At 48.6% G+C, this 115,343-nt stretch carries 107 protein-coding genes and 5 pseudogenes (2 of these 112 cut by a window edge); 15 read left to right on the forward strand and 97 right to left on the reverse strand.

Going from position 1 to position 115,343, the window contains the following annotated elements:
- The 9 genes from BN2762_RS23930 to BN2762_RS23970 all read right to left on the reverse strand — a co-directional run.
- On the reverse strand, positions 1 to 871 hold the 5' portion of the coding sequence (locus BN2762_RS23930; RefSeq protein WP_055109317.1) for a sensor histidine kinase. Its footprint begins 266 nt before the window's first position; the window shows 871 of its 1,137 coding nt (coding positions 1-871); it begins with the start codon at positions 869 to 871; the stop codon falls past the left edge of the window.
- A 111-nt stretch (positions 872 to 982) separates the two neighbouring features.
- Positions 983 to 2,035, reverse strand: a complete 1,053-nt coding sequence (locus BN2762_RS23935) for a Delta(5) desaturase DesA (protein ID WP_055109318.1) — start codon at positions 2,033 to 2,035, stop codon at positions 983 to 985.
- A 281-nt stretch (positions 2,036 to 2,316) separates the two neighbouring features.
- Entirely contained in the window at positions 2,317 to 3,522 is a 1,206-nt protein-coding gene (locus BN2762_RS23940) for an aminotransferase class I/II-fold pyridoxal phosphate-dependent enzyme (protein ID WP_055109319.1), read from the reverse strand.
- A 76-nt stretch (positions 3,523 to 3,598) separates the two neighbouring features.
- Entirely contained in the window at positions 3,599 to 5,047 is a 1,449-nt protein-coding gene (locus tag BN2762_RS23945) for an aminotransferase-like domain-containing protein (protein WP_055109320.1), read from the reverse strand.
- A 733-nt stretch (positions 5,048 to 5,780) separates the two neighbouring features.
- The gene (locus BN2762_RS23950) at positions 5,781 to 7,007 is read right to left on the reverse strand and encodes a putative RNA methyltransferase (RefSeq protein WP_055109321.1); all 1,227 of its coding nucleotides are present in this window, start codon (positions 7,005 to 7,007) and stop codon (positions 5,781 to 5,783) included.
- A gap of 277 nt (positions 7,008 to 7,284) precedes the next feature.
- Positions 7,285 to 9,159, reverse strand: coding sequence for a molecular chaperone HtpG (gene htpG, locus BN2762_RS23955; RefSeq protein ID WP_055109322.1), 1,875 nt, complete (start codon positions 9,157 to 9,159; stop codon positions 7,285 to 7,287).
- Between the two features lie 123 nt (positions 9,160 to 9,282).
- Positions 9,283 to 10,140: an RNA polymerase sigma-70 factor gene (locus tag BN2762_RS23960; protein ID WP_055109323.1), complete on the reverse strand. Its 858-nt coding sequence runs from the start codon at positions 10,138 to 10,140 to the stop codon at positions 9,283 to 9,285.
- Positions 10,133 to 11,353 (reverse strand): NAD(P)/FAD-dependent oxidoreductase, encoded by a 1,221-nt coding sequence (locus tag BN2762_RS23965; RefSeq protein WP_055109324.1) that lies wholly within the window; start codon positions 11,351 to 11,353, stop codon positions 10,133 to 10,135. Before BN2762_RS23965 ends, BN2762_RS23960 begins: the two co-directional genes overlap by 8 nt.
- A gap of 204 nt (positions 11,354 to 11,557) precedes the next feature.
- A complete protein-coding gene (locus BN2762_RS23970) occupies positions 11,558 to 11,827 on the reverse strand; it encodes a NifU N-terminal domain-containing protein (protein WP_055109325.1) in 270 nt (89 codons plus the stop codon).
- A gap of 194 nt (positions 11,828 to 12,021) precedes the next feature.
- Between BN2762_RS23970 and BN2762_RS23975 the strand changes: the two genes are divergently transcribed.
- Positions 12,022 to 12,414 carry a hypothetical protein gene (locus BN2762_RS23975; protein WP_055109326.1) on the forward strand — a complete coding sequence of 131 codons (393 nt, stop codon included), beginning with the start codon at positions 12,022 to 12,024 and terminating at the stop codon, positions 12,412 to 12,414.
- 130 nt (positions 12,415 to 12,544) lie between these two features.
- Here the strand turns inward: BN2762_RS23975 and BN2762_RS23980 are convergent, their stop codons facing one another.
- From BN2762_RS23980 to BN2762_RS23995, 4 genes are all read right to left on the reverse strand, one after another.
- Positions 12,545 to 13,576, reverse strand: a complete 1,032-nt coding sequence (locus BN2762_RS23980; RefSeq protein ID WP_055109327.1) for a LacI family DNA-binding transcriptional regulator — start codon at positions 13,574 to 13,576, stop codon at positions 12,545 to 12,547.
- Between the two features lie 117 nt (positions 13,577 to 13,693).
- Positions 13,694 to 14,530, reverse strand: coding sequence for a carbohydrate ABC transporter permease (locus tag BN2762_RS23985; RefSeq protein WP_055109328.1), 837 nt, complete (start codon positions 14,528 to 14,530; stop codon positions 13,694 to 13,696).
- Positions 14,530 to 15,372: a carbohydrate ABC transporter permease gene (locus BN2762_RS23990; protein WP_055109329.1), complete on the reverse strand. Its 843-nt coding sequence runs from the start codon at positions 15,370 to 15,372 to the stop codon at positions 14,530 to 14,532. The genes BN2762_RS23985 and BN2762_RS23990 overlap by 1 nt, the downstream gene beginning before the upstream one ends.
- 144 nt (positions 15,373 to 15,516) lie before the next feature.
- The gene (locus BN2762_RS23995; protein WP_055109330.1) at positions 15,517 to 16,908 is read right to left on the reverse strand and encodes an ABC transporter substrate-binding protein; all 1,392 of its coding nucleotides are present in this window, start codon (positions 16,906 to 16,908) and stop codon (positions 15,517 to 15,519) included.
- Positions 16,909 to 17,776: 868 nt separating this feature from the next.
- Between BN2762_RS23995 and BN2762_RS28115 the strand changes: the two are divergent.
- A pseudogene (locus BN2762_RS28115) lies at positions 17,777 to 17,998 on the forward strand (transposase); the annotation flags it as partial.
- A gap of 240 nt (positions 17,999 to 18,238) precedes the next feature.
- Here BN2762_RS28115 and BN2762_RS24005 read toward each other — a convergent pair.
- From BN2762_RS24005 to BN2762_RS24025, 5 genes are all read right to left on the reverse strand, one after another.
- Positions 18,239 to 20,869: a calcium-translocating P-type ATPase, PMCA-type gene (locus BN2762_RS24005; RefSeq protein ID WP_055109332.1), complete on the reverse strand. Its 2,631-nt coding sequence runs from the start codon at positions 20,867 to 20,869 to the stop codon at positions 18,239 to 18,241.
- A 160-nt stretch (positions 20,870 to 21,029) separates the two neighbouring features.
- Positions 21,030 to 21,569 (reverse strand): hypothetical protein, encoded by a 540-nt coding sequence (locus tag BN2762_RS24010; RefSeq protein WP_055109333.1) that lies wholly within the window; start codon positions 21,567 to 21,569, stop codon positions 21,030 to 21,032.
- 80 nt (positions 21,570 to 21,649) lie between these two features.
- Positions 21,650 to 23,224, reverse strand: coding sequence for a tetratricopeptide repeat protein (locus BN2762_RS24015; RefSeq protein WP_055109334.1), 1,575 nt, complete (start codon positions 23,222 to 23,224; stop codon positions 21,650 to 21,652).
- A 478-nt stretch (positions 23,225 to 23,702) separates the two neighbouring features.
- A complete protein-coding gene (locus BN2762_RS24020) occupies positions 23,703 to 24,401 on the reverse strand; it encodes a DUF1266 domain-containing protein (RefSeq protein WP_055109335.1) in 699 nt (232 codons plus the stop codon).
- A gap of 19 nt (positions 24,402 to 24,420) precedes the next feature.
- Positions 24,421 to 25,785 (reverse strand): J domain-containing protein, encoded by a 1,365-nt coding sequence (locus BN2762_RS24025; RefSeq protein ID WP_083485110.1) that lies wholly within the window; start codon positions 25,783 to 25,785, stop codon positions 24,421 to 24,423.
- Positions 25,786 to 25,950: 165 nt separating this feature from the next.
- Here BN2762_RS24025 and nfi point away from each other — a divergent pair, with 165 nt between their 5' ends.
- On the forward strand, positions 25,951 to 26,625 hold the full coding sequence (nfi, locus tag BN2762_RS24030) for a deoxyribonuclease V (protein ID WP_055109337.1): 675 nt from the start codon (positions 25,951 to 25,953) through the stop codon (positions 26,623 to 26,625).
- Positions 26,626 to 27,078: 453 nt separating this feature from the next.
- Here the strand turns inward: nfi and BN2762_RS26620 are convergent, their stop codons facing one another.
- The 14 genes from BN2762_RS26620 to BN2762_RS24100 all read right to left on the reverse strand — a co-directional run bounded on the left by BN2762_RS26620 (position 27,079) and on the right by BN2762_RS24100 (position 37,470).
- Complete coding sequence (locus BN2762_RS26620; protein WP_055109338.1) at positions 27,079 to 28,200, reverse strand: phage tail protein; 1,122 nt, start codon at positions 28,198 to 28,200, stop codon at positions 27,079 to 27,081.
- 2 nt (positions 28,201 to 28,202) lie between these two features.
- Positions 28,203 to 28,481, reverse strand: coding sequence for a hypothetical protein (locus BN2762_RS24040; RefSeq protein WP_055109339.1), 279 nt, complete (start codon positions 28,479 to 28,481; stop codon positions 28,203 to 28,205).
- Positions 28,481 to 29,062, reverse strand: coding sequence for a putative phage tail protein (locus BN2762_RS24045; protein WP_230202587.1), 582 nt, complete (start codon positions 29,060 to 29,062; stop codon positions 28,481 to 28,483). The genes BN2762_RS24040 and BN2762_RS24045 overlap by 1 nt, the downstream gene beginning before the upstream one ends.
- Positions 29,055 to 30,134: a baseplate J/gp47 family protein gene (locus tag BN2762_RS24050; RefSeq protein ID WP_055109340.1), complete on the reverse strand. Its 1,080-nt coding sequence runs from the start codon at positions 30,132 to 30,134 to the stop codon at positions 29,055 to 29,057. The genes BN2762_RS24045 and BN2762_RS24050 overlap by 8 nt, the downstream gene beginning before the upstream one ends.
- On the reverse strand, positions 30,127 to 30,522 hold the full coding sequence (locus BN2762_RS24055; RefSeq protein WP_055109341.1) for a DUF2634 domain-containing protein: 396 nt from the start codon (positions 30,520 to 30,522) through the stop codon (positions 30,127 to 30,129). Before BN2762_RS24055 ends, BN2762_RS24050 begins: the two co-directional genes overlap by 8 nt.
- Complete coding sequence (locus tag BN2762_RS24060) at positions 30,519 to 30,860, reverse strand: DUF2577 domain-containing protein (RefSeq protein ID WP_055109342.1); 342 nt, start codon at positions 30,858 to 30,860, stop codon at positions 30,519 to 30,521. The genes BN2762_RS24055 and BN2762_RS24060 overlap by 4 nt, the downstream gene beginning before the upstream one ends.
- Positions 30,860 to 31,813 (reverse strand): XkdQ/YqbQ family protein, encoded by a 954-nt coding sequence (locus BN2762_RS24065; protein WP_055109343.1) that lies wholly within the window; start codon positions 31,811 to 31,813, stop codon positions 30,860 to 30,862. Before BN2762_RS24065 ends, BN2762_RS24060 begins: the two co-directional genes overlap by 1 nt.
- Positions 31,814 to 31,823: 10 nt before the next feature.
- Complete coding sequence (locus tag BN2762_RS24070) at positions 31,824 to 32,501, reverse strand: LysM peptidoglycan-binding domain-containing protein (RefSeq protein ID WP_055109344.1); 678 nt, start codon at positions 32,499 to 32,501, stop codon at positions 31,824 to 31,826.
- Between the two features lie 25 nt (positions 32,502 to 32,526).
- Positions 32,527 to 34,413 carry a tape measure protein gene (locus BN2762_RS24075; RefSeq protein ID WP_148500002.1) on the reverse strand — a complete coding sequence of 629 codons (1,887 nt, stop codon included), beginning with the start codon at positions 34,411 to 34,413 and terminating at the stop codon, positions 32,527 to 32,529.
- Between the two features lie 201 nt (positions 34,414 to 34,614).
- Complete coding sequence (locus BN2762_RS24080; protein ID WP_055109346.1) at positions 34,615 to 35,022, reverse strand: phage tail assembly chaperone; 408 nt, start codon at positions 35,020 to 35,022, stop codon at positions 34,615 to 34,617.
- Positions 35,023 to 35,042: 20 nt separating this feature from the next.
- Positions 35,043 to 35,504: a phage tail tube protein gene (locus BN2762_RS24085; protein ID WP_055109347.1), complete on the reverse strand. Its 462-nt coding sequence runs from the start codon at positions 35,502 to 35,504 to the stop codon at positions 35,043 to 35,045.
- A 15-nt stretch (positions 35,505 to 35,519) separates the two neighbouring features.
- Positions 35,520 to 36,845 (reverse strand): phage tail sheath family protein, encoded by a 1,326-nt coding sequence (locus BN2762_RS24090; protein WP_055109348.1) that lies wholly within the window; start codon positions 36,843 to 36,845, stop codon positions 35,520 to 35,522.
- A complete protein-coding gene (locus BN2762_RS24095; protein WP_055109349.1) occupies positions 36,846 to 37,040 on the reverse strand; it encodes a YqzN/YkzM domain-containing protein in 195 nt (64 codons plus the stop codon).
- Positions 37,033 to 37,470 (reverse strand): phage tail terminator family protein, encoded by a 438-nt coding sequence (locus BN2762_RS24100; protein WP_074048760.1) that lies wholly within the window; start codon positions 37,468 to 37,470, stop codon positions 37,033 to 37,035. Before BN2762_RS24100 ends, BN2762_RS24095 begins: the two co-directional genes overlap by 8 nt.
- Before the next feature lie 383 nt (positions 37,471 to 37,853).
- Here BN2762_RS24100 and BN2762_RS24105 point away from each other — a divergent pair, with 383 nt between their 5' ends.
- From BN2762_RS24105 to BN2762_RS24130, 6 genes and pseudogenes are all read left to right on the forward strand, one after another.
- On the forward strand, positions 37,854 to 38,321 hold the full coding sequence (locus BN2762_RS24105) for a hypothetical protein (RefSeq protein ID WP_055109351.1): 468 nt from the start codon (positions 37,854 to 37,856) through the stop codon (positions 38,319 to 38,321).
- A gap of 83 nt (positions 38,322 to 38,404) precedes the next feature.
- Complete coding sequence (locus BN2762_RS24110) at positions 38,405 to 39,319, forward strand: helix-turn-helix transcriptional regulator (protein ID WP_055109352.1); 915 nt, start codon at positions 38,405 to 38,407, stop codon at positions 39,317 to 39,319.
- Positions 39,316 to 40,145, forward strand: a pseudogene (locus tag BN2762_RS24115) (NAD(P)H-binding protein). The gene BN2762_RS24110 and the pseudogene BN2762_RS24115 overlap by 4 nt, the downstream one beginning before the upstream one ends.
- A gap of 24 nt (positions 40,146 to 40,169) precedes the next feature.
- Positions 40,170 to 40,463: an ATP-binding cassette domain-containing protein gene (locus tag BN2762_RS27945; protein ID WP_055109353.1), complete on the forward strand. Its 294-nt coding sequence runs from the start codon at positions 40,170 to 40,172 to the stop codon at positions 40,461 to 40,463.
- Positions 40,391 to 40,729, forward strand: coding sequence for a P-loop NTPase family protein (locus BN2762_RS27950; RefSeq protein WP_230202588.1), 339 nt, complete (start codon positions 40,391 to 40,393; stop codon positions 40,727 to 40,729). The genes BN2762_RS27945 and BN2762_RS27950 overlap by 73 nt, the downstream gene beginning before the upstream one ends.
- A 286-nt stretch (positions 40,730 to 41,015) precedes the next feature.
- On the forward strand, positions 41,016 to 41,507 hold the full coding sequence (locus BN2762_RS24130) for a pyridoxamine 5'-phosphate oxidase family protein (protein WP_055109355.1): 492 nt from the start codon (positions 41,016 to 41,018) through the stop codon (positions 41,505 to 41,507).
- An 84-nt stretch (positions 41,508 to 41,591) separates the two neighbouring features.
- Here BN2762_RS24130 and BN2762_RS24135 read toward each other — a convergent pair whose 3' ends face one another.
- The 39 genes from BN2762_RS24135 to BN2762_RS24305 form a co-directional block, all read right to left on the reverse strand.
- Positions 41,592 to 42,053 carry a DinB family protein gene (locus BN2762_RS24135; protein WP_055109356.1) on the reverse strand — a complete coding sequence of 154 codons (462 nt, stop codon included), beginning with the start codon at positions 42,051 to 42,053 and terminating at the stop codon, positions 41,592 to 41,594.
- Positions 42,038 to 42,184, reverse strand: a complete 147-nt coding sequence (locus BN2762_RS28235; protein ID WP_316246830.1) for a hypothetical protein — start codon at positions 42,182 to 42,184, stop codon at positions 42,038 to 42,040. Before BN2762_RS28235 ends, BN2762_RS24135 begins: the two co-directional genes overlap by 16 nt.
- Positions 42,118 to 42,276 (reverse strand): hypothetical protein, encoded by a 159-nt coding sequence (locus BN2762_RS28240; protein WP_316246828.1) that lies wholly within the window; start codon positions 42,274 to 42,276, stop codon positions 42,118 to 42,120. The genes BN2762_RS28235 and BN2762_RS28240 overlap by 67 nt, the downstream gene beginning before the upstream one ends.
- 230 nt (positions 42,277 to 42,506) lie before the next feature.
- Positions 42,507 to 43,250 (reverse strand): spermidine synthase, encoded by a 744-nt coding sequence (locus BN2762_RS24140; RefSeq protein ID WP_055109357.1) that lies wholly within the window; start codon positions 43,248 to 43,250, stop codon positions 42,507 to 42,509.
- A gap of 16 nt (positions 43,251 to 43,266) precedes the next feature.
- Complete coding sequence (locus BN2762_RS24145; RefSeq protein ID WP_055109358.1) at positions 43,267 to 43,833, reverse strand: RNA 2'-phosphotransferase; 567 nt, start codon at positions 43,831 to 43,833, stop codon at positions 43,267 to 43,269.
- Between the two features lie 262 nt (positions 43,834 to 44,095).
- Positions 44,096 to 44,191 carry a glycohydrolase toxin TNT-related protein gene (locus tag BN2762_RS28370; protein WP_074048683.1) on the reverse strand — a complete coding sequence of 32 codons (96 nt, stop codon included), beginning with the start codon at positions 44,189 to 44,191 and terminating at the stop codon, positions 44,096 to 44,098.
- Between the two features lie 9 nt (positions 44,192 to 44,200).
- Entirely contained in the window at positions 44,201 to 44,443 is a 243-nt protein-coding gene (locus BN2762_RS24150) for a hypothetical protein (protein ID WP_055109359.1), read from the reverse strand.
- A gap of 76 nt (positions 44,444 to 44,519) precedes the next feature.
- Positions 44,520 to 44,774 carry a hypothetical protein gene (locus BN2762_RS24155; RefSeq protein WP_055109360.1) on the reverse strand — a complete coding sequence of 85 codons (255 nt, stop codon included), beginning with the start codon at positions 44,772 to 44,774 and terminating at the stop codon, positions 44,520 to 44,522.
- A 312-nt stretch (positions 44,775 to 45,086) separates the two neighbouring features.
- Positions 45,087 to 45,317 carry a hypothetical protein gene (locus BN2762_RS24160; RefSeq protein WP_055109361.1) on the reverse strand — a complete coding sequence of 77 codons (231 nt, stop codon included), beginning with the start codon at positions 45,315 to 45,317 and terminating at the stop codon, positions 45,087 to 45,089.
- Positions 45,314 to 47,575, reverse strand: coding sequence for a glycohydrolase toxin TNT-related protein (locus tag BN2762_RS24165; protein ID WP_055109362.1), 2,262 nt, complete (start codon positions 47,573 to 47,575; stop codon positions 45,314 to 45,316). The genes BN2762_RS24160 and BN2762_RS24165 overlap by 4 nt, the downstream gene beginning before the upstream one ends.
- 476 nt (positions 47,576 to 48,051) lie before the next feature.
- Positions 48,052 to 48,984 (reverse strand): nucleotidyl transferase AbiEii/AbiGii toxin family protein, encoded by a 933-nt coding sequence (locus BN2762_RS24170; protein ID WP_074048684.1) that lies wholly within the window; start codon positions 48,982 to 48,984, stop codon positions 48,052 to 48,054.
- A 17-nt stretch (positions 48,985 to 49,001) separates the two neighbouring features.
- Positions 49,002 to 49,523 carry a hypothetical protein gene (locus BN2762_RS24175; RefSeq protein WP_230202589.1) on the reverse strand — a complete coding sequence of 174 codons (522 nt, stop codon included), beginning with the start codon at positions 49,521 to 49,523 and terminating at the stop codon, positions 49,002 to 49,004.
- 375 nt (positions 49,524 to 49,898) lie between these two features.
- On the reverse strand, positions 49,899 to 50,384 hold the full coding sequence (locus BN2762_RS24180) for an RDD family protein (RefSeq protein WP_055109364.1): 486 nt from the start codon (positions 50,382 to 50,384) through the stop codon (positions 49,899 to 49,901).
- 396 nt (positions 50,385 to 50,780) lie between these two features.
- The gene (locus BN2762_RS24185) at positions 50,781 to 52,967 is read right to left on the reverse strand and encodes a hypothetical protein (protein WP_055109365.1); all 2,187 of its coding nucleotides are present in this window, start codon (positions 52,965 to 52,967) and stop codon (positions 50,781 to 50,783) included.
- A gap of 632 nt (positions 52,968 to 53,599) precedes the next feature.
- A complete protein-coding gene (locus BN2762_RS24190; protein ID WP_055109366.1) occupies positions 53,600 to 54,406 on the reverse strand; it encodes a copper amine oxidase N-terminal domain-containing protein in 807 nt (268 codons plus the stop codon).
- A 340-nt stretch (positions 54,407 to 54,746) separates the two neighbouring features.
- Positions 54,747 to 54,971, reverse strand: coding sequence for a hypothetical protein (locus BN2762_RS24195; protein ID WP_055109367.1), 225 nt, complete (start codon positions 54,969 to 54,971; stop codon positions 54,747 to 54,749).
- A 95-nt stretch (positions 54,972 to 55,066) separates the two neighbouring features.
- Entirely contained in the window at positions 55,067 to 55,372 is a 306-nt protein-coding gene (locus tag BN2762_RS24200) for a copper amine oxidase N-terminal domain-containing protein (RefSeq protein ID WP_187386577.1), read from the reverse strand.
- Positions 55,373 to 55,637: 265 nt separating this feature from the next.
- Positions 55,638 to 56,462 carry a copper amine oxidase N-terminal domain-containing protein gene (locus BN2762_RS24205; RefSeq protein WP_055109369.1) on the reverse strand — a complete coding sequence of 275 codons (825 nt, stop codon included), beginning with the start codon at positions 56,460 to 56,462 and terminating at the stop codon, positions 55,638 to 55,640.
- Positions 56,463 to 56,523: 61 nt separating this feature from the next.
- On the reverse strand, positions 56,524 to 56,721 hold the full coding sequence (locus BN2762_RS24210) for a hypothetical protein (RefSeq protein ID WP_055109370.1): 198 nt from the start codon (positions 56,719 to 56,721) through the stop codon (positions 56,524 to 56,526).
- Positions 56,712 to 56,969, reverse strand: a complete 258-nt coding sequence (locus BN2762_RS28375; protein ID WP_083485224.1) for a hypothetical protein — start codon at positions 56,967 to 56,969, stop codon at positions 56,712 to 56,714. Before BN2762_RS28375 ends, BN2762_RS24210 begins: the two co-directional genes overlap by 10 nt.
- Entirely contained in the window at positions 56,966 to 57,175 is a 210-nt protein-coding gene (locus BN2762_RS27955) for a hypothetical protein (protein ID WP_055109371.1), read from the reverse strand. The genes BN2762_RS28375 and BN2762_RS27955 overlap by 4 nt, the downstream gene beginning before the upstream one ends.
- A 15-nt stretch (positions 57,176 to 57,190) precedes the next feature.
- Positions 57,191 to 59,185, reverse strand: a complete 1,995-nt coding sequence (locus BN2762_RS24220) for an Mbeg1-like protein (protein ID WP_055109372.1) — start codon at positions 59,183 to 59,185, stop codon at positions 57,191 to 57,193.
- Positions 59,178 to 59,846 carry a hypothetical protein gene (locus BN2762_RS24225; RefSeq protein ID WP_148500004.1) on the reverse strand — a complete coding sequence of 223 codons (669 nt, stop codon included), beginning with the start codon at positions 59,844 to 59,846 and terminating at the stop codon, positions 59,178 to 59,180. The genes BN2762_RS24220 and BN2762_RS24225 overlap by 8 nt, the downstream gene beginning before the upstream one ends.
- Before the next feature lie 97 nt (positions 59,847 to 59,943).
- Positions 59,944 to 61,107, reverse strand: a complete 1,164-nt coding sequence (locus tag BN2762_RS24230) for a hypothetical protein (protein WP_055109374.1) — start codon at positions 61,105 to 61,107, stop codon at positions 59,944 to 59,946.
- A 15-nt stretch (positions 61,108 to 61,122) separates the two neighbouring features.
- Positions 61,123 to 61,443, reverse strand: coding sequence for a WXG100 family type VII secretion target (locus tag BN2762_RS24235; RefSeq protein ID WP_055109376.1), 321 nt, complete (start codon positions 61,441 to 61,443; stop codon positions 61,123 to 61,125).
- Positions 61,444 to 61,526: 83 nt separating this feature from the next.
- Positions 61,527 to 61,817: a WXG100 family type VII secretion target gene (locus BN2762_RS24240; RefSeq protein ID WP_055109378.1), complete on the reverse strand. Its 291-nt coding sequence runs from the start codon at positions 61,815 to 61,817 to the stop codon at positions 61,527 to 61,529.
- Between the two features lie 37 nt (positions 61,818 to 61,854).
- Positions 61,855 to 62,157, reverse strand: coding sequence for a WXG100 family type VII secretion target (locus BN2762_RS24245; RefSeq protein ID WP_055109380.1), 303 nt, complete (start codon positions 62,155 to 62,157; stop codon positions 61,855 to 61,857).
- A gap of 38 nt (positions 62,158 to 62,195) precedes the next feature.
- Positions 62,196 to 66,110 carry a type VII secretion protein EssC gene (essC, locus tag BN2762_RS24250; RefSeq protein WP_055109382.1) on the reverse strand — a complete coding sequence of 1,305 codons (3,915 nt, stop codon included), beginning with the start codon at positions 66,108 to 66,110 and terminating at the stop codon, positions 62,196 to 62,198.
- Between the two features lie 7 nt (positions 66,111 to 66,117).
- Positions 66,118 to 66,936 (reverse strand): DUF5050 domain-containing protein, encoded by an 819-nt coding sequence (locus BN2762_RS24255; RefSeq protein WP_055109384.1) that lies wholly within the window; start codon positions 66,934 to 66,936, stop codon positions 66,118 to 66,120.
- An 18-nt stretch (positions 66,937 to 66,954) separates the two neighbouring features.
- A complete protein-coding gene (locus tag BN2762_RS24260) occupies positions 66,955 to 67,185 on the reverse strand; it encodes an EsaB/YukD family protein (RefSeq protein ID WP_055109386.1) in 231 nt (76 codons plus the stop codon).
- Positions 67,186 to 67,203: 18 nt separating this feature from the next.
- Positions 67,204 to 67,707 carry a hypothetical protein gene (locus BN2762_RS24265; protein ID WP_055109388.1) on the reverse strand — a complete coding sequence of 168 codons (504 nt, stop codon included), beginning with the start codon at positions 67,705 to 67,707 and terminating at the stop codon, positions 67,204 to 67,206.
- An 8-nt stretch (positions 67,708 to 67,715) separates the two neighbouring features.
- Positions 67,716 to 68,219, reverse strand: coding sequence for a hypothetical protein (locus BN2762_RS24270; RefSeq protein ID WP_055109390.1), 504 nt, complete (start codon positions 68,217 to 68,219; stop codon positions 67,716 to 67,718).
- Positions 68,220 to 68,253: 34 nt separating this feature from the next.
- A complete protein-coding gene (locus BN2762_RS24275) occupies positions 68,254 to 68,481 on the reverse strand; it encodes a hypothetical protein (protein ID WP_055109392.1) in 228 nt (75 codons plus the stop codon).
- 47 nt (positions 68,482 to 68,528) lie between these two features.
- Positions 68,529 to 69,410, reverse strand: a complete 882-nt coding sequence (locus BN2762_RS24280) for a hypothetical protein (RefSeq protein WP_055109393.1) — start codon at positions 69,408 to 69,410, stop codon at positions 68,529 to 68,531.
- Entirely contained in the window at positions 69,407 to 70,390 is a 984-nt protein-coding gene (locus BN2762_RS24285) for a hypothetical protein (RefSeq protein ID WP_055109396.1), read from the reverse strand. Before BN2762_RS24285 ends, BN2762_RS24280 begins: the two co-directional genes overlap by 4 nt.
- A complete protein-coding gene (locus tag BN2762_RS24290; protein WP_055109399.1) occupies positions 70,368 to 71,837 on the reverse strand; it encodes a TadA family conjugal transfer-associated ATPase in 1,470 nt (489 codons plus the stop codon). Before BN2762_RS24290 ends, BN2762_RS24285 begins: the two co-directional genes overlap by 23 nt.
- Positions 71,838 to 71,853: 16 nt before the next feature.
- A complete protein-coding gene (locus tag BN2762_RS24295; protein ID WP_055109401.1) occupies positions 71,854 to 72,681 on the reverse strand; it encodes a CpaE/TadZ family protein in 828 nt (275 codons plus the stop codon).
- A complete protein-coding gene (locus BN2762_RS24300; RefSeq protein WP_055109404.1) occupies positions 72,660 to 73,532 on the reverse strand; it encodes a CpaB family protein in 873 nt (290 codons plus the stop codon). The genes BN2762_RS24295 and BN2762_RS24300 overlap by 22 nt, the downstream gene beginning before the upstream one ends.
- Positions 73,533 to 73,536: 4 nt before the next feature.
- Positions 73,537 to 74,949, reverse strand: a complete 1,413-nt coding sequence (locus BN2762_RS24305; protein WP_148500005.1) for a CpaE/TadZ family protein — start codon at positions 74,947 to 74,949, stop codon at positions 73,537 to 73,539.
- Positions 74,950 to 75,186: 237 nt separating this feature from the next.
- Here BN2762_RS24305 and BN2762_RS24310 point away from each other — a divergent pair, with 237 nt between their 5' ends.
- Positions 75,187 to 75,633 (forward strand): prepilin peptidase, encoded by a 447-nt coding sequence (locus BN2762_RS24310; protein WP_055109408.1) that lies wholly within the window; start codon positions 75,187 to 75,189, stop codon positions 75,631 to 75,633.
- Positions 75,634 to 75,931: 298 nt separating this feature from the next.
- Here the strand turns inward: BN2762_RS24310 and BN2762_RS28245 are convergent.
- Both BN2762_RS28245 and BN2762_RS28250 read right to left on the reverse strand, forming a co-directional pair.
- Positions 75,932 to 77,095, reverse strand: a pseudogene (locus BN2762_RS28245) (right-handed parallel beta-helix repeat-containing protein); the annotation flags it as partial.
- Positions 77,096 to 77,182: 87 nt separating this feature from the next.
- Positions 77,183 to 77,896 (reverse strand): annotated as a pseudogene (locus BN2762_RS28250) (LamG-like jellyroll fold domain-containing protein); the annotation flags it as partial.
- Positions 77,897 to 78,176: 280 nt separating this feature from the next.
- Here BN2762_RS28250 and BN2762_RS24320 point away from each other — a divergent pair.
- Positions 78,177 to 79,985 carry a LamG-like jellyroll fold domain-containing protein gene (locus BN2762_RS24320; RefSeq protein ID WP_222861114.1) on the forward strand — a complete coding sequence of 603 codons (1,809 nt, stop codon included), beginning with the start codon at positions 78,177 to 78,179 and terminating at the stop codon, positions 79,983 to 79,985.
- Between the two features lie 583 nt (positions 79,986 to 80,568).
- Here the strand turns inward: BN2762_RS24320 and BN2762_RS24325 are convergent.
- The 7 genes from BN2762_RS24325 to BN2762_RS27110 all read right to left on the reverse strand — a co-directional run bounded on the left by BN2762_RS24325 (position 80,569) and on the right by BN2762_RS27110 (position 88,357).
- Positions 80,569 to 81,480, reverse strand: coding sequence for an IS3 family transposase (locus BN2762_RS24325; RefSeq protein WP_222861019.1), 912 nt, complete (start codon positions 81,478 to 81,480; stop codon positions 80,569 to 80,571).
- Positions 81,438 to 81,752, reverse strand: coding sequence for a transposase (locus BN2762_RS27960; protein ID WP_055105575.1), 315 nt, complete (start codon positions 81,750 to 81,752; stop codon positions 81,438 to 81,440). The genes BN2762_RS24325 and BN2762_RS27960 overlap by 43 nt, the downstream gene beginning before the upstream one ends.
- Positions 81,753 to 82,429: 677 nt before the next feature.
- Positions 82,430 to 83,782 (reverse strand): copper amine oxidase N-terminal domain-containing protein, encoded by a 1,353-nt coding sequence (locus BN2762_RS24340; RefSeq protein WP_055109415.1) that lies wholly within the window; start codon positions 83,780 to 83,782, stop codon positions 82,430 to 82,432.
- Between the two features lie 325 nt (positions 83,783 to 84,107).
- A complete protein-coding gene (locus BN2762_RS24345) occupies positions 84,108 to 85,493 on the reverse strand; it encodes an MATE family efflux transporter (RefSeq protein ID WP_148500007.1) in 1,386 nt (461 codons plus the stop codon).
- Positions 85,494 to 85,912: 419 nt separating this feature from the next.
- Positions 85,913 to 87,868 carry a GTP-binding protein gene (locus tag BN2762_RS24350; RefSeq protein WP_055109419.1) on the reverse strand — a complete coding sequence of 652 codons (1,956 nt, stop codon included), beginning with the start codon at positions 87,866 to 87,868 and terminating at the stop codon, positions 85,913 to 85,915.
- A 61-nt stretch (positions 87,869 to 87,929) separates the two neighbouring features.
- Positions 87,930 to 88,145: a cohesin domain-containing protein gene (locus BN2762_RS24355; protein ID WP_055109421.1), complete on the reverse strand. Its 216-nt coding sequence runs from the start codon at positions 88,143 to 88,145 to the stop codon at positions 87,930 to 87,932.
- Positions 88,142 to 88,357 (reverse strand): hypothetical protein, encoded by a 216-nt coding sequence (locus tag BN2762_RS27110; protein WP_187386579.1) that lies wholly within the window; start codon positions 88,355 to 88,357, stop codon positions 88,142 to 88,144. Before BN2762_RS27110 ends, BN2762_RS24355 begins: the two co-directional genes overlap by 4 nt.
- A gap of 108 nt (positions 88,358 to 88,465) precedes the next feature.
- Between BN2762_RS27110 and BN2762_RS24365 the strand changes: the two are divergent.
- Positions 88,466 to 89,051 (forward strand): annotated as a pseudogene (locus tag BN2762_RS24365) (GNAT family N-acetyltransferase).
- A 188-nt stretch (positions 89,052 to 89,239) separates the two neighbouring features.
- On the opposite strand, the gene BN2762_RS24370 reads toward BN2762_RS24365, so the two are convergent.
- Together BN2762_RS24370 and BN2762_RS24375 are read right to left on the reverse strand one after the other, a co-directional pair.
- Positions 89,240 to 90,466 carry an RtcB family protein gene (locus tag BN2762_RS24370; protein ID WP_055109425.1) on the reverse strand — a complete coding sequence of 409 codons (1,227 nt, stop codon included), beginning with the start codon at positions 90,464 to 90,466 and terminating at the stop codon, positions 89,240 to 89,242.
- 101 nt (positions 90,467 to 90,567) lie between these two features.
- Positions 90,568 to 91,350 (reverse strand): nucleotidyltransferase domain-containing protein, encoded by a 783-nt coding sequence (locus tag BN2762_RS24375; RefSeq protein WP_055109427.1) that lies wholly within the window; start codon positions 91,348 to 91,350, stop codon positions 90,568 to 90,570.
- A gap of 176 nt (positions 91,351 to 91,526) precedes the next feature.
- Here BN2762_RS24375 and BN2762_RS24380 point away from each other — a divergent pair, with 176 nt between their 5' ends.
- Both BN2762_RS24380 and BN2762_RS24385 read left to right on the forward strand, forming a co-directional pair.
- Complete coding sequence (locus tag BN2762_RS24380) at positions 91,527 to 92,837, forward strand: helix-turn-helix transcriptional regulator (protein WP_055109429.1); 1,311 nt, start codon at positions 91,527 to 91,529, stop codon at positions 92,835 to 92,837.
- Positions 92,824 to 93,687 (forward strand): WYL domain-containing protein, encoded by an 864-nt coding sequence (locus tag BN2762_RS24385; protein WP_055109430.1) that lies wholly within the window; start codon positions 92,824 to 92,826, stop codon positions 93,685 to 93,687. Before BN2762_RS24380 ends, BN2762_RS24385 begins: the two co-directional genes overlap by 14 nt.
- Before the next feature lie 1,252 nt (positions 93,688 to 94,939).
- Here the strand turns inward: BN2762_RS24385 and BN2762_RS24390 are convergent.
- The 15 genes from BN2762_RS24390 to BN2762_RS24460 all read right to left on the reverse strand — a co-directional run bounded on the left by BN2762_RS24390 (position 94,940) and on the right by BN2762_RS24460 (position 114,491).
- The gene (locus tag BN2762_RS24390; RefSeq protein ID WP_055109432.1) at positions 94,940 to 96,493 is read right to left on the reverse strand and encodes an AAA family ATPase; all 1,554 of its coding nucleotides are present in this window, start codon (positions 96,491 to 96,493) and stop codon (positions 94,940 to 94,942) included.
- Positions 96,490 to 97,035 (reverse strand): hypothetical protein, encoded by a 546-nt coding sequence (locus BN2762_RS24395; RefSeq protein WP_055109435.1) that lies wholly within the window; start codon positions 97,033 to 97,035, stop codon positions 96,490 to 96,492. Before BN2762_RS24395 ends, BN2762_RS24390 begins: the two co-directional genes overlap by 4 nt.
- On the reverse strand, positions 97,032 to 97,223 hold the full coding sequence (locus BN2762_RS24400; RefSeq protein ID WP_055109437.1) for a hypothetical protein: 192 nt from the start codon (positions 97,221 to 97,223) through the stop codon (positions 97,032 to 97,034). Before BN2762_RS24400 ends, BN2762_RS24395 begins: the two co-directional genes overlap by 4 nt.
- Before the next feature lie 16 nt (positions 97,224 to 97,239).
- The gene (locus tag BN2762_RS24405; protein WP_230202590.1) at positions 97,240 to 98,970 is read right to left on the reverse strand and encodes a hypothetical protein; all 1,731 of its coding nucleotides are present in this window, start codon (positions 98,968 to 98,970) and stop codon (positions 97,240 to 97,242) included.
- Positions 98,967 to 99,449, reverse strand: coding sequence for a hypothetical protein (locus BN2762_RS24410; protein ID WP_055109442.1), 483 nt, complete (start codon positions 99,447 to 99,449; stop codon positions 98,967 to 98,969). The genes BN2762_RS24405 and BN2762_RS24410 overlap by 4 nt, the downstream gene beginning before the upstream one ends.
- Positions 99,450 to 99,704: 255 nt before the next feature.
- Complete coding sequence (locus tag BN2762_RS24415; RefSeq protein ID WP_187386580.1) at positions 99,705 to 100,415, reverse strand: alpha/beta hydrolase; 711 nt, start codon at positions 100,413 to 100,415, stop codon at positions 99,705 to 99,707.
- 326 nt (positions 100,416 to 100,741) lie between these two features.
- Positions 100,742 to 101,653: an IS3 family transposase gene (locus tag BN2762_RS24420; protein ID WP_222861019.1), complete on the reverse strand. Its 912-nt coding sequence runs from the start codon at positions 101,651 to 101,653 to the stop codon at positions 100,742 to 100,744.
- A complete protein-coding gene (locus BN2762_RS27965; protein ID WP_055105575.1) occupies positions 101,611 to 101,925 on the reverse strand; it encodes a transposase in 315 nt (104 codons plus the stop codon). The genes BN2762_RS24420 and BN2762_RS27965 overlap by 43 nt, the downstream gene beginning before the upstream one ends.
- A 391-nt stretch (positions 101,926 to 102,316) precedes the next feature.
- The gene (locus BN2762_RS24430; protein ID WP_055109446.1) at positions 102,317 to 103,573 is read right to left on the reverse strand and encodes a GGDEF domain-containing protein; all 1,257 of its coding nucleotides are present in this window, start codon (positions 103,571 to 103,573) and stop codon (positions 102,317 to 102,319) included.
- A 200-nt stretch (positions 103,574 to 103,773) separates the two neighbouring features.
- Entirely contained in the window at positions 103,774 to 106,209 is a 2,436-nt protein-coding gene (locus BN2762_RS24435) for a beta-glucosidase family protein (protein ID WP_055109448.1), read from the reverse strand.
- Between the two features lie 187 nt (positions 106,210 to 106,396).
- Positions 106,397 to 107,413, reverse strand: a complete 1,017-nt coding sequence (locus BN2762_RS24440) for a glycosyltransferase family 2 protein (protein ID WP_055109450.1) — start codon at positions 107,411 to 107,413, stop codon at positions 106,397 to 106,399.
- Between the two features lie 12 nt (positions 107,414 to 107,425).
- The gene (locus tag BN2762_RS24445) at positions 107,426 to 108,031 is read right to left on the reverse strand and encodes a hypothetical protein (RefSeq protein ID WP_083485112.1); all 606 of its coding nucleotides are present in this window, start codon (positions 108,029 to 108,031) and stop codon (positions 107,426 to 107,428) included.
- A gap of 30 nt (positions 108,032 to 108,061) precedes the next feature.
- Complete coding sequence (locus tag BN2762_RS24450) at positions 108,062 to 110,485, reverse strand: beta-glucosidase family protein (protein ID WP_055109452.1); 2,424 nt, start codon at positions 110,483 to 110,485, stop codon at positions 108,062 to 108,064.
- Between the two features lie 62 nt (positions 110,486 to 110,547).
- Positions 110,548 to 113,412 carry a beta-glucosidase gene (locus BN2762_RS24455; RefSeq protein ID WP_055109454.1) on the reverse strand — a complete coding sequence of 955 codons (2,865 nt, stop codon included), beginning with the start codon at positions 113,410 to 113,412 and terminating at the stop codon, positions 110,548 to 110,550.
- A 197-nt stretch (positions 113,413 to 113,609) separates the two neighbouring features.
- Positions 113,610 to 114,491 (reverse strand): LysR family transcriptional regulator, encoded by an 882-nt coding sequence (locus BN2762_RS24460; protein ID WP_055109456.1) that lies wholly within the window; start codon positions 114,489 to 114,491, stop codon positions 113,610 to 113,612.
- Between the two features lie 201 nt (positions 114,492 to 114,692).
- On the opposite strand from BN2762_RS24460, the gene glf reads away from it, so the two are divergent.
- Positions 114,693 to 115,343, forward strand: the 5' portion of a protein-coding gene (gene glf, locus BN2762_RS24465; protein WP_055109458.1) for a UDP-galactopyranose mutase. 453 nt of this gene lie beyond the right edge of the window; the window shows 651 of its 1,104 coding nt (coding positions 1-651); it begins with the start codon at positions 114,693 to 114,695; its stop codon lies off the right edge, out of view.

Genomic DNA, 115,343 nt, shown 5'->3' on the forward strand with positions numbered 1-115,343 from the left:
CAGCTTCCTTAAGACACATGCTGAGCACATTCTCATTCATCAACGAAATGTCCAGCTGCTCAGGATCCCCTTCCAGCGAGAATTCAATTTGAGCTGCCTTCAATATTTGCCTGATCCGGAATAGCTCATCCTGTAATCTCGTCCCTCTCATCTGGGTTACCAACTCGCGAACTTCCTTCAAGGCCACTCTAGCTGTCTGGCGCACATCAGCAATCTCAGCCTGCGCCCGGGAAGGATGCTCGACAATCAACCGGCCAGCAAGATCACTCTTTAAACCAATTAAAGACAGCTTCTGGCCCAGCGTATCATGTAAATCCCGAGCAATTCGCTGCCGCTCCTCCAGCTTCACCAGCTCCGATATCCGTTTATTCGCATCCTTCAGCTGCACCTGCAGATGATCGCTCTTATTGCGGTTATACGTCGTAACAGGCAGCAGAATAACACCGATCAAACTGACAAGAACGAAGGGAAGCTGTGTAATGAACCACGAAGTTTTCGTAAGAAATCCCCAATTGATCGTTACCACCGTCGTGACCAGATGAACTGTATACAACGTAATAAAGCCCACCTTGTTCTTGATATTTCCTATGAAGAAGGCCAGAAACAAAGAGAAATAAACATAGCCGAACAGCATCGTCATCGTAATTGAAATAGCGATCTGCAAGCTGGTCCAGAAATATACCTTCCAGCCCGTGGATACAAATGACAGAACATAGCAGGCGAAGAAAGCGATGATCAACAAGCTTCCCAACACAATCTGGTAGGGCGCAGACGATCGGAAGATGAAGTAAAAAGGCAAAATGTAGAAAACCACCCAGATGTACGGACTCAACCCGGTGTTTCTTTGAAAAATCTGATACCATTTCTGCATTTTCCCCACCACCTTTTGTTAGGATGATTCATTCTTTTCAATACCCCATTATTCAGTTAGTATAAACAAAGAACAAGCCCATTACTATCCAAATAAGGGGCTTGTTCTACTTTATTTTGCTTGAACGCTTGATAACGGACTAGGACTGTGGCCAACAGTAGGTTTGCGCTGAACCTCCTTTAGCTCCTTAAAAGAAATAAACGTCTTGCTCCGTTCGTCCCACAGACGGAAGCGCAGCGATTTAAGACTCGTTCTGATTGTGATCGTCGTCGCTTTCTGCAGGGGCGGCGTAGCCTCATGAGCCTTTTCCAGATTGTAATTTGGCACCTTCGGACTCAAATGATGAACATGATGGAACCCGATGTTGCCAGTAATCCATTGCAGAATTTTTGGCAGCTTATAATAAGAGCTGCCTTCCACCGCAGCGTTCACATATTCCCATTCTTCATCATGCTCAAAATAAGAATGCTCGAACTGGTGCTGAACATAGAATAACCAAATGCCCAACATACCAGATACGAAGAAGATCGGCAGCTGCACCAGCACGAAGGCCTGCCAGCCGATCGCCCATATTAATAATCCATATACGCCGACTAGCGCCACATTGGTCACGTAAGTGCTAATTCTCTCTTTTCTCCGAGCATCCTTGCGATTAAACCGATAAGCCACAAGGAAAATATAGATCGGTCCGACAACAAGCATCATGAACGGATTGCGATACATCCGATAGACGAATTTCGTCCAGGCCGAGGCAGCCATATACTCATCGATCGTAAGGAGCCACATATCTCCAACTCCGCGCTTATCGAGGTTGCTGCTCGTTGCGTGGTGGATCGAGTGGGTATTTTTCCATTGCTGATAAGGACACAGCGTGAGAACACCCGTGATCGTTCCTAGTATTTCATTAGCCAACCGGCTCTTGAAAAAAGACTGGTGACAGCAGTCATGGAATATAATGAAGGTTCTGACTAGAAAACCGCCAGCAACGATGGTGATCGGCAAGGTCAACCAATAGGATACCGAAAGGCTTAAATAAGCGCCATACCATAGAAGCACGAGGGGCAGCAAGGTATTGAACAGTTGGCGGATACTTGATTTCATGTCAATCTCCTCGTAGGGAGCTACGTTTTTCTTCAAATCTGACAGACGGCTGGATTTATTCATCTTTTTTCCTCCCCGGGCCTGACGCACCAATATGAAACAAACGACTGGAACGCCGAAATCCTTGATGTATTCTAATTATAAAAAATACGGCCTAGGTCAGACAGATACATCCGTCAGGACTTGAACATGATAAATGTCATACCCGCTCTCCTGTTTATTCGTTGTTTCACCTTTCAAACTGGCTATACATACAGAACATAACTAACTGGCCGCAAAATAGTAACCAGCACAACAACGCCCGCCAGAAGGCGAGCGTTAGATTTAAGCTATATCATCGCTTCTTACGAGGACTGCAGCAGCGGCAGCCTCACGAAGCGCTCGATCCGCTCTACGGCCTCCTGCAGCTGGGACATGCCAGCAGCATAGGAGCAGCGGATATAGCCTTCCCCGCCAGCCCCGAACACATGGCCAGGGACGGCCGCCACTCCCGCTTCCTTCAGCAGGCGCTGTGCGAATTCCTGCGAGCTGAGTCCCATGCTGGCGATTGACGGGAATACATAGAAGGCTCCCGCCGGCTCATGGCATGAAAGGCCGATATCCCGCAATGCAGTGACCAGCCATTTCCTGCGCTGATCGTAAGAGCGGATCATTTCCTCCATCTCCCCTAGACCGCCGCGCAAGGCTGCAATCGCCGCCACCTGGCCCATCATCGGCGCGCACATCGCCGTGTATTGATGGATTTTCAGCATCGCCGCAATCAGTTCAGCATTGCCGCATACATAGCCGACCCGCCAGCCTGTCATGGCGAAGGCCTTCGAGAAACCGCTGATCACGAGCGTGCGCTCCTTCATGCCAGGCAGCGAGGCGATGCTGTCGTGGCGCTGTCCATAGCTCAGCTCCGCATAGACTTCATCGGAAATGACGATAAGATTATGAGCAATGGCAAGCTCGGCGATCGGTGCCAGATCCTCCCTCGTCATGACAGCCCCAGTCGGATTGTTCGGATAATTCAATATCAGCACTTTAGAACGGGGCGTGAGATGACGCCGGAGATCTTGGGCGCGCAGCTTGAACTCTTCGTCTGCCGAGGTCTGCACCTCTATAACCTTGCCTCCGTGCAGCTGGGCGATAGGCGAATAGGCGATATAGCTCGGCGTCGGTACAATTACCTCATCCCCGGGTCTAAGCATCGTGCGAAGAGCCAGATCCACCGCTTCGCTGCTGCCTACGGTTACGAATATTTCATTCGCCGGGTCATAGTCTAGACCGAATCTTGCCTGCAGATATCTAGCGATTTCCTCCCGAAGCTCCAGCAGCCCGGCGTTCGGGGTGTACCCCGTCGCCCCGCGGTTCAGCGCCGCGATACAGGCCTCGATCACAGGCCGTGGCGTGACGAAATCCGGCTCGCCCACAGCGAGGGATATGACTTGCTCATCTGCCGCCCCCAGGAAAGCCCTGATCCCAGATGGAGGTATCTCCCGTACGATCGGGTTAATCCAGTCATTGCTCCAGTCACTGCTCCGGTCATAACTCATCTCATTACTCATTCAGCCCACTCCCGTCCCATTCAATTGCTTCCTGCTGCGAGAATCGATCATAACCAGGATTGAAGTATAATTACTTCTAAGCGAACAGCTCATTGGCCGTTTCGCCAATGATTCTAATCCCAGCTTCAATATTCTCATCGCTCACGCGGGAGAAGCCCAGCCGCATTGTATGCTGGCCGCTTCCATCCGTATGGAAAATATCACCCGGCGTAAAAATAACGCCCCGCTGCTTGCAAAGCTCCAGCAGTTGTCTCGTATCCGCACCTTCGGCAAAGGATACGAACAGATGCAAGCCCCCATCTCCCGTCAACTGGCTATAGGGCAAATACGCTTCGCAGCACTGCTTCGTCCACTCGTACTTCCGTTTGTATTCCGTTCTGGCTTTCCGCAAATATTTATCCAGATTGCCATTTAACAAGTACTGATACAGGATCGATTGATCCAGTGTTGATGTATGGATGCTCCGGGCCCGCTTAAGGCTTTCCAGATAGTAAATCAGTTCCTGATCCGCCAGAATCCAGCCTACCCGCAGGCCGGGAAACAGCACCTTGGAGAAGCTGCCCAGATAAATTACCCCATTGCCCTGGCCTGCCGCCGCAATCAGCGGAGACACGTGAGAGCCGGAATAGCGAAGCTCCTCGTTGAACCCGTCTTCGATGACGGGGACCTGATGGCGGGTCAGCAGCTTCATCAGCTCCAGCCTTTTCTCCGGGGACATCACGATCCCGGTCGGATTATGGTAGGAAGGAACCAAATAGGCGCAATCAAAGGATTGGCGCGACAGAGCCTGCTCCAGCTGCTCCAAATCGATACCGTCTCTTTCCATGCTGATTCCGGTAATGTCGTACCCGTGCAGACGCAAATTTTTGATCGCGGTGTGATGGGTCGGATTTTCGCATATGACAGCTCCGCTTCGCTTCCCCAAGGCCGACAGCACCAGATCCAGCCCCTCCGTGAAGCCGTTCGTGATAAGCAAATCCTTGCCGGTCAAGTCGACGCCCTTTTGCTCCATATATTGCTTCAATAGATCAATCAGCGGCTTGTAGCCCTTGGCATAGCCGTAATTGAGCAGTACCTCGCCTTCCACCGCCATTCGATCCAGGAACGCCCGCTTCACATTGCCGAGATCGAACAGCTTCTCATTGGGGGCAATGCTCGTGAATGATATCGTGCCTCTTTCCGCGCGTATCCCGTGCTTCATCAAATCCATTTCCTCGGCCAGCCGGGCTCGTTCGTTCATACGCTCCTGCCAGTTAAGCCGCCAAGAAGGCGCAGCAGCGCCCGTCGTGATTTGGGCTATGTAACTCCCTTTCCCCTTCACGGTATAGACCAAGCCCTCTTCCTCCAGGTCTAGGTATGCCGAAATCACCGTATTGCGGCTAACGCTCATCAGCCCGCTGAGCTCCCGGGTCGAAGGAAGCTTCTGATGCGGCTGAAGGACACCCTTCATCATCATGCGCTTCAAGTAATCCTTCACCTGAACGTAAGCCGGCCGGCCTTGGGTCAATTCAAAATCCTGATACATCTTTATCGCTCCTATCCCTATAGTGGCATAGAATTCATATTGGCAAAAGAACCACAGCCCCGCATTATTGCCAAGGTTGTGGTTCTCCTTCATCTTTCAGCGATTCGTTTAATATTTTCCCTATTATAAGTTGGACAATTAAATTGGATGTGGGGCAAGATGCCTTACACCAAGCTGTGTTGTGCACTAAGTAGAATTCACTAAGTGGAATTCACTAACTGCGTCGTACACACTAAATGGAATTCATGTATCTAATTATGCCCTAAACGAATATCTCAGCGGATTAGATGGATTTTATGCATCTCAAATCAAGAATCCAGCCCAAGATGGCCATCTTCCTTCTTCTAATGACATGAAATACATTTAACTCTGCTTTCCCTTCCTTGGCGCAAAAACTAATTGCTATAAATCCACTTATAAAATATAAACAACTATTGAAATGGAGGTGTGGCAAGTGCTACTGCTATTGAAATAGATATTAGACAAGTGCTACTGCAATGAATGCGGGGCAAGCTCCGCAAAAATCCTACCTACAACCGCTATTGCTCCCAGATTTCTTTGATCATATGGTTCATAATAGGAAAAAATCGGGTTACAAAGGAGACCTCAATCCCATGATCCCCAAGCGGCTTTAAGGCTCATAAGCTATGCAATCAAAACAGCTTTCTTTCAGAATGCCTTCAGTTTCTTTCGGAATCATTTTTCTCCCTTGCCTGCATCCCACTTTTTTAGTTCATCTTATATATATCTTCTTGCCTATCAAAATTACAAAATCGAAAGTAATGACTGGCGCTTTTTCGCCCATCGCCTGCAGCGAGCGCAACTGTTCCTCCGTAGCCCGCCAGGCCAGCGGGGTCATCTGCAGCAAATCCGCTAATTCCTTCTGCTCTATTAGAAGCTGGTATTTTACCTGCTGCATGTCCACAAGCTCAAAATGACGGCGAAACAGCTCAATCGTCCTCTCATTGGAATACGTCCCCCGCTCCGTCTTGCTGTGCATCGCCCGCCGGACCTCCTGCAAATACTCCGTGCCCGGGATGACCTTCATCACCAGGCCATCATCTGCAAGCATACGGTTAAACTCCAAGTAATTTGCCGGGGATAAGAGGTTCAGGATAATATCGAAGGAACCGTTGGCAAAAGGACATTTAGCAAGATCGGCAACTCCCCACAGCATTCCGGGATTTGCCCTGGCTGCCAATTGAATGCCCGCTTTGGAAATATCTATCCCTGCGGCGATAAGCCTGCCCCCTGTCGTTCCAGCCAGCTGGCGCACTAGCGCCGATAGATGGGAGCCTTCTCCGCAGCCTGCATCCAATATCGCAACTGTATTATGGAAGCTTTCCCCCGAACTTAGCCCCAGGCTGGGCTGTGCCATTTTTTGCTGCTCCAGCTCTTGCAGTTCTTCTCGCTGCAGCGCCTGTCGCCTAGTCGCTTTATTCTGCAGCTCCTGCTGCTCGGGAGCTTGTTGCTGAAGTCCCTGCTGTTGAAGTTCTTGTCGCTGAAGTTCTCGTTGTTGAAGTCCCTGCTGCCAAAGTTCTCCCTGATGGAGTCCCTGCTGCCGAAGTTCTCGCTGTTGAAGTTCTCCCTCAGGAAGTCTCTGCTGTTGAAGTCCTTGTCGCCACATTTCTCGCTGCCGAAGTCCTTGCTTCTTCAGCTCTTGCGATCGCCTCTCTCGCTGCTCCAAGTCTTGCCGCTCCAGCTCGTTCCGGGCGATCTCGCCCAGGCGGTCGGTCAGCCCGCGAAACACCCCAGCCTGGCTAACTCGGGCACGCGATTGAAACAATCGCTTGCCGTATTTCTCCTTTGGAGCCTGCAGCAGGAAGTTGACGTACCCCTGCTTCGCAATGTCAAAGCAATGACGGCTGCTGCAAAACAGACTATTGCCCTGCAGCCGAAGCGCACCTGCGCAAACAGGGCAAATGACCATGCCCTCGGGTATGGTATGATATTTTAACATGCTATCGCACCCCATTCATTCGTATTTGATTAATGAAAAAAGGTACAGCTAAATAAACCCGGGCATCTTCATTCTTAAAAACCGGGGTTATCCTTCTGTACCTCTCATTAACGCAACCGAATGTAATGGATCATCAATAGCAACCTCTTTCCTACTATAGCTCATGCATTCTTGAACATGGCAACAAAAAATGACGAAAGGCGCTTAGAATAAAAGCTCCTTCCGTCATTTTAACTTAAAGCCGACCCAATTGTAAAATCGGGAATTATATCCGGGATTACACCATAATTTTGCAGATGTCATTCGTGAATTCTACCGGATCCTGCACCGGCAAGCCTTCGATCAGCAGTGCCTGATTATACAGCAGGTTCGTATACAGGCTCAGCTTCTCCTTATCCTTCTCATGCGCCGTCTTAAGCGATTGGAACACCTCGTGGTTCACGTTGATTTCCAGCACTTTGTCGGCCTGAACATCCTGGCCGCTCGGCATGGCCTTCAATATTTTCTCCATCTCGATCGACAGGTCTCCCTCGGCCGACAAGCAGACCGGATGAGATTTCAGCCGCTTCGAGGCTTTAACGCTCTTCACTTTGCCGCCAAGAATGCCCTGCATCGCCTCAAACAGCTCTTTGTTGCTGCTCTCGTCCGTTTCCTGATCCTTCTCGTCCGGCTCGATGCCGAGGTCGCCGCTCGATACCGATTTGAATTCCTTCTCCTTATACTTAAGGATCATCTTGAGCGCAAACTCGTCGATATCGTCGGTGAGGTATAGAATTTCATAGCCTTTATCGGCAACAAGCTCCGTCTGCGGCAGCTTCTCAATCCGCTCGATCGATTCGCCGGAAGCATAGTAGATATACTTCTGATCCTCAGGCATTCTAGAGACGTACTCGTCCAGCGTAACCAGCTTCTTCTCCTTGGAGGAGTAGAATAGAAGCAGATCCTGCAGGTCTTCCTTGTGCATGCCGTAATCGTTATACACGCCAAATTTCAACTGGCGGCCAAAAGAGCTGTAGAACTTCTCGTACTGCTCTCTTTCATCCTTCAGCATGCTTTGCAGCTGCCCCTTGATCTTGTTCTTGATGTTGCGGGCGATCAGCGTAAGCTGACGGTCATGCTGCAGCAGCTCCCTGGAAATGTTCAGCGACAGATCCTCGGAATCGACCATCCCTTTGACGAAGCCGAAGTAATCCGGCAAGAGGTCGCCGCATTTGTCCATGATCAGCACGCCGTTGGAGTACAGCTCCAGCCCCTTCTCGTACTCCTTCGTGTAGTAATCAAACGGAATGTTCTCCGGAATGAATAGGATCGCATTGTAGACAACCGCGCCGTCCGCGCTGATATGGATATGCTTCAGCGGCTTGTCGAAGCCGTAGCGCTTCTCGTGGTAGAAGTTCTCATAATCCTCTGCGGTCAGCTCGTTTTTATTTTTCCGCCAAATCGGCACCATGCTGTTGATCGTCTGCTCTTCCTTGTATTCCTCGAACTCGTTCTCCGTGCCTTCCTTAGGACGTTGTCCGCTTACATCCATCTTGATCGGATAACGGATGAAATCGGAGTACTTCTTGATAATCGCTCTTAGACGGTACTCTTCCAGGAACTCATCGTATTGATCCTCTTCCGTGTTCTCTTTGATTTTAAGAATGATATCCGTGCCCGGCGTCGTTTTATCGAATGGAACGATCGTGTAGCCGTCCGCCCCTTCGGATTCCCACTTGAAGGCCTGTTCACTGCCGAACGGCTTGCTGATCACGGTCACCACGTCAGCTACCATAAATGCCGAATAGAAGCCTACCCCGAATTGGCCGATGATGTTGTGGCCGTCCTTCGCTTCATTCTCTTTCTTGAACGCCAAAGAGCCGCTCTTCGCAATAATCCCGAGGTTGTTCTCGAGCTCTTCCTCGGTCATGCCGATCCCGGTATCGGAAATCGTCAGCGTGCGGTTCTCTTTGTCCGGCGTAATCTTAATGTAGTAATCCTCGCTGTTGAACACGAGCTTGTCGTCGGTCAGCGCCTTGTAATATATTTTATCGATCGCATCGCTGGCATTGGAGATAAGCTCTCTTAGAAAAATCTCTCTTTGCGTATAAATGGAGTTGATCATCATTTCCAGCAATCTTTTGGATTCTGCCTGAAACTGCTTCTTTGCCATGAAAAATAATCTCCTTTCGTTCCTTTGCTTCTAGACACCAGCCCTTGTTAGCACTCAAGTTTACAGAGTGCTAATTCTTCCTTTTTTATACCATATAGTAAAATTTAAAGTCAACCCGTTATGCTATATCTGCGCTAACTTATCCGGATTTCTAATAAAATAGATACGGCGGGCTGCGCCATCCTGAACGTGCAGCAGTACAACCGTATTTACGCTGTCTGACGAGCGAACAATTACGCCGGCTTCTCCATTTATCGAAGCCAGCTCGAAATAAACATCCCCTTGCTGGACTAGCTGCCGCATTAAACCAAGCAGGAAACGGCTGACATGATCCCGCGATGTGACCGGACGGACTGCTGCCGCTACTTTGCCTCCTCCATCGGAGAGAACGGCGACATCTTCGGTAAGCATCGCTAACAATACATCCATATTCCCCTGCTCCAGCGCCAGCAAGAAGGCCTGAATCCAGCGCTGGCCTGCTGCTTCCCTGTTGTTTAGGATGCTGGCAGCGTCATTCCCCATTTTCCCCCGGGCCCTGCTCATGAGCTTCCGGCAATTCGCCTCGCTCTTGTCCAGCAGCCCGGCGATTTCAAAATAATCGAAGCCAAGCGCCTCGCGAAGCACGAAGACAGCCCGTTCGGCTGGAGACAACCGCTCCAGGAGAACGAGCATCGCATACGACAGGAGCTCATTGCGCATCAGCGTTTGCAGGGCATCCTCTTCCGGCGTTGGCACGGGCTCGGGGAGCCAGGGGCCAACATACTGCTCGCGCCGTTTCCGGGACGACCGCAGTAAATCCAGGCAGCGATTCGTCACCATTTTGCATAAATAAGCTTTGGGCTCCTCGATATGGTCCGTATTCATGGCATAGACCTTCAAGAATACTTCCTGTACCGCATCCTCCGCATCCGCTGCCGAACCGGTCAACTGGTAGGCGAGAGTAAACAGCAATCTTCTGTATTTTTCATAAAGCTCATGCATTGGCATCGTCCTTTCGCAGTTTCCGATGGGGCTGCTTCAACAGGCTTGCGATATCCCAAGTATATTGGCGAACCTTCCAACCCAGCCTGCCTGTAATTATCATATCCAGCCCCCATTGCCGCGTCCAGACCATCCCCCGCTCCCCTCCCAAGCCGAAGCAGTACGCGTCCATATAACCCTTATGCTGTGGAGCCGGGCGGCCATTCAAGTCCGCCAGCACAATCGTTCCCAGCCTAGACGCCTGTGCGCCTCCTTCCTTGCATGTCATGGTGTCAGCACGGCCGGTTGCCGGATCGACGATTCTCGCGCAATCCCCAATGCTGTATATCCCCGGCATGCCTTGCACCCGGTAGCTGGCATCTACTATAACCTGCCCGTCAGCCGTAAGCGGCAGACCCATCTCCCTTAGTGCAGGATTCGGCAGCAATCCCAGCGTCCACACGCATAATCCCGCCGGAATAGCCTCGCCGCTAGATAAAGACACCTTCCCTTCCTTTTCCTGAAGCGTCTTGACTCCATGCATTACGGTTACACCATAATCATGAAGCTTATGCTCCAGCCTGCGCCCCACTTTGGCAGGGCCCTCCGGGAACAGCCTCGCTTGCGCATTGATCAAATAAACCTTGATCATTTCCGGATCGATGTGCAGAGCCTCGGCTTCTTGGCGCATGATCCAGGCTAGTTCGGCCGAGGTTTCGATTCCGCTAATACCAGCCCCGGCCACTACCGTCGTCAGCAGCCGCTGCTTCTCCGCGGGGTCGGTCTCCCCTGCTGCTTGGCGCAAATTCTCCTGCCATTGCTGACGTATTGCCGCAGCCGTCTCCAGTCCCGTTAGAGCAATCCCCCCCTGATCGGATTCTGGGGCTCTTGCGATGCTGCCAACCGTTACTATAGCAATGTCATACGCAAGCGCATGCTCCTGGCCCTCAGCATCCCGATAGAGAGCCTGTTTCTTCTCAGGATCGATCCACCCGACAGTTCCTCTGACCACTTGGATATCCGGAAACATGCGTGCAAAAGGAATAGTGATCTCCTCCTTATAAGCAGCAGGCTTAAAGAGCAGCACCTTCCGCAAATGATAGGGCTCCTTATCGATCAGAACAATTTGTACCCTCCTTGTCCCCCCGGCCTTATTAAAAGCTTGCTGAATAGAATGGATCGCATGGATTCCTGCATAGCCCCCGCCTACGACAAGGCATGTTAGCTCGTTCATCTTCCCATCTCCTTTGTACCGTTTCCCATGGGACGGCAACGGAGCCGGATTTGTGACACACAGCAAGAAAAAAGGGCGATCCCCGAAGGAACCGCCTTTTTATCCAGCATCCATTTTTACCTAAGGATAAGTCCGAATGATCACTTGCCTGATGACTACCCGCCTGAGTTCCGCAGACTTATCGTAAGCTTGCTGTAATTCGGCTCATCCATAAATCTTCTTGAACGCTTCTTCCGCCTCCGCCAAAATCGAATCCCACTCTGCTTCCGGCTTCTTCGTAATCGTCACAAAATCTCTCAATCCAAAAATGTTATCCACGCCTTCAATGCCAAGCAGAGCGCTTGCCAGCGGGTGGTCGGTCGCCTCGCCGCTCTTCAAGGATAGACTGCGCGAACCCTCGAACAGCGCTGCGCTCGCACTGATCTTCACGGCGTTCGGATTCGGGGTGGCCTGTACATCAACTTCCAATGCCATTGCTATATCACTCCTTTCCATTCCCGCTATTGTAGCATGCTTCGTCTCGCTTGACGAATAGCCCACCCATACTGCATCCCGGCCGAGCATGAACTAGGGGATTTCGATCGTCATTGTCATACTTTGTTCATCTTGCGTTCATAATCCGGATATATATTGGAGAAGTCATTATAAATAAGTTCAGGGAGAGTGTCATGGTAAAATACAGCAAATGGTTAATCCGCATTGCGGCAATCTATTCTCTTATCGGCGCATTGATCGGTGCGGATATGGCTGGGCGTTATGATTACACGCTGACTCCCGCCCATGCCCATATTCTCGTCGTCGGCTGGCTGACCCTGTTCGCCTACGGCATGTTCTACTACATCTTCAAAGAGATCAGCATGATCAGGACGGCCAAGCTGCACGTATGGTGCAGTCTCATCGGCGGCGGACTAATGCCCTTCGGCATGCTCGTCTATTATAAAATGCAGAATACGGCGACCCTGCTTGCCTTCATCCTGCCAGCCTGTGTACTGCTGCTCGCAATTGCCTTGTTCATCGTTATCTTATTCTTCGATAAGAAGCTGTTCCGTGCCAATAGCTGACCGCCCTCCGAAAGGTGTGCCAGCCTCATACATAGAGCCCTGTTCTCCACTAGCAATACCGAGGGAGACAGGGCTCTTAAATCCTCCTGTTCAGGCCAGCCGTCAGCCGCCAGCCCAGATAACTGCTGGACTAATGAAGACGCTTGGTAGAGTTCCTAATGACGAGCTCGCCAGGGAAGGTTTTATGGGCATGAGTTATTTTCTTGTCTATTAAATCGAATAAGATCTTAATCGTCTCTTGCGCTATTTCCTCGGTCGGCTGCTTGATGGTCGTAATCGACGGATTATAATAGAAGGAAATGTCCAGCCCGTCAAAGCCAACGACGGAATAATCCTCAGGCACGCTTAACCCGGCTTCGAATATCGCTTTGCACGCCCCGATCGCGAGGCTGTCAGACACCGCGTAAATCGCCGTGAATTCCTCGCCGGATTGCAGCAGCTCCTTGGTCACCTCATATCCGTTCTCCATGGAGTAGCTTTCGATGTCCTCCCGCATGCAGCGCACCAGCCGCTCATTATATTCTATGCCGTGGTGCTTCAAAGCCTTCTTATATCCTTCATATCTCAATTTCCCGATACTGACATCATCCATCGGCGCGGTTATGATCGCAATTTTGCGATGCCCTTCGTGGCATAAATAATCGACGATTTTATAGCTCTCCTTCACGTCATCGACCGATACGGAGGAGTAATCGTTAGGATCGAATTCCTCCGTCATCCCGATCGTACTGAGCACGAAGGGCACGGACAGCTGATCCAGCTTCTCTTTGGAGTGCGAGAAGTACCCTCCGAGGAACACGATGCCTTTCAGCCGCTTTTCTTTTTCCAGCTCGATGGCTACCTCGATTTCATCCTGCTTCTCATCGACCCGCTGCAGGATGAATGAATACTTCCTCCGCTGGATTTCCCGCTCGAACACCTGGATCATCGGGTTGAAGAAAGGGTTGGTAATCCCTTTGATCAGCACCGCGATCGTCTTGGACACCGAGCGTTTCAGATTCCTCGCGCTGTTGTTCGGCACGTAATGATTGTCCTTGATGACCTTCATGATCATGGTTTTGGTCTCTTCGCTAATATCAGGGTGATTGTTGATGGCTCTAGAAACCGTAGTTACCCCGACGCCGCACATTTTAGCAATATCTTTTATTGTAATAGAAGCCATATAAGTTCTTCCCTTACATCGTAATCTACACCGCTATACCCCATATACATTTCCTAAGAATAGCAGTTAAAGTTCCAGAAAACAAGGCAAAAACTGCTCCGATAAGCACTGATGCCGTCAGCCTTTGACCGCTCCTGCGACAACGCCTTCAATAATATACTTCTGGCAGAGCAGATAGAATATGACGATCGGCACGATTGCCAGCACCAGCATCGCCATCATGGCGCCCATGTCGATCGAGCCATATCCGCCTTTCAGATACTGGATCGCAATTGGAATCGTCTTGTATTCACTGCCAATCACCAGATCAGGAAGCAGGTAGTCATTCCACACCCACATCACGTTGAGAATAGCGACGGTAATCGCAATCGGTTTAAGAATGGGCAGAACGACCTTGAAGAAGGACTGAGCGGGATTGCAGCCGTCAATCATTACCGCCTCTTCAATTTCAATAGGAATGGATTTCACGAATCCGCTGAACAGGAAGACGGACAAGCCCGATCCAAAGCCTAAATATATAAGGATGATGCCAACCGGGTTGTCGAGATTCAGAACGTTGGCCGTCTTGGTCATCGTGAACATGACCATTTGGAACGGAACGATCATGGAGAATACGAAGATATAATACAGCGATTGGTTAAACTTCGTCTTAACTCTCGTAATATACCAGGCGGTCATAGACGTGAACAGAACAATGACGGCCACGGAGCAGACGGTGATGAACAGTGACATGCCGAACGCCGAAATGAAGTCCGTCTTGGCAATCCCGCTCGTATAGTTGCTGAGCCCGGCGAATGTCTCGTTATTCGGAAGCAGGAACGGAGTGTCGCTGATATAGAATTTTCCTTTGAAAGAGTTCATCAGTACGATCAGGATCGGAGAAATAAATGCGACCGCCAGAATGAACAAAATGAGAAACAGAAGAGCGTCCGCTCCTTTATTTGCCTTTTGCATCAGCTCTCGACCTCCTTCCTTCTAGTCATTAGAAGCTGAACCAGCGCGATTAAGGCTACCAGCACGAAGAACACAACAGCTTTGGCCTGGCCCACGCCTTCCCACCCTGTCTTGCCGTAGAAGGTATTGTAAATATCCAGCGCCAGCATGGCCGTCTGCTTCGCAGGCGCGCCAGCCGTCAGAGCCAGGTTCTGGTCAAACAGCTTGAAGGAGTTCGATAGCGTCAGGAACAAGCAAATCGTAATCGAAGGCATCACCAGAGGGAGAGTAACATTGCGCAGCACCTGAAACCGGGAGGCGCCGTCGATCTTCGCTACCTCAATAACGTCTTTAGGAACGTTCTGGATGCCGGCGACGTAAATAATCATCATGTAACCGATCAACTGCCAGTTCATCAGCACGACGAGTCCCCAGAAGCCATATTTCGGATCAAACGTTAGGGTAAGATCAAATTTATACAGCACGCCGTTAATGATCAGCTGCCAGATATAACCGAGCACGATTCCGCCGATCAGGTTCGGCATGAAGAACACCGTGCGGAACAGGTTGGTCCCCTTCTTCCCCCGGGTCAGCAGCATGGCGAGAATGAAGGCGAATATATTGATCGTAAGCACGGAGACCACGGTGAACTTCACCGTAAACCACAGCGCATTCAGAAAGTCCTGATTCGAGAACGCTTTGACGTAATTGCTAAATCCTACCCACTTTGCATCGTTCACGGTCGTAAATTCCGTGAAGGAAAGATATACACCTAACAGGAACGGTATGATAAAAGCTACCGAAAAGGCGATGATCGTAGGCAATGCAAAAAGGGCAAAATATTTTTTCATCGACTTTTGCATGTTTTCTTCTCCTATCTCAGTATTCAACATGATGATTCGAATGCCTGTTCACTCGCCGACCATCGTATGGACCATCGTATGAATAGGACGCGATGCCACCGGCCCTTCTATCTTTAAGTCCAGTGGCATCGCATTCATTCGGCGTTATTTCGCCTTTTCTGCTTTCCAGCTCTCCGTGAACACCTTCACGACGTCATCCCAGGACTGGTTGCCTTGAACGTATTGGAGCAGAGCATCACCGAATTGATTCTTGAACTCTTCGCTCGGGAAGGCCGCGAACGTCCATGGAACAGAGGTCACATCCTTCTCCATCCAGGTCATCACTTCTTTAGCCAGCGGATCGGCCGGCTTCTCCTCTTCATTGAACGTGTTGAACGGTGCAATAAAGCCTAGTTCTTGGGATACGTAAGCCTTGCCTTTATCGCTGGTGAACAGCCATTCCAGGAAATCGATTGAAGCCTGCTGCTTCTCAGGCGACACCTTGCTGTTGATCGAGAGATAGTTCTCAGTACCGATGGCCAGCCCTTGCTTCTCTTCTCCGCTCATTCCGGTATAAATTGGCAGGAACTTGATATCCTCTGCCTTAACCACGTTGCCGCCCACTTCGTTGATTTGGCCCCAGGCCCAGTTGCCGTTCTGAACCATCGCCGCCTGGCCCAGCGCAAATTCCGCCATGGAGTCTGCTACAGATTTGCCCCCCAGCAGCGCACCCTTCGTTACTGAATTGTTCGTATACAGGTCAAAGATGTTCTTGAAGTTGTCCGCATATTTGAACTGCACTTCATTCGATGCCAGACCGGCCAGCACGGTGTTGTCGAACTCCGTATTGTCCTTAAATTCATAGTACAGCGGCAGGTTGGCCAAGTGCGTCTGCCATCTCCACTGCTCGCCAGCACCAAGCGAGGTTGATGCGAAGACGCCTTTGATGCCAAGCTGGTCTTTCTTCGCCGTCATGTCCTCGACAACCGCCTTCAGCGTATCGAAATTATTGATTTCAGATGCCGAAGAAATCGAAACCGCTTTATCCGGCAGTGCAAAATACTTCTGCATAATAGCATCATTATAAATAATGCCGTAGCCTTCCACGACGTAAGGGATGCCGTACACGCCGCCTTCGCTCGTTACCGCGAGGCTCGGATCAGACAAGTAGCTGTAAAGCTTCGTGTCCTTCAGATCCAGCGTGTAATCCTTCCAAGCCTGGTAGCCGACAGGTCCGTTAATTTGGAAAATCGTCGGCGCATCCTTCTTTGAAATTTCCGATTTCAATTTCGTTTCATAAGTACCGCTCGCTGCCGTTACGACTTTAACCTTAACCCCTGTTTCCGCTTCATAATCCTTCGCGATCTTCTCATACACTTCCGCAATCTCCGGCTTGAAGTTCAGGAAATAAATTTCCTTGGCTCCGCCAGAGGCTCCTTCGCCTTTGCCGCCATTCTCCCCGGCAGCCGAATCATCACTCTTGCCGCACGCCGCAGCTAGCACAGTCACCAGAGTGAATACAAGCATAATCCCCAGCATTCTCTTCAGCTTGTCCATGTCTAGACCCCTCTTCCATTAATAAAATTTAATTCGTGTGAAAACGTTGTGCAACAATCATGACAGCGTTTACGGAAACGTTTCCGAAAACGTGTTCGGAATCCTTGCCGGTAACGTTTTCGATGACAAGGCAATAGTAACATACGAAACCGGAATTTCGCAATCCCATTTATCAATTTCCCAAAAATATTCCCAGGACGAAGCTGTTTAACTTCCCAAAACAAAGCAAGGGGCCGTCTCATAAGTCATCATAGACGACTGAGGGGCGCCCCTTCCTTTCGAAAGCTATCCGTTTCTCTGCGGAATCAATGGCTCTCTTTCCTGCCTTGCCTGCGTCCTATTCTTTGGCTCATTTTATACAAGCTATTGGACTCGAACATGAGCTTAAGCTATCGAAAATAAACTCGAGCCTAGGCTATTGAACTCGAACATGAGCTTTCAACTCGAACGGTAAGCTATCAAACTCGGCCATGAGCTTCAACTCGAACATAAGCTATCAAAATCGAACATGAGCTATCAAAATCGAACACTAAATGGAATTCATGTATCTAATTTGGCTCTAAATGAATGTTTTGGGGGATTAGGTGGATTTTATGTAATTAAAATCAAGAATTCAGCCTATGATAGCGATCTCCCCTCTTATAATGACATGAAATCCATCTAAATCTGCTTTCCTTACTTTGCCGCAGAAATTAACTACCATAATTCCATTTAGAACGAGAAAGCCTCAATTCGTGCTCGCTAGAACGTGAAATCCGCAAATTCATGCTGGCGTAAACGAGAGGTGGAGAGTTTGTTGGGTTACACTCAAGACAACCGGAGGTGGAGAGCGTGTTTGCTACTTCAGAAGCTACTCGAAGCAAAGAGCGTGTTTGCTACTTCAGAAGCTACTCGAGGCAAAGAGCGTGTTTGCTACATCAGGAGAAACTCGAGGCAGAGAGCGTGTTTGCTACATCAGGAGAAACTCGAGGCAGAGAGCGTGTTTGGTCATATCAAGGGAAACCGATTGTTCTGCACGTTTTCCCTAAGAGGCTGGGACAAGGTTCATGTGCAGTTTGGGCTTGTGGCCTTAGCCCACAATCTACTGAAATAGCAGGCATCCGCCTCGCTGCTTTCCTGCAAAGCAGTGACCGTAAAAAAGGTTGGAGAGGAAACTTTACGTTTTCCCTCCAACCTTTTAGGGGACTTATTGGATAGCCCCTTGCTTTGCACAGAATATTTGATCATTTATTCCCTAATATCATACAACGGGTTTAATGGCCCACCGACCGCTGTCGTGCAGCCAAACCTCGCAAGTTGATGCTGGTGCACGGTGCGGAATGGAATGCTCCTAAGCTTGCTTCGCCGCGCCCCTCCGCATGAACACCTTGATCAGCTCGTTAATGATTAGCGGAATAAGGGCCAGGCCAATCACCACTCCCCAATCAGCGAGTGACAGGTTATGCACCTTGAAGGCCGCCGCCAGGAACGGAATGCTGATCGAAGCAAACTGCAGGGCCAGCCCTGCAAGAACCGCTCCGACAAGGAGCTTGTTGGAGAATAAGCCAACCTGGAAAATGGACTTGGTATCGCTGCGTTTCGTAAAGGAGTAGAACAGCTGAGAGGCGGCCAGAACGACAAAGGCCATCGTCCGGGCATACATCATCGCCTCCTCGGAGATGTTCGCCGAGTTCAGGCCGTAGCCGTGCTCTCTGAGCCCCAAATAGAAAGCCACCAGCGTCAGGGAGCCGATCAGGATGCCCCCCAGGATCGCCCGGAAGGCGGCTCCTCCCGCGAAGAAGCTCTCCTTGGGATTCCTTGGCTTCCGCTTCATGACATCCTTCTCGCCGGGATCGACGCCAAGCGCGATAGCCGGCAGCGTATCTGTCACCAGGTTTATCCACAGAATCTGGGTAGCCAGAAGCGGCAGCGGCCAGAAGAACAGAATCGAGGCCAGAATCGCTACAACCTCACCGAAGTTACAGGAAAGAAGGAAGGTGACCGTCTTACGGATATTGGCGTAGATATTCCGCCCTTCCCGAATCGCATGCACGATCGTAGTGAAATTGTCATCGGTGAGGATCATGTCGCTGGCGCCCTTAGATACGTCCGTTCCGGTAATGCCCATCGCAACACCGATATCAGCGCTCTTCAAGGATGGCGCGTCATTCACCCCATCACCGGTCATCGATACGATGTTCCCCTGCGCCTTGAAAGCTTTGACAATCCTTACTTTATGCTCTGGCGACACGCGCGCGAATACCCGAATGTTCTTAATTCTCTGGGCAAACGCCTCCTCGGAGAGCTCGTCGATTTCGGCTCCCGTCATGCTCTGTTCGATCGAGCTCGCGATGCCCAACTCCTTGGCGATCGCCACGGCAGTGTTCCGGTGGTCCCCGGTAATCATCACGGGAGTAATGCCTGCCATCTTCGCTTCTCGAATGGAATCCTTCACCTCGGTACGCGGCGGATCGATCATGCCCACGAAGCCAAGGATCGTCAAATCCTTTTCCATCTCATCCGGCTCCAGCAGCTCCACGGTATCTTTGTATGCAGCGCCAAGCACCCTCAAAGCGTCGTCCGACATGCCTTCCGCCGCCTGCAAATACTGCTGCTTCAGATCCTCAGTCAGGGGAACCACCTCGCCCCCTACCACAGCCGAGGTCGAGATCTTCAGCAGTTGGTCTATGGCTCCTTTGGTATGGACACGATAGCCCTCTCGCGTCTTGTTCAAGGTAGACATGAGCTTGCGGTCGGAATCGAAGGGCTTCTCGGACACCCGCTTGTATTCCGCCTCCAGTGACTTCTTCATGATGTTATTCTGCTCGCCGTAAATGACAAGAGCTACTTCCGTCGGATCGCCTGTACTCTCCCCGTTCTCATGGGTAGCGTCGGAGCAGAGCACAAAGGATTTAATGAGCTCTACCGGAGGCCCATCGCCGAGTGGTGTAGCCGTGTAGTATTTCACAACCGTCATTTTATTCTGGGTAAGCGTGCCTGTCTTGTCGGAACAAATAATACTGACCGACCCCAGCGTCTCTACAGCAGGTAGCTTCTTCACGATCGCATGGATCTTGGACATTCGGGTCACGCCGAGCGCAAGCACGATCGCAACGATGGCCGGAAGCCCCTCCGGGATAGCCGCTACCGCCAAGCTGATGGCCGTCAGGAACAGCTCGAACAGATCCCGCTTCTGAATAAGCCCGATCACAAAGATCAATACGCAGATGCCGATGGCGATATAGCCGAGCGTCTTGCCGAGCTCCTCCAATTTTTTCTGCAGCGGGGTCAATTCCCGGGTATCCTCGTCGAGGATCGTTGCGATTTTTCCCATTTCCGTGTCCATGCCGGTAGCTACGACTACGCCTTCCCCTCTTCCATAGGTTACAAGGGTAGACATAAAGGCCATATTGGACATGTCCCCGATCGGTGTCTTGGGATCTTCAAGCCGTGCACCGGCGTCCTTGTCCGAAGGAACGGATTCCCCGGTCAGCGCAGACTCTTCGATCTGCAAATTGGCGCTGTCGATCAGCCTGAGATCGGCGGGGATGTATCGCCCTGCATCCAGTATGACGATATCTCCAGGCACGATGTCCTCGGATTTGATCTCCTTCACCTCTCCTTGACGGCGGACGAGCGACCTCGGCGTAGTCATCTGCTGCAAGGCTTCGATTGCCTTCTCTGCCTTATGCTCCTGGAAGACGCCGATCACTGCATTAAGCAGGACAACGGCAAGTATGATGATGGCATCCACATATTCCCCTACGATGAGGGTAACTATCGCCGCGCCCAACAGGACATAAATGAGCATATCCTTTAGCTGCGCCAAAAACAGAGCGAGCATGCTCTTCTTCGGCTTGCCCTTAAGTCTGTTCGGGCCATGCTTCTCCAGCCTATCGCGAACCTCTTCCCCGGAAAGCCCTTTTGCCGGATCGACCTTAAGCTCGCTGAGCACTTCTTCCTGCGTTTTCGCATGCCACATCCAGAAACACCTCTTATTATGTTGGTATTATGTATTCTTCGTTCCCTAATATATTGTAAACCTAATCGATCAGAAATAATCGACCGGATTATTACTTTATACGGTTGTGAAGGCGAAATGTACTCAAAAAAAGAACACCGCTTCAGACTTTGCAATAAGCTTAGTAGCTTCGCCTGCTGTTCATTTCTTTTTTTCGTAAGAAGATGGCAAACGAAGCTTCCGAACAAAATTCCTCACCCAGCTTCTCCTTCAAAATCTGCACAAATTCCGCAGTGCCTGCATAATCAGTAGGCACTAACAAATTTCCATGGCGGCTATGCAAAACTATGCTTCCGCCCCAAAGCTGACTATATTTTATCTCCGTAAGCTCGTATAGGTTCAGCCTCTTTTTGCCGCTCCATTGATAAGAGGTAATCATATGATCACTTACGACAATTCGTGAGAAGATTAATCCTAGTCCCCACAGCCCAAGCGCCACGGTCAGAATTCCCAGCGCGGCCAAGACCTCCAGGCTGCTGCCGCTATAGAACATCACGACCGTCCCGCCTGCGAAGATCAAAAACAGCAGTATTACTGCTAACCGAATAAACCTTGAATGCCGGAGCACCAAGTCGCCTCGCTGATTCCTCTTCGCTTTCTTAAATACATTTTTCAAGTTAGCAGAAATCACTTGATTCGTTATCTTATTTTGCGGATCCATTAAGCGTCCTCCACTTCAAGCTTACTTAGCAAAAAACAAAATACAGTCTTGCCCAGAGCAATTGCCGCCCTGAATCCCTTTTATCTTCCAAATAGGAGAAATCGAAGCTGTCGTCTTTTCTTATATTTATGATAAGTGAATGTCCCCTTGACGCCATCCCATAAATAAACAATAAGAATCGCAGAAATTAGGGTAATATAAAGTGGTCCGTCCTCAAGCTTAATGAATGCATATTGATATAAAGTAAATGCTACAAAATAAGCCAGCATCAATACTGCGGAAACTAGGCTTTTGCGGTAAATACCGATCGTAAGTGCAAGCGGAACGATCAAGCCAAGATAATCGTACCAACCAGCGTGCTCCGGGAATAGAAAAAACTGAAGGAGCTTGGAGATGATGAATAGAACTCCTCCTGCCACTCCCCTTTTGATATTTTCTATTTCATGGCTTTCGGAAGAGCCTCCAGTATCACTTGGCAGTTCCTGACTCAAAAATCCCTGCTGCTGCAGATATTCACATTCTCTTTCGGCCTCATCAAAGCGTTGTTCCTCATACAAGATCTGAGCAATCAACAGGCGGGCTTCGTAAGCTTCTGATTTAAGCTCTAGTACCTGCTGCAGACAAGACATCGCTTGCGAGTTCTCCCCAAGCTCGATGTGGCACCTAGCTTGCAATAGCAACAAATCCGGATCCCCCTGGAATATGGAGCTTGCCTCGCCGATAACCTCCATAGCCGCCTTCGGGTCATCGTTCATGAGCAGGGTTTGGACTTTATGCCGGAGCGTAAGGTAGCGCTCAATATCGAAGTCCTTCCGCTTGCCTTCAAAGCAGGCGTACCCTAGCTCTGCCTTGCCTTCAATTTGTCCGATGATAAAGGCGACCTCTTCCTCATCATAGGCTTCCAATAAATATTCTTTCTGCTCCAGCAGTCGAAACGCTTGGTCCAATACCTCCCATACCGTTCGCGGCAAATGCCGATGATCCTCCAAAAATTGCAGCAATCTGCCAAGCCGCTCATTCCGGTACTCCATGTTCCACATAAAATCGCTCGTCATCAATGCCTTCCACGACTCCGGGTCAATCCGGCGCGGAAAATCATCATACAGCTTCTTCATTTCCTCAAAAAACACCTGGTCCCGGGGAGATTCGGGCTGAAATGGCTCAGAATGACCGGCCTGCCAGGCATACTGTTTAACCGCCGTCTCTTCATAAGTATCGTCCCTGTCATATAAGTCAAAGGTATCGCCTATATCATATGTATCGTCTATATCATATGTATCGTCTATGTTGTATGTATCCGCTATGTCGTTTACATCGTTTATGTTATATGTATCTTCTATGTCGTTTGTATCGTCTATGTTATATTTATCCTCTATGTCGTGTGTATCTTCTATGTTACGGGCCTCTATGTTGTGTGTGTTGTCTATGTCGTGTGTTCTATCGTTCCACATCCTCTCATTTATGCCATCGCGGTGTATTTCTTCAGCCTGAAGCGTTCTCGCCCGTTTCTTCGCCCAATCATACGCTTCCCGCAAAAGCTGATAGCCCTCGGGATCCTCCTCTGGATGATGAACCTGCAATCGCCTGGCGTACGCCTTCTTGATTATGGACTCATCCGCCGTAGGCTCGATGCCTAGTACTGACCAATATTTCATCGCTGCATCCTTCCGCCTTTCTTCGCCTATTAGACTATCATCTCTTTCTTAAATTTTATTCATTATTTACCTTATACCGCGTCATTTTAGTTGGCAACACGTTACTGAGAAGGGAATGAAGAATACCAATTGATCGAGGGGCAGCAAAACGGCAGGGGCAAGCGAGCCCCTTACTATAGCGGCAGCTTACTTCAGCACAGAGCTAGTTGGACAGCCAAGCTGCCCTATGGCGGGCCGAGCATTTTCTCTGTAATCGATGCCAAAGAAATAACGGAATGCGCTGCAATCCTGGCCTGTCCACAGGCGAGAGCTTGAACCCGCCACTAGCTTAAGAGCCGTATGGTGTGGCCAAGTTCAATTCGATCTCCCCGCAGGATGCTCGCAGACTTGATCGATACGATGACGAATAATCCATTAAGCAAAAATGTCGAGTTTTTTTCGACGATTACGCTGATGGGATGTCATATGCCCCGCGAATCTATTGGCGGGCTGCCCGCTCCACGGGCTGCAGAGGCTGCTCCCACTTTATTTTGCGATATAACAAGGTGCTCTCGGACAATAAATCATGCATTCCCGAAACCATCACATACGGGTGAATCCCCGGCTTATCCGCAAAATAATGATTCCCACACAAATAAGCCAAATAGAAATCCTCCCAGCTGTTATAGGTTTGCTGCAGCATACCTGCAGCCTCCAGCTGAATGTTCCATGCCTCTTCTTTCGTCAGGAAACGCTTCACTTTCCCAATCCGGCTCAATAAAATGGCCCAAGCCAGGCCGTATGCCCTAATATCCCCCGAAGGAAGCTGGTGCAGGCATTTGGCCACGACATCCCATTTCCCATTATTTTTCTCGTCATTCTCCTCCTTTATAGCTTCGATATAACGTTGGCGCGCCGTTTCTGTAAGTGCTAGGAGGTGCATATGCCTGCTTTTGTATTCCCCCCGCCCCCCATCCTCCATCAGCCAGCGGATTTGGCGTTTCAAGCTCTCGGCATCCGTGATACTCCAGTGCTTGAACACTTCACGAATCATGCTTTTCCGAACCAGCCTTTCCGCAAGGCCAAATTCATAAGCTACATAATAATTTTTGAGCGTGCCTTGAAGGCAGCTTGCCGTGAGACAGCGAAAATACCGCTCCAAGCGCTTCCGTTGCGAAAAGGTATATGGATTAGTCATACTAGAACAACCTCCCTGATCATGAGAAGAACATCCTCGCTGTTCTTAAGGTCTTCCAAGCGCTTCCGCATAGGATGATGGGCAAAAACACCAGAAAAACCGGAGGCAATCGAAATATACAATAAGCAAGCCCGAATAATAAGAGGTACAGCCAGCTTAATCTAAACAAGAGAAAACCGTAAACCCACCTGTTGTTCTTGCGGATCACCTTTTTTAACTCGGCATAATGGGGATTGTGCTCTTGGGAAAACAGATGCTTATTTCTCAGCCGGAGCAATAGCAAATTGTATCGGAAATGGTAAAATTCCTGCCACAGGAGCTTGGTTTGCGTGTATTGCTTCCAAGCTTTCTCGACAGCTCCCAGCTCGATTTGGGCATTGCCGTAGATGCTTAAAATATCCTGGTTCAATACCTCTTGCTGCTGTAAAAATTCACATTCTCTCAATGCCTCGTCAAACCTTCGTTCTTCATAAAATATTTGTGCTAACAGCAAGCGGGCCTCATGCTCATTCGGCTTAAGCTCAAGTACCTGCTGCAGGCAAGACATTGCCACGGGCTTCTGCCCGAGTCTTATGTAACATTTAGCTCGCATAAGCTGCAGATCCGGATCCTCCTGAAACAACGCATGGGCTTCAGCCAGAACATCCTTTGCTGCCTCCGCGTTATCCTCCATAAGCAAGGTTTGGGCACTCTGCCTAAGCTTGAGATAGTGCTCGATATCAAAATCAAGCGCCTTACCTGCAAAGCAATCATACCTTAATTCGGAGGTCCCCTGAATTTGGCCGATGACATAGTTTATTTCGTCCTCATCATAAAGATCAAATAAAGCTTCCTTCTGCTCCAGCAATTGAAAAGATTGGTTCAAAACCTCCCATACTGCCCGCGGCAAATACCGATGCTCCTCCAAAAACAGCAATAGCCCCTCCAGCCGCTCACCCTGATACTCCATGTTCCACATATAGTCGTTCGTCATTAGCGTTCTCCACGGCTCGGGATCAATCCGGCGGGGAAAATCATCATAAAGCTCCTCCATTTGCTCAAAGAACAGCTGCGCCGGATGACGTTCAGGCTCGGAGGACTCAGGATGAGCAGCTTGCCATGCCTCATGCTGCGTTACCGCGACTCCTTCATAGGTGCGATCTATGCCAGATCTATCGTCGCTCCATCCGCTCTCGTCTATATCGCTGTCGACTTCTTCTTTGTGCAGCGCTCTGGAGTGTTTCTTCGCCCATTCATATGCCTCTCGCAGAAGCTGGTAACCCTGCGGATCCTCCTCTGGATGATGAGCCTGCAATTGTTTGGCGTATGCCTTCTTAATGACGGACTCGTCCGTTGTAGGGTCAATCCCTAATACAGCCCAGTATTTCATTGTTTTGTCGGCCATCCTTTTCCCATGGTGTAAAAAAACATTTTCCTTCTCATATTATACTTGGATTCTATGAATCGCGTTATCATTATTACATTATAATGATGGACCTGCTCTAGCAATAATTGGTTGTAAATCGGTTATAATCAATGCTAGTAATCCTGATTATGTTGGAGGACCGATATGGAATTTGGAACGATGCACTCGTGGAGGCTGACGGAAGAGGAAGCTGTTCAATTGCAGCAGGAGCTGGCAAGACAAGTGATAACGGAGGATGGTCTGACTGACGTCAAATATGTCGCCGGAGTCGACGTGGCTTATAGCAAGCACAGCGACAAGCTAATCGCTGCCGTCGTAATTTTAGAGGCGGATTCCTTGAAAGTTGCAGAATCTGTCGTTGTTGAAGATCATGTGAAATTCCCTTATATCCCGGGGTTGTTCTCTTTCAGGGAGCTCCCGCCGGTCATTCAGGCATTTCAGCAGATCAAGACGCCGCCGCAATTGATTGTATGCGATGGGCAGGGTTTGGCTCATCCGCGACGCTTCGGCCTGGCTAGCCATTTGGGCGTCCTCCTCGACTTGCCAACCATCGGCTGCGGCAAAACACGATTGTTAGGGGAATTCGAGGAGCCCGGCACGGATAGAGGGGCTATGTCTCCATTGATCGATCATGGGGAAGTTATTGGCAGCGTGCTACGAACCCAGGATGGGATCAAGCCGATTTTCGTCTCGGTAGGTCACAAAATCTCACTGGCGACAGCCTGCGATTGGATATTGAAGCTGGCACAGCGTTACCGCCTGCCGGAGACGACCCGCCAAGCGGATCAGCTGGTGAATCGGGTGTTGGGTGGGATTTGAAGTGATTAAGGCATCATGTTGTCAAGTTTGCTCTTACTGTCTTACGCTTGGATAAAGCCAAGTCTCTCTAGAATACACTCCGATTCAGAGTAATCTGATGTGGTAATCCCCGGATGAGCAGCTGATACTTGGATGTAAACCACTGTCTGCACCTTGATAAATTAATGCATTTCCACAGCTTGGGCAGGCTTCTTTCTCGCCTGCCACGGCCCTGCTAAAGATGTTATCTGTCGAATAGATATTCTTTCTTCAGATCGCCTTTACTCTAGAAAGCATTTGTATATAGAATCGATGATTCTGACCCATTTCCCCAATTCATTTTTATACCAAATCTAAAATTACAAACTCCTACACTTGGATTTAAAAAAGCACCTACCAATTTATAAACTCACCGGTTATGTTTTTCTTTCTAAATCAATCCTTTTGAGCTGTCTGAAACCTTTCGTTTTATTCCTAACCGTAAATTGTATAAGTCATAGTTTGGTAAGGATACACATTTTCCCCATCAAATCTTACGATCACATTGTTTACGCCAAATGTTGCCCCTAAACTAGCACTCACATCATGGCTTCCATATATAGGGCTACTAACCCTACCATTAAACCGGTAACTACTAGATGTTCTTGAGACAACAAAATATACATATAGCTGAAAACCGTTTGTATCGCCACCTTCTCGACTATCTCTATAAAGCTGAACCCTAATTACTGCCAATTGAGGTGTAAAATCTAGATTAGATATAGTTCGTTGATCTATCTTCCCTGAAAATTCTAACGAACCAGAAGCACTCTTCATACCTGTAACAATCTGATCTATTTTCCCCGCCAGCACAGTGTTTGTGTCAGATATCGAAGCTAGCACGCCTTTATTTGTTATAGCTCTCGCAATAGCCGTCTTCTCAGTTGTAGTCATACGTTCTAGAACCCCAGTGACACCAAACAGCGTTACATCTTTAGGCAAATTCGCTGGCAGTAGTTTTGCATCACCTTGAACAGTTATCGGACTACTGTAGTACCCCGCCGCTTTTGTCTGATTCGTCGTCCCCGGCGTTATAATACCACCTGTGCCCTGGTTCGGCATCGTACCGGTCAGGTTATTCCCGCTAGCGTTACTAAACGTCTTTCCGCTTAACACATCCGCCGCTGTAGCATTCCCAGTCGCCTTAATAATCCCTGCCATCTTCTCAATCAACGAATTCCAACTCTCGCTCGTGGATGCCGAAATCCCTTTGGCAACAAGCGCGGCAACCACTTCCGCTTTCCGCTCATTGCCAAGCTGAAAAGCCGAATCAGCCCTCGCTTGCGCTGCTGCCGCTGCTGTATTAGCCGCATTCGCCGTAGTTTGCGCTGCTGTGGCCGCATCATACGCTGACTTTACTGCCCGTGGTGTTGCTGCCAAAGTCTCGCTAGTGCTGTTCGTAGCACTGGAGAGCTTCACAATCCCCGCCTCCGTTACTGATGCCGGAGGGATTTCGATATGATCCACATCTTCTCGCAGTTGATTGATCTCTTCCCCGATCGCATTCATATCCTGCGGCTGAACCGTGTCGTTCAAGCTCCAGTCTGTCTTTGCCATCCCTATACCTCCTTAACTTGTACCGTATGCAGCAGAAGAGTATCTGTCGTGATCGGTACATAAACGCTATTGGTTGTTTTAATGTTGTTATTCGCATCCTTAAGCTCAATTTTCGTAACTAGCGACACATCGGCGGCTGGGACGATATACTGCATTCCCACAGTTGAACCGGTTACTTCCTTTACACTAAAGCTCGTAATCTCGACGATATCATTCAACACGACCTTCGAAATATTCGCATCAACAAATCGAGCCACATCACTCAAAAAAGAGCTGACCATCACTTAATCACCACCTCCGGGCCGAAGTCGGCAAATGGTTTTGCTCCCAGCTTCCACTCGCCTAATCTATAGTTCCAATCGATTTCCCTGCCAGTTATCCTCTCTTCCAAGCCGATGACATCCCCTAAGCTGGTCTGCTGCTGATAGATCATATTCGCTGGCTTTAACACCTTAACCGTATGTTCGACCTCCTTGAATATGGCTGCATCATCAAGATTGGTTGTGACGGTTAACATGAAGGCTTGCGGATCGACACTGACAATCGTTAGTCCGGCCCCCACCAAAAAATCGAGCTGGCGCTGCAAATACCGGACAGTAAACGGCGGTTTCGTAGAATACCGATTGATCAGCCGCTTTCGTCTGAACTCTAGCGTTTCCGTCGCCGGGTCGGCCTGTATGCCTAGAATCTTTTCCCGTCGTTTAATCGCCTGCATCGAAGCACTAACTACGAATTGATCATCTAGTAATTGGTTAATAGCCTGCTCAACACTGATCCATTCCTGCGACTCCGTCTCTGTCAATTCCACAAAATCCACGACATCATGGTATATGTCCGGGAGATACTGCATGAACCTATTCACTCAGCGTCACCGTCCCCATGACTGGAATCTGTTCAGCTGTCAATACGACATTCGCTGCCGCTCCATTCAGCATCGTATGGGTCACATCTACTACACCCTGCACAGTTAAAATGCGAGATTCGATATGCGCCAAGCGAACGATCAGAGCTGGCTCATTGGACCAGGCTTGACGGAGGGATAACAGATAAGCGCTTATCGCATCTTCAACATCACTTTGTACTTGTCCCAAAACTGCTTCAGGAGCTAGCGTCAATAACGCTGCAACATCCATTACGCACGCCTCGGCCCCCGTGATCGTCACCTCATGACCAATCGGCGCCAGTCCCATGCCCTGGCCTTGATTTTGTTCTGGATCAATCCGTGTTTGAACCTCGTCGATCAGCGTTTGAGACGGCTGGCTGAAATCGGCTGCGAGAATTGTCGCCTTCACCGTCCCTCCGCCATTCCATACCGGAAATACTTTAACGCCGCCTACACCGGAAATTTCGTTAATCTTTTTCTTGTAATCCGCGATGTTGCCGCCAAAAGGCTGCTCGTTAATCGCATCCATGTAACGCTTCCGCAAAGCTTCATCACTTTCTGCATCCTCGCCCGGTACGAGTACATCCGTCAGTTCAGCGCGAACCAGGCCTGCAACATAATGGATGGGAAGCATTCCCCCGTACTCCTGATTGCCGATCACCCCCGGCGTTTCACATTCTACAACCCACTCGCCTGTACCGATCCTGCTGACTGCAGCATAATCAAGATCGTTGATCGAAAACCTGGAACCTGCTGGCACATCAATAGGTACGTTATTGGAGCCATAGAACAAAGCTTTCCGCCTTGCTTTCGTTGCTGGTTCACGGTGAATCCCGAACTCGGCTGTGCGCCGTTCCAAATACTCTGCTGTGGCCGTATCGGCGTATGCAAGATTGTTGTTTATGTCCAGCTCCATGTACATCTGGGCCAGCTCCGCAGCAGCAGGAGCCAGAGCATCGTAAATGATGGATCCCTGGCGTTTATCGACATGATGGGATACCTTGTCTAGCATCCTTTGCAAAATATGTTCATAGGTTTGGTGTTCATACATTTATTGTCACCTCGCTTTTAAAATCCCCGAAGATAGAAACTACCGTAAACGTGACTAGCGCTACATCCCCGGTGATTGTGATTTGCATGTTCTCCACTCCAGATATACGGTTGTCCGCCAATAGTGCTTCCTTTATAAGACGATCTATTTCTGATCGCACATACCCCTGACTTCGCCCCTGCAATCCTGTTAACTCGCTGCCGTAATTCGCATCATAGATAAGGTGCGCGAACCGGTCGGTTTGGAGTATTTTATACACGGCTTGCCTGACCGCATCCAAACCGTCAATCATGCCCGTGCACCGGCCTCTATGAAAATCTATGCCATATGTTCGGCTTGTTTCCAGGGCCGCCTCAGCTGTCATTAAATTGCCGCCCAACGGGATCATGATCTCACCACCTTATCCAGCACCACATATTGTTGTCCCCCCTGCATTCTTAACAGCAAAACACCATCACCCGCCTTTAGGCCCTCGCGAATAACGATCTTTTCTGTTAACGCATCCTGGGTTGAACCACCATTGATGTGATGACTATGTTTCAGATCAATTTCATACCTGGTTAGCTGCTCGGTCAGAACAAAAAAATCCTCATCCAGCAATAAACGCTGATCGACGAGGATTTCCAGGGGCTGTTCTTTGGTCACTGTGCCAAACATAACCGCTACAGGATGCTCTGCTTCATTCAGATTCATGGTGATTTGCTTTATCGCATTGGCCAGACTCATTAGATCACCTTCAATTCAATTTGCAATGTGTATTCTTCGCCGCTGAAACGGTGGGAGCATTCCTCCACCAAGTAAAGCTGGTTGATCGCCAATTCCCCGATTTCTACATGGATATAACAGCCAGCGCGAACGGACGGATCCCCAAGCGCATCCACCTTCAAGCTTTTGGTCTCGCGGTTTTTAAGCTTGACCAACTGGTCGAGAAGCTGACGAATTTGAGCGTCATTCATGTTCTCGTCAACTTTTTCGTAGTACTGTAGCCTCCCCCATTTAGCCATATTGGCGCTATCCTGGGCGATATGCACATCCCGCTTCTTGGTGTCTTTGTTGTCACGTACCAGCTTGATCTGGTTATACGTTTCGCTGTCGATGCTCTTTTCAAAGCTGAACCCGGTCATCAAACTTTCGTCCCCGATCGCTATATCCAGCTTCATATCCTTTACATTCTGCAACGCCAGATTACCGTAGTCGTCGTAAAACACATAGATGCTTCCCGTGTTGACCGTTGTGAGTGCTAAAGCTTTGTCAATGATATCAATCAGCTTCTGACCATCCTCGATCAAATTGGGAATTGCATATTTGGTATCTGCGATATGGCCCCACTTCAACTCGAAGTCGTTGGCAATCTGCTTGATAATCGCTGCTGCCGTCTTATTTTTAAATACGTAGGTATCTGTAGCAGTTAAGTATCGAATCTGATCATACGCCTTGATCTTGAGCGTATCTTCTTGGCTTCGTCCGATTGAAAATACATAGCCATAAAAAAGGGGCTTATCCTCGTACTTCACAGCAACGATATCCCCGTTTTGAATCATATAATTACGATCTTGCAGCATCGTAAAATCCAGACTTCCCGGCTTGCCGATCCTGGATGTTTTCCAGGTTGCATCCGTAATAAGCTCCGATATATCATACATACCGCCTTGTTTATCGTCCGTGATCACTTGCAGCATGTTACCCCTCCTATGGCAGCTTAATAACTTTACCAATGGGCAGCCGTTTTAATTCACTGTCTTTGATCCCATTCAGCGTTTGTATTTGCTTATATTTACTACCATCACCCAGAAATTGTTTAGCCACTTTCCAAAGGTTGTCCCCAGCAACAAGGGTATAAGTCTCAGGCTGTACCCGTGCATCTGCGCGCGACGCTGACTGGTTATCAGATATTGCCGTTTCTTTGCCTGTTGCATCCTGTATAAATTTGACCTTCTTCGCGGCGTAGAAACGATATTCTTTAAACGCGATTTGGTAGTGTATGTCCCCAACAGTGCCGGCCTCTTCACTCCAGCTAAACTTTTCAATGCTCACTGCCATATTAATATTTAAATTCGAACCGGTGAGCACCAACCGGACCGGGCGTTTTTTTCCTTGCCATTTTTGGATTTCATCAATGTAATAAGCCGGCTTGAACATCGCTCTGCGTTCTACATTGACTCCTGGAAACCAACTCGCCGGGAAGAAGCTTTCAAATGCAATTTCCTTCAGCTTCATATTCTTGATGACATTAATTTCGCCTAACATAGATATATCGTATGTCTTACTATCCCCGCTGGATTGAACCTCAATTTTACCCGGAAGCACCGGGAATTCTATGGCTTCGGCTCCATTGTTGAATGACAGGGTGAGACTGTATTTATCCACGGATATCCCCCCTTCTATCTTTCATTTAAGCGTATATTCTCGATGCACTTGATGCTATTTCTTCCTCCAATGTAACTGCAATTTGCGATATGATCGAATCCAAATCTGCTCCATTGTTAATATCCCCAGTACTGACGGATACGGTAGGTGTTAGCGTTACAAAGTTTTGGATGGACTTCATTTCTGCCAGCTCACGCATCGTTTTGAGGTCTTCACTACTGATATCCACCTTGTCTTCAATTTTTCCAACACTCCCCACCTGATTCACCTTGTCAATAGTGTTATTGGTTGATGAAAGCATACCGGTTTGATTGAATAAGGAACTGTCCGATCCACCGGGTCCCCCCTGCGCTTCTTGATCTGTTTGTTGTTTTGCTCTATTTGCAGCCCTGTCCGCCAGCATATCCAACACCTTTTGTTCTCGTTCCTGTGCCTTTTTCGCTGCTCTCGCATAGGCTTCATCTTTTTTAGCGCCGGCGAAATCAGCGATCTCGTCAGCTAAATCCTCCATGCTAAACTTCCCTTGTAACGCAAACGTTGACCCAGTAACACTATTTATCAGGCCTAATACGACATTTATACCATTGATGATGTTATTGATTACATGGTCAAACAATTTCCCGATCGTTTGCGCCCAAACCTTAAAAGGAACCATCATCCATTCAACCAACTGCCAGAAATACGCCGGAAACAGATCAAAGAAATTAAGAATAGCGTTCCATACCCGCATAACACCAGCTGCAAAATCGTCGTTGGTTGTCCACAGTTTATAGAGGATCAAAATTAAGGATACAATCAAGGTTATGATTAAAACGATGGGATTAGCTCCCATAATAGCATCCCATATCGCTTGGGCTATGGCTGCCGCCTTTATCGCTAACGTTACCCCCGCGATCGCAGCCGCCAACCCCCATACTATCGGACCGAGAAGGGACCAATTTTCATAAAAGAAGCTAAAGACTTGAGCTGCATATTCGACTAGTTGAATCATCCACGATACTGCCTCGGATATGCCCACTGCTAATCCATCCAGAAAATTTGCCACGGCATCAGACTGCAAGTAAGTGGTTAACAGAACTACCAGTTCGGTAATTCTTGTTAATGGGCCTCCGGCTTCCCCTAAGCTCCCGATCCAGCCCTTAATGATATTGTCGAGAACAGTCATCGCACCACCGAAGGTCACTGGCATTTCCTCAAACATCTTGTCAATCTGTCCCGATTGATTCTGGAAAGCCATAACGAATTGATCGGCTGTAAGTTCATCGTTAGCTGCCATTTGCATCAATTGTCCGCCGGAAACTCCCAACCCACCTGATAGAATCTGAATCATGCCCGGAGCGGTATCCAAAAGCTGGCGGAGTTCATCGCCTTGCACAACCCCATCTCCCAACGCTTGAGACATACGTTGCATAGCACTTTCAGCATCTGCTGCCGAAACTCCACTAATCACGAGGGATTTATTAAATTTATCCGTGAAATCAAGCAAATCATCGTTGTTCTTGAATAAACCTTGCGTGCCTACTCCAAGCTTGGTAACTAACCCGGATGTTGCACTATAACTTGTCCTTGTTCTGTTAGCTATATCTAAAACCTGTTGTTGTAACTGTGCCTGGGTGCGTAAACCATCATTAACAAAAGCTAAACGGGCGTGGGTAGCAGCCATCTCATCGGACACCGCCATGGCCCCACCGATCACTCCCCCTAGTTGTTGGGCAAGCTTCACACCTTTGGCTATAACACCAACGAGCATTTTAGCTAAGGACTCCGTTTGCTTTACGCCATTGTTCATATTAATATTTGCCTGATTTAATGTGTTATTTATTTGCATATAATTGTTGTTGATTACCTGCGTCATGTGAATCATCTTCTGATGATTGGTAATCAAATTCAGAGTCGCTTGCACTGTTGCCACTTTGTACTTCACCTTCTTTCGAAGCAAATAACTATCTCTTCATCTTTTTCGCCGCCTTATCTTCCGCTGCCACCCTTTCATCAATGCAAGCCATAACAAAAGCCCTCTCTTCTCTAGAAAGGGCTAAAAACTCACTGGGCCATTTATGAAACTTGTGGAGGGCATAGTAAGCATAATTTGCCTCACTGTCGCCCTCCCGGATTAGTTTTTTGCTTCTTCCACCAGATCCTCCATCCCAACATCAAAACCGCTCAGGCGTTGGATGTGTTCGGCAAGCGTTGCAATCTCACCGGGCAACAGCACTTTGTTTACGTATTGCTCAGGAGTGGTGCAACCAAGCTTGCTGATGGACTCCGCATCTTTAAAGTCAGGTACTAGCGTATTATTGATGACAGATGTAGTGTTAAACTGCTGCGCATTAAACTCTACCTTCCCTTTTTTAAGGATGGTGGTTGAACGTTTGCGAAGCTCCTCAAAATCAGGACCGGTCATGGCCTTGATCTTGAACTTTAACAGGTTTCCCTCTGCATCCTTAAACCGCTTGGACACGGTCACTTCTTCCGTCAGACCATCAATGGGGTTAGCGTTCAAAAAATCTTGCAAGCTCATATCTATTCCCTCTTTCTCTTTTATTGAATAGTATTAAACATATCCGGCATGTCCACATCCTCAAACGTGAACGGAATTTCCTCCTCCAGCATATCGTCGCTGGTGGCATCAAATTTGGAGAGGATCAGACTATCGACATTGCAGTTTTTGAGAATGATGGTTTGTTTACCGGCAGCACTCCCCGGCTGCTCGTTGACCATCATGAGATCAAACCAAAAATCCTCACCTGTTTTAATATAGTTGATCATCAATTCCCTAAACATTGATGTTACATAATAGACCGTCAGCGTACCGGTGCCTTTCCATCCAGCAGCACGCTGTGGCGTATTCGTTTTACCGAGCACAGGCACATCCACTTTGTTTTTCTCGGCGGTGGCCTCCCCGGTCTTCCCGTAGAGCAATTCCTCCACCCGTCCGTTGACGGTTACAAAAGCTCTTGCAGTCTTGCCGCTAATGGCATCTTTAACATTAAATACTCCCATGGTTGAACCCCTCCCTTAACGTACTGTGACACTGATATAAATTTTTTCGACGCTATCCACCGCTTGAATCCAAAGATTGATTCCAATGGAATCTGCATCCTTGCCCGGCAGCACTTCAATATCCTTTTGAGAATCAAAGTTTTGGATCGCACCCATATCCTGCAGGCTCTCGAGATAAGAGACCGCTTCGGCTTTAAACAGATTTCGCCCGTCTGCATCATTGGATACTTTGCCAAGGAAATGCTGTTTGAACACTCTGGATATATCATTAGCGATGGCGTCCAAGGTGCGAATAATCCGGTTTTTGCTAAATGGCTTACCCCGGTCCATCGTAAATGTCTTAAGCGTATTAATATCCTGCACAATTCGTACCTGGCCATTATCGGCAGTAAGCACCATTTCACCGTTACTGATCGCCTGAACAAGCTCTGTCTTCGTATATTTCGGAGATGCATCGACAGCGTTAGGGATCACCGCATAAGTCAACGATTGATTTACGCTTGCCCCTGCCTCCATGGCTGCAATCTCCCATACCAGAGAGGTCGGTTCTACCGTTAAGCCGTCAGCGGTCACGACACCGTTTTTCAGGCTGATTACTCCTTCATGATCCGCTTCAGGATAGTTACATAGTACAGTCTGAAACTTCTTCCCCTCGTTGTCCCGGAGACGCTTGGTATAAGCTGTTGCGAGTGATTTAATGACACTATCTTCTGTAGGCACAGCCAACACGTCAAATTCCTCCGCCTCAAAGGCTGCAAGGGCTGCGGTATATTCCCCAGCTCCGCCAGAACCGTCCGCCCCGCCCTCCAAGGAGGTCACAGCAGCGTCTGTCAACTCGCCTGTACCGCTAAAGTCCACAAAGTCATTGGATACCAGATCCTCTGCTTTTTCAACAGTCTGAATATCCACTTCCTCCTGATCCAAATACGTAATGACATTAAAAAAGCCCAGCATATCTATGTTGGACTGGATCGAGACCTTCAGATCATTCCCTCGTGAGCCGCCGTATTTAGCCGTCGCGGTCAAGCTGCCTGACACAACGCTTGCCTTCACTGCCCCGTTTGCTCCTAGGCGATAAATCAATACCTTATTAACATGGGAAAGTGCCGCAGCAATATGCCTGATCCGTGGGTCAACCGCATGAAAACCGATAGCAGCTAACGAGTTCTGCATAAATGTGCTTGCTTCAAGTGTGGTAATTCCTTCTTTGCCCCAAGGCAGATGAGCGGGAACCGCCAATGTCCCTCGTTCTCCTAATTTACCAAGCGCCTGTGCTTCAGATTTGAAATTAATGTACACATCAGGCAATACTTTGTTTTGTGTAGTCCAAGTGCCGCCCATTTACTTCACCTCTCTGCTCATAAATTGTTCTACTAACTGTGTCGCTTGTGTGATTGTATAAGTCTTGTTATCCTCCAGTACGATGCTAAGGATATCTCGATCAACACCTTGCCATTGCTCAGATTGCACAAATTGTTCCTTTGTAAATCGAGCTGCGTTCGTCTTTTGTTTGGTATCTTCCTCTTTTTTAGCCATAATTTAAGAATCCCTCCTGCTCGAGTGTTTGCATTTTCGGTGTTTCCGGCTTCGGCTTCCACACCCAGAAGTTATAATCCACAAAGAAATGCAATGTCTGATCATTAACTTCATGCTTCATATTCAGTCCCCGGTATAATTCGCCATCGATCTCTACTGCCACTAGCGCATCATAGAGTATTTCTGCGGTCGCATGAGCCTCTTCGTTGTATTGCGGGCCTTCCGGGAAAAAGCCAATGTCGAAGGTATGAGTACGGTGATAGCGCCTGTCCAGTTCTTGTACTTGGGATGTTGTAAGCAATTGAACCTTGAAATATGGTGTTTGCAGGCCCTGCTCAATCTCTTCGTCATAGACTGTTATGCCAGGAAATGCTTCCGCCAGAGCGCCTGCGATTTCCTGACGAAAGCGATTTGAACTTACTTTGTTCATAGCAGCACGCCTTTCTGCCATTCTCGCGTTGATTTTGTTCGTAAAAAAAGACCGATATGCTTCGGTCATGAGTATGCCTGATCCATTCGCAATCTTTCTTCGGGTGGCATAAGGGTATTGGGCCGCAAATCAGCCAGCCTTTCCTGCATTGCGTTCATAGCCTCCTCCTTTCTTATCATCCATCGTGAGCGGGAATGGATCTGGAGTTTGCACCACAACAAAAAAAGCCGGCGAAATTGCCGGCCATGACATAAGTTGTCTGCCCTTTTGTGGTGTCCGTGAGTCTCATTCCCACACTATCATTATAGCCTGGTTATTTTGGCAAAGTGGGACAGGCTCCGGTCAAGGAGCGGACAGGTTGCGGCCTTTGATTTGTATAATGCATGAAAATTCAAGTCCGCATGCCCTTTAAATATCATACGATAATACCGGCAGCTCGCAGGAGAAGGACTCGGTTCCGATCTGCAGCGACAGCTCTTGAACGGGTTCGCCACGATCACAATCCGGCCTTCGACCGGGCTCTTAAAAGCAAGCGCGTTCCCGGCCAAAGTTCCTTTGACGCCAAGCCGATTAACGTTCTGATCATAGGAGCTGTCCCCTCTTTCGTCATCGGAATTTGTATGCTCATTCTTGGGCCGACCCCAGGCTCGCTCTCTACGGATACAATTCATCTGGACACTTATTTCGAAAGTGATACAATAAAATCACTCAAGGAGGGGATGCCTTGCTATATCGTTGGTTCATTTTGCCATTCCGGCGGAGCATCCGGACAAGCCGGAGTCGATGTGGCTTATAGCAAGCATAGCAACAACATCAAAAAAGTATTGAAAAAGAAAACACCTCGCTTTTAATCCTGACAACTATGTTGTCAGGATTGTTAGTTTAGGATAAGAGACAGATGACCACACTTCACTGACCGAGGGGGAGGATATCCATGAGACTGGATCGTTTGCTGGGAATCGCACTGGAACTGATGGCCAAAAAAAGAGTAACCGCTGCGGAACTCGCCGCCAAGTTCGAGGTTTCGATTCGGACCGTCTACCGTGATGTCGAACTGATCAATCAGGCTGGCATCCCGGTCGCTTCGTTTACCGGTGCGGACGGCGGGTTCGAGTTGATGAACGGATTTTTCCTGACGAGGCAGCACTTCTCGGTCAATGACTTGTCGGTGATCTATACGCTTTTGAAGGCGATGGAAAGCGCTATGGGAGGTGTCGTGGCACCCGCAATGCGGAAGCTGGCCAGCCTGAATCCGGATCTTGCGAACGAAGGAAGCCATGAAGCCGTCATTCTAAGCATCAGCACGTCGGACTATGAGAGGGATATTGTTCAGGAGCTTTTCCGAGCTGTACGGCAGTCCTGCGTCGTCAGGCTGGAATACACAAGCACATCCGGCAAGACAACCGAGCGCAGCGTGGAGCCTCTGAATCTCTTGTGGGAAAAAGGCGTCTGGTACTTGGAAGGGTACTGTCGATCGCGGCAATCGAAACGGTATTTTCGCGTGTCGCGAATCGCCTCGCTCGACGTGTGCGGCGAAATATTCGTCCCACGGCAAATTCCAGACGAGTCGGAAGAGAGTGAAATTCAAGGAATTTGCGCCCATCTTCGCTTCGGCCTGGCGGTTCGCACCCGCGTATTCGAGCAATTTCCGGGTGAATGCACGTATCAGGGGGATTGGATCGATGTGCACACGACCTTTTACAAAAAAGAGTATGCGTTATCGGTCATTGCCAGCTACGGAACGAACGTCGAGATTGTATCGCCGGCTGAACTGCAGGGTGATGTCATCGCCCATATCGAAGCTATCCGCCAGCATTATGCGAAAAAACGAGGAGGAAATGGAATATGACGATTTTGGTGACAGGGGCAACAGGAACGGTTGGACAACATGTAACGGAGCTGTTGGTACAGCGGGGAAGTTCCGTAAGGGCGCTAACGCGTCATCCAAACGGGCAAAAGCCAAGCTGCCGGAAGGCGTAGAGATCGCTGCGGGCGATCTGATGAAGCCGGAGACACTAAAGGAAGCGTTGCAAGGGATCGAGGCCATGTTCTTGATTATCTCCAGCGACGAACCCCATGCTGATCTCAACACGGACCCTCAAGTAATAGCGCTGGCAGAAGCTGCCGGCGTGAAGCGAGTTGTCGTTCTGGTCGGCTATGAGGAAGGCATCGTAGAGGAAACGCTGCGGGCCAGCGGCATGCAATGGACGCTGGTTAAGCCGGTCGAATTCATGGCCAACGTGCTGGCGGATTGGGGGGAGACCATCCGAGCGGAAGGCGTCGTGCGGGAGTTCTACGGGGACGCGCTGAGCGCGCGGGTACATGAAGGCGATATTGCCGCCGTTGCTGTCGAGGCACTATTAGGCGGGGGACATCACGGTCGAAGCTATCCGCTGACTGGACCCGAAGCGCTGACACGTCAAGAAACGGTTCGCGCGATCGCAGCGGCGGTCGGTAAGGGCATCCCCTTCATCGAGCTGACCGAGGAAGAAGCACGTCAGCAATGGCGGGCTCAGGGCTACGACGAGGAGAGCGTTGATTTTTTCGTACAGATCGCGAAAAATCCGCCAGAGGCTGGCTATACCGTGTTGCCGACGGTTGAGCAAGTACTTGGGCGGCCAGCCCGGACGTTTGCCGAGTGGGCCGACGAGCATAAGCGGATGTTTCTATCCTAAAGAGGGTCAGAGGAGGGGTGAAAGATGGCCTACGCCATTGAAGCTCATGGCTTGCGCAAATCGTTCCAGACGCATGAGGCAGTATGCGGAGTGAACCTAGCGATTCGGCAAAGGGAGCTGTTCGCGCTCCTCGGTCCGAACGGCGCCAGCAAGACAACGACGATCCATATGCTGACCACACTGCTGCGTCCGGACGAGGGAACGGCAAGCATTTGTGGATACGACGTGGTGAAGATGCCGCTGTTGTGCGCAGACAGATCAGTGTCACAGGCCAGTACGCCGCGCTGGATGAGTCGCTTACCGGCTGGCAAAACCTGACCCTGTTCGCAGGACTTCACGGCTATTCGCGCAAGGATGCCCATGCGCTTGCAGAAAAATTGCTCAAATCGTTCAAATTGGAGGATGCGGGCAGCCGAACCGCCGGAACATATTCCGGCGGCAAGACGCTGACGATCCGACTGGCGGAGGGGACCGATTCAGCCAGCGTTAGTCGTCTGCTCGCAAGCGAATTTAAGCTAACAATCCATTCGGAAGAAGATGGTGCCTATTGTAGTACTCTGACCTGTTTCTTCGTCCATTCATAGGCTTCGCGAAGAGGCTGGTAACCTCGAGATCCTCTTCAGGATGATGAATCCGCAATTGTTTAGCGTGCGCCTTCTTAATGACGGATTCGTCCGTTGGCTGCCGAAGGCACCCGCTATTATCCTGATCTGTCTAAAAGCCAAATCATGAATCCTCCGCTTTCCCCGGATCGCAGGGACAAATTCATAGCCTTTGTATAGCATAAGCCAGCATGTACTACTTTTTTTCGGATTAGGGAAGGGTAACAGAACAGATGATAAAATATAAAATTGTTGAAAGGATGAGAACATGACGAGTTCTGTTACCGGCAATCAGGAAGCGATAAAAAACGTTCATGAATTAATCAAAGGGATCGAAACCGCGATGCTAACGACTGTTTCAGAAGAAGGACTCGTATCTCGGCCCATGAAAACCCAGGATGTCGAGTTTGACGGGACTCTTTGGTTCCTGACAAAAAAGGATAGCGGCAAATTCCACGAGCTGCTTCATAATCAACATGTGAACGTAGCCTATGTAGGAAAGTCCTTTGTCTCTATCCGCGGTAAAGCTGAATTGGTGGAGGATCAGGAGAAATTGCAACAATTTTGGAATCCGATGTACGAGGAGCTGCTTGAAACCACTTCTGACGATCCTAATCTGGTTCTCATTAAGGTAAATGCGGAAACTGCGGAGTATTGGGACTCGGGCAATAAATTCAAAATGGTCAAATTCTTGTTCCGCAGAATGTTAGGCAAGAATACTGAGGGGACGGATATGAATCAGATTGTTCATTTGACTTGAGACCATGTTATATTGGCGGGGTTCTCCGGCCGTTTGAAGCGGCCGCATCCGGCTAGTGGCGAAGTCACTCGCCTGCCAGGATTACTATCGACTTTCCTGGCACTCCATCAAATAAAATAAATAATCCGTTGGTACCCCAGCATACCCTTGCTGCTTCAGTATCGCGGTCACATTACCACGGTGATACGTCCCGTGATTGACCACATGATGCAGAATATCGGAGAAATGCGTATCGAGCCGGCCATACTTTGGATGCTCAATCGTCATCGCCTTGTCCGGCTCCGGCGTACGCCGGAGCAAATCGCGGAACTGCTCAGTTACACCGGCGAACAGTCGCTGCATCCCGTCTACGGTTTTTCCCTGCGTTTCCTCTGTCCACTCCGGGATCTTCGAAAAAATATTCTCGTTCGGTTCTCCCGCGAGCACTGACATATAGAGCTGCTCGAATAAGTACATATGTCCGAGCGTTTGCGCTACAGATGGGAACACGCTCGTCACCTCTGAATGAAATACATCCTCTGGAAGCTGCCCTAGGTGAGCGAACATTGTCGGGACATCGAGCAGAAACCGGGCCTCTCGATCGCTCCGTGCAGCCCGTTCTCCACCTTCTTCAATGCATTTTGTAACTCCTCCGTATACGGATAGCCTGTGCCTTGCGCAAATTTAAATGCGTCCACAAGCTGTCCATAATGCGAATCCCGCCATCGTGGCCTGATTCTGCAATTACCGGTACACCGCTGGCACATAATGCATCGATATATCGATGCACGGTGCGGACGCTAATCTCCAAACTGTTAGCGTTTCTGCGCAGCGGTGAGCTTCCTTCCGGAGCGCAGCATCCAGAGCATGGACAGCATGTTATCCCATTTAGCCATCGAAATTCCCCTCTTTTCCTTCCTCAAATTAAGGGACATCTGGTTAGGCTCCTGAACTAATAAACTGACGTTGAATCTGCTTTATTGTTACTCCTTACAACCCTGCACCCGACCAAAGTCGGCCTCAACTACGGTCATAGATAATATAACCCTGCCCTGCCGCAAACTCGCTAAATCCCGCCATATGCCGAAGTTGAACATGGATGCTTCGTTTGCTGCCCATCATAATAATATTGCGGAGATCCCTGTCCCCTTCGACAGGTAAAGCAAAGCATTTTGTATAAGGAAACACTTCGCTAAGCGTGCTATGTATTGCATTCATCCAGCGATCCTGCTCGCCTCTGCCCATAAGGTTCATGATCAGCGAACCGTGGTGATCCAGCTTGCTTGCGGCCATGTGAAAGAACTCGCTGGACAGAAGATGGCCAGGCGTCCCCTTAGGTGAAAAGGCATCCAGGACGACATAATCATAAACATGCGGAGGCTCGCTCTCCATTAGCTTCCGGCCGTCACCGACCCTCACATCATCCTTGGAATAACCAAACCACTCCCGGCTAATATCTACAACTGCTTCATCTAACTCCGCCACATCAAACGATCTGTCCGAAAAACACCGGGAAAGGGTGCCAATCCCATGTCCGATTAAGAATACACGTTCAAATGAGGTGTGGTTATATTCCATCAAGTGGCAGATTGCACGAAGGTATTCCAGCACGACACGCTCCGGATTAGCCATATCCATGACCCCTTGTACCGCCTCCTCCGAAAATTGAAGCACGCGAAAAATCCCCTTCTCTCCATCCAGTTCCACTGCCTCATATACGGCAACCTCATGGCCTTGGCTGAAGGTCTTATACAACAATTTCAAGCGACCTGATTCCCTTCTATGTTGAATTGAACCGATATGATTTGGCGATGTATTCCCACGGGACGTGATCACACAGCCATACCTGATTTTCCGACCTATAAAAGGTGAATCCATCCCGATACATAGCTCCTGCCCGAACCGTCAGGACAACGGGCTTGCCGTGGCGGCCGCCAACACGGATGGCCGTCTCCCTCTCCTCCGTGAGATGTACGTGCTGCCGGGATTGCTTCGTAATTCCCTGCATGCGTATACTGTCAACGGATCGCGTTGCCGTGCCATGGTATAAGTATTCTGGCGGGGCTTCTACTTTAAGCTCAACATCTACGGCAATGGAGTGCCCTTGGTTGGCGCGAATTTTGCTGTGGTCTTCATTAAAGCTATAGCGCTGTTTGCTATTCTCTCGCACAATCCGTTCCAGAGTATCCATGTCAACGGCACGTCCTGCACGCTGCATACCTGCCAGAAGCTCCTTAACGTCCGCCCAGCCATTCGCGTCAAGCTTGATCCCCACAGCTCCGGGATTATGACGCAGGATCAGGCTCAGGAACCGCCCAAGCTCTACGTCTGGTTTACTTTGTCTCATTATACCTTCCTCCTTTCATAGCATATCCGGCTTACTCAATACGATCAGAGAATGTCCCATCCCTTCACTACAGCAGCTCTTTTCCACCATACTGCGACCAATGACGGGTTATTCCAGAACACCCCGCAGCGTATGCACCAAGAATGAAATACCATTTATGGAATAGCTAAATCTATTCGCTTTACTATTTCTTATTAGTTTTATTAATTCATCAACTCTCATTAGTTGATAACCTCCCTAACAACTTCTAAGTAAAACTTCATTAATAAGTTGTCACATCTTCCTTTACCAAGGAATATTGTACTCCGCCACCAGTTTGACCAAACCATGTAGAAACCTTGCCAGCTTTAACTTCCATTGGCTTATACTATAGCTCACTCAGTATTTTATCAGCCCTTAACCTTTCGATAAAGTCTTCCAATGCATCACTCTCAGAATCGTATAGTACCTCAGAGATTACACTTTCTCTCTCATCTACCGTATAGACACTCCATCCTGTAAATACCTTTCTAATTACAACTTCATTCGCTCTATGGGCATGATCACCGTACAAATTAAAATTCTTCAATTTTTCTTTCTTGATTATCTTTAGCGCTTCTTCTCTTGTCATACAAATCATTCTCCTACATGCAAAAAGGGCTCATCCCTAACTTATGATTCAAGTTGGAATAAGCCTTGCACCTAGTTCAATATGCTAAATTTCCTTTGGTCATATCACCTGTCTTTGTATCGATAATAAAGCTCCAACCATTTCTTCTATAAATATCAGTATTATCCTCATCACCTTCACATACAACAGATGGCTGGTTCTTTAAGGTCGATAAATAATTAAAATCAAAGCCTTGCGGGGGACGCTCAACAAATAGAAAAATCTGTTTACCCTCAAAGGAAAGATAAAAAATTTGGTCTTGAGAATAGTTTTGCCCTGCCTCAACAACCACATATTGTTTTTCATTATTTAAGAAGAAAAATATGCATTATCATACTTTTTAGTTATGTGTTTTCTATTGTTTCGAAACAACCGATTGTCCTGCTAGTCATCCTTAAAGATGGATATTACCTTCTCATCTTCTTTATCGTCGTGGTGGACTTTTACAGCAATTTATAAAAAACAACAGGTATTACATGCGTTATATGTGTTATTGGTTGAAAAATGGATTCATTCGGCACTGGGTAACCCTCGTGATGATATACAACAGAGACCCATCTCGATGCTCTATCATTAAATCAATGCCTCCTGAAAACAAGTTAATTTATTTTGCATATTTTGCTACTTTATTATAAAAATATTCACAGGCCATATCTTCATCATCAAATATTTTTAATCCTGATTTGTTTCCTCTTTCACTATAATATACTTCCCAATTATCTCCATCCCTAGTTATACAATACTGTTCATTTGGAAGCCCCCCTTTTAATATCGAATAAATATCCTTAGGCACATTAATTTCTATCAATTTTTGCTCTAGTTCTTTTACCTTCATTGTGGTGTAATCCTCCTTAGTATTCCGGCTTCTAATAAATTTTCAACTGTATCTGGCAATACGTATTGTATACCGCCTCCAACTTCATCAAACCATGGTGCTATCTTCCCTCCCTTAACTTCAATAGGAGCAACGACTTCAAATACGCTATAGGGTCTTAAATCTGTACCTGGTGCAACAGCCCTCATTCCATAAGGAATACCTTCTGGCGAAACAAATGTACCTGTATCATAACCATATCTATCTATCCTAAATCCAGGTTGTAAAGTTTCCTCGATCGGAGTATTTAAAAACCCATCGTTTTTAGGCCAATTTATTGCGCCTGTTTCTTGATTATAATATTTAGGATTATCAAATACATCCTTATACTTTAAATACAACCCATCATTTGGAGGGTAGTTCCAACCAGATAATTTAGCCCTATCCATTTCAGAAATTACCTTTTTAACTTCACCGGTCCCCTTAGTTCGCCACTCAACTGCATCTTCCCCGTATTTTTCCTTAAAGTACTTGTCCCAATCTTCCCCAAACATCGGCTTACGGGTGTCCCACGAACCACTACCATCAGCAGTCCCATCAATCACTGGTTGCTCTTTCTTATTAAATTCCGGCGTAGTATTACTTTTAAATGACCCCCCGCTGCCTTTGGAGCTGGATTTAAACGCCTTCCTTACTACCCCCAGACCAAAAAACGTTCCTGCGAGCCCCGCACTATCTAGCCAATGATCCTTAGAATATGGATCGTCCGTAGTAATAACGCCTACCAACGGTTCATACACCCCGGACAATACTCCAGAGGATAACCAATCAATATAAGTATATACTGATTCATTCCTGTTCTCAGCTCGATAGACATAGCCATCGTAAATTCCTTTGGGAATGCCGAAGCTTAAATAATTCAAGAAATCGCCAGGTGAATCAAACGCCTTATTCCACCGCTCATCTGCTGCCGTCTTAATATCAGAGCCGATTTCCTTGAAGCTGTCTATTGATTTTTCAAATGGGTTTCTCGTATCCACCAATCGCTCCGGAATAAAGCACATATTAAAAATATTAGGCATTGGTTCAACGAGACCCTTGTTCATATAAATCAGATTTAATACGCTATGATCAATCTTTCCATTAACCTCGAACTTATACTGAAGCTCCGAAGATAATTCACTAGAGTTAAAATTGTCCTGGAATCTTTCAACGGCACTTAACAGCTCTGGACTATATTTTCCCGTTATTTCGCCATGATATAGATTTAATTCTGCTAAAAACTGCTGCACATATTCAATATTCTCTTTCGAGACGACCTGATTATATTCCTCCACCTTAAGTTGAATTTCTCGTCGTCTCGCCTCTGCTGCAATTGCCCCTGCCTCAATGAATTCGTAGCGTTCTCTTGCCCAGTTCTGATATTTCAAGTTAATCATGCCAAGTGCAATGGCGAAACGCAGTTCACTCAGGACAGGCATGGCCGAGCCATCTGTTTTATAAGGATCATACCGAAGTGCGTTGAGAGGTGAGCCTAAGTAGTGATCTCTTAAATTGACATCAGCCGCAAACCATTTCTCCGATACGCCAAGACCTGATAGCTGTGCCCGTGCTTGCTCCGCCAATCGATGAGCTTCATCCATATACTTCTGGTTGCCAAACTTGCTATAAATCGCGTACTCCGTTTGGTATTGAGCAATTTGGTCGAAGGCATTTTTAATTAACGTAAGCTGCTGTTCTGCAAATAAACGCTCTTCAGCACTCCCGCTATGCAGCATTTCAAAATAGGCGCTAATTTGTTCATCTTCCCTAAATTTGCTCAGTCTGGATTCTAAAGTGATTTGCTTCGCCAGTTGAATGGCATTTTTAATCAGGTCAAGCAGACTAAGACGTTTCGTGACATTTGCCGAAGAGCTAATTGGATACTTTGCGGCCAATTCTTTGCGGAATCCGGGCTGAATTGAGAATTTCACCGAACCCTTCTTCACTAAAGTCTTGATTTTAGCCTCTTCTTCAGCGTATTGCCTAGCTATGGATTTCAACAGATCACTTTTATTATGTAATTGATCATGGATAGATTTTGCTTGCTTCCGTATATCATACAGTGTTTCCTCCGCCCGATTAGCTGCGGCTCCTACATCCATAGATTCAGGATAATTCCTTCTAGTCAAACGAACTACATCTTGGATATCCGTTTGTAATCTTGCAATCCGCTCTTCAATAAACTGGTCGAGGCGTTTCATATCTTGGGACAATTGGATCAGTCTGTCCGTATTCACACTTTGCTTACTACTTATCTCCCTCACCTGCTTTTGTACTACAAATTTTCACCAAATTATACAAAAAAGAATAGCAGCAATGGGAAATTTTATCATGAGTCAGAGGTACTATCACTCACTTATTAGAGTCTTCAATCATTTGGAGAGTAAGTAGAAAGTCTTATTTTAGTATGACTAATGGTCTTGAGACTCTCTTTACTACACCATAAATCTATTAATGCGTTCAATGAATCTAAAGTCATTCATCCTAATTCAAGCATGAGATAAGCTACTATCATTCTGCTCTTCGAAGCATTCGCTCAAGGAGAATCAACTGTTCTTCAGTTCGGAGAACTTTCGCATATTCAAGCCAGGGTTGATGCACTGATTACATCTAAAAAGGCGGCAACTTTTCCGTTACCACCTTCCCTCAATTTAATTGACGCTGACTAGCCCAACGATAGCCCATGCCCCATTTTAAGCGTTCTTCCGTTTCATCATCGATCAGTACTCGTTAATTTCTCAAAGATTCTGCGAAACATTGAAGTTGATTTTAAATGAGTTGGCTTCGGTAAATGCTTAAATGCAACTGCATCTATACCGGCAAGATTCATGAGTTTGCGTAAATCTGTGACAACCTCCATAAAATACAGCTGACGATCTAAGGTACCTGCATATTGTCTTAAATCGTAATCATTTTCTAACGATGGGTACAGGTCATATAAATCGTCAACTAGTATCTTTTTTATGGCCTCCTTTGTAATCGATGGGTCCATGCTGCATTCGTCGACAATGGTTTGCAATGTCTCTTTAAGGGCGTGGCGATCATAAAGTGAATTGGACAATAAATGCCGCAAATCATACAGATCCTTAAATCTGGGCCTTACAATCGTCTGGTGCAGCTTCCAGGCTACTTGAACCGACAGCGGCACAGTGTAAGGCACAAGGAAGCTCACGCCAAAGAGTGGAACATATTTTAGAGGAATAGGCTGTATGTTCAGTTCTAAATTAAATGACACGTCCAGATAGAATTCATCGTATTCGGAAGCTTCTCCCCCTTCATTTTTAAAACAATAAGCTATGTCGGTGTTGACCGTAGGAAAATCATCTGCCATGGCGTAATCTATGTATCTCCAAAATGCATTCTCGCGAAAACTTCTAAACATGACTCCATCATCCAGATCCAGCTCCGTTACTTGGATCAGCCATGCTGTAAATATTTCACGTGCCTGTTCAGCATCAGTGATCTTGCCTGCGTACAGAAAATCTACATCATCTACCTCACGAAGAGTACGATCCGATAAATATTGTCTTGTTAACAGGCTGCCTTTTAATACAAACGGCTGGTTTACAAGAGCAGTTCTTCTCAAAAACGCTTCTAGAACAACGAGCTCTCTCGTTTCATAGCTTAGATCTTTATAATGTCTCATCTACTAAATCTCCCCCCTTAAATCCATCCGCTATCTAAATCCTCTCTGCTGTCATAGATGCATAACTCATATTGTTCCTTCATCAGCTCGATGTGATTTGCTTGTAAAACGGTATGTATTTTGCCTACACGGTCATAAAAATTTTCCTTACTCTCATACTCCCGAACCGTCACGAATCTTACCTTCCCATTGGCATTTAGAAAGTTTCTGGAGATATGTCCGCCATAACCTGCGCACAGACTTTTTAAGTTATCCACTTCATCGACCTGCACTTTGCCATGCCACTCAAAATAGGGTTTGGAGCTCTTAAGAAGCGGCTGATCAAAGTACTTCTCTTCCTTTGCAGGGATTTCCACCTTTGTTCTTACAACGGTAAATCCTTTGTTCTGGAATGTCGTTGCCACCCGTTCAATTTCTTGATTCGCTTGCTGAAAATCCGTTCCGTGAACAATTCCCGTAATCATCGGTTGATGGATGTAATTGCCCTGATCCAAGACAATCAAGACCGGTTTCACCTGCTCCTGATTGCAAACGTTCATAAAAGCCTCCTTTTCATCCAAGGTTAAATCTTGCACTGTAATGTGAAATTCAAACTCCATTTGCTAAACCCCTTCATATTGTCTTATGTATAACTTGACCCATATTAATATCTCGGTTAATTTCCGGGGAAATTTCACTCAATTAAAAAGCTTATCCCTGCTCATTTCTGAGATGGAATAAGCTTTTTTGTTGCTTCCATAAATTCTTAAGATTATTTATAGTACTCCTTGACCTTCAAACCAGCTTGTTTTTTTGTAGTAATTCTAGAGCCGTCGCTGTCCTCGTTCTATCTATTAATTTACAATAAGCCTTTTCCAAAATCCAGCGTATAGAACGTCCCCCTTCTAACTCATAATTTCAATTATCCCGCACCCTCAGTCCGGCCAATTCAATCCTGTGCTTACCCGCTCCAGCTTCTCGGTGGATACCACTGGCTTAAGGCTGCTCTTCTTATACAAGAGCATCTCCTTGTTGACGACATATGTATCAGCGATCTTATCGTGCAGTCCCTGCTTGTGCTCCGTAAAAATGGCCATGATATAACCAATTCCGAAGATGGATGAAATCAGCTTGCTCCAAAATCTCGCGTTGGCTTTACCCCAGCTAATTCTCTCATCCATATCGTCGACCACAACTACACCTAGCATGATCTTGCCAAGGGTTGCCTGGTATTTGGAAGATTCCATTATGGTGAAATACAGCCATTGAGCGACCAAACTGAATATCACCAATATCCCGTCGATACGATACATCAACTCCTCCGGGGTAATAAAAATAAAGGTAACTATCAATAAGGACAGCACCAAAAAAATCCGGTCTATAAACATAGCAAAATACCTTCTCCACAGCACATCATACATTAGGCTCTTTCCTCCTAGTAAACCGCCTAGAACGCTTCAAAACGAAATCAGTGCCTCATTCTACACGGCGGCAGCGGTCTCGATTGGTCTAGATTTAAGTATTTCTTCCTCCTATCAGGCAAGCGCCGGCAACAATATCATGCAGCGCCTGTTTTTCCTTGTTAAGCCCGCTATGAACCAGCCACCTTTACTCAATACCAACCTCCTCGAACGAACGTTTTTACTAAAAAAGTACTAAGTTCTAAAGCTCAAAACTATTTATGTACATCCTCATCTTACCAATTTATGAACAAGTTGACCATGCACGATTAAAATATAAAAGATGCCCCCCACCATCCATGTCTTCTCTCGCATTGAAGGATCAGACTGGATATCAATGAAGGGCATCGATTTATACTAGTTATTCAAATCATCGAACATGGAGCCGGCAACGGTGACTTCAATTTGTTCAAGCTCCTTAATTCCTTGGAGATCAGGGAGTTTATTGTAGGCATGAGTCAATTTGGACAGTTTCACATTATCTACCCATGCTCTTACATAATACTTGCCGTTTTGCATGCTGGCATGTGTATATACCGGAATATTGGTTGGGTTAATCTGAATCGTGACCTCCGTCGTTTCTGTGATTTTGTACATCTTAGGTTCGCCCTTTTTCACGAATTCCCGGTATTTATAGTACAGATTGCTGCCTGCTGTTGAAGATTCGCTATAGCCCTCAAGTACCTTTTTCCAGAAAGGATGCGTCTTGCTCTCATCTTGGTCCTGGGAAAAATAAATCGGTTCAACTACTTTATTATACCGTTTGGAATCGCTATTCCGATCCTTAACCTCGAGCAATACCGCACCATTGACGCCTTTAGGATCCTCATACGTCAAAGTCCCTGGAACGGCTTTAAAGCCGCCGCCCTGCGGGGATAGCTTTTCATTTTTAATGTTGACCGCGTCTTTTTTGGCGTTGATATAGATCAGGTTCGTTTCGTACTGGAACGAATGAATCAGGGCATTAACCAGATCGCGGTGATCGGCCGTGTCTGCCTCCGACTGCTTGAAGGTAACGGTTTTGACGGTGAAGGTATAGCTGCCCGCCGGATTGAAGTAGTATCCCGATTTGATCGGATAATCATATTTCTGCAAATCACGATCGGTTGCGAATACAGCTTTATCATAAAGTTTTTTATTGTTTTTGCGATCCTTGGCGGCATTTCTGGCCGTGGCATACTCCTCTGCCATCGGCTTCTCCTTCTTCCAGGCAATATTAGCGCTGGCTTGCTGGGTGAATGTCCGCTTATACTGGCCAGGGACCGCAACTCCATAATCGGCAGCATCGACCTTCACGCCTGATGGCTGGTAAGGCCTTCCTTCCTCGTCCAAATGATACATCCAGCGAATAACATTATAGGTGTAAGGCTCATTCTCCCAGAATAAATCCTTCTTAAACGAATCTACCGTATTGTTGTCAATTTTATTCTGGTATTGTGGTTTGGCTAAATCCTTCTCTCCGTTGTATACATAGAATTCGAAGGCCTTCTTATCTAGTCCGGGTTGGAAGGAAGCTGTAGCTGTGCCTGTCTCGGTCACGGTAGTGCATACTTTCTTGCCATCTTCATCCGTGCTGCATACCTGTCTATCGTACTTATAATTCTTTCGAATACTCCCATCCTGGGATACCGTGCCGATTCTCTGAATCGGTGTTCTTGGATTAGGATCCGGCTTCATCCATTTCCGGTTCAAGGGATCATCGCCGAAATCCTCCCGCTTGATCGTCGTCAGAAAGATCGGATTCCTCGTCACTGTAGTATCCGACTCATTAATGTACGGATTATTCAGAACCTGATGGTCTCTAAATAAGGTCGGCGTATTATTCGTTACGTTGAGCTCCCCCGTCGTATTGCTTGTCCACACTGCGTCAGACCTAGGCAGTGTAACCGTTGCCGTATGGGAATTGCCCTGGTTAAGCGGGAACCTCTCCCTCTTCGATAATACATTGTATGGAAGCTCTTCTGGAGTGACAAGCTTGATAGCCTTTGGATAGGAATCGAGGATATTATTGCTTAGATCCTCCTCCTCCGGCGATTTGCCATCCTTATTAATGTTAAATTGGATGCGAACCTCGCTATCCGGCATGGTAAAGTCAGCATACAGAATCCGGCTTTGGTTCCGGTCCAGCTTAACGGTACCAGACTCCGCTGTTCCATGCCCGCTGAATGTCAGCCCCTCCGCGGCGGTGATCTTTCTCCCATCGCTCACACGCGTAATCGTCCATTCATATTTCGAGCTCACCGAATCGATAAAGCTGGAGTTCACCTTTACCGCTACACGTACCGACTCCCCCGGAACGGCTTCAGTCGGCAGCTCCTCAAATTCTGCGGAAACATCATCCTTCAGCAATTTGAAAGGAGCGATCGGAATATCCAGGTAAGTTATGCCGATACTGCTATCGATATATACCGTCCCGAACCCCCATGAAATTTCGGTCGGCGGCTGGAGTACGTGGACGTAATCAATCCATCTGCCTTGCTTGGGTTTAGCATTTTCTTCATATACTTCGAGATCTGCCAAGGTAGAGTTTTGATTGTTATACATGAATTCTTTATATGGTACCCCTGCGTAATGAATGTTTAATCCTTTTTGAATTGCCTCTTCAAAGGTGCCATCAGGGAGAAATTTGTTGAGTGGGTCTTTGTAGGCGTCATAACGATTCCCAGTAATCCCATACTTGCTTTTCACCCCTCGATCAGTCCAAGGTGCCGGGATTAGAGGGAAATTTTGTATTTTAGTTCCGCTCCAGCCTGCAAACCAAGGCACATCTTCTGTTGGTATAGAATGACCATCTAAAGAGTACCCGCTATACTCCATCATTTCCTTACCCTTATGATTCAGTTTTCGGCCATGTGATTCGCCATAGACTATCTCGTAAGTATGTAGCTTCATCTTATCTCTTTCTTCTAAGTTCTCACTAGGTTGTGATGCTCTGTTCAATCTACCTCGGATTAAATCCTGCCTGAGATTTAAACGCTTGTTATCTTTGGAGATATGATCCTTATAGTAATCTTTCTGTCCGTATAGAGCCTCCATATCATGATTGATTTTAGCAAGCACTTCTTCAACTGTCTTAGGCACTTGATCTTCTAACGAGTAAGTCAATTGATAAGGTAATACACCGTAAAGAAGAGTCACAGCAAATATTATCCTTATAAACCTATTCATGGATGCACCTACTTATAATATATACTAATATCTATACTTGAATTAATGTTAGAAGCAACAATAATTGTAAATGTATCATCAGTAAATTCCTTTGCTTTTAATTCCGGTTCGCGTGTCTTTTTAGTTCTCACATAATCCATAACAGATTTAACAGTTTTTTCGTCCACTTTTTGCGACAATATATCTTCTACTTCTTCCAACTGCATTTCATAATTTGCCCCTATAACGGTAAACTCTACAAGTAACACCATGAGAGCTTTTGTACCTTTGCCTTCACCTTCCTTGATTCCTAACTGTGAACCAGTATTGTATTTAACCTTAAAACCGTGTAAGTCTACAATCTGCTCCGACACTTGCTTAACCTCGCTAGGATCAAATCCAGCCGTATTTATATATACCGTCCTCACTGCAGAATCCCATTTTACGGACGCATCTAATCCCTCACTTATAAAACGAAGCGGAACGAAGGTTCTACCGCCAACCCGCTCTGCGGCTGTATCCATTTGTTTTTCCACGCCATTTACCGTGTACTTCTTGCTGCCAAGTACCAGAACCACTCGGTTTGAATCCAGGTCAACCGTAACGGTCTTAGTAGTCGCGTTCCAGCCTACTTTCGCTCCCAGTGCTTCACTAACGAAACGAACAGGCACCTGCACTCGCTGAGCCTTATCTACATAAGGCTGCTCGTCTGGGAAATAAATGCGGTTCGTATTAACCTCTACGCGCAGTGGCAATGGTTTTGCTGCGGTCAAGAATGGTACGAGCCCCATCAATAACAGCAGCATGGCTAGTGTTGTTGCAATTCTTTTTTTCATAATTTTGATCCTCCTGTATTATGTAATTAATTGATCTTGCTTATTAAATATCCCTTATACCCACTACTTATAATAAATGCTAATATCTATACTTGAATTAATGTTAGAAGCAACAATGGTACGAGCCCCATCAATAACAGCAGCATGGCTAGTGTTGTTGCTATTCTTTTTTCATACTATAACCCTTCCAATATTTGGTGTATGGATAACTGCTACTTGTAGAAAATAGTTAAAACAATGCTGGAATTGATTTTTGATTCAACATCAATCTTATACTTGCTATCTGTGAACCTCTTTTTCTTCAATTCAGGTTCACTTGTCGTCTTAGTTTTCACATAGTTCATAATCTAACAGTATTTTCTTCTACTTGTTGAGATAAGATTTCTTCCACTTCTTCTAACTGCTTTTCATAATCAGTACCTTTAAACGCAAAAACTATACTTAAATTCATCAATGCATAATCTTCTCCAAAAATATCATACTCGCCTCTTGTTATACGTAGCATTGATCCCGTATTATGCTGCACTTTAAAACCATATATATCTTCCTCTTCAATCTGATCCAATCCTTGCTTAATTTCAGTTGGATCAAATTCGGCTGTATTTATAAATACCGTTCTTACTACAGAATCCCATTTTACGGATGCATCCAGCCCCTCACTTATAAAACAAGCGGAACGAAGGTGCGGCCGCCAACCCGCTCTGCGGCTGTGTCCATTTGTTTCTCCACGCCATTTACCTTGTACTTTTTGCTGCCAAGTACCAGAACCACTCGGTTTGAATCCAGCTCAACCGTAACTGTCTTGGTAGCTGCGTTCCAGCCTACTTTCGCTCCCAGTGCTTCACTAACAAAACGCACAGGCACCTGTACGCGCTGAGCTTTATCTACATATGGCTGCTCGTCCGGGAAGTAAATGCGCTTCGTATTAACCTCTACGCGCAGCGGTAATGGTTTAGCTATAGACATCGCTGGTACTAGACCCATTAATAAAAGCAGCACAGTTAATGCTGTTGCTGTTCTTTTTTCATAATTTTGATCCTTCCGGTTTATCTTCATTAATTTCAAATCCAGTTGTAGTTAATATATGCCGTTCTTACTATCGACAGATGTTAGCCGTCCTTCAACAGATGTCGGTACTCTTTTTCTAGCGATAGATTGGCTATAAAGAAGAAACATGCAGAGAAAAAGCTCACAATCGCTCCTATTCTAATTGTTCTTATCATGTTTTCACCTATTTATAAAAAACAGTTATTGAAATACCCGAATTAATATTTGAGCCAACATAAATTTTATAAGTCTTGTCTGTGAAAGTTTTCATTTTTAATTCTGGTTCCTCACTTGTCTTCGTCCTTACGTATTTCATAATTGAATTTACAGTCTCTTCATCAATTTTTTGCAACAGAATATCCTCTACTTCCTGAACTTGCTTATCATAATCATTTCCTATGAAAGAGAAGTTTATTAACAAATCTATTAAGGCATACGTTGGTTTTTCTATCGGATCGTATAGTCCTTGCGTTATATCCAGTCCTGAACCTGTGTTGTGTTTCACTTTAAAACCATATATATCTTCCTCTACTACCTGATCCGATCCTTGCTTATCTTCACTAGGTTCAAATCCGACTGTGTTTATATATACCGTTCTTACCGCAGAATCCCATTTTACGGACGCTTCCAGCCCCTCACTTATAAATCGAAGCGGAACGAAGGTTCTACCGCCAACCCGCTCTGCGGCTGTATCCATTTGTTTTTCCACGCCATTTACCGTGTACTTCTTGCTGCTCAGTACCAGAACCACTCGGTTTGAATCCAGGTCAACCGTAACGGTCTTAGTAGTCGCGTTCCAGCCTACTTTCGCTCCCAGTGCTTCACTAACGAAACGAACAGGCACCTGCACTCGCTGAGCCTTATCTACATATGGCTGCTCGTCCGGGAAATAAATGCGCTTCGTATTAACCTCTACGCGCAGCGGTAATGGTTTAGCTATAGACATCGCTGGTACTAGACCCATTAATAAAAGCAGCACAGCTAATGCTGCTGCTATTCTTTTTTTCATTTTTTAACCCTCCTATATTTAGATATAAGTTTGGTTTATTACTGAATAACTTATATATTCACTACTTATAAAATATAGTTACTGCAATATTTGAATTTATATTTGATGCCACTCTAATCTTAAATGTATCATCGTAAAATACTTTCGGTTCCAACTCTGGTTCAGGTGTTTTTTTAGTATTGACATAAATCATAACAGATTTAACAGTTTTTTCTTCAACTCTTTGTAAAAGGATTTCTTCTAACTCCTCTAGCTGCATCTCATAATCTCCCCCCACATACCGAAATCTATAAGGATTGCCATGAGAGCCTGCGTACCTTGAGCTTCCCCTTCCTTGATTTCTAACTTTGAACCCGTATTATACTTAACTTTAAAACCATGTAAGTCTTTTTCTACAACTTGATCCAATCCTTGCTTATCTTCACTAGGTTCAAATCCCGCTGTATTAATATAGACCGTTCTTACTGCAGAATCCCATTTTACGGATGCATCCAGCTCCTCACTTATAAAACGAAGCGGAACGAAGGTGCGGCAACAAAGCGCACAAGCACCTGCACACGCTGAGCTTTATCTACATACGGCTGCTCGTCCGTGAAGTAAACGCGCTCTCCGTTTACCTCCACCCGCAATGGAGCGGACTTGGCCAGCACCGCCCCAGGCAGCAATCCCATCAACAGCAGCACCGCAGCCAGCATTGCTCCTACTTTTCTCAACTCAACGATTCCTCCTTAAAAAGATACGCCCATCGAAATGTCCCTCGAAATCATACCCTCAATCTTTCTATACTGCTCCTCGGCGTGTGTAAGAAACTTCGCTTTGTTCTGCAGCTCGGCGACCACCTTCCTGTGGCGCAGCCTCACTTGGTCACAGGACCGGTGGACCTGATGAACTTGCCTTTGGACGTTAGGCTCGCTGTAGGCTCGGCTCGTACTGGAGGTGATTCGCTCTGCCTGGGACAGCATCTGCTGTACCCGGGAGCCCAGATAGTCCTCGAATTTTTTGATTTTCAATTTCAAGTGATTTAGACGGCCGAAATCCACGGCTAATTTCAAAGAGGTATGCGAGCTGTAGCCTTTGAGGATTTTAGCGGTATAATTCTTCTTGCCAGAAGCCTTCCGGGCCGTAATCAAGCCCGCTGCCCGCTTCGGAAGCTGTGCCAGCAATTTGATATTGGATTTAAACGTTTGATATCTTTTGGATATTCCTGCTTTAGCTTCATGGATGGCCGTGTTGACGCTATTCGAAACATCGTTGACCGCTTTATCCCAAGCATGCTTAATCGCTTTAAGAATCTTTTTGGTCGTCTCGGCAATACTCTTGAAGAAGCTCGCTACTGCATTTTTAACCTTTTCTTTGAATCGCTCTATCGCCTGGGCCGCACGAACTCCCGCCACTACGATATCCTTAGCCAGTTCCTTGGCTCGCTCCTTAAATTTCTCCCATTCCATTTTCACTTGCTCGGCAAACCTCGTTAATGCCTCACCCACCTTCTTTCCAGTCTTAATGAGTTTAAGAGCGGCTATAGCCAATTGCTTCACGATCCAGTCGCCGAACTGATTAAGCTTGTCCAGCAGGTAGTTAATCCCGTTCATAATATTCTTGCCTAGGGAATTGAGGAAATCGTCGGCAAATATGAAGGGGAACAAGTAAGCCCCGATAAAAGCAACCACCAGCTCAACCTCATCCCCATATTCCTCGGCAATTTTATTAAACGCAAAATCATCCAAATGGCTAAGTACCATGGCCGCCCCGGCCCATTTTTGGAATTCGCCTTCTTTTTCGAACCCTTCAGCGCCGCTCTCCATAAAGGCCAGTACACCATCCAACGCATAGCTGCGGTAAGGCTCCTCCATTGTCTCGTTAATATAAATGGTAAATTCATTGATGAACTTGGGGATATTGCCCTGCTCGGCTTCACCTCTTATCTGACCGTTCTCATCGAGGACAATATTAGGACGGTGGTTATAAATAAACTGCTCCTGCTTCTCCGTATAGATATATTTGATTGTTCCGGCAATGGGATTAAGCAGGCAGTTGACGAAATCATCCATAGCGGATATCGAGGTAATTTTGTGCTTGTTCGCCTCGATCCGGTCCTTGTATTTCTCTATAAATTCCTTCGAGAAGCCTTGCCCATCAAACGATAGAGCCCGATCCACCTTATCGGACAGAATCGCCACGTACTGCGTCTTATTTCCGCCTTTGGAGTGCCCCGTAACTGTGATGTTGTCGTATTTCAAGCTCTCTACATATTCCAATGCGGCGATTTGCTGATCCGTATCCGACAGATAACCGCCCTGCCCGTTGTCATGCCACTCATAGTCGCCGCCTGTTCCCCGGAAGACCACGGTTGCATCCCCCTCAGGGTCTACGAACGCAGCTGCCCGCATCCCGACCTCAAGCGGCTTGCCATCGCTGCCCCGTATCGTTTTCCCGCTCTGGTCATACATGACGCCGGTTCGGCCATCCGTAACCTTTAGAGAACGCAGCTGCGGATCCTTCTCGATGGCCCGTAAAATGACGAGCCATTCTTCCTTGGACATTTTACAGGGATACTCGTCGTCCGTGCCGACTTTGCTCAGGTTCCGGCTCTTATCAAGACCGTTGCTATATAGAAAAGAATCTACGATATCTCCGACCTTCTTGCCGTTGCTGTCAGCTACCCCCTGGAGGTAGATCAGGTTGTTCAACAGCAATAATTGATTCTCATTCAATTCAGCCATCCGCTTGCACCTCCTCTCCGTTCTGCCTGATCCTCATATCCGGAGTCACCATGACCGATGTATAATCCCCAACAAAATACCCCTCATCCTGCAAAGCGCTCAAATTCTGGGGTCCTGAGCCAATAGAATCGTACTTCTCATCCACCACGGTATACAGACGTACGAAACCAACCATTTTCTGCTCGCGCATCTTCCCCGCGATTTGGCGCAAGCTGGCCTCGACGTCCTTCCCCTCCACTGAGGATTGCTTCACAAAAATAACCGTCTCCGATGAGAAATTCTCGTCTGGGCGATAAATCTCGGCAATCGTCGTGTCCTTAGTCAATCGATCCGGCAGCACACCCTCGCCAAATTCGACATACAGCTTGAAATCGTCGTATGTTCCGCTGACAACCTCGGAAAGAGCCGCCTCATACTGAGGTCTTATGAATATTCCGAAGTACCCGTCACTGATGTGGTATGAGCCGTCCTCCATTTTCGTGCCCCATACCTCAAAATGATCCTGCTCGGATCCTTGCTTTGGATAAGCCTGCAATCGGTCATAGCTATATGCCCAATCGCTCAGGCTCAGTGAGATCGGAACGAACTCCTCCCCATACTTCTCTTCCAGATGTGCCAGCATTTGCTCCTTGATCGCTTCCGGGTTCGGCTTCTTGCTCATACATCCACTCACTCCCCATAAAATAATGATGCTTAACAGGCTCAAGATGAATTTATTCTTGCATGGGTTCATACTATCCCTCCCTTATAAAAGCGGATTACCAATCCAATGAGATTTCGGGAAACATCAGCATATTGTCCATGTAATTCTGAAATTCCTGCTCTATTGTATCCGTTATAAATACGATTTCCCTGTCCAGCAGCTCGCCGGTACGCGCATTAAAGCCCTCCATTACAGGAATCACCGCAATTGTATTCTTATTCATGGTAAATAATGCAGCGCCCGCCAAAATGGTCTCGACGCTTCGATAAACGTCATATACGATGTCTACCGCCTGGTTCGTCAGGCTCTCTCCGCACTCGCGGATGAAGTCCTTGATCCGATCAACCTCAATATGACTGAACTCGCTTTGCAGTGCGCTTCGATTCCTCTCCAGCTGTTTCTCCGTGTACCTAATGACTTGCTCGATGGAGCGAATGACACTTTCCTCCGTCAAGCCGTCCATTTTCAAGAATAAAGAGTATAGCCCATAATCCAATACCGGCTCCTCTTCCAGGTTCTTTCCGAAAAAAATATGCCATACATCCGGACGAATCATCCCCGCCGTATCGTAGAACCAGCTTACGAATTTAGAATAATCGCTTTGAATCGCCGGAATGGCATTGCCCTCTTCATCAAAATCGAGAATCTTGGAATAAGCCTCTTCCAAATCTGTCTCTTCCGTCCGCTGCTTTACGAAGACGACCTTTTCCAGACAAGCTCCGACCGGGTCATGCTCTGCCACGAGATTGCGCACCCGCCCGGGAAGCTCCTCCCCCGTCGGCACCGCGAAGACGGTAGCCTCCAGATCCAGCCGCTCTGCCAAATAAGCCGCGCAATAGCCGCCAGCCCGCATTCCGGTCAAGACGCAGCTGCCTCTATCTCTCCAGTGCAAGGCGCACTCCATCGCTTCATCCAGAAAATGATGGACATCCACTGCAAGCTCCGGGTGCTCATGCGCATGGGGCACGATGACATGATTGCCTTCCTCGTCCGCAAATACATACAGATTCATATATTCCAGCTTCCTATGCTGCTGCAAAGATAAGCGTAGCAATGCGGGGCTGGACACCATCTCTCCGGCTAGCAGCTCCAAATCAGGGTATCCGCTCAGCCCTTTCCCCCATTCGGAGAAATGCTCTAAGGGGCAACCGATGTACGGTGACAAGTCCCCGGCATTCACCAGCTCGCATAACAGTATTTTATCCTTATCCCTCAACACGCTAGGTACACCCCTTTATTTCTTTGCATTTCTTTGCTGCTGGAGCTGCATTGCCTTCTGCTGGGCCTCGATGCGCCTTTGCTCCTCGGCTCTGTGCACCTCGGTTGCCAGTCTCTCCAATCCCGACTGCAAATTCTCGATTTCCGCATACAAGCGTCCGAGTTCATTTCTCGTTTGCGACTGATAACTATCCGTCAGCGCCTTGCCCGCGCTGCCCTTCCACCAGGACGACACGCCGGCAAGCTCCGCCTGGAGCCTTCCTTCCTCCCGCTTGACTTCTCCCAGCTCGTTGCGGATATTCCTGGCCGTGCCGCTTATGGCACTTGGTGTGCTCATCTCTTCACCTCACTATCAGAAAAGGAATGGATTGAGAAAAGGGCGTGATAACAGCAGCAACTGTATACCACGCCGATCTCACATTATTTACGAAGTGCGCTAGCGATATCTTTCTCGCTTTGTTCCTTGATATCAGCGATCTTGTCGAGGTTCTTGCTGATGTTCTCTACGCATTCAACCAGCTTATCAAGGTTGGGCTTCAACTGTCTGAACTCATCCACGAAAGCTTTGGCGGAATCACCTTGCCACCAGCCCTCTACGGAATTGATTTCTCTGTTCAGCTGCTCTACGAGATCCTTTGCATTTCTGCCCTTGTTCAGAATTGACTTGGACACACTGCGGGCCTGTCCAGGACTAAACGTTAAGTTTGACATAAGTTCACCTCCTTTCAAGTATAATCGCACGGGAAAGCTATCGCTTAGACGCAGCTAAACGCTGCCTCTCCTCCATCGCTTTCCGCTCTTCGGCACGATCGACCGCATTAGCCAAATTGCTGCCAACCTTGAATTCCAGGTCGTTCAGCTTGCGGAGCAGGTCACTGATTTCGCGGTGAATCTGCTGGTACCCGGTTCTAAAGCTGGTCCCGGCTTCCCCCTTCCACCAGGTGCTAACATCGTTGACCACGCTTTGATATTTCGATGATTCGCGCCTGATATCCTCGGATATTGCACGAACTCCAGCTGCTTTTCTGCGGATTTCTCCTGATGAAGGCATATATACCCCTCCTCAACGAATCGGCTTGACCGGATGCTTTATATCATGACTTTATCCTGTTGATGCACGAACGTAGCCGTACGCAGACCCGTAAATTTGTTCTTGACGATGAAATAGCCGTCGCCAAGCTCCATCTCTTTCTCTTGGCTTCCATACGGGAACCTCGTATTGTACAGGCTCTGTTCCTTAAGGCTGCCCAGCAGGAGGCCGGTTTGCTCCTCCCGGAGCACCTTGCCCAGACTATCCCAGTTATTGGCGAGCTCCGAGGTCTGGTCTGCCGCAATGACGGCAGCCTTCATGCCGCGCTCATGCTTGGCGACGCGCTCGATCAATTCCTTGAGCGAATACTGGTCTCCATTGGTCAGCTCGCTTAAATTATCGATAACGAAGATGATTTGCTTCCAGGAACGCACAAGCGCGTTCAAGTCACCATTAGCCTGTCTGGTAGCCAGGAACTTGGCACGCCGGTCGTCCAGCTCCTGCTTGACCGAATCGATGAAATCATACATATCCTCGACCTGCGACAAGTCTGTCACGCAGTTCAGCTTCATCAATTCATAGATCCCCATCGAGCTGGAATCGAGAGCATAGACCTCCAGCCGGTCTGAACCCAGCTTCTCATCCAGCATGCTGATCCATGAGACGAGCTGCGTGCTCTTACCCGACATCGCGTCGCCGGCGACCATAATCACCGGGGTGGCCGCCAGATCTACATAGACAGGCATCAAATCATGATCCCCGAGGCCGATGGCCAGCAGCTCTCCGCCCTGGTTAATCTCTCTCATGTCGATTTTGCTCGGCATGATCGGGATTGGTGTAGCCGGAGCAATCAGATTCTCCTTGGCGAAGAATTCGAAATCCTGGATAAGCTCTTCCATGCTCCGCTGTCTGAATTCCGGGATGGCCGTCTGGAATTCGAGCGGCGGCTTGCCGCTGACCAGCCCTCTCCCGGCCACCTTGGCCGGCTCCAGCCCCTCTGTCCGTCCAACAATGTTGGCGTATTCCCCTTTATCCGTGAGCTGCAGCGCTACGGCCATTTTGAAATTCACGGACAGCTTGTAGCGGACAAGGGATGCATTCGTAGCGGTAACTACCATGTAAATGCCGAACTTGGAGCCTTCCCGGGCCAACGTGACCATCTTCTCGTCAATCTCTTCATAGGTCTCCGACAACGCAAAATAGTTATCAATGACGAGTACGATCGCCGGGAGCTTCCCGCCATTATGCCTGTAGTCGTTGAAGCCGTCGCTCTGGCTGTCCTCGAACAGCTTCTTGCGCTCGTCCATCATCCTGAACAGGAATAGGACGAATTGCTGGATCGTCGACTCCTGCTCCAGGGTCATGATCCCGCCGCAATGCGGCAGCCGTTCAAACAGCTTGAAGGAGGCCCCTCCGAAATCCATGACGTACAAATGAACATCCGACGGTGAATACTTATAGGCCAGCGACATGCACAGCGACCTCAAGAGATATGTCTTGCCCGTGCCCGGGGAGCCGTATACGAACAGATTCCCTTCAGCTGCGAAATCGATCTTGAGCGGTTCCTGTAACTGTCCCCGCGGATCATCCACCAGGCCGATCGGCGCGCTGAGAATCTCTTCTTCCCCAGGCCAGCCATACTCCTGATTCAAGCCCGTACCCGGGGTGAATAAGTCATCCAGATACACGCTGTCCGGCAGCGGAGGCAGCCACGGTCCCTTCAGCGCCTGTACGGCGCTTCGCTCCGAGAATGAGATGATATGCTCAACCATGCATTTCAACTGGGAAGGCATTTCCTTGAGCGCAATCTTCTCTTCCTCCAGCGGATAAATTTGCTCGGCGCGCCCATGGAGCGAAATTTCGTAAATGCGCTTCGCGCGATTCTCGCTCTTCAGCATTTCGCCTTCCGGGTCGTAATCGGCTCCGGAATACGCCGACTGGAACAGCTCGAAAATTTCATCGTTGCCCACCTGGATATAAGCGCGGCCAGGCTCTTTAATCATGGCCGCATCCGGCCGCTTGATGACGTCCTTACTGTCCGCCTCGTCCTGAACCTTGAGACAGATTTTGAATTTAGAGTTACTCCAGATCTGGTCGTCCACGACGCCCGCCGGCTTCTGTGTTGCCAGGATCAGATGGACGCCAAGGCTTCGGCCGACCCGTGCAGTACTGACCAGCTCCTTCATGAACTCCGGCTGGTCCTGCTTCAACTCAGCGAACTCATCCGCAATCATGATTAGATGAGGAATTGCAGGCATCCGGCCATCCTCGTTCTGGCTGTAATAGAGCTTCTGGTATCTGTCTATGTTGTTTACCCCATATTCGGAGAACACACGCTGCCGCCGCATCAGCTCGCTCTTTATGGACAAGAGCGCACGGGTCGTCTGATTGCCCCCGAGATTCGTGATCGTGCCGACCAGATGCGGCATGCCCTTGAAGATGTCGGCCATGCCGCCGCCTTTATAGTCAATCAGTACGAATACGACATCATGCGGATGATAGTTAATTGCCAGGGAAATAATGATGCTCTGCAGAAGCTCACTCTTCCCCGAGCCCGTCGTCCCGGCCACCAGTCCATGCGGGCCGTGTCCGGTCTCGTGCATGTCAAGATGGAACAGGCTGCCTCCAGCCTTAACGCCGATCGGCACGCTCATGCCCTTGAAGGGCTTGTTCCTCGTCCATCGGGACAGCAAATCAACTTCCTCCGTCGTCTTGGCCTGCAGCATATCAAGCAGCGTCAGCGAGGTCGGCAGCGCAAAGTTGGCACTCGAATTTTTGATCCGCAGCGGCGCCATCATGCGCGCTGCCTGCTCCAGCTGCGGCATATGAACCTGATCCGGAATAAAAGTCGATTTCTCGCCAGTCTCCCGGTCGGCCAGCTCGCCGTTCTTGCCCTGAACGATGATAACCTGCTTGCAGTTCATCGGCAGATAGGCCTGATTCTTGGCGATATATACCGATGACACCCCAAGCGATGCGCACTTGTTGTACAAATATTTGTTAATCGGCTCCTCCTCTAAGAGTGAAGGATCTTCGATGATGAAGACGAAATGCGGAAGCGGACTTCCTCCAACCTCTTTGCGCTCGCGCTCCTTCAGCACCTCGTTCAATCCGCCAAGCACCTGATGCGCAATCGCCTTGCCGCATAGCAGGAACCTCGCATCGAACCCGTCCGTCCATAAATGCGGCAGCTGCCGGAGCCAGTTCCACTTCTCCAGCCCTTCCTCGGCAGCCAGTACGACGATGCGCACATCATCGTATCCATGATGCGTTACAAGCTGCAGCAGCATCTGCGTCACAATTGCAAACGTTCTTTCTTCCTCGCCGGCGATGCCGCAAATTTCCGAAGTCATCAGATGGATTGACACAGGCACATCCTGAACCCGCTCGAATTCGAGAGCCAGTCTCTGCGGCTCCATGATCAGCGGATCGCTCTCCATGATAATCGCCTGCTTCGTATATTTGATGTGCAGCGCCGAAGGAACACTCCCGACCCCGAGCCGGAGCGACAGAAAGTCCGGAGAAGAGGGAGTACGCTCCCACAACCGGTTATCGATGTCCTGGATGCGCTGCAGACAGGCCGCAGGCTCGGGATTCATCTCATTCATCGCTTTGATCTGCTGTTCTCTGGCCAGCATCAGCTCGCTGCGGGTATCCGCGATAAATTGCAGATACTTCTGCTCGCGCTCCTTCTTCTTCTTCCGGTACTTCTTGATTTGCGAAGCGGCGGTGGCTAGCGATACGACCAGCGTCATTACGGTCATCGCGATGGACAGCATCATGAACATCGATTGATACGTCAAAGCGAGCAATAGTGTAATGACCAGCATCACGACCGGCGGAGCCAATAACGTGAACCAGGAAATTTCCGGCTTCTCGTAAGCATGAGGCGGATTGGGAATTTCGATTTCTCCGCTGGGCATTTCCGGCAGGAAACGGGGCTGACGGCTAAATTCATATTTTTCGTTAATCATAATTACCTCACGACATATTAATGACTTTCTCCGCTTGGCCGCCGGTCAGCGACATCTTGTGCCATTCGAACCGGCTGCTGAAATAGATCGTGTCGCCTAGAATATGAATATGATCGGCGCTGTCCCCGCAGATGCGGATCTTGCTGCCCGTGCTCGGATCAATGCGATAGACCGAGCTGTCATTGCTGCGGTTGGCGCAATAGATATAACGCCCGTCGCTATTCAGGCTATTCGGCGACACGTCTGCGTAGACCCGGGCCTCCCCGGTCTGCAGATACAGCGCGGTCAGCAGGTACTGATTCTTGGCATCGGCAAACAGCAGGTTGTCGCCGATTTTGAGCAGCTGGACGGCTGCGGAGTCCGAAAGCTGCTCCCGGCTGCTGCCAGTGACGCTGCATGACCGGATACCATGCTGAGTTGCGTAATACACCTGCTCCTCATCCACAACAAAGCATTCGACTGGCTCATCCGTAATCCGGGATTCTTTTCTCCCATCTAGAAGGCAGCGGTACAGCTTATGATCGGTCTCGCTCTTGTAATACAGCCAATCGCCATTCAGAACCAGGCCGCAGCAAGGACGGTCAAGAAGAAGCTGGGAGCTTGCTGCAGCAAGGTCCCACCGGTATAACCGGTGCCCCTGGCTCTGATCGCTGTAATAAATGGTGTTCTCCCTGCGGTTCATGAACCAGAAGACCCCGTCCAGGAGGCGTTGATCGCCAGCCCCCCCGCTTCTCAGATAGGTTCCGGAATAGCTGCGGATATCGGTGAGAAGCAGCTTGTCCCCGGCCTCGCAGATCAGCCCGCCGGTGCTGATGTTATAATTCATGCGATTCACCCCTTACTTCTAAATAAGAGTCAGCAGCGCCCCGAAGCCTACGCCTTCCTCCTCCAGCGTTCGGGAGGGATCGAGTATGCGCCCTAGCGGCTCGGCCTGAAGCCGATGCTCCGGGGTGATGGACAGGCCTAGCGCTTCGGACAGCATGCTCAGAAGCTCTTCTGAGGTAACGAACGAAGGCACCTTCAATTCCTTGGAATAACCCTCCCCGGTTTGAAACGTTACCATGACATAATCCATCCTTTTCTCGCCTCCCTTTTAGTTCTTGACCGACAGAGTAAGCTCACGCTCGGACTCCAGCTGATAAGCGACGTCCTGTCTGGCATTCTCGGCCAGCCGCAGGTATTTGGTCTGGAACTTGTATTCGGATTGCGCTTTAAGCTGGGCCTTCGTGTATATTTGCCCGGTCTCTTCATGGATCTTCTCTACAAAATCCACGGTCACTGTGAAATCGTTGTATTTGCCATCCGTAGATGTGAAGGTGAGCTCACGCGAGCTCGTCCCTTGATTTGTCCAGGTCAGCTTCAAGGCATCACTGAATGCCACCGCGAAATAGCTCACGAATTTTTCCTCATTGACCTTTGCATCCAAATCTCTATGAGACTCATAGATCAGACTGCGATCCTTTGCTGAACGCGCAGCATTGCCAAGGGCTGTTCCCAGCACAATCTTCTCTTTCCCCAAATTCAAGAGCTCTACCATAGGCTCCAGGAATACAGACAGCAGTAAAAGCAGCAGCATGGCTATAGCAATGTTTCTCATAGTCCCTCTTATTCGAGTTTAAGGTTAAGATATTCGTCATAATATAAGTCCTTGTAATGCTTAAGCCCCGTCGTCGTGAGAGAGAAGGAAACCGGAATCTCCTGCTCGTATTTCTCCCCCCACAGCTTGATGCTCAGCGGATACACTGCCTTAATCGTCACTGTAACAGGGAGGCCCCGCTGGTTATAAGGCTTCTCCAGATCTGACACGTACTCGTATAACGATGCATCATCCCAACCCTCAGCGGAATGCTCCCCTCCCCCTTCCTTCACAGCGGAAATCACGATTTGGTTGGCCTTATCCCGGTAGACCGGACGCTTGCTCAGCTTCTCGAGCACGGCATCCTTGTATTCGTGCTTCAGGTAGTTATCACTGGCCACCGCCTGTGACAGATTGAATGTCTCGACCACCAGAGTCATATACCAGGGGATGAAATAAATGAAGTTCGTAAACAACAAAATGGCTACCGAAACGAGAATAGAGACAAGAATCGATTTAGCAAATGCGCGCATTTCATTTCACCTGTGCCTTATGTAATGGCCTGCTTTAAGACGTCATATCCTCGATCGCTTTCATGAACATTTGCCATACCTCTCTGATCCATTGCTCCAAGAAGGTATCCCGGATCAAGGTTGCGGCAAAGGCAATAACGACGATAATAGCGACGGTGATCGCGATTTGCTTCACACCGATTTCTCCGCGATCCTCCTTCCAGAAGGAGAGTTTCTTCTCACCCTCCCGCTTACTTTGCTGCTTGCGATTTTGATATTCCATACACGATGCCCTCCCTAAATTTTTTTAAATGAATAGATATTACCGGTTTATTGAAACATTTTGATGGAATCCAAGATGGTGAATAAGTAGTAAATCGCAATGTAGACAACCAGTACCAGAATCAGGATAATCTGAATCCGTGAATTGGTCCGCTGCCTTTTCTCCAAATCCTCTTCCAGGGCCACAATGCGGTAGCTGTCTACTTCGTTCTTGAGATAGACCATTTGCGATATATTGTCATAGCCTTTGAGCCGGGTCTCCATCAAGTCGCAGAATTTAATGATGTAGTGGATCGGGACCCGCTTCTTCAGCTGCTTAAGCGCATATTCTTCACCGTACTCAATGTTGTCGAGCATCACGCCGAGCTCCTCCGCCATATCATTGTTCGCGTTCGGCAGATAGTCCCGGATCACGTCAGCAAGATAAATGTTGACTGACTTCGAATACTGGTAATACACCATGCTGTAGAAGGCTGGAAAATCAAACGCGATGTTCTTGTTCTTGCGCTCGATCTTCTGCTCCATCTCCGAAATCGGGTACAGCCATCCAAGTACGATGAATATAGCCGTTACATAGCCAAGCAATGGGTTGGCGCTCATGAAGATGGCTGTAACGATGACTCCAGCGGCAGCGTAAAATATTTGCTCCGCCCGCAGCTCCTCGGGCTTCATCTGCAGGTCGAGCCGGTCGATCATTTTCTGGTAGCGCATTCGCTCCGCGTTCCCTAGCAGCCTGCTCACGTATTTGGCCGCAAATTGCCTCTTGAACTCCCGCAGCTTATCGTTGAACTGAGCATTCTTGCGCTCCTTCAGGTATCTGCGGTTGCGCTTCTTCTGCTTCCCCTGCACGGGCTTAAAGAAGGGATAGAAGAATACCTTTACCAAATAAAGTATGGCGGCAAGTGCACTGAGCTTGGCAAGCATCGTCATTTCCTGTCACTCCCCGGCCCCAGATTGCCTTGGAGCGCCTGTGTGCGGGCAAAGCTGAGGCATATGATGCTGATCATAACCGTGTTGATCATTTTGCCGAAGGTGCTGTCCAGCATGAACTCTCTGAAATCATCCACTGTCAAGGCGTATAGAAAGAACAGAATGATAACGACGGTCTTCAATAAAAAGTCCCGGTTCATCTTCCGGAAGATCCGATCCTTCCGGGCATTGATTTCGCGCAATACCGCATTCTCATCCACGATATCGAGAAAGATATCAGCCATGCCCTTGCGTTCGTTGTATTCGAAGACAATCGCTTTCTTGGCGAAGTTGTCGAACTTGGGTCCAAGCTGGCGGTTCAGCAGCTGAATCGCCTGCTTGAACGAGTAGCCGTTGTTCTCGCAGTTATCGATGAACTGCTGGAAATAGGGGCGGATAGCTGGTTTGATGTACTCGTCGCTTTCCATGACCTTCTTAATCGCCACCAGCACGCCTTCCCGGGCCAGGGGACAAATAATGTCCTCGGCATCCATGATGCTCTCCAGCTTCTCGGCCTTGATGGCCTTGGACTGCATGACGAAGTAGGTCAGCAGTCCGATGAAGATCGCCACGGTCACAACTACGGCCAGAGTGACGTTCTTCATGAAGACCACAATGATCAGGACGACGATCGCAAAAGCGATGCATAATAGCGAAGTGAAGCTCTCCAGCGTCAGCGGCAGGTTGAAGTCGAGAATGAGCCCTTCGACGAGCCGATTGTATTTGGCGTAAATATTCTCCTTCTGCTTGACGATGCGCTCCTTCTTGACCCGCTCCACGTAACGCTTCGTATTGTACCTGCCGAGATGCTCGGCCAGCGTATCGAGCATCCCGAGAATGAAACGGCCGCTGCCCTCGAAGAACCGGACCTCGAATATGGTGTTAAAGACGATGAATGCAGCAATCCCCAAAGATAAACTAATGATTGAATTGGTATCCATCGAATCCATACTCCTCTATTTCATCTTCCCCCGGCGGTCTGGTCAGAAACTCGAACCGGCTGCGCTTGATCCCCGCCTTGATCATCGTCTGCTGCACCTTCTCGGACAGCATTCCGACGCGTTTATGCTTGCCGATGATCTTGAGCACGCGCTGAGTTCCTTCCTCCTCCAGGACGTCCTCCGATATGAACCTGTATATCGGATTCACGATCGGCTCCAGCCCCTCGGAGCCTAATACCTCCGAAATGGAGGTGACCTTCCTTGTCCCGTCGGCCAGCTTCTCCTGGAACACGATGAACTTGACAGCGCTGCAAATATTGCGGAGCGCCAGCTCCGCCGGCTCATTGGAAGCCATCAGGTAAGCGGTGAGGAAGCGGAAAATCGCTTCCCGGTCCCCTTCGGCATGCAGCGTCGTGAAGAAGAAGTGACCGGTCTGTGCGGCACGCAGCGCAGTAGCAAATTCCCCAGGCGTTCTTAGCTCGCCCGGTCCGATCCAATGGGGCGACTGCCTCATGGCATTGATCAGCAGATTCTCCATGGTGGCCGGACTCGCGTCATCATCATCGGGTACGGATTCGTACTGCAGCACGTCGTTGATGATTCTTCCGTGCTCGCTGTTGCCTTCCCGCTGCAGCAGCCGCATTTCCGACGGATTCTCGATCGTAATGATCCGGGAGAGCGGATTGATCTCCTTGACCATCATTTCATTAAGCGTCGTCTTTCCGCTGCCTGTCGGGCCTACTGTAATCCAGGAGAGGTCAGCCTTGGGCAGCAGGGATAGCAGCTTGAACATATTGACGGAGAACGATTCATTCCGCAGCATCATCTCCGGTGTGATGCTCTTCTTGCTGAATTTCCGAATGACCACCGCCGGCATATCATAAGGCGAGATATCCGCATGGGTGGCGTTAACGCGGTATCCTTCGATCGTACGAGCGTTGACCATCGGGATTTTCGGTGTGAGCCGCACCTTCGAGACGCCGAGGAGCTTGGATATAATCCGCTCCAGATGCTCCCGGTCGATGAAATGCTGGTCCCAAGGGAGCGTCTTCCCTCCGCTCTCCACGAAAATCTGATCCGTCCCGTTGATGCGGATTTCATCGATCGACGGGTCCTCCATCGCCTTCGTGATCGGGCCATAGTGGGTGATCTCGTTGGTCAGCGCCAGCTTTAGCTCGACAAGCTCATAATAGCCCTCGACAATCGGCTTCTGTGAATCGACGAATTCGTTAATGTAGGATTTGGTCATCTCGCGCTTGCGGGCGGGGTCACTCTCTCGGCGGAAGGCGTGGGTCGCCACCTTGTTTATGTATTTCTGACATAGCTCCAGCGCTTCCTCGAACTGAATCGTGTTGTACTTATTCTTCAGTTCCTCCATATCTTCGGTCTTGTTGATCTGGTGCGCTACTTTAAGCTGCATGTCGCTGATTTTTGCACGGGTGAGCATTTATCGTATCCCTCCCTTACTGGTTGCCGAGAATGTCTGCCAATTTGCGCATTTCTCTGAGAAAATACTTGTTCACCAACGGGTTGTCCCTTACGTACAGCTTCCCTTCGAGCGTAGATGCATAGGCCGCTTTGATCAGCGGCAGCGACGCCACGATATTGAAGCCAAACTCCTTGAACCCTTTGTAGTCATAGTTGATATCCTGAACATTCATGAGAATGACGCTCGTAAATTTCGCCGTGCTGATGCCGACGGAAGCGGCAAAATCAAGCATGCGGGTCATATTGCTGGGGGCTTCGATGCGTTCTGTTGCCGTAAAGAAGCCGACATGCGAATTTTTCATCGCCCCCAGGCAGAACTCGAGCGGCGGATTGTTCGGGATGTCCAGCAGAATGATGTCAAACATTCCCTTAAGCGTCTCGATCACCCGCTCCAGATGCTCAAATTCGAAGTCGAAATATTCCTCAAGCAGGTCATGCGGACTAGGGGATAGCACGTACAGCCGCTCATATTTCGTAGCCTGAATTTCTTCCCTGAAGTCCACCTTGTCGCTTTTCAGCAGCCGGATTAATCCGTGTCCGCGCTTGCTCGGCTTAGCATCCAGGTAGTGGTAGATGTTCGGATTGAACACCTTCAAATCGACGATGCAGGTATTCAGCCCCTTCTGGGCCAGCAGATAGCCGAGATTGCTGACAATCAAAGCGTTGTCTACCATATCGCAGGCGGGGACGAAGCCAACGACGCTATAGATCAGCCTGCTCTCCTGCAATTCGTTTCCCATCAATTCCTTCGCTGAAATTTTGCTTAGGACATCATCGAGCCTCAGTTTTTCGTGTCGATCCATGATTCCACCTCTCTTTGCAAGGTAGGCAGCTGATCCAGGATAACCTGACTGTTCTTGCGGCTCAGAATCGTTATCAAATATTTCTTTCCTTCGTAGCCATTATATTTAGCGAATTTATCCACCTGCTCCCTCGTCCCTTCCAGAAGCAGGGATCTAGGCTGAATGCTCTTCAAAAAGTCGCTGCTCTTCATGACTTCCTGCCTCTTGTCCTCGCTCAGCTTGAGCACCTCTTTATACACCTCATAGATCGAATGGCTGCTGGAATTGAGCATGTCCCGGACCTCGATGCTGTCAAACAGCACCTCCGTCTTCATTTGAGTTCGCGTTGAGCCGAAAGCATTGGGATTTCCCGTACTGTCCGACACCTCCTGCTCAAACGATACGCGAATCCTCACCCTGTCTCCCGGCATGAGAATATCCCCGCCCGCCTCAAGAAAGTTATACGGCAAAGTCAGCACCTCATGCTCATCGCCAAGCTCATAGAGCCATTCATTCTGGAGCGGCTTCTCTTCCATCAGCTGATCCTTGTACAAAATGCTGCCGTCCCGCAGAAAATACTTCGTATATTTATCCGTTACCATAGATAAATCTTCCGCCAGAACCATATCTTCCGTATATTCCTTCCGGATGATGGAATACTTCTTGATTTGTTTGTCCGTTAAAGGAACATATGCAGGAATCCCCCCCTTTTCATTGACCTTCAGAACCTCTACCGTGTCCTTGGCCGCCTCATTGGCGTTGTTCAATACAATAAAAGACACGACGATTACGGCAATACTGAACAGAAGCGCCAGTATTTTTTTGAATAGTTTTCTGTTAGGGGAGACGCTTTTTACTGTACTTAAATCCATAACCCTACGCACCCTCCATCAATCTTAGAAGCATTTGTCCAAAAGCCTTCTCAAACTCGGCCCCTGTATTCGTCATGGGGATATCCGTCTCAATTTGCGAGTCAAAGGCATGGCTGTAAGGCACCACTCCAGCCGTCTTCATCTCGTACTGAAACGAGTCACTGATGCCTGATGCCAAGATGTCGTTCACTTTGTCTGGCGTAAAAAGAGCCCCCTGAAACCTCGAACGATCATTATATTTGGTGACGATGACCTTCGATTTGGCATTCAAATAAGCCGCTTTCTCCCGATCAAGCACAACCTCTACATTTCGGGCCGTACTGAGAATCGCATGCAAATTGTTCGGTATGCACATGCCGAATACGTCGATATGGATCATCGTCTCCTGGAAGCTGCGCAATAAGTCCAGCGGCATGTCCAGCAGCACAAGATTGAACTTGGTTCTTAATACGGAGAGCAAGCCTACCAATTTCTCGCTGTTATAGAACTGCTCCATCAGCTTGTGGTCATTGAAGGAGTAGCCGAGCGATGTAAGCCAGAACTGGTCTTTAATATTAAAAGCCGTCGTCAAATAATCCTGCGGTCTGGCGAGCGTGCGGATCAGCGATGCGCTCATCTGCTCATCCTTGTTCGTCACGTCGTGAAAACGGCTGAAATACATATTCATGCTGCGGTATTCCGTATCCATGTCAATTATGATGCTGCTCAGTCCGCGCTTGCTGGCTTCATGAGCCAGATTAACGGCGGTGCTGGTCAGCCCGTTGCCGCGATGACCTGTCACTGCGACGACTCTGCTGATGCCGCGGCTGATGTTGGCGATGTCCCTCGACAAACGGTCAGTAGCCGTCCGGTCTGCGGATGTCTCAGGCTTCGAGCGAAAACGGTCGAAGAAGGAGCGCTTCTTCTCGGGTTGGCCCGGTTTCAGTGGATTCTCGTTAATGTATGTCGTTTCCGTCTTGTAATCATTATGTATGGGAGCTACAGGGGCGGTTCCCTTCTGGCTCATTTGTTCAATGGCGCTTCGATAGACCTCCGCCGGAATTCTTACCGTATCGCTGGTAATTATGTTAAAGTGGTCAAAACGCTGCGTCAGCATGCCCAGTTCAAAAGGCTTCATAAAGTCCCGAGTCACGAGAACTACGGGAAGCCTTGATGTGCTGTTCTCCTGCACCCATTCCAGCAGCAGGGTCAACTGCTCCCGGTCAAGGCCCGGCTTCTGCGTAAAGGCCTGATCCGTAATGAGGATCGCATCACCTACGGGATTTCCCCCGTTCAGGTATTCCGACAAATTTCGCAGTTCCAGAGCGTGAGGATGGATGACTGTTGTCTTTTTAGGCAAATACTGCGTCGCAATTCTATGAAACTCACCACTAACGATAAGCAGCTTCATATGTTCACCTACTAAAGAAAAAATCATTTTATTTAGTAATATTTACCTTGCTGATGCTGATCATTATACAAGTAACCTATAGGTCGTACAATACCTTATTTGTATAATTAATCCTGAATATAGACTTATTTCCTATACCTAAAGGTCTTAAGATTCACTAAATTTAAAAACAGGAATAAAGTAATAAAATATTATTTTTTGACATAATTCGGGAAATGAGCGAAGATATTGTCGTGTTATATCGAATGCCGCGGAGGGTTTTCTATGAAAATATGGTTTGCAGCTGGACTCATTCTGCTCCTGCTGATTTGCAGCATTAACGATATCAGGAGCCGGATCATTCCCAACCGTTTCGTTATTATGCTGTCCATATTGGGTTTACTACATAGCTGGCTGTATTTCTCCCTTGCGGATGCCCTGCTCGGAATCCTCATCCCTTCCGTCCTCCTGTTCCTCATCAGATCCAGGTGGAATTTCCATGTCGGGGCAGGGGACATCAAGCTGTTGTCCGCGATCGGGGCATGGGTGGGCTGGTATGCCAATATTTATGTGCTACTGGCGGGCAGCGTGCTTGCGTTGATTTATGTGGGGGGAGTATGCGGCTTGCGCCATAGAAAGGTTGCGTCCGTTCCCTTCGCTCCTTTCCTGTCCGCGGCAGCCATTCTGATCTATCTAGGAGTAATTATTCTTCAACTAAATCTTCTGCCATAATCCTTGGCGGATTCATTTACGGCTTCAGTAAATGATAGACTTGAACACCTATCAGAAAAGCTACGAGCAGCAATAACGACCTTAATAGAAATCCTTTTATTCCTTTCATCCCTTTATGTCCTCCTCCTTTGTTTGCCACAATTGAATTTCAATCAAGGCTTGTACCTTGCTCGGGACGTATTCCCAGCTAAACCGAATAATAACAGCATGAGTTATTTACATTTTATATGATAAAAGCCCGCTCCACCAGTAGTTTTCTTAAGGTGAGAACGGGCTCCGACAAGCTTATAAAGTTTTTCTAGCGTGCCCCGATATTCGTTCCGCTAGGTACACCGGAGCCGATCAAGTCGCTGCCTGCAGCAAGCTTCAGGAAATTGCCCAGGTTCGGGAACCCGTCGCTATTGCGCGTCAGCGTTGGAGTCAAGCTGACGAAGTCTTCGGCGCTGGCCAGCAGTCCTTTGGCGTTTTCGCTTTTTTTGTTCTTCCACCAGACGTTCGTGCTGGACACGTCTGTACCGCTGGTTTTGTCGCTTGCTCCGCCCTGGAAGGATAGATTGTTCGTGAAAATATGCGTACCCACATCGAAGGCAAAATTACTCTGTCCGTTCGCCCAGGATGTATTGTTCTTCATTTGGATGGAGCCAGGATTGCTGTTATATGTGAAGCCATGCTTCTTGTTCTGGTAGGCGATGCTGTTCTCAACGATATGGTTGACTCCGATCTTCTCGCCGCCCAGCTTAAAGCCGTTTCCATCGCTATTCGAAGTCGAGGCGCCGTCAGAGGTCTGACCATTATGATGGGCAATGCTGTTGCGAATAGTGACTGCCCCAATTGGACCGGTATCGGATTTGGTGTACAGATCCCAGCCGTCATCAACGTTATAAGCCGCGATACAGCCGTCAAATACGTTGCCTGGACCGACGGTCAGCTTGGCGGCGAAGCCGTCTGCATCCTCTCCGTCATCCGGATCATAATTGTTATGGGAATATGAATTGATGACCAGGTTATAGCTCGGCCATTCATCAAATTGGGCGGATGAAGCATAGCGTCCGATCTGGATGCCCGTATCCCGGTTATGATGGGCCTCGACCTGCTCGATTCGGTTATAATTGCCGCCGATATACAATCCATTATCTCCTGCTCCTTTAATTTCAAGCCCTTTAACGACCCAGTAATGCCCGAATAACTGAATGCCGCGATTCGTGGATGCAAAGGCTTGGGCCGAGAAATCCAGGACAGGCCTCTCGCTGCCGTAGGCAACCAGGCTTTTGCGAGCGCTGGAGGTTCCGTTATTGCCGCGTTCAATCGTAATCGTAGAATCGAAGTTGTAGGTCCCTCCGCGCATATAGATTGTTCTCCCCGGAGCGATTCTGGTAATCGCTGAGGCAAGGGTGGTCGGCTTATCGAGGGTTCCCGGGTTGCTGGCCGAACCATTCGCAGCGACGAAGAGATCTCCCTCTGCCGGAGCTGGCACCTCAGGCTCTGGTTCCGGCGGATTCGTCGGCGGGTCAGTTGGTGTTGTGCCTCCACCGAGATCTGTTACGGCGACATTATCGAATTTGGCCTTGGTCTTGCCCGTCACGAAGCCGACGGCTCCAGCGGTCAGGCTGGAATCCGTGGCCGTCAGCTCCAGTGTATTGTTGACGTACATTTTGAGGGTAGAGCCCGATAGCTCCAGCTTGACGTTATACCATACGCCGGTCGACAGCGGATAATTCTTGGTCACGAGCGTAGATGAAGAGCCGCCCACTTTCTTGCGGATTTCCAGCTTGCCGCCCCCGCTATTATAGAGCGAAGCTGCATAATAGTTGTTGCCATCCTTATAACGGCCGGCTACATAAGTTCTGTTGGTTCCATTGAAGTCCTCCACTTTGACATCCGCCTGCGCAGCATAGTCCGTCCAGGAGGAATCTCCAGCCGAGGTACGTCCTTCGCTTGTGCTCGTCTGGGCATATACGTTAGAGTTCCCATCCTTCACCACGGACCAAGTCCCCGTGGTCGCTGTCCAATTATTACTGTTACCGCTTTCAAAATCGTCGTTAAATAGAGCTGCCGCGCTGGCCTGCCCCCCTGGCAGCCATGGCAAAATAAGCGCCAAGCATAAGACGCTGGTAATGATTCTATAGTTGCGGGCTCGGAACGCTCGGCTAAACGGAATAACGGATGATTTGGAATTCATGAACATACCTCCATCAATAAAGGATATACTGACATTTTTCCTTGAATCTCCCGGACAGTAGCAAGGCTCACCTCCTATCATCATAGATCCCTGCTTGGATGTCTGGATGCGCTGGTTATTTGTAATGCTAAATTTTTAAAGGAATTACATCAATAATCATTTTTACATATAATAGTTTATTTACTTCTTATACGCTGTTTTGAGCAGTTCCAAGCAACCTGCATTGACGGCCAACCATAATCGGCGCTTGTTTATTCATACTTTACACAATTCTGATTTTCTCCTAACATCCCGGTCATACACATGACGTACAATGTCCCTATCACTACCAATTACAGCAATGAAGGGACATGACAGAATGAAGATGAAACTCAAAAAACTGCTCGCACTGCTGCTGCCAGTGACACTGCTTGCGGGGCTGCTGTCTGGCTTCGACGCATCCGCTAGTCCAGCCGCTTCGGCAGACAGCGATACTAGCTTCAAGGTCGCCATATTGCCGGATACGCAAAAATATGCGCGTTACAAAAACGAGCTATGGTTGTCGCAAACGAATTGGATCGCAAAGAACTCGAAAAAGGAAAATATCGTTTTCACCGCACATTTGGGCGATCTGGTCGATCGGGCCGGTGAGGACTACGAATGGCGCAACGCCGACGAAGCTATGAAAGTGCTCGATCGGGCCAAGCTTCCCTACGGTTATCTGGCAGGAAACCATGACGTGCTTGATTCGCGGCAATACGACAACGAACGAAATTTGGCCAAGGAACCGTTCCTCAGCTATTTCTCGCCAAAACGGATGAAGAACATCCCGGGCTTCGCCGGCCATTCCGAGAACGGTTTTAATTCCTACTATATATTTGATGGGGCCGGGAAGAAGTATATGGCGCTCTTTCTGGATTGGAGAGCATCCGAAGAGACATTAAAGTGGGCGCAGAAGGCCATTGACACACATCCCACGTACCCGGTTATGCTGTTCACTCACCAGCTGCTGAACATTTCCAACGACAAAAAATCGGCCGTCATGACCGATCACGGACAATATTTATGGGATAAACTGATCGCGAAGAACGATCAAATCTTTCTGACCGTTAACGGTCATCATCACGGCTATGCCCATACTGTGAAGAAAAATGATAAGGGGCATGACGTCGCAATGATGGTCGTCGATTATCAAAGTGCCTTCCATGGCGGCAACGGATTGATGCGTACACTCGAATTCGATATGGCGAAGAACCGCATCCATATTTCTTCCTTCTCTCCATGGGTCATGGGCATGCCTGAAAAGCACCGAACAGCGTTCGATGAGGAAATATTGGTCGATGATCTCAATGATTTCACCATTGCAATGGATTTTGAAGAACGCTTCTCTGGTTTTCAGCCCGTCATTTCCGTCAATAAGGAAGTACCGAAGGTAAAAGGCACAGTCGCCCATTGGCGAATGGACAACAGCTCGGCCGCCGAAGGGCAGGCCGTAGCAGCAGGCAAAGGAGTTGTCGCGGTCAAGGATCTTTCCGGCAACGGCAACGATTTGTACCGGATTGACCAAGGCAGCGCCAAGCCAGGTGATATGATCTGGTACAAAGGAAATGCGCAAAATCCGCAAAGCAAATCAGGCATTCGCTTCTTCGGAGATAAATCGCAAGAAAAAGGCTCCTATTTGCAGACGGCTGATCAAGCCCCTGTCAATGCATTGACGTTCCCGAACGGATATACGATCGAGGCGGTTGTGAAGCTCGGACCTGAGTTCGACGCCGACAAGCATTCCTGGATGGGCATTCTCGGCCGGTACGGCACTGGACAAGACGCCGGCAAGAAGGACGGCGACGCCGAAGCGCCGCTGGCTACGTTAGCCGTGTCGAACCTGCGGGAAATTCAATGGGCCTCCTTCCCGCTCAATTACGGCAGCGAGCAAACGAGCTGGTCATGGGAAATGGATGACAGCTGGCGCCATGTTGCGCTGGTCAACGACGGACAATCAACGACGATGTATATCGATGGCGTAGCAGTGCTGCGCAACCCTGACACGAAGCCGCAGGGCATCGCCTCAATCGGCAAGCCGTGGCTCGTCGGCGCAAGTCAATACGGCAACAAGCTCGATGGCGTATTTAACGGATGGATCAGTGAAATCCGCATCGTCGATCATGCACTGGAGAAGAAAGATTTCCTGAAATAAAATTAAAGCATGCGCAAGCGTCGGGATAGCTCCCGGCGCTTGCTGCTTTTCTGTTCGCTGCTGCATGTTTATATGCTGAGAGAAACTACGGATTCATGACTACTCCTACCTTCCCCTCACATACAGATTTATGACTGTTCCTAGATGGTTAGGATAAGATACCAAAGTGGTGGCTGGAGCTGGTAACTTAGATGTTTAGGAACTGTAACCTTAATGGTTAGGAGTTGTAACTTAGCTGGCCGGGAGCCCATTACCTTGATGGTCGAGAGCCCGTAACCTTGATAGTCAGGAGCTGTAACCTAGATGGCAGGGAGCTCGTTAACTTGATGGTCAGTTGCTGTAACCTAGATGACAGGGAACTCGTTAACTTGACGGTCAGTTGCTGTAACCTAGATGGCAGGGAACTCGTTAACTTGACGGTCAGTTGCTGTAACTAGATGGCAGGGAACTCGTTAACTTGATGGTCAGAAGCTGTAACTAGATGTATTTCATACAGTTAGTTCATCGGTTTTGGCCGTGTTTGAGGGAACTAACTGCAGAACTGGACTTCTGTCAAGAAAGTGGACACCTATTAAGTGAAAGTTTATGCCGTCTCCTTCTTGAATTGCGCAGCAAATTGAACCGGCGACAAATAGCCGATTGAACCGTGGATTCGTTTGCGGTTGTAGAAAAATTCAATGTACCTGTAAATGGTCTCGTAAGCCTGTTGTTTGGTCTTGAACTTCGTTCTGTAGATGAGTTCTTTTTTCAAAATGCTGTGAAATGACTCGATACAAGCGTTATCATAGCAATTCCCTTTACGACTCATGCTAACCTTCATGGAATATGATTCAATCTTGTCGCGGTACTCCTTCGATGCGTACTGTGAACCGCGATCGGAATGGTGAAGCAATCCTTTATCTGGTTTTTTCGCATCATATGCGGCTTCTAGAGCATCTAAGACAAGTTCTGTAGTCATCCGGCCGTAAAGCCGCCAACCCACGATCTCGCGTGTGCACAGATCCATCAGACTAGCCAAGTACAGCCGTCCTTCTCGGCAGGGGATGTAGGTAATATCCGCAACCCACACTTTGTTCGGTTCAGATACGGCAAAGTTCTGGTCCAGCTCGTTGGGAGCAATGGGTGAGTCATGATTGGAATCGGTCGTCTGCACCTTAAATTTACGGGAGACACAAGAACGCAACCCCAGTTCTTTCATGTAGATGCTAACTGTGCGCTCCGCGATCTGGATACGTTCTTTCCACAGCATTCGGGTAATCTTAGGACTGCCGTAGCGTTCCTCGGAGTCATGAAAATGATACATGACCCTCTCCAGAACCTTCGCCTTTCGAAGTTTCTGCTCGCTAGGCAATGCCTTTTGCCACTTGTAGAAGCCACTCCGAGACACTTGTAAAACCTTGCACATCTTCTCCACCGGAAACTCGGAGCGATGTTCTTTGATGAATTGGAACCTCAGTTCCTTTCTTTGCTGAAGATGTGCAGCGCCTTTTTTAATATAGCGAGTTCTTCCTGGAGATCTTGATTTTCCCGCTCCTTCTCTTGATTCTCCAGTTCCTTTTTACGCAGTTGTTGTTCGAGTTGACGCACTCTCTCCGGTGTGACTAAAGATTCCAGCTGGATATCATCACGGTAAAGTGCTTTCCAGTTATGCAACACACCCGCAGATATACCGAGTTCTTCGGCCAACTGCGACATTGACTTACTTTGCTCTAAAATATACTTCACTGTCTGCTTCTTAAACTCTTCACTGTAACTATTACGTTCCATCCGGACATCTCTCCCTTAAGGATTATTATCTAGGTTCACTTAAGGACTGTCCACTTTTTATTCTAGCTGCAAACCATTTAGTTTTAAGCTATTCCGACGAATTTGCTCCATTCAGGCAAACTAGTTGCATTTTTTGCATTTAGCGCATGTATTTTTTGATAAAATAGCGTAACTAACTGTATAAAATACATTCCGCTGTTAAATGATCAATAAATGAATAGTGACTTGAGCTTCTGGAAGGCATATGAAAATGCATACGGGTACAAGTTGCTTGCCCAATTTGTGGAGGTAGTCTTCATTGATTAAGGAGCCCGAAATGCCATCCAGCGTGGCAAAGTCCTGGAATACCCGAACCCCGCCCGGCCATAATTTCAGCCCGTCAGCCGTTTTACACCGATAATATTTGGATAGGCTCTCCTGTAAAAAAGTGATGCACAATTGCAGGGTTCATAATTGCCCTGACCTCCTATCTAAACCAAACATCACCAAATATAAATATAACATTACCAACAATCACCTTACATTGCAGCATCTATAGATAGTTTTAAGCCAAAAAGTACACGTCAGCATCTCCTTTAGGGAGGCACCCCCTCAATGAGGTTCCCCTCAGGGAGATACCCCTATTTAAAAATATCCCACCGAAGCATTATAGGCCAAGGTGGGATTTTTGAATTGCCTTATTCTGTTGTGGTACCAGTTGTACCCGTTACCGTTTCCGTTTCCTCTGTCTCAGATGGCATAATATCGCCAGGTTCCTCGGCAGTCGTTGTAATGTACACGGTCTGCGTCACACTGTCCCATTTTACCGTAGCGCCGAGCGATTCGCTAATGAAGCGGATCGGGACCATCGTATGGGAGCCGACAAGCTGTCCGGGAACATCGAGGTTAATCACCTGTCCGTTCTTCTTAGCTGCTTTACTGCCCAAGGTAAGCTCGATTCTCGTATCGCCTTTCGTCGCTGCGACGGATTGTGTTTTGGCATCCCATTTCAAGGTTGCGCCCAAACGCTCAAAAATAGCTCTCATCGGAACCAGCGTACTGCCGTTTCTCATCACTGGCTGCTGTTCAAAGGACATCAGTTCTCCATCAATGATAACCTTGATTCTATCAAAGCTGATTTGCAGCTTATCCACCGCAATGCCTTTCCCGAAGTTGCGCTTTCTGATCGAAGAGATTTCCGACAGACTATCCGCCCGCTGCTGCAGCAATTTCTCTACACTTCTATCGCGAAGTGCGATAATAGACGACTCTGTTTCAGTTTTTAGCCGGTTCATGTCGCCCATGTATCGATCCCGGGCAGCCTGCAAATCCTTTCTCGCCTTGGCAAAAACCGCTTCCATTTCCTCTTTTGCCGTGGTCAAGCTAATACGGTCTTGGGCGTACTTCCACAACGTGCCTGAAGCATATGACGCATTGCTCTCATTATCCAACTTCCACATCAGACCGCTGCTGTAATTAGGATTCATTGTATTGGTATAGTTCCACATAATACCCGAGGAATAAGATATATTCACGTTATTGTTGTATTTCCACATCAGACTGCTGGCATAGCTCGGGTTAATTTCTTTGTTGAAGTTCCAATGGATACTCGAAGCATAGTTTTTATTGCTTTCCTTGCTATATGCCCATAACGGCCCAGAAGAATAATTCGGGTTGATTGCCCGGTCATACTCCTGTAACTTATAGCGGTAGTTTGACTTATTGCCGTAAGCAGCTTTCAGCTGATCATAATCCTTCCTCAGCAGCTTCGTCAGATAAGCCAGATCATCGTTCAACAGCTTCTCGAGCAGAGCCTGATCCTCTCTGGACATCTGCAGAAATCGCTCATAGTCTCCCTTAATCTGTTTCAGATCAGAATCATACTGGTTTTTGAATTCATCATAGATTGCGCGATACTGCTTCTCCATTTCTTGAATGAAGGCATCGTCTGCCTTCGCCGCCTGCACATTCCCGGCAGGAACGCCGAACAACCCTGCTAGCATCGCAAGGACGACGGCCAGTATGTAATAATTATGCTTTACAACCTTCATGTCCACTACTCCTTTGTTGAATATCTTCAATTAAAAAGGATTCGCCATACCAAGCCTGAAAACCTCTATACTTGTCGAAATCAGAACTTTAAGACTGCAAGCCCCTGTTCATCCTACATATGACTAAGGAAGATATCCCTATAACACCCCCATGGTTATAGGTCCTTTAATTACTATAGTCACAGATGATAGAGCTTGTCCGCCTGGGTCAGCAGAAGGATTCTCTTCAAAGCCTTCTCCCTAACCGGAGGAAGCCAGCTTGCCCACAAAAAAGAGCATCAGGAATTAATTTCCTGATGCTCTTTTACAGCATTTGCGCTATGCCTTATATCAATTTGTGCGCGTACCATTTCTCCCCTTTGAACCTCCAGGCGAAGACCAGGCCGCGAATGCCCCATTCTGCCACCATCGCAACCCACACGCCCAGAATGCCGAAGCCGAGTGTGATGCCCAGAATATATCCCAGGATGACACGGAACAGCCACATCGACAGCAGGGACGAGACCGAGGTGAAATTAGAGTCCCCTGCAGCACGGAGAGCAGCCGGGAGAACGAAGCTGAGCGACCATAGAAACGGCTGGGCGATCGCGATTAGCAGAATCAGCCCAAAGATGGTCGGGATGATTTCGGCGGGCGGCGAGAACATCCGCACAATCAGCGGGAACAATGGCAACAGCACGAGTGAAGCCAATACGAACAACACCGTGGATAATCCCAGGAACGATTTAATGAACTTCCTCGCGTCCTGAATATTTCTTTGGCCGATACACTGGCCAACCACCGTAACAATGGCTATACTCAGGGCCCCGCCTCCAATTTGAAAGACGAGCGATATAGAGCCGCTAATCGCATTCGCGGTCATCGCCAATGTCCCCAATTGTACGATAAAGGTCTGCGTCAGGAGCTTGCCCCCGTTGAAAAACATCTGTTCCGCCGCAAACGGAAGGCCGATAAACATGATCTTCTTCTGGATCGAGAAGTCCAGCTTCAGCGTATTTTTTAATTGCACGCGCAGAGTCTGGTTGTACTTCAACAGGTAAACCAACGAGCTAACCATGCCCAGAATCCGGGCTAGAAGCATAGAAATAATGAGGCCGATCACGCCTAAATCCAGTACCGTAATTAACAGTACGTTCAAGCCCAAGAAAGTAATATTCATGATCAAAGATAGATTCAAGCTGGCCTTCGTCTCCGCCACGCCTCTAAGCACCCCGTTGACCGCTTGGAATATCGCGATGAACGGATAGGAAATGCAGCTCCCGATCAAATACAGCCGGGCACTCTGGAACACGTCGGCCTCTGCCTTGCCGAACAGAAGATTCAATGTAGGCGTATGAAAGACGATAACCAGAGCGCTGATCAACACGGAAATAACTGCAACCGCGGACAAGGCCTGAGTGGCCGCTTTGGACACCATCTGCTGGTTCCCGCTGCCCTTATACTGCGCGACGATGACCGTGCCGCCTGTAGCGACGGCCACGAATACGTTAATCAAGAAAATGTTGAGCGAATCCACCATACTCACGGCACTTACGGCGGCTACCCCCGATGAACTAATCATAGCCGTATTCAGCAGACTCATCAAAACAATAAAGCCCTGGTCTACAAAAATAGGAATAATAATCGCGATGATTTGCTTATAATCCATCGATGTTCCGGTAAAAAAACGATTCAACACGGAAACGACTCCGTGTTGTATTCTCGGCTTCATACTATTCACTTGTGTCATCACTTCTTTGGCTTTGATTGTGCAGTTTCTCCGACGAAAATGGCACTGCTTCTATCATTATAGCACTCTTTCTCCGTGAAGAGATTGAAAGATCCGCAACAAAGACAGGATTTCCAACATATCCAGACAGACTGCCTAGCGACTGACAATGGCACTACACAACGGAGTACCTCATGGCCTACACGATCGAGTACCTCCAGGCGCTACTCGAAGGAGTGCCCTCTGGCACTACACGACAGAGTGCCGTTAGCACTACACAACGGAGTGCCTTTATGGCCTACACGACGGGTACCTGCAGGCGCTACACGACGGAGTGCCCGCTGGCACTACATAACGGAGTGCCCGTTAGCACTACACAGCGGAGTGCCCGCTGGCGCTACTCGACGGAGTATCAGCTGGCACTACAAGCAGTGCATTTGGCCTTCAGCCTCGCCCCAAGGAACGGTATAGCCCTGCCCCTTGGCGCAAAATATAGACGACGAAGTGTACTCCGGATCTGCGTCCTTGTTATAGCCGATCCGCTCAATGACCTCCTGCTCATTATGGCATCGGTCATAGCCGGCGAACGCAAGGCTCAGCGTGCCCCTTCCTTGCGTGAAGGAAGCCAGCTCGCTGCCGTAATCCATAAAGGTAGCTACCGGTACAGTTCCCGTCAGAATCGCTTTGTCCCCTTCCGTGCGGGGAGCGTCACAGGTGCCGTGGGCCTGCTGCACGTCCGAGATCACGCGGCCAAGCTGATCCAGCTCCACCTTGATTTTGAATTGATAGTACGGCTCCAGCAGCAGATTCTTCGCTTTCTCCAGTCCTTGCCTTAACGCGCGATAGGTCGCTTCCCTGAAGTCTCCGCCGGACGTATGCTTATTATGGGCCCTCCCGGTGAGCAGGGTTACGACTACATCCGTAAGCGGCGAGCCCGTTAACAAGCCGTGATGCTCCCGTTCATATAGATGATGGCGTACAAGGTTCTGGTTTCCGACGGACAGATCATCGGCATGGCAGGCATTCTCGAAGCGGATGCCGCTGTTTCGCTCAGCCGGCTGCAAACGAAGATGCACCTCAGCATAATGCTTCAACGGTTCAAAGTGGCCGTAGCCGACTGTTTCTGTCCCGATGGTCTCCTTATACAAAATTTCCGGCTTATCAAAGGAGACGTTTATATCGAACCTCTCTTTGACGAGCTGTTCGAGCACCTCCAGCTGAATCCTTCCCATGACGTGAATATGGATCTCCTGCAGACTCTCCTCCCAGATCACATTCAAGGAGGGATCCTCGGCATTTAATATTTTGAAATATTGCAATGCCTCCTTCTTGTTCACGGCCGGCTCCAGGATCACCTTCGACTTCAGGGTCGGCACCATTTCGTACACGGCACCTTCCGTTAACTCCCCAAGCCCGTCGCCTACCGCAGCCATGGACAGACCAGTAACAGCAAACAGCTCGCCCGCCTCCACCCGTTCCACGGCTTTAAATTCACGGCCATTATACACACGGATCTGGGTTACCTTCTCGCTGATACGGTTCTCCGCAGCGCCGTAATGGAGAATATCCCGCACCTTTAACGTGCCGCTCAGCGCCTTGACAAAGGTAATTCTCGTCCCCTGCTCGTCATGGCGAATCCGATAGACGCGGCCGGCAAACGGCCCTTCGCTGGAATAATCGGTCACCGTCAGTTGATCCAGCTTCTGCAGGAAGCTCTCGATCCCGGTTCCTTGCAGCGCCGAGCCACAGGCATAGGGGAAGATTGTATTGTCCCGAATCAGGCGCTGCATTGCGGCAAGCCAGGCTTCCCTGTCGTAGCCGGCGTCCATATACTGCTCCAGAAGAGCTTCGTCTCGCTCAGCCAGAAACTCTGCCAGCTCCTCATTCATTTCGCCATCTTCGGCCAAGGCCTCCGTAATATCGCATACATCCACCGCAAATGTGCTTCGAATGTCCCGCACCACCTGTTGGACATCAGCCCCTACCCGGTCAATTTTATTGATAAAAAAGAAACAAGGAACACCGTGCTTGCGCAGAAGCTCCCATACGATCTCCGTCTGTCCTTCGATTCCCTCGACGGCGCTGATAATAATCACCGCATAATCCATCGCCTGAATGCCCCGCTCCATTTCGGGAGAGAAGTCGGCATGTCCCGGCGTATCGATGAGGTAATAATGAGATCCGCGGTAGCTGAACATCCCTTGATCCGTGAACACCGTGATCCCGCGCTGGCGCTCAATCTGATGGCTGTCCAGGAAAGCATCCTTATGATCAACGCGCCCCCGCTGCTTAATGCTTTTAGTATAGTAAAGAAGCTGTTCCGAGAAGGTCGTTTTCCCGGCGTCGACATGCGCCAATATCCCAATTGTCTTGTTCATTCGTTATCCACTCTCCGGGATTCATTCTACAATTTTATGCCTATCATTATAACAATTTTCATCAACAAAAAGAGCTATGCCGGATATAAAAATTCCCACATGCGATGATGCTGACCTTGCCATTCACGCTATCCTGGTTCCAGCCTAAATAGGCGGTAGAGCCTGTCCCGAAGCCGCTGTCCATCTTAACATCAACCACTTCAAAAAGAGCAGGATCAAATTCCAGCAAGGCTTGCACAGCATACAGGTCGGTGACATCTTCAGCCTGTAAAGTCACATCAAACGTGCCCCTGCGGCTGCATCGCCTGAAGCCCTCAATTGTAAGCCGCCTGGCGATTGTCCTTCAAAGGTGACGTGATCATAATATCCGATCATCATATTCCATGCTGATGGATACAAGGAAATGCGGGCTAATGCAGCTTGTTCTGGAGCAGCACCAGCAGCAAAAATATCAATCCATTCCTTTTGCGGCATGCCTTTAATAACCATGCCCGCTACTGTACTGATCTGGGCGCCGGACTTGTCAGTTCTACGGACTTGGCTCCAAGTACACCATGTGATATGGTTATTGGAAATATTTTGGGGGGAGGAAAGCATATGGGCATTAATAAATTGAATCCACTCCTGTTCAACATCCCTGAAAGTTTTGAGAGTAACCGGCTACTGATCCGCGCTCCGTTATGGGGGGGATGGAGCAGCGGTGAACGAGGCGGTTGCTGAAAGCATCGAACAATTGCGTCCTTGGATGCCTTGGGCCCGAAATATGCCTGCGCTCGAGGAGTCAGAGACAGATATCCGTCATGCCCGCCTGAGTTTTTTGGAGCGAAAGGATCTTCGATTGCTTCTAACGCTCAAAGAAACAGGCCAACTCGTTGGCTGCAGCGGCCTTCACCGGATTAACTGGGAGGCCCGAAAATTCGAAATCGGGTATTGGGTTCGCACTTCCTTCAGCAAGCAAGGCTTGATCACCGAGGCTGTGGATGCTATAACAAATTACGCCATCGAAGAGCTGCAGGCCAATCGTATTGAAATCCGCTGCGACGAACGCAATACCCCAAGCGCCAATGTGGCTAAGCGGCTGGGCTTTACCCTGGAAGGACTGCTGCGGAACGATTCATGCGGTACGGATGGGACATTAAGAAGCACGATGGTCTTCTCCAAAGTTCGGGGTGCAGAGTTTTAGAAGGCTGCCTTAATTCTACATGAAGCTGGTGCGTCAGAAATCACCCTTGGTGGTCGGACCCCAACATCGGCGAAAGCCAGCAGTTTTGTCTGTATAACGCCAAAAAGGAGCGCCCCAAGTCAGTTGCAGTGACTTTTGGGACAGCTCCTTCTCTATAAAGGTGCAGCTTCGCTCTACTCCTTTGTCCATTAGTCTTTGTACGGGTCGAACTCGTCCGCCCCGGCCATGCAGACGCCAATAGGCTTAAGCACATGCAGCACCTCAAGCGTCTCGCTGTGCGCATCCAGAACCTCCTGCAGCCTGCGGTAAACGAACGGACTCTCGTCCGTTCCAGCGCCGCGCAGCTCAACGCCGAAATCCCGGACCGCATCCAGCATTTGCTTCTGGGTAATCTGTCCGCCGCTGCGGGTTCGGGTCTTCCAGTTCATTCTGCCTGCCGCCTGCGTCCGGCTCATGATGCGCCCTGCTCCATGTACGGTGCTGTAATAAGCATCCCGGTTCTCCTCCGTGTCCTTTCCCCGGACGATGACGGAGATATCCCCCATGCTTCCGCCGATAAAGCCCAGCTGATCCGGCGCGGACGGCGTCGCCCCCTTGCGGACGACAACGACTTCTTTCTCGTTATGAATCTCCTTCCAGGCATAATTATGATGGTTATGCACCTCAAATTCAGCTTCCGCACCGAGAATGGATAACACCTCCCGTATCACGTAATCCCGCCCTGCATAGGCATAGCGGCCGGCCAGCTTCATCGCCCGGTAATACATCTCCCCCGCCTCGCTGCTAAGGTCCAGCAATAGCGGCGGCTGATCCATCGACTCTCCCGGCGCCTTATCCGTAAATCGCCGGCCCGCCGCAAGATTCATGAATCCGCTGGCCGTCTTGTGTCCAAAGCCGCGGCTCCCGAAATGATTGCCGACCCACAGCCGCCCGGTGGCAGGCTCTTCGAACAGGTCGACGAAATGGTTGCCGCTGCCTACCGTACCGAGTTGACTGCGGGCCAGCGCCTTAAGCTTGTCATGCTCCTGCTGGCCGAGGGCCCGGTAAACTGCCCAATCCGGATCGTCGAACAATTCGTGGTCCAGCCTGTCCTGATTGACCCGCCCCACCCCGAACGATATTCTTCTGGCGATCTCGTCCATGATCTGCCCGAGCCTCTGCCGAATGTCCTTGGCGTACAAGTTAGTGCGCACCGCCTTATTTCCGCAGGCGATATCATACCCTACGCCGGAAGGAGATATTTGCCCGTCATATACAACGACGCCGCCGATCGGCTGGCTGTAGCCTTTATGATGATCCGCCATCAGCAGAGACTGTACAACTTTCCCCGTCTTTGCGCACATTTTGGCTTGAGCTACCGCCCCTTGATCCGGCTTGCCCCACACGCGTACCCCATCTATATTTTGATAAGCCATGATGTTCCTCTCTCCTCTACATACTTCCACTATCTTTAATCCTTGAAGCTCTTGCTTCCGTTCCAACTACCGCTAACTTCGGGCTTGCCTCTCCTGCAGCCTTATCCCCATACTTCCCTTAACATGGACCGGAACAGTTCGTCGAGCTGATGGTCCTGTCCGTCCGCTGAGGCGGGCATCCCCTTTGCGGCCTGCTTGTAATATTGAAGCTTCTCCTCCAAGAACGCATTGATCGGACGGATTTGCGGCTCAAGGTCCATTTCATCGCCGGCTTTCTTTCGCGCCAGCAGGCTGTCGACCGCTTCCTTCAGCTCGCTTCCCGCAGGCAATAGCTCATCGGCCAACGCTGTGAATTCGATCGGCGGCATCGTACCGTATTTCTCGATCCAAATGCAGGCCAACACCGGCCGAAGCACATAGAAATACTTCTTGATCTTCACCTGCTCCCCTTGCAAATACTCCCGGTAGTTCCCCTCGGCCATATGCAAGTAATGATACATGCAGGATTTGGGTGAGAAGGTGAGCGGAGACAGGGCGCGGATTTGCTCTGCTGCCGAATAGTCCTCCATATAAACGATGGGCGATTGCAGCCACTCCATCAAGGGGGGATTGGATTTGCGGAACAAGTTCAGCGCCTTCTTCAAATCCCAGCCGTTAATATCGAGCAGCTCGCTAATCGGGCGCTCAATGACATCCCTTTTTGCAAAAATCGATAAATACCATTCTACCGGCCTGACATATATGAATCTTACATCATAATCGCTGTCCTTTGAAGGAAAGCCCCACGCGCGGCTTCCCGATTCGCAGGCATAAATAATGCGCACCTGCTCCTCCCTCTCCATTTGCCGCAGTTGAGCCAATATTTGCTGCCGCAGCTCAGTCATGTGCTTCTCTCCTTCCAAACGAATACTATATTCTATCTCTGTACATTGTTAGAATGCCTGAATCCAGGGAGCATGAACATGGCGGAAGTATTACAACGTAGATTTTCCACCCTTTCTTCCCTTATTCCTGCTACAATGGAATTTGCATATATGGGAAAAAGGGGGAATTCACGGCGATGGCCAAAGAAAGCTTCGATAAGGAGATTCAGTTTCTGCGCATGCTGGCACTCACGAGCGGGGCCTACAGCAGGCAGCAATTCGCAGAACGGCTCGGCATCTCCGTCCATACCTTCGATAAGACGCTGCGGCGGCTGAAGGAAATCGTCAGCTCCATGTACCAGCAGCTGCCGCAGGAACAGGGCAAGGAGTTCGCGGAGGCGATCCGCTTCAATTATTATGAATCAAGCGATCCGATGCTGCTCTTCCTCTTCCGCGCCAAATCCTTGAAGGAATCCGAATCGCACAGGTTTTCACTGCTGCTGGCCGCCTTGAGCGAGCAAGCCCTGACTGTAACAGAGCTGATGGATGTTTGCTCCAGCGGCCTCGATCCCAAGCTGCCCCTGCCTGACGAGAAGACGATTCGCTCCGATCTGAAATACCTCGAGGACGTCGGCGTTATCCATAAGGAGAACCCCGCGCGCCCCTACCGTTACCGCCTCCAGAATGATCTGGTTCACTCCCTATCGGAGGAAGAGCTTTACGATTTGTATGACTTCATCGATGTTATGGCCAATACGCAAGTGCCCTCGGTCCAAGGTTATCTCCTGCGCGATGGATTAAAAAAACATCTCCTTAGAAGCCAAGCCGAGAAGCATGCGATCGAGCCATTCTTATATAAGTATCATTTCCACTCGCGAATTCTCGACGAGGCCCATTTATTCCCCCTGCTCAGCGCCGTTCGAAACCGCCGCAAGGTGCAGTTTCTGTACTTCTCGCCGAAAGCGGAGAAAAGCTACACCTCCAAAAATACGAATCCGCTGTTCGAACGGGAATCCCGGGGCAGGATAGTACATACCCTTCCTCTTAAGGTGGTCTATGACCACCAGTACGGCCGGTGGTATCTGCTGTCGAGCGGCAGAGAGGGCATCCGGAAGTACCGGATGGAAGGAATCACACAGCTCGAAGAGACGGAAGCCGTCTCCCCGGATGTCTTCGAGGCTAGGCGGATCGAGCTGGAGGAAAGACTCCGGTACAGCTGGCTGATTGACACTGGACGTCCCGTCAAGGTCCGGGCCCGCTTCTTCAACCCGGGCAGCTTTGAGCCGAATTTCGTCAAGGAACGGGTGCTGCTGCAGGGGCAATGGGGAGAGATCGCGGATGAAGACGACCACTCCTTCATCTATGAAATCACCGTCAATGGAACGACGGAAATCAAGCCGTGGCTGCGAAGCTTCGGATCGAGCTGCGAAATTCTCGAGCCCGCCTATTTCCGGCAGCAAATGATCGACGAGTGGAAGGAGATTCAAGCCTACTATGAATCTGTTTGAGAAAATTTTCAATTATCAGATCATCTCCAGGCTGGAGAATTCGGGCACTTTCATGATTACCTCGCAGGAGCGGGCATGGCTGAAGACGATGCTTCAGCATCCCGCGGCGGCAGAAGCCTTCACTCCCGAGACGAAGGAGAAGCTGCTTGGCCTGCTTCATCAGAACGCTAGCATGGACGTCTCCGAGCACCTTATCCAGAAGGCCTGCAGCCAGGAGAAGCAGGTATACCATCCCCTGCTAAGGACGATGCGCCGATATATCTCTCAGCGCAGCGGCATACGCCTCACCTACGAGCTCAAGAACGGACGCGCGCGGACGGAGCATTCCGGGTTCCCCTACAAGCTGGAATACTCCATGGTCAAGAGAGAATGGTATCTGCTCTGGTATCATCTTCGGCAGCGCTCGCTCATGAGCACAAGACTGAGCAAAATCAAGAATGCGGCACCCGAACCGATGGAGCCGGGAGATGCAGAGAGCATTCTGGACAAGATCCACCAGACACTGGAATCACGCAAAACCGAGGCCGAAATCGAAATTGTGCAGGCCTATAATAGCGAATTGTCACGCATCCTCTATGCCTTCTCCTGCTTTGAGAAGGATGTCCATTATAATGCCGACACCGACACTTATCGCGTCAAGCTCCGCATACCCGGCGACGAGGCGGAATATTTACTCTCCAAGATTCGATTTCTCGGCAAAAGGGTGAGAGTCGTGGAAGGGAATTACTTGAAGAGACGCATGCTGGAGTCATCGACAATGGCGCTGGAGAGGTACGGCCTCGTTCCTGCCAAGAAGGAGCTGACTTCGCAGACAATAGAAGAGAATAGCAAAACAATAGCAAGGCAATAGCGTGGCAATAGCATGGCGACAGCACTGCATTAGCAAGGCAATAGCATGGCGACAGCATTGCATTAGCAAGGCAATAGCTAAGAGGCTGTCCCAAAAGTAAACTTTGGAACACCCCAATGAGTTGATTTTCGATGCTAATCTATACGTTTTACGTTGTATCCCGGCTTGAGTTGACCGTTTCGCATGTGTTCTTCTTTCATTCGCCTAAATGTAGCGTCATGGTCCGTTTTGCTGTAGCTGTTTCTCGCACCTAACCTAGTATCACCTGTTGTGTCTCATACTTCTGAAGGCGAGGAAGCATGTCCTCTCGGAACGTCCGTACCGCCTTCTTAAGCAGCTTGTCCTTTGACTTGTGCTTTGACTTGTCATTCGGCTTGTGCTTTGACTTGTGCTTCAAGCGCTCTTCCAATTGCTTGATGGCTTGCTCCAGCTTTTCACTAGCTGATCTTTCAGAAAGATGTATAGGATGTTTACCTCATTACGTCAAAGTTAGATAAAGAAGAATTAAAGCATGCCTATCGCTTGCATTGCATGCAGTTGAAGGGTTAGTTCTTACGCCGAGCATGAATCGAGGATTTCTCGTTCTAAATGGATTTATAGTAGTTAGTTTCTGCGGCAAAGAAAGAAAGGTAGATTTAAATGGATTTCATGTTGTTATAAAAAGGAAGATGGCCATCATAGGCTAGTTCCCTGATTCTAGATACATAAAATCCATTTAATCCACCAGAACATTCATTTAGAGCAAAATTAAATACATGAATTCCATCTAGTGATCGTGTTCGACAGCTTATATAACATGAGCCAAAGAATGAGACTTAGTGTTCAGTTCGATAACTTATATAACCTAAACCAAAGAATGCGACTTTAGTGTTCAGTTCGATAACTTTTATAACCTAAACCAAAGAATGCGACTTTAGTGTTCAGTTCGACAGCTTATTTAACGTAAGTCAAAGAATAGGATTTTAGTGATCGAGTTCGACAACTTACATATGGTGAGCTAAAGAATAGGATGCAGGCAAGGGTGAAATTGATTCCAGCAGAAATGATTCCATTCCATAGAATTTGATTCCATAGAATTTGATTCTATAGAATTTGATTCCGCAAAAAATGATTCCACAGAAACAGATCAGCAGAAACAGATTCTGCAGAAACAAGACAGCTTTCTAAAAAGAAAGGGGCGCTCCTCAATCATCTAGGATGACTTCTGGAACTACCCCTTTAAAATCATTTTCTATGAGATTAACCCTATCCGTTAAACAATAACTCTGCGTCCCGAATTTCGAGACAAATGATCCGTCGGATGATCGTCAAACGATTTGCCTGCGGGAACCGCCCTTTCTTTCCCCCATGCACGAATGGAGTCAATTTGCTCGGGACTCGTCTGGGACAAAGGAACGACATTGGTAAAGTTGTTAATGAACGTTTCCTCCGTAACGGTGTCATCCCCTTTAACAAACGCCTGCTTGACAACATCCCGGACCGCCGCTTCGATATCCGCCCCTGCAAACCCCTCGGACAGCCGGACCAGCTTCTCCATTAATTCCGGCTCGATATCGCGTCTTAAGCCTTTGCGCACATAGATGCGAATAATCTCTTCTCTTTCCTTGGCCGTTGGCAGATCGACAAAGAACAGCTCATCGAATCTACCGCGGCGAAGCAGCTCTGGCGGTAATTTGGAGACATCGTTTGCCGTAGCAACGACGAATACTCTGGCCAAGCTCTCCTGAAGCCAGTACAGGAACTGCCCTACCAGCCTTGTAGAGGTCCCTCCATCGCCTCCGCCGATGGCACCGGCCAGCCCCTTCTCTATCTCATCGATCCATAGCACGCAAGGCGCAACATGATCAGCAGTAGAGAGAGCCTCCTTCAGTCTTGATTCGCTTTGCCCCAGGTACTGGCCATGTATGGTGGACAAATCCAGCCGATATAACGGAAGATTCCAGAGAGAAGCAATTGCCTTGGCTGAAAGTGATTTCCCGCATCCGGGCACCCCAACCAATAGAATCCCGCGAGGAGGGCGGATTCCGCGCTCTCGCAAATCGGCTGTAAGCAGCTGTTCATTGGCCTCCAGCCACAATTTTAACCCCTCAAGCCCGCCGACCTGATAATCCTCGCGCACCTTAACCCGTTCTATTCCGGAGATATCGGCGAATATCCGATCTTTGGCATGCATGAGCTCCTTCAAATCTTCGTTGGTAATGGAACCATTCGCCAATAGAGTGGCAATAACATTCTCCGCTTCAATCTGACTGATGCCCGCCAGAATTGCAGCGGCCTGCTTCTCCTCCGCCTCCCCCCATTGGATTGGAATTTCACTGCGGTAAGGCGATATTTGCTCCTGAATAATATGCAGCATTTCATCCTCATTCGGAGGATCCAGCGTCACGGACATCCCATGACGTTGCAGCGGCCCCCAAATCGGCTTATTCGTAATAATAATTACACTGCCGCCCGTTTCCGTTGCCAGCATCACGACATCCTGCAGCTGCCGGGCCATTTGAGTATCGTCTTCGATGTCCTGCACCTCGGTAAATATAAACGTCAGGTTCTGCTGTTGACCAATTTTTTGGGTAGCAAAATCAAGCCCGCCAATGACTGAACGATCATCGCTGACTAGGCGGTTACTGGCAATATCCCTCATTCCTTGAGATAAGGTATGATAGAAGATCGAGATCCCAAGCTTTTGCGCAAGTTGATTTAAAGCCGTTAGCGCTCGGGTGCGTTCAGAGGTCCGGATAGATATAAAAGGAATTCTGGCCTTCAAATATTGTTCCAACGTTTTAAGGCAGCTATTGAAATCATTCATTTAAACAGCACCCTTCTTCTGGTTGTAGTAAAAGGTTTAGGTTGATGATCATTCGATGGGCTGCTAGCCTGGGGGGGCTTTGCCACCTCAGGATTATTATAATTTAGCAGCGAGTTATTCTTAATCAATATTCGCAGCCTTCCGCTCCGGTCTGCTTTTGCACTGTCCTCAAGCGACTTTTGCGTATCCTGAACATACTGCGCGTGAATATGGATAAACGAGGTCCGCACTTCCTCGGGGAACACCTGCAGCCGGCACATTCGCTCCAGAAATCCAAATCTGCGGCGCGCGTTCATTATCGCTACTACGATTGCCGCCTCACTGCCGTCACTTCGGTTTAGTTCCTTCTGAAAGCTCTGAACCGTTTGATGAAGTCTTTCTTCTAATACTTCGAACACTAGGCGGGTTATTTTCTCGGCAACGCCTGCCGTCCATTCCAATGTCCCGGACTCCAATTTAAGAAGCGTTTCTTCCTCATCTTCGCCCTGCTTCAGCTGATATAGCAAATCCGACCATTCTTTATATGTCCTTGGATAAGTCATAGGAACTTATTGCTCCTTCTCTTAATCAAAGCAGCCGGCGGCTTCAAATCCCATTCCGGAAATTGCGAAGCCAACACTTCGTTAGTAGTGATTTTCTGGATTTCTTCCAAGCTCTTTTCAAACTTCTCTTCCGCTTGCTCCGGCTTGTGAGAATTTCTATTTACAATAAACGGCTTTGATTCTTCCATAGGTTAAGCACCTCACTTAAGAAGTAATAACGGAACGCGCAGTATCATGACTCGAGAAAGCATATTTCTCAGGCGATATCCCCTGCAGAAATTCACCTATTTTGACTGCCTTCTGATCCTCTTCTTCATACGCTCTCCGGTAATCAACTACATCGGCCAATACAGCACGCAGTATATCCTTACAGCTGGCTAACAGCTGTTCATGGTCACTTGCAATTTTCGCTCTGGCTTTCGAAATCCGATGCTTGGCAACAAAGAAATAAATAATCAACGCTGCGCTAACCACAAAAAGGAACGGCATACCGATCCCCATAAAAATAAAGATGACACCTGCTGCCAATGCTCCCCATTCCTTGAAGCCAAGCCGGGCTCTCTTCAAGGCCTGGAGCTTCCTATTCTCCATATGCTCGGACAAATGATCCGTCAATTCCTGTTCATTGTCGCCATTGCGGGTAGTTCCTGTCCAGCTGTCAATAGCCAATTCAATATCAATCGGTACGTTCAGCCTGTTCTCTGCGGTCAAGTCATCATGAGCGTGGCCGATCCATTCCTTCGACAGAGCAAGCGACAGCTTCTGCGTCGCCAGCGACGCTTTGGACACCTCAGGGTACATAGCGAAGTTGGTCAACAATTGCGTGAAGGAAACCCGCTCTTCCAGCAGCTTCTCGGAATCAAAGCGCGACTGGGCCAATGCGCGATCGCCGTCGGCTTCAACAATCAGTGACAGCAGTCTTTCATCCTTGCGAAGCGGAAGCTCCTCCTCATCAAATTGAGTAACGAGCGTATCCAGCAGCGCATCTACAGCAAATGCTATGCTCTTGGCCGGTACGATTTCTTTCGCAAATATGTTTGTAAAATAACTATGGATAATATCATGCAGCCTAGCACCTTCCAGCGACTGCTCAAGATTTCCCCAAGTCGGGCTATATTTCCGCAGGTATGGATAGGATTGTTCGTCCAGACGCTCTGCTTTGGATTTAAGAGCCTGTTTCCATTGCTCGCGCTGTTCTTCAACAAACCCGGCTTTTGGGGAGAGCTCTTCAATCCAGGCTTCGATTTGCTTCCCGCATTTATTTCTTGCTTCAGGGCCAAACACCCCGTTAGCAAAACCGTCTATCAGAATAACGACTTCCCTTTCGAGCTCATGAGGATCCTGTAAGCCCAGGTACCGGTCCAGCCACTCCCGGCTTGCTTTATAACGAGCTCCCCTCCTAGTAACAAGCGCAAAAAAAAGAGACGTCTTCTCATCGTTGCGGCGAAGCCCTTCCATCATAGCCCGTTCTGCAAGATCCTTATTATCATTCAACCATGCAGCCAATGCTATGAGACAAGGTGCAAGCCAGTAACGCGGAGCCGCCAGCAACTGCTCCTCCGAGGCGTCCTCGATCGTTTCTTTCTTTACAAGACTAGCGTCTACAGCCTGTAAAATACCTACCGCCCGTCTTCTCACGTCATTATAATGGCCAAATTTATTCTCAAGCTCTTGCCTTACTTTGACAAGCCTGGTTTCTGCCAGTTGGAGGTTTTTGGATAGCTGATCTTTATGTACAAACTCCCTAAATTCGTTCACCAGCTGCTCGATTCGGCTTTGTGCCTCCAGCACCTCTTGACTTACCTCTTGAACCTCACGGCTTACCTCTTGGACCTGATTTGAGACAACGATAATATTATTCTCTAATTGCCCCAGTCCCCGTTCGATTCGGCTCAAATTCGCCTGCGAAATTACGCGATCCGACAATTCAGTCACCCCTTGATTATAGATACATTTCCTGCACTAGTTACCGCACATATAGCATTGGAGAAAACTTCAACATAGGCATAGCCCGGATGAAGAGCTATGCTTCTCCCTCGTTCCATTCCGGCAGGCAGTGCCTGGCCCACTTTGTAATGCTCAACAATTTCCAATGCTACATCTAGGGTATGTACTTCATATGGCGCTCCTAAATAACATTTGGAAATAATGCCGATTGGAAATTGGTGGGGCTGCAGCTCTGGAAACTCACTCGCAATAGCCTGAATCAGATCCTGAATAACCTGTTGGCTGCAGACAGCCCCGCCAGCATCTAATTTCGTCATGGCTTCCGTGTAAACATCCGATCGTTTGGAGCGGAGCCTTTTCTCCAGCGCTGCTCCAGACAGCTCGATATTCGGTCGAGTTATGGTCGCGGTCTTCAGAATTTGCTCCGTATTCGTTTTGGGCTGGACATTTAACAGTGGTCGTCGCAAGTTGCCACCCTCTTTCATATATGTAATCGCTAACGCCTAGTAAAATAGGACCACAAGTTTTCCATATTTTAAGTATATTGATAGTGTCGAAGGAAGTAAACATGAATATAATCCTGTAGAAAAACTTAAGAAAGATGTCGAAATCTCGACATCTTTACAATACCATCATCGCAGATAGACCGCAGCTGCTCCTTGTGTATGCATTTACAGAGGAATGCTTCAATTCTATTTGGTTTCCAAGCAATTGCAATTACCTTACGGCGTCAAAAAATCCGCGATGGCCTCCACCGTTTGCCGCTGCTGCTCTTCCCTGGTGATCAGCGCTGTCCCGTCTCCATCCTGCTCCCCGTAATTGCCGAAGTAGGCGTGATTTCCGCCTTCAATAACATACTGGTTTGGAGTGTCTTCCAGCTTGTCCGTATTCAGGATCATATCCTCACTGCCATATATAGCGAGCGTCGGAAGCTCGGCAGCGCCTACGGGATAAGCGCCGAGCAGAATCATCCCTTCTAATCTGCCGGTATTCTTGCCGGCATAGCTGCTCGCCATCGCTCCGCCCAAGGAATGCCCGCCGATATACCAGTGCTTCACCTCCGGAAGCTGCCCGAATACGCGGTCTGCGGCATTCATGTCAAATACCGCCAAATTAAAGGGCATTTGCATTAGTACGCAGGTTATCCCTTGCTGAGACAACTGTTTTAACAGCGGGGCGTATGCGGCTGCTTCTACCTTGCCTCCAGGGTAGAAGATCAGGGCCGTGTCGCTGGCCTGCTGCTCCGGGTAGAAAATCCACATTTTATCCTTGGTAACAATGCTGTTCTCTTCGCCAGCCATAGCTTGCACCGCCGCTTCATCCGCCCGATAGTAATCGAGGGTATAGATATAAAATGCACCTGCGGCAAGGAGCAACGATGCGAAGACGATGGTTGCCGCGATCTTGAGCCGTTTTTTTACTTTCGGTGGCATGGGCATGGTTAACCTCCTCTTATTTGCGTTAGCTTATTGATACAAAAGTGCAGGAATCCTCGTAGCAAAAAGGCTTGCCCCTTAAAACTACGGAAAACTCCTGCACACATTACATGGCCCCTTAAATGAACTGGAGTCCTTCTCTGCAATAAACAAAACAACGGATTGTTGACTCTGGATGGCCAGGATCAGATAACTGATCAGACAACTGATCAGACAACTAGATGTATTTCCTGCAGTTAGTTCGTCGGTTTTGGCCATGTTAGAAGGAACTAACTGCAAAACTGGACTTCTGTCAAGAAAGTGGACACCTATTAAGTGAAAGTTTATGCCGTCTCCTTCTTGAATTGCGCAGCAAATTGAACCGGCGACAAATAGCCGATTGAACCGTGGATTCGTTTGCGGTTGTAGAAAAATTCAATGTACCTGTAAATGGTCTCGTAAGCCTGTTGTTTGGTCTTGAACTTCGTTCTGTAGATGAGTTCTTTTTTCAAAATGCTGTGAAATGACTCGATACAAGCGTTATCATAGCAATTCCCTTTACGACTCATGCTAACCTTCATGGAATATGATTCAATCTTGTCGCGGTACTCCTTCGATGCGTACTGTGAACCGCGATCGGAATGGTGAAGCAATCCTTTATCTGGTTTTTTCGCATCATATGCGGCTTCTAGAGCATCTAAGACAAGTTCTGTAGTCATCCGGCCGTAAAGCCGCCAACCCACGATCTCGCGTGTGCACAGATCCATCAGACTAGCCAAGTACAGCCGTCCTTCTCGGCAGGGGATGTAGGTAATATCCGCAACCCACACTTTGTTCGGTTCAGATACGGCAAAGTTCTGGTCCAGCTCGTTGGGAGCAATGGGTGAGTCATGATTGGAATCGGTCGTCTGCACCTTAAATTTACGGGAGACACAAGAACGCAACCCCAGTTCTTTCATGTAGATGCTAACTGTGCGCTCCGCGATCTGGATACGTTCTTTCCACAGCATTCGGGTAATCTTAGGACTGCCGTAGCGTTCCTCGGAGTCATGAAAATGATACATGACCCTCTCCAGAACCTTCGCCTTTCGAAGTTTCTGCTCGCTAGGCAATGCCTTTTGCCACTTGTAGAAGCCACTCCGAGACACTTGTAAAACCTTGCACATCTTCTCCACCGGAAACTCGGAGCGATGTTCTTTGATGAATTGGAACCTCAGTTCCTTTCTTTGCTGAAGATGTGCAGCGCCTTTTTTAATATAGCGAGTTCTTCCTGGAGATCTTGATTTTCCCGCTCCTTCTCTTGATTCTCCAGTTCCTTTTTACGCAGTTGTTGTTCGAGTTGACGCACTCTCTCCGGTGTGACTAAAGATTCCAGCTGGATATCATCACGGTAAAGTGCTTTCCAGTTATGCAACACACCCGCAGATATACCGAGTTCTTCGGCCAACTGCGACATTGACTTACTTTGCTCTAAAATATACTTCACTGTCTGCTTCTTAAACTCTTCACTGTAACTATTACGTTCCATCCGGACATCTCTCCCTTAAGGATTATTATCTAGGTTCACTTAAGGACTGTCCACTTTTTATTCTAGCTGCAAACCTACATTTAGTTTCAAGCTATTTTCCACGAATTCGTTCGATTCAAGCAAACTAACTGCATGTTTTGCATCTAGTGTACGGTTTATTTGATATAGCAGCCTAACTAGCTGTATAAAATACATTTAGTTTTTTATATGACCAGGAAAACTAGGGGCTGAATAGTAGCCATAAGTTTTTTCGGGCAGACTCCACATGTAAAGGGCCAAGCCGTAATGACAGCATTAGCTATGAGCTAAAGCTATAGTCGATAATAGAAACCGCACTCTTCATCCATTTTCAAATGAAGGCATTCGCCTCTCCGCTATTTGTTCCTCTCCGCTACCTGCTCACGCAGTTGCGGCCCTTTTTCTTGGCACGGTACAAGGCCGTGTCCGCCGACTTCATGACGGCATCCGGCTTCTTGTGCTTCTCGCTTTTTTGGGCTAAACCGATGCTCACAGTGATGTAAATTTGCTTCCCGGCACTGCTATTTCGAGTTTTGCGCCGGGACCTGCTCTTGCCCCTCCCTTTGCGATTGCGCAGCGTGAACGGCCGTTTGGCTATTTGCTCCCTCAGTTGCTCCAGATGCGGCAGCGCATCCTGCACGCTTCTCCCCGGAAAGAGAATCGTGAACTCCTCGCCGCCGTAACGGTAGGATTTCCCGCCGCCCGTCACATCCTTGATGACCGAAGCCACCAGCTTCAGCGCCTCGTCTCCTGTGTCATGTCCATAAGTATCGTTAAACTTCTTGAAATGATCGATATCCAGCATGGCAATGACATAGTTCATGCCCAGCTTCATCATATCCTGCTTCAAGGCCCGCCGGGAGGGCAGACCTGTAAGCTCATCCGTAAATGCCATCGAATACGAATCCTGGATGATCGAAGTCACCAGAACAATGCCGGAAACGGCAAAAAACACCACATACATCATCGGATCTTGGTTCTCGTGCAGCACATAGAACATAGCGCATAACACGGCAATAAACGCGATATCCTGAGACGTTTTGTATTTGACCTGCCTCGTGGTGAGGAGGATTAGAGCAATCAGGAAGATGCTGACGGACAGCTGACTGACTGCTGTAATGGAAGTAAGGCTGACAGGAAGCATGTCTTTTGTGATCAATGAAAGAAAACCGCCTTGCTCGGGACGCAGCAGCCAACTCGCAATCAACACCTGGGAAAAGATAGTCCCGATGCGGAGCAAGCCCCACAGGCTTAGTATTCCCCGTTCCTTGAACAATGAGAATAACCCGATATTCAGGGGAATCATCAGAGAGATGATCGCATGGATATCGGCGGCAGCAATTGGAAAGGACGGGCTCAGCTTCGTCAAGCCAGGCAAATATTCCATGGACGCCAAAGCCAGGGCAAGTATGACAAGAGTAAACAATTCCCTGCTCCGGTTGAATTTCCACGAGATCACGGCGCCCACGGCAAAGATCACATAGGGGGACAGCTCGATAATATCCAGCTGCGCCCGTGCCAGCGTACTGGTTTCTTTATAGAAATAATAGGCCGCAGCCATGAATAGAAATGGGAGAACAAGCTTAAGGACGTTCCGAACCGTAGTCTTCAAGTAAATGATTCCCTTCATGAATGTTTTACGTTTGCTTCATACTTATTATCGGCCAAAGCAAAGCACCAACTTAGAAATTATGCAGCACAATTATCTATGAATTGCCGGCAAGGACAAATGAAAAAATAAAGCAAAGCAAATAATCAACATTAAGGTTTAACCTAGCCTTAAAATAAAAAACAACGGGCTATGGCTATAGCCCGCTGCTAGGATCTGAATTATTGCCCATTCTTCTGCAAGCGCATCTTCTCCGCCTTCACCTTACGGCTTCTCTCCTTCAAAAAGTGGCTCAAGCCCTTGAAGAAACGGCCGTTGGCCATCATCAACAGGCCATCCACCATCGCCATATTCACAACGCCCCCCGTCATTCTGGCAATTCCTCTGAACGGCGTGTGATAGACGGACATCATGATTAGATTGGCAGTGCTCCGCTTGCCGATTTTTCTCAGGAACCAGTAGGAGAACACTATCAAATGATAGGCCAGCCTAGCGGCAGCCCCTTTCGCATACTGGCATTGCTCGATCGTATCGTTATAGCCAAGCGGCTTGGATCTGTCCCAGGTGGCAACAGGCACCTTGTGTCCGATCAGCTGCTCAAATTCATCAACGCCGACGTCGCTCACCCGGCCTGAATAGTAGGAAGGCAGCTTGTCCTTCTCGTAGGGGACAGGCGCCCCCGTACCCATCACATAGAGGGACCCGGTCAGTCTGATATCCGCACTGGAGGCTCCGACCATAATCGTATATTCCGCATCTTCGACTTCCCACTCATTCGTCCTTACGTTGAAATAGCGAAATGTCTTATCGTCGAAAGGAATCGTCACCGTCTTGGACTCTCCGGCATTGATAAATACTTTAACGAAGCCCTTAAGTTCTTTGCGCGGCCTGAATATATCGCTGGACTTACAGCCAACGTACAGCTGCGCGACTTCCATGCCCGCCCTGTCGCCCGAGTTGGTCAATGTGAAGGTTACCCCTGTCCGGCCTACCTTAATATCGGAATAGTCGAAGGTGGTATAGCTGAGGCCGTATCCAAAAGGAAACAGCACATCGACGCCCGCCGTATCATAATAACGATAGCCGATAAAAATACTCTCCCGATATTCGACCGTCAATTCGTTGCCCGGAAACTGGCGGTACGAGGGAGTGTCCTCATAACGAAGCGGGTACGTCTCCGCCAGCTTGCCGGATGGATTTACGTCGCCGGATAATACGCGGAGGATAGCTCTTGCTCCCGCTTGTCCTCCCAAATATCCATGCAGCAATCCTCTCACCTTGCCGATCCAGGGCATCTCGACTGCAGAGCCGCAGGAGAGGATCGCGATAATATTCGGATTCACCTCATGCAAAGCGTGGAGCAAATCGATCTGGTTCTCTGGAATCTGCATGCTCTGCCGATCCAGACCGTCAGCCTCCGTAACTTCATCCAGGCCGAGATACAGCAGCACGACATCCGCCTTCCTTGCAAGTGCGCAGGCTTTGGCGATCTTGCGCGGATTCTTCTTGCCGTAGCGCTCAAAGCCCGGCTCAAAGCCGATGCTGACGATGCCCGACTCTTCGAAGCAATCCAGAGTATGATCCAGGATCGTAGGGTTCACGATCGATGACCCTGCCCCCTGGTAGCGCGCATCCTTGGCGAAATCGCCGATAACGGCCACCTTCTTGCCGAATTTAAGAGGCAGAATGCTCCCCTCGTTTTTGAGCAGCACGATAGACTCTTCCGCTACCTTCTGCGATACCCGATGATGCTGCTCCACATTGAACTCCAGCCGGGGACGCTGGTATACGGCCTCCGTCGTAAAAATAAGCTCAAGAAGCCGGTCTACGCATTCGTCCAAAACCCTCTCCGGAATTCTTCCGCTGTGAACGGCCTCTACAATTTCCTGATCCGTCTCCCCAGCCGTCGTCGGCATCTCCAGCTCATTGCCTGCCAGCAGCCCTGCCACGCGGTCGTTGCTGCCGCCCCAATCCGTGACGACGACGCCCTGGTAACCCCATTCGCCGCGCAAAATGTCCTGCATCAGATGCATATTCTCATTGGCATATGTACCATTTATTTTATTGTAGGAGGACATGATCGATTTCGTCCTGCCTTCCTTCACCGCAATTTCGAAAGCGGTCAAGTAAATTTCCCTAAGCGTTCTTTCGTCGACGACCGCATCGATCGACATCCGTCTCTCTTCTTGATTGTTTACAGCAAAATGCTTGACGCAAGCGGATATTCCTTGCGATTGAATGCCTCTAATATAACTGGCTGCCATCTTGCCGGCCAGATAGGGATCCTCGCTAAAGTATTCGAAATTTCTTCCGCATAGAGGATTACGCTTCATATTGACCCCGGGACCGAGCAGGACGTTGACCTTCTGGGAAATGGCCTCTTCTCCCAAATATTCGCCGACCTTCTCTCCCAGCTCCACATTCCAGCTGTTTGCCACCGTGGCTGCTGTCGGATAGCAGGTGGCGGGAACCCCGGCATTCAAGCCCAGCTTGTCCGCGGCCACAGCCTGTTTCCGGATGCCATGCGGTCCGTCGGCAAGGAACATGCTGGGAATGGCCAGCCGGCCAATGTCCTGCGTTTGCCAGAAATCCTTGCCTGACATTAATGAAGCTTTTTCCTCGATCGTCATCTTTTCGATTAATTCTTTATACTTCATCATCTAGACCTCTTTTGTATTCTGAGCATATTCAAAAAGAAAGATCGTTAGCATTTTTAAAGTATATCATATAATATTCCCGGAGACTTAACGCTAGGGGTTAAAATCATCGCCGGCGGAAAAAAAATAGGCGGCACCTCAAATTGAAGTACCACCTCTGTTTATATCGTCCCAACATCCCTAAAAATTAGTTGAACCCGACTAATCTTTGCGATATCTTGTATGCTCCCACGGAGATCAGACGGCCGGCTCGTCCCGGCAGATGGATCAGCCTTCCCATAAATCCGTATTTAAGCTCTCGATACAACTTGATATCCGTATCCTTAATAAACTTCCACAGCTCTTTTTTCTTTCTTAAATTCTCAGCCGTCCCGGAACGAATCAATAGAATCGCAGATACCACCGTTACAATCTCAAGATGACCGAGCATATAACGGCGAAGATTAGGATGGGAGATGCTGTCCATCCTAGCCTGCTCGATCATCAGTTTGTTTACTTTAAGCTGCTGATCAATCCTCTTAATCATGATGCTCTCCTGAACGGATTGATCCTCCCGGCCAATGAAATATCTGTAGAAATCGACGTTGATATAAATCATTTTCTTCACATGCAGGAGAGGCACATATACGAATAAATTGTCGACATAGAAGGTATGTTTAGGCAGTTCCAGACCGCATTCTCTCAGCAATTGCGTCTGGTATATGATGGAATGCATCAAGAGATATCGGCCTTTGCGAAAAGGCTTGACGTCATCCCAGGTGAAAATTTTGCCCTCCGGAAGCAGACCGCTATACTTCATGACCTTCCTGTAGCTGCTCTCTTCCTTCTCATAGACAAAATTGCTGATCGCCATATCCACGGTCCTGTCTTCGTTTCGCAAATCTCGCAAGGTTTGCAGAATTTTTAGATAGGCCCGAACGTCCACCCAGTCATCGCTGTCCACGACCTTGAAATACAACCCGGCGGCATTACGGAGCCCGGCATTGACGGCCTCCCCATGCCCGCCGTTCTCCTGGTGGATCGCTTTGACGATCGTCGGATACCGTCTGGCGTACTCATCGGCAATGATCGCTGTCCGGTCGGAAGATCCATCATTGACGATAAGCAGCTCGACCTCCTCCCCCCCTGGCAGAAGGGATTCAATGCAATATCTCATATATTCTTGCGAATTATAGCAAGGGATAACTACAGATAACAGTTTCATGCTAACACTACCCTATGATTTTTGTTTGAAGATGACTTTGAAAATCGGAAAGAACACCCAGAACGAAATCGCGCTGTTAATGATCATCGTAATTACGTCTGCTGTCGTTTCTCCTACCGCGCCCAAGCCCCAGGTATTTATGAACAAGTTATAAATAGGCGCCTTATAGAAGCCTTGAGCCGCGGCCGCTCCAATCGTGATCACAATATAGGCTACGACATACCAGAATGCTGCCTGCCAAATGTTGCTGTTCGACTTGAACGTAATGCTCCGCTGGGCGAAGAAGTTAATAATTTGGGCGATAGCAAGGGTGATTTGCACCGCCAGGAAGTAGGCAAGGCCGCCGCCGCCGCCCGCTGTAAGAGAGCCTGCAGCATAATCGAACACATAATAGGCGCTCCCGTCAAAATTATGCCCGAACTGCAGCACCTGGAAGCTTGTATTCACTAGTGCCGTCTTGGCGAACAGACTCTTGAAAAAAGGCATTAATACAAGCTGCAAAACAGTGATGCCATTACTCAGTATAAAGAAGACAAGGAATTGCGCAATATTGGGGTGCTTCTCCTTATATCGGGCCCATAGCCCCAGCGGCCCGCCCATCTTTTGATTCGTACTCATTCTCCCACTCCTCTGTCGCTGATACAAGCCTTAATGATTATGTTTAGCGGCCTTCAGCATTTTGCTCCTCTCCTTGAAGAAATGCCGGAAGCCTTTAAAGAACTGGCCGTTCACCACCATCAGCAGCCCATCCAGCATCGGCATGTTCACTATGCCGCCGGTCATTCTTGCAATTCCCCGGAACGGCATATGATAGACGGACATCATAATCAGATTAGCGGTGCTCCGCTTCCCTATTCTCCACAAGAACTTATGGGCAAACGAGATGACGTGGAATGCAAATCTGGCAAAAGCGCCTCTGGCATATTGGCACTGAGCAATTGTATCGTTATAACCGAGCGGCTTCGTGCGGTCCCAGGCAGCTTCAGGAACCTTATGCCCCAGCAGGCTCTCGAATTCCTCCAGGCTGACCTTGCTGGCCTGCCCCGAATAATACGATGGCAGCTTCTCCCGGTCATAGGGCAGCGGAGCGTTCGTTCCTTGAACAGCATGGATGCCCTTTAACCGGATATCCGCACTGGATGCCCCGATCATGATCTCATACTCAGCTTCTTCAATTTCCCATTGATTCGTTTTTACGTTGAAATAACGGAATGTCTTATCGTCAAATGGGATCAGCACGGTTCTTGTCTCGCCCGCCTCTAAAAAGATCTTGGCAAACCCCTTTAATTCTTTTCTTGGTCTGAAAATACCGCCCGACTTGCAGCCTACGTATAGCTGAGCTACCTCTGCTCCCGCTCTGTCTCCAGTGTTCGTAATTTTGAACGCCGCGCCTTCAGGGATGATTTGCAGCTCCGAATACTCGAAGTTCGTATAGCTCAGTCCGTAACCAAACGGGAAAAGAACCTCCACATTCGCCGTATCATAATATCTGTATCCAATAAACGGCCCTTCCCTGTACTCCACGCTCACTTCCTTGCCCGGGAAATGATGGTAGGCCGGCGTATCTTCATAGCGGAGAGGATACGATTCCGCCAATTTGCCGGAAGGGTTCACCTCGCCGGTCAACACGCGCAGAATGGCTTTTGCCCCCGCTTGACCGCTTAAATAACCGTGAACCAATCCTTTCACTCTATCAATCCATGGCATTTCTACTGCAGAGCCGCAGGAGAGAATGACCACAATATTCGAATTCACTTGATGCAAGGCGTGAAGCAGCTCGATCTGATTCTGAGGGATTTGCATGCTTTGCCTGTCGAGTCCCTCCGCCTCCGTCACTTCATCCAGACCCATATACAGCAGAACGACTTCTGCCTTTGCAGCGAGGGCGCAAGCCTTGCCGATCATCCGCTGGTTTCTCTTACCGTAACGCTCGAATCCAGGCTCAAATCCTAAGCTGACGATGCCCGATTCCTCAATGCAATCCAGGGTATGATCCAGAATCGTCGGGTTGACGATCGATGATCCCGCCCCCTGATATCTGGCTTGTTGTGCAAAGTCGCCAATGACCGCTACTTTGACGCCAGCCTGCAGCGGCAATATATTTCCTTCATTCTTGAGCAGCACAATCGATTCCTCGGCCGCCTCCTGGGCTGCCCTGTGATGCTCTTTCATATTAAACCCTTTGCTAGGGGAATTCTTATAGACTTCTTCCGTTGAAAAAACAAGCTCGAGAAGCCGGTCGACGCATTCATCCAACACTTCCTCTTTCAGCTTCCCGCTGCGCACGGCCTGAATGATGTCTTCATTCGTCTCTCCCGCCGTCGTTGGCATTTCAAGCTCATTGCCGGCGATCAATCCGGCTACGCGGTCGTTGCTGCCGCCCCAATCGGTGACGACAACCCCTTGGAAATTCCACTCGTCGCGAAGGATCTCCCGCATCAAATGCAGATTCTCATTTGTATATTCACCATTCAACTGATTATAGGAAGACATAACGGTCTTCGTCTGACCTTCCGTAACGGCGATCTCAAAGGCCGTCAAATAAATTTCCCTTAACGTTCTCTCGTCCACGATCGTATCGATCGACATCCGCCGTTCTTCCTGATTGTTCGCGGCAAAGTGCTTTACGCAGGCCGAGATGCCTTGCGATTGAATTCCCCGGATATACCCTGCCGCCATTTTCCCGGCATGGTAGGGATCCTCGCTAAAATACTCAAAGTTTCGCCCGCACAAGGGACTGCGCTTCATATTGACCCCCGGGCCGAGCAGCACATTGACTTTCTGGGCAACGGCCTCTTTGCCTAAATACTGCCCGATTTTCTCTCCAAGCTCTGTATTCCAGCTATTAGCTACCGTTGCTGCCGTTGGAAAGCAAGTCGCCGGCAGGCTGGCATTCAGCCCAAGATGATCCGCTGCCTCCGCCTGTTTGCGAATGCCATGCGGACCATCGGCCAGGAATATGCTAGGAATGCCGAGTCGGTCAATATGCTGTGTCTGCCAGAAGTCTTTGCCCGACATGAGAGAAGCCTTCTCTTCCAATGTCATTTTCTTTATAAGTTCAGTATGTTTCATCGTCTCTTCCTTTATTTTTGGCGGTACCCCTTATGAGTACCGCCAAGTTTTTGATCTCTAACTTAAGCTGCTGCTTTAGCAGCGGGTTTGCGTTTGCGGAATAAGAAATAGAAGCCGGCAGCAACACCAAGAACAATAATGATATCTACTGCAATCGTAATCTTAACCCAGCCCGGCAAATCTGTACTCATCCCGTTATCCATTCCGTTACTGTTCGCTACGGTATATAACACATTGTGCGCGTTATCTCTCATGGCCCATAAGGTATCACTGCTCTTTGTATTGACTTCCGGTACACCGTAAGGTGCGACCCCGGTAAGAAGGATATCGTTGCCTGCGCGGAAAGCAAGTTCAGCTGTCATATACGGATAGCTAGGACCAATAAAGAAGTCCGTATTGACGATCCCTTTGAACCCCCATTCGTTGCGAAGCACTTCTTTCATAAGAGCTGAGCTTGCGCCTGCCCATGTATGTCCAATGCTGTTGAATCCAGACATAGCGCCTTTAGCGTCCCCTTCCTTCACCGCATATTCAAATGCTTTCAGGTAGATTTCACGGATCGCTTGTTCGTTGCTCCAGGTTAGAACGCCTAGGGTGCGGTTCTTCTCCTGATCATTAAGGGCAAAGTGCTTCATGTAGACGAATCCGCCATGGCTTTGGTAGCCCTTTGTGACAGCGGCAGCCATCTTGCCGGAAAGAAGAGCGTCCTCGGAATAATATTCAAAGTTTCTTCCCGCAAATGCGGTGCGATGGATGTTCACGCCCGGCGCATACCAGCCACTTACGCCGTAAGCCTTCGCTTCTGCGCCTACGGCATCCCCCATTTTCCCGGCGAGTTCAATGTTCCAGGTTTGTGCGATCATGGTCTCCGAAGGGAATGCAATTCCGGACATTGGATTCTTGGACAAGAGAGCGCTAATGCCCGCTGGTCCATCATAGTCTGTGGTGGCCGGTTTGCCGACGGAGGCTACCTCGACGGTCCGATAACCGCCAAGCGTTCCGATCGATACAAGATCATGAACAGACAACTGGTCTAGCAGCTCGTTCCAGCTTGGATCCTCATAATCGACCCCGACGTAATCCTTTAACGTTTTTCCATTGCTCGCTCCAGTCGTCGGCGCGTTCTGCTGCTTGTCCGCAGGAATGTCATAACGCTTGCTGTTGATGTAATCGACGAATGCAGGATCCACGACCGTACCTTTTACTTCCTCTACAACGCCTTCAGCATTCTTCACCTGGATAGTTTCACTGGTGTTCAGGACATCCATGTTAGAGAAGCCATTTGCTCTAGAGAGGTAAGCCTGGATGCTGCCTTCCCCGGTCACAAGATCGTCAAACTGATTGACAGCAGCCTGCTGATCCGAGGAACGGCCTTGCTCGTTAAATATCACTTGAGTCAAGTTCTTCGAGCCGACATCCGCGATCTTGTCATGCGAGTTCTTCATGAGCATAAGTTTATATTCGCCTGCTTCAAGAACATAAGAACCGGTTGGGCTGAATACTTTAGCGTAATCGTAAGAAGCCATATCCTCTACTTTAAATGTGAGAGTTACCGTCTCTGAATCGCCAGGCTTAATGACGCCCGTTTTGGCAAAGGCAGCCAGCTCGACGGAAGACTTTTCAATTTTTCCTGTGTAAGGCGCGGAATAATAGAGCTGAATCACTTCCTTACCTTCCATCGCCCCTGTATTCGTCACTTTGACGTCGACCGAAATGTCCGTATCACTCCATTTTAAGCTGTTCGGAACAACCTCTTGTTCAAAGGTCGTATAGCTTAGCCCATGTCCGAACGGGAACATCACCTTCTCGTCGTAGTTGATCGCCCCTTCTGCTGCTGCAGTCTCGTAGTAGCGATAGCCTACATAAATCCCCTCGGTGTAATTGACGTAAGTCAAAGGAACGTTATTTTTATCTACAGCTACAGTAAATGTACCGTCGCCGTTATCTAACACATACCTTAAATCGCCAAAGCTTTTCATCGCCGGCGCATCAAGCATATCTGCCGCAAACAAGTCAACCGTTCTTCCAGACGGATTGAGCTCTCCCGCTAAAATTTTGCCAAGCGAAGCAAATCCCTTTTGTCCCGGTCCGGCGACCGTTACAATGCTCTTGATTTGGTCGTATTTCTTGACCCAATCCAGTTCAAACGTATTAGAACCGTTCACGATGACGATGATTTTGTCAAAATGCTTCGTAACCGCATCGATCATGCCAAGCTCCCGATTGGACAGCTCCAGATAATGTTTATTCGGGTCCAGGTCGTCAGGATTACCGAAGCGTTCTCCGCTCGGGCCCATCGTGCCGCTTCCATTCGGATCATAGGTATCCGGACCGTCCAAGACCGCCGGAAGGTCTGTCCCTTCTCCCCCTGCACGGGCAAGGAAAATGATCGCTGTATCCGAGAACTCGGTGGCTTGCTTCATTCTTTCTTCGGTGTAAAACTCGGAAGCCACAGGCTCTGGAATCGTCCAGTCATATCCCTCAATCCCCGATACTGGTCTCTCAAGGCCAGTGGCTACGTAATCGTTATATAATTGCTCGTTCACCTCAAAGCCAGCTGCTTCCAGCCCCGCCTTTGGCGTCACAGCTGTGGATGAATCTGCCGCACCTGAACCAGAGCCCAGGTATACAGGCGCCGTAAAGCTCCAACCGAAAACATTGACTTTTTTGTTCGTCGTCATCGGCAGCATGTTGTCATTATTCTGGAGAAGAACGATCCCTTCATCCGTAATCAGCTCCGACACCTCTTCTGAATTAGCCCGCGCTTTCTGCGCTTCTGGAGTCGTGATATCGATTTTTGAAAAATACGCTGTGATGACATCCGAGTAGTAGGCCAGCGCAATGTTAGCCCCCGTGCCGATAAGCAATACGAATACCAGCAGTGAACTCATGATAATCCGAAACTTTTTCTTTGATTTGCCAGACATAAACCTTCTTGCCCCCATCTAGTTATTTTGAAACGCTTTCATCGATGATATGAGCCGCAAAATCATTGATGAGCGTTCATCCGACTGCATTGTAAGCTTAACGTATATAGGATGAATATAGAATCAACCAAACGTTAAGGGGCGGCAACTTTTAGTTGACTACTAAAAAAAGCCGTTCTGACGGAAGCTTTCTCCCATCAAAACGACTTGCACCGATCCTTGACGTATCTTTCAAATAAGGCTATGGCTTTAGACTGGATGCCTCTCTTTCTGGAAACCAGATAAATATCCTGAGGTATTTTCTCCTTCAGTCTAATCAGCTTTAAATTGTCATTCTTGAACGACTCTTCCACAAAATCAATAGAAACGGCTACTGCCCCATTTCTCTCGCATAATCTGTGAGCGGAAATGATATTTCCGAATTCATGCATGACCTGAGGCGAGAATCCCTGTTCGAGGCATTTCTCGATAAAGCCGTTCTCCTTCCCTTCGCCTGCCGTCTTCACGACCAGAGGTTCACTAGCCAGATCGGTAACGGATATTTCCTCCCGGCTGGCTAACGGGTGATTTCTCGAGACGATGACCACGACCTGGCCTTTGGCAATCCGTTCAAATTCGCAGTTCTCGATGTCTTCCGTGCCAATAACCAAGCCGACGTCCACTTCCTCCTGGAAGATCTGGGTTAACGGATACTCATCAGGGTACTCCTTCAGCTTGATTTGAATATCAGGGTATTCTTTAGAGAAATGATATAAAAAGTCCACGGGTAGAATCGATGTTATGGAATATGTAATCACCACATTCAAGCTGCCCTTTTTTCCGCTAATAATGCTGATTTCCTTCTTAATATCCTCGATCAAATAATGAATATGTTTAGCCCGGGCGTAGAGGAGCTCGCCAGCTTTGGTCGCTTCCATCCCGCGGGAGCTTCTGTGGAATAATTCGGCTTCCAGCTCCATCTCCAGCTGCCTGATAGTCTTGCTTACTCCCTGAGGGGTAATAAACAGGTCCTTCGCCGCCGCTGTAACACTATTCTTCTCATACACCTTGATGAAATATTCCAATGCCTCTGTGTTCAATTCGGCTAACCCCCTCATCCCGGACACGTCTTAGCCAAAGGTAGCTTTGCTGATTTGCCTCCACGGACAAACCTGACTGCATTATAGTATAGCATATTATACTATATGGCAATCCTATAGCCTGCTCGCGACAAAGCTGTAGTTCACGTCCTTCGATTTATGCTAAGATGTGAAATAACGATCGATCAAGGGAGTATGGACATGTATGATTATTTAGTGGTGGGCGCAGGCCTGTTCGGAGCGGTCTTCGCCTATGAAGCGAACAAGAGGGGCAAGAAATGCCTGGTCATCGACCAAAGAAACCACATCGGCGGAAATGTGTATACGGAGGAAATCGAAGGCATCCACGTGCACAAGTACGGGGCGCATATTTTTCACACGAACAGCAAGGCCATTTGGGATTATGTGAATCATTTCGCCGAATTCAACCGGTTCACTAATTCACCGATCGCCAATTATAAGGGGGAGCTGTACAATCTGCCCTTCAATATGAACACCTTCAACAAACTGTGGGGCGTAGTCACCCCCGATGAAGCAAAGCAAAAAATCGAGGAGCAAAGGCAGGCCGCAGGCATCACCGAGCCCAGAAATTTGGAGGAACAGGCGATTTCGCTTGTTGGCACCGATATCTACGAGAAGCTGATCAAAGGCTATACCGAGAAGCAGTGGGGAAGGTCTGCCAAAGACCTGCCGTCCTTCATTATCAAACGGCTTCCCGTCCGCTTCACCTATGACAACAACTACTTCAATGACCGGTACCAAGGCATTCCAATCGGCGGGTACGGGGCCATTATTGAAAAAATGCTTGAGGGCGTAAAGGTTAAGCTGAATGTTGATTTCTTCGAACACAGG

Origin of the sequence: Paenibacillus ihumii (assembly GCF_001403875.1) — a bacterium.
In the GTDB taxonomy this organism is placed as follows: domain Bacteria; phylum Bacillota; class Bacilli; order Paenibacillales; family Paenibacillaceae; genus Fontibacillus; species Fontibacillus ihumii.

What these genes read in the sequence shown, in the direction of transcription:
- BN2762_RS24265 (WP_055109388.1), bottom strand. Translation starts at nt 67,707, where the DNA reads ATGAGAAACATTGCTATAGCCATGCTGCTGCTTTTACTGCTGTCTGTA.
- essC (WP_055109382.1), bottom strand. Translation starts at nt 66,110, where the DNA reads ATGATTAACGAAAAATATGAATTTAGCCGTCAGCCCCGTTTCCTGCCG.
- BN2762_RS24040 (WP_055109339.1), bottom strand. Translation starts at nt 28,481, where the DNA reads ATGGTCAGCTCTTTTTTGAGTGATGTGGCTCGATTTGTTGATGCGAAT.
- BN2762_RS24145 (WP_055109358.1), bottom strand. Translation starts at nt 43,833, where the DNA reads ATGAGACAAAGTAAACCAGACGTAGAGCTTGGGCGGTTCCTGAGCCTG.
- BN2762_RS24105 (WP_055109351.1), top strand. Translation starts at nt 37,854, where the DNA reads ATGAAAATTCAAGTCCGCATGCCCTTTAAATATCATACGATAATACCG.
- BN2762_RS23995 (WP_055109330.1), bottom strand. Translation starts at nt 16,908, where the DNA reads ATGGACAAGCTGAAGAGAATGCTGGGGATTATGCTTGTATTCACTCTG.
- BN2762_RS23985 (WP_055109328.1), bottom strand. Translation starts at nt 14,530, where the DNA reads ATGCAAAAGGCAAATAAAGGAGCGGACGCTCTTCTGTTTCTCATTTTG.
- BN2762_RS24005 (WP_055109332.1), bottom strand. Translation starts at nt 20,869, where the DNA reads ATGTGGCATGCGAAAACGCAGGAAGAAGTGCTCAGCGAGCTTAAGGTC.
- BN2762_RS24095 (WP_055109349.1), bottom strand. Translation starts at nt 37,040, where the DNA reads ATGGCTAAAAAAGAGGAAGATACCAAACAAAAGACGAACGCAGCTCGA.
- BN2762_RS24255 (WP_055109384.1), bottom strand. Translation starts at nt 66,936, where the DNA reads ATGAATTATAACATCAGCACCGGCGGGCTGATCTGCGAGGCCGGGGAC.
- BN2762_RS23945 (WP_055109320.1), bottom strand. Translation starts at nt 5,047, where the DNA reads ATGTATCAGGATTTTGAATTGACCCAAGGCCGGCCGGCTTACGTTCAG.
- BN2762_RS24350 (WP_055109419.1), bottom strand. Translation starts at nt 87,868, where the DNA reads ATGAACAAGACAATTGGGATATTGGCGCATGTCGACGCCGGGAAAACG.
- BN2762_RS27945 (WP_055109353.1), top strand. Translation starts at nt 40,170, where the DNA reads ATGGCCTACGCCATTGAAGCTCATGGCTTGCGCAAATCGTTCCAGACG.
- BN2762_RS24280 (WP_055109393.1), bottom strand. Translation starts at nt 69,410, where the DNA reads ATGACGATGCTTGCCAAGCTCAGTGCACTTGCCGCCATACTTTATTTG.
- BN2762_RS24020 (WP_055109335.1), bottom strand. Translation starts at nt 24,401, where the DNA reads ATGACTAATCCATATACCTTTTCGCAACGGAAGCGCTTGGAGCGGTAT.
- BN2762_RS24010 (WP_055109333.1), bottom strand. Translation starts at nt 21,569, where the DNA reads ATGGATCCGCAAAATAAGATAACGAATCAAGTGATTTCTGCTAACTTG.
- BN2762_RS23990 (WP_055109329.1), bottom strand. Translation starts at nt 15,372, where the DNA reads ATGCAAAAGTCGATGAAAAAATATTTTGCCCTTTTTGCATTGCCTACG.
- BN2762_RS24190 (WP_055109366.1), bottom strand. Translation starts at nt 54,406, where the DNA reads ATGAAAAAAAGAATTGCAACAACACTAGCCATGCTGCTGTTATTGATG.
- BN2762_RS27960 (WP_055105575.1), bottom strand. Translation starts at nt 81,752, where the DNA reads ATGGAACGTAATAGTTACAGTGAAGAGTTTAAGAAGCAGACAGTGAAG.
- BN2762_RS24320 (WP_222861114.1), top strand. Translation starts at nt 78,177, where the DNA reads ATGAAACTCAAAAAACTGCTCGCACTGCTGCTGCCAGTGACACTGCTT.
- BN2762_RS24245 (WP_055109380.1), bottom strand. Translation starts at nt 62,157, where the DNA reads ATGCCTTCATCAGGAGAAATCCGCAGAAAAGCAGCTGGAGTTCGTGCA.
- BN2762_RS24275 (WP_055109392.1), bottom strand. Translation starts at nt 68,481, where the DNA reads ATGGAATATCAAAATCGCAAGCAGCAAAGTAAGCGGGAGGGTGAGAAG.
- BN2762_RS23980 (WP_055109327.1), bottom strand. Translation starts at nt 13,576, where the DNA reads ATGGCTTCTATTACAATAAAAGATATTGCTAAAATGTGCGGCGTCGGG.
- BN2762_RS23970 (WP_055109325.1), bottom strand. Translation starts at nt 11,827, where the DNA reads ATGGCATTGGAAGTTGATGTACAGGCCACCCCGAATCCGAACGCCGTG.
- BN2762_RS24170 (WP_074048684.1), bottom strand. Translation starts at nt 48,984, where the DNA reads ATGAGACATTATAAAGATCTAAGCTATGAAACGAGAGAGCTCGTTGTT.
- BN2762_RS24225 (WP_148500004.1), bottom strand. Translation starts at nt 59,846, where the DNA reads ATGAGCAAGAAGCCGAACCCGGAAGCGATCAAGGAGCAAATGCTGGCA.
- BN2762_RS24050 (WP_055109340.1), bottom strand. Translation starts at nt 30,134, where the DNA reads ATGTATGAACACCAAACCTATGAACATATTTTGCAAAGGATGCTAGAC.
- BN2762_RS24080 (WP_055109346.1), bottom strand. Translation starts at nt 35,022, where the DNA reads ATGAGCTTGCAAGATTTTTTGAACGCTAACCCCATTGATGGTCTGACG.
- BN2762_RS24455 (WP_055109454.1), bottom strand. Translation starts at nt 113,412, where the DNA reads ATGTCTGGCAAATCAAAGAAAAAGTTTCGGATTATCATGAGTTCACTG.
- BN2762_RS24435 (WP_055109448.1), bottom strand. Translation starts at nt 106,209, where the DNA reads ATGAAGTATAAAGAATTAATCGAAAAGATGACGATCGAGGAAAAAGCT.
- BN2762_RS24025 (WP_083485110.1), bottom strand. Translation starts at nt 25,785, where the DNA reads ATGGCCGACAAAACAATGAAATACTGGGCTGTATTAGGGATTGACCCT.
- BN2762_RS24370 (WP_055109425.1), bottom strand. Translation starts at nt 90,466, where the DNA reads ATGGCTTATCAAAATATAGATGGGGTACGCGTGTGGGGCAAGCCGGAT.
- BN2762_RS24340 (WP_055109415.1), bottom strand. Translation starts at nt 83,782, where the DNA reads ATGAAGGTTGTAAAGCATAATTATTACATACTGGCCGTCGTCCTTGCG.
- BN2762_RS24110 (WP_055109352.1), top strand. Translation starts at nt 38,405, where the DNA reads ATGAGACTGGATCGTTTGCTGGGAATCGCACTGGAACTGATGGCCAAA.
- BN2762_RS26620 (WP_055109338.1), bottom strand. Translation starts at nt 28,200, where the DNA reads ATGGCAAAGACAGACTGGAGCTTGAACGACACGGTTCAGCCGCAGGAT.
- BN2762_RS24130 (WP_055109355.1), top strand. Translation starts at nt 41,016, where the DNA reads ATGACGAGTTCTGTTACCGGCAATCAGGAAGCGATAAAAAACGTTCAT.
- BN2762_RS24060 (WP_055109342.1), bottom strand. Translation starts at nt 30,860, where the DNA reads ATGAGTCTGGCCAATGCGATAAAGCAAATCACCATGAATCTGAATGAA.
- BN2762_RS27965 (WP_055105575.1), bottom strand. Translation starts at nt 101,925, where the DNA reads ATGGAACGTAATAGTTACAGTGAAGAGTTTAAGAAGCAGACAGTGAAG.
- BN2762_RS24065 (WP_055109343.1), bottom strand. Translation starts at nt 31,813, where the DNA reads ATGCTGCAAGTGATCACGGACGATAAACAAGGCGGTATGTATGATATA.
- BN2762_RS23960 (WP_055109323.1), bottom strand. Translation starts at nt 10,140, where the DNA reads ATGCATGAGCTTTATGAAAAATACAGAAGATTGCTGTTTACTCTCGCC.
- BN2762_RS23935 (WP_055109318.1), bottom strand. Translation starts at nt 2,035, where the DNA reads ATGAATAAATCCAGCCGTCTGTCAGATTTGAAGAAAAACGTAGCTCCC.
- BN2762_RS24210 (WP_055109370.1), bottom strand. Translation starts at nt 56,721, where the DNA reads ATGCAGCTAGAGGAGTTAGAAGAAATCCTTTTACAAAGAGTTGAAGAA.
- BN2762_RS24090 (WP_055109348.1), bottom strand. Translation starts at nt 36,845, where the DNA reads ATGGGCGGCACTTGGACTACACAAAACAAAGTATTGCCTGATGTGTAC.
- BN2762_RS23950 (WP_055109321.1), bottom strand. Translation starts at nt 7,007, where the DNA reads ATGTTAAAATATCATACCATACCCGAGGGCATGGTCATTTGCCCTGTT.
- BN2762_RS24415 (WP_187386580.1), bottom strand. Translation starts at nt 100,415, where the DNA reads ATGCCACCGAAAGTAAAAAAACGGCTCAAGATCGCGGCAACCATCGTC.
- BN2762_RS24200 (WP_187386577.1), bottom strand. Translation starts at nt 55,372, where the DNA reads ATGTCTATAGCTAAACCATTACCGCTGCGCGTAGAGGTTAATACGAAG.
- BN2762_RS24175 (WP_230202589.1), bottom strand. Translation starts at nt 49,523, where the DNA reads ATGAACGTTTGCAATCAGGAGCAGGTGAAACCGGTCTTGATTGTCTTG.
- BN2762_RS24285 (WP_055109396.1), bottom strand. Translation starts at nt 70,390, where the DNA reads ATGGATACCAATTCAATCATTAGTTTATCTTTGGGGATTGCTGCATTC.
- BN2762_RS24180 (WP_055109364.1), bottom strand. Translation starts at nt 50,384, where the DNA reads ATGTATGATGTGCTGTGGAGAAGGTATTTTGCTATGTTTATAGACCGG.
- BN2762_RS24270 (WP_055109390.1), bottom strand. Translation starts at nt 68,219, where the DNA reads ATGCGCGCATTTGCTAAATCGATTCTTGTCTCTATTCTCGTTTCGGTA.
- BN2762_RS24015 (WP_055109334.1), bottom strand. Translation starts at nt 23,224, where the DNA reads ATGAAATATTGGTCAGTACTAGGCATCGAGCCTACGGCGGATGAGTCC.
- BN2762_RS24430 (WP_055109446.1), bottom strand. Translation starts at nt 103,573, where the DNA reads ATGAAGGGAATCATTTACTTGAAGACTACGGTTCGGAACGTCCTTAAG.
- BN2762_RS24390 (WP_055109432.1), bottom strand. Translation starts at nt 96,493, where the DNA reads ATGAATGATTTCAATAGCTGCCTTAAAACGTTGGAACAATATTTGAAG.
- BN2762_RS24380 (WP_055109429.1), top strand. Translation starts at nt 91,527, where the DNA reads ATGGCCAAAGAAAGCTTCGATAAGGAGATTCAGTTTCTGCGCATGCTG.
- BN2762_RS24100 (WP_074048760.1), bottom strand. Translation starts at nt 37,470, where the DNA reads ATGAACAAAGTAAGTTCAAATCGCTTTCGTCAGGAAATCGCAGGCGCT.
- BN2762_RS24160 (WP_055109361.1), bottom strand. Translation starts at nt 45,317, where the DNA reads ATGAAGGTAAAAGAACTAGAGCAAAAATTGATAGAAATTAATGTGCCT.
- BN2762_RS24395 (WP_055109435.1), bottom strand. Translation starts at nt 97,035, where the DNA reads ATGACTTATCCAAGGACATATAAAGAATGGTCGGATTTGCTATATCAG.
- BN2762_RS27110 (WP_187386579.1), bottom strand. Translation starts at nt 88,357, where the DNA reads ATGGTTATTAAAGGCATGCCGCAAAAGGAATGGATTGATATTTTTGCT.
- BN2762_RS24205 (WP_055109369.1), bottom strand. Translation starts at nt 56,462, where the DNA reads ATGAAAAAAAGAATAGCAGCAGCATTAGCTGTGCTGCTTTTATTAATG.
- BN2762_RS24375 (WP_055109427.1), bottom strand. Translation starts at nt 91,350, where the DNA reads ATGACTGAGCTGCGGCAGCAAATATTGGCTCAACTGCGGCAAATGGAG.
- BN2762_RS24260 (WP_055109386.1), bottom strand. Translation starts at nt 67,185, where the DNA reads ATGGATTATGTCATGGTAACGTTTCAAACCGGGGAGGGTTATTCCAAG.
- BN2762_RS24055 (WP_055109341.1), bottom strand. Translation starts at nt 30,522, where the DNA reads ATGATCCCGTTGGGCGGCAATTTAATGACAGCTGAGGCGGCCCTGGAA.
- BN2762_RS24085 (WP_055109347.1), bottom strand. Translation starts at nt 35,504, where the DNA reads ATGGGAGTATTTAATGTTAAAGATGCCATTAGCGGCAAGACTGCAAGA.
- nfi (WP_055109337.1), top strand. Translation starts at nt 25,951, where the DNA reads ATGGAATTTGGAACGATGCACTCGTGGAGGCTGACGGAAGAGGAAGCT.
- BN2762_RS24310 (WP_055109408.1), top strand. Translation starts at nt 75,187, where the DNA reads ATGAAAATATGGTTTGCAGCTGGACTCATTCTGCTCCTGCTGATTTGC.
- BN2762_RS24440 (WP_055109450.1), bottom strand. Translation starts at nt 107,413, where the DNA reads ATGAAACTGTTATCTGTAGTTATCCCTTGCTATAATTCGCAAGAATAT.
- BN2762_RS24135 (WP_055109356.1), bottom strand. Translation starts at nt 42,053, where the DNA reads ATGTTCGCTCACCTAGGGCAGCTTCCAGAGGATGTATTTCATTCAGAG.
- BN2762_RS24300 (WP_055109404.1), bottom strand. Translation starts at nt 73,532, where the DNA reads ATGGATTTAAGTACAGTAAAAAGCGTCTCCCCTAACAGAAAACTATTC.
- BN2762_RS24150 (WP_055109359.1), bottom strand. Translation starts at nt 44,443, where the DNA reads ATGACAAGAGAAGAAGCGCTAAAGATAATCAAGAAAGAAAAATTGAAG.
- BN2762_RS24295 (WP_055109401.1), bottom strand. Translation starts at nt 72,681, where the DNA reads ATGGATCGACACGAAAAACTGAGGCTCGATGATGTCCTAAGCAAAATT.
- BN2762_RS24185 (WP_055109365.1), bottom strand. Translation starts at nt 52,967, where the DNA reads ATGTATAACAATCAAAACTCTACCTTGGCAGATCTCGAAGTATATGAA.
- BN2762_RS24450 (WP_055109452.1), bottom strand. Translation starts at nt 110,485, where the DNA reads ATGAAACATACTGAACTTATAAAGAAAATGACATTGGAAGAGAAGGCT.
- htpG (WP_055109322.1), bottom strand. Translation starts at nt 9,159, where the DNA reads ATGGCAAAGAAGCAGTTTCAGGCAGAATCCAAAAGATTGCTGGAAATG.
- BN2762_RS24235 (WP_055109376.1), bottom strand. Translation starts at nt 61,443, where the DNA reads ATGAGCACACCAAGTGCCATAAGCGGCACGGCCAGGAATATCCGCAAC.
- BN2762_RS24445 (WP_083485112.1), bottom strand. Translation starts at nt 108,031, where the DNA reads ATGAGTACGAATCAAAAGATGGGCGGGCCGCTGGGGCTATGGGCCCGA.
- BN2762_RS24400 (WP_055109437.1), bottom strand. Translation starts at nt 97,223, where the DNA reads ATGGAAGAATCAAAGCCGTTTATTGTAAATAGAAATTCTCACAAGCCG.
- BN2762_RS24240 (WP_055109378.1), bottom strand. Translation starts at nt 61,817, where the DNA reads ATGTCAAACTTAACGTTTAGTCCTGGACAGGCCCGCAGTGTGTCCAAG.
- BN2762_RS23975 (WP_055109326.1), top strand. Translation starts at nt 12,022, where the DNA reads ATGGTAAAATACAGCAAATGGTTAATCCGCATTGCGGCAATCTATTCT.
- BN2762_RS28370 (WP_074048683.1), bottom strand. Translation starts at nt 44,191, where the DNA reads ATGGAAGTTAAAGCTGGCAAGGTTTCTACATGGTTTGGTCAAACTGGT.
- BN2762_RS23965 (WP_055109324.1), bottom strand. Translation starts at nt 11,353, where the DNA reads ATGAACGAGCTAACATGCCTTGTCGTAGGCGGGGGCTATGCAGGAATC.
- BN2762_RS24305 (WP_148500005.1), bottom strand. Translation starts at nt 74,949, where the DNA reads ATGATTTTTTCTTTAGTAGGTGAACATATGAAGCTGCTTATCGTTAGT.
- BN2762_RS24290 (WP_055109399.1), bottom strand. Translation starts at nt 71,837, where the DNA reads ATGCTCACCCGTGCAAAAATCAGCGACATGCAGCTTAAAGTAGCGCAC.
- BN2762_RS23940 (WP_055109319.1), bottom strand. Translation starts at nt 3,522, where the DNA reads ATGAGTAATGAGATGAGTTATGACCGGAGCAGTGACTGGAGCAATGAC.
- BN2762_RS24345 (WP_148500007.1), bottom strand. Translation starts at nt 85,493, where the DNA reads ATGAAGCCGAGAATACAACACGGAGTCGTTTCCGTGTTGAATCGTTTT.
- BN2762_RS24220 (WP_055109372.1), bottom strand. Translation starts at nt 59,185, where the DNA reads ATGGCTGAATTGAATGAGAATCAATTATTGCTGTTGAACAACCTGATC.
- BN2762_RS24385 (WP_055109430.1), top strand. Translation starts at nt 92,824, where the DNA reads ATGAATCTGTTTGAGAAAATTTTCAATTATCAGATCATCTCCAGGCTG.